Raw genomic sequence first — 110268 nt, 5'->3', positions numbered from 1 at the left:
TTTGATGCGGACCCCGGCCCAACCCTGTCGGATACTGATGTCGGCATCGGTGGCCTGATCGGGACCGGTACCACCGAGAATGACTACTACCTGGGTGTGGAACTCGATTTCTGGCTGGATCAGGCCGACGACTCGACCACCTGGAACGGAATTGATACCGAGGTGGATGTGAAGCACAGCTATGGCGTGAACCTCCGGCTGGGCCGGGTCTTCAACGACGACTGGCTGGTCTATGGCCTGCTGGGTTATCAGGGCACCAAGGCCAAATTTTCCGTCGACGGATTTGGCTCCGAGTCTGAAACCTTCGAAGGCGGACGTGGAGGAGCCGGTGTTGAATATCAGCTCGACAACCGGATGTTCTTCCGCGGCGAATTCTCCAAGACCTACCACGGGTCGGAATCCTCACGTGGTGTCGAAGTGGATCCGGATTCCTGGCAGGTGAAGGGCGCGATCGGCTACCGCTTCTGAAGCCTTTCGGGGCAGGATCGGAATGAAGGGGCCCCGCGCGCCGGGGTGGCGTGCGGGGCCCTGTTGTATCGGGGCATTGCGGTGCCCCGTGAGCGGGTTGCGGGATCAGCCGCTGACCCAGGCGTCGCACCAGCCGCCGGCGGCGACGTTGACGCCCTGGAAATCGGCGTGATGGCAGCCGCCGTTGCCGTCCCAGAAGGCGCAGTTGTCGCAGCGCTCGCCCTCGGAGTAGTCCGGATGGTCGGCGTTGGCGGCATCCGCCACGTAGTTGTGGGCGTGTCCGTCCTCGGCCATGGGACTGGCCTTGGCGGCGGACATGCCGGCCATGCTCACAACCGGGATGGCGGCGACGGCCGCGGAGGCGCGGCGGAGAAAGGTACGGCGGCTGATATCGGTCTTGTCGGACATGGTTCCGACCTCCTTGCTGGTAGTTTTCTTGTGACGGGCATCTCTGCGGATGCCGTCGCTACCTTGCATCGGTTCTCCGCGTTATTTCTACGTGAATGGGTCACAAAACCTCCCCAAGTGAAGGGATTTATGATCCAGCTCAAGGGGTGGGTGCAGGGAAGGACGCCGTCCGCCGACGGGGCTCACAGGGCGTGATGTTCCAGCGGATAGCCGCGGTCGCGGAAGTAGCGCCAGCGGGCGCGGCCGGCGGCGCGGCCGGCGTCGTCGCCGCCGACGATGTCGGCCACGCGCTCGAAACGGCCGCAGTATTCGGGGACCTCGGCGGCCAGGTTGACCAGCACGTCGCAGTGGGTGGTCGGGGCACGGGAATCGTGCAGGGTCACCGGCACGTCGGCGGCGTCCACCTCGGTGGCATGGGGCAGGAAGGCGGTATCGCGGAAGGTCCACAGCCATTCGTCCAGGCTCTGCGTCAGGGCCGGGTCCCCGGTGTGCACGTGCACCCGGTGACCCTGGCGCGAGGCCTTCTCGGCCAGCCGGCAGGCCAGCTGCAGGCGCGCGTCAGGCTGCGCATCCTGCAGCAGGTAGAAGGTGACGCGGGTCATGCGCCGGCCTCCTTCAGGCCTGATCCAGCAGGTACTGCATCAGCATCGGGACCGGACGGCCGGTCGCGCCCTTTTCCTTGCCGCTCTTCCAGGCCACCCCGGCGATGTCGACGTGCGCCCAGGTGTAGTCCTCGGTGTAGCGCGAGAGGAAGCAGCCGGCGGTGATGGTGCCCGCCGGGCGACCGCCGATGTTGGCCATGTCGGCGAAGTTGCTCTTGAGCTGTTCCTGGTATTCCGGCCACAGCGGGAGCTGCCAGCCGCGGTCGCCGGTTTCCTCGCCGGCCTGCTGCAGCTGCCGGACCAGACGGTCGTCGTTGCCCAGTAGCGCGGCACCCTGGTGGCCCAGGGCGATGATGCAGGCGCCGGTGAGGGTGGCGATGTCGATCACCGCCTTCGGCTTGTAGCGATCCACCCAGGTCAGGGCGTCGGCCAGCACCAGGCGGCCCTCGGCGTCGGTATTCAGGATCTCGACGGTCTGCCCGGACAGGGTGTGGATGATGTCGCCGGGCCGGGTGGCGCGGCCGTCCGGCATGTTCTCGGCGCTGGTGACCACGCCGACCACGTTGATCGGCAGGCCCAGTTCGCACACCGCCTCGATGACCCCGAACACGCTGGCGGCGCCGCACATGTCGTATTTCATCTCGTCCATCTCGGCGCCCGGCTTGAGCGAGATGCCGCCGGTGTCGAAGGTGATGCCCTTGCCGACGAACACCACCGGGGCATCGTCCTTGTCGCCGCCGCGGTACTCCATCGCGATCAGGCGCGGCGGACGCTCCGACCCCTGGCCGACGGCGAGGATGGCCCCGGCGCCCAGGGCCTCCAGCTCGTGTTCGTCGAGCACGGTGGTCTCGAGACGGTCATACTGTTCGGCGAGCCGGCAGGCGGTGTCGGCGAGGGATTCGGGATAGCAGACGTTGGGCGGGGTGTTGCCGAGGTCCTTGGCCCGGTTCATGCCGGTGACGATGGCCGCGGCCTCGCTGCAGGCCTTCTTCGCCGCATCGGCCTGGTTGCGTTCCACCGCGAGCTGGACCTTCTCGAGCTTGACGGGCCGGGTTTCTTCCTTGCCCTTGAACTCGAAGAAGCGGTAGGCGGCATCGCCGATGGCGGTGATCAGGGTGCGCACGGTCCAGGCGATATCCTTGCCGCGCGGGACGAAGTCCTCCACCGCGATCACGGCCGAGTCGGCCGGGCGCTCCACCAGCGCGCTGGCGAGGGTCTGGCAGGCCTTGCGCGCGGCGCGGGCGTCGTAGTCCTTCTTCGCACCCAGGCCGATCAGCAGCGCGGAACCCTTGCGCCCGGTTCCGGGCACCAGCAGGCGCGAGCTGGCGTCGCCGTCCATCTCGCCGGCCTTGAGCAGGGCTGCGAGATCGCCGTCGCGGGCCGCGTCGACAGCGCGGGTGCCGGGGGCCGGTTTGCGCCGGTGGCTGACGGCGGTGACACGGATCCCGGCCCGGGGTTTGTCGACGGTGGAGGTGGTGACGGAGAATTGCATGGGCGCCTCGCGGGATGAGTTGAATGATCTCCAGTGATACTACCAGCGCGCCGCCGGGGCGCACTACGCACACCGGCGACGTGGATACGGGCCGCGCATGATCCTGCGCCGGGCCGAGCGCTTCGTTGCGCGCGAACTTCTGCTGACCCAGGCGGCGGTCACCGTGGTGCTGCTGCTGGTGATCGTCGGCGGGGTGCTCGCGCGCGTGCTGCAGGACGTGGCCGAGGGCAGCGTGCCGGCGGATTTCCTGCCGGCCCTGGTGGGCTTCGGCGCGTTCAAGGGCATCGTGTATCTGTGGCCGGTGGCGCTGTTCCTGGGGTTCATGCTGGTGCTGGGCCGCATGCAGCGCGACAGCGAACTGATCGCGCTGCAGTCGGGCGGGATGTCGTTCGCCGCGCTGTATCGTGCCCTGTTCCTGGTCGCCGGACCGGCGGCGATCCTGCTGGCGGCGCTGATGAACACCGTGGTGCCCTGGACCGAGGGCGAGGTGGACCGCATGCGCGATCTCGCCGATCAGCGCTCGGACCTGGTGGGGATCGCGCCGGGGCAGTTCCTGGAGTCGCGTGTGGGGGATCAGGTGTTCTTCGCCGAGCGTCTGAGCGATGACCGCGAGGCGCTGGAGGAGGTCTTCATCTACCGCGAGGTGGACGGCGAGGCGCAGGTCACGGTGGCCGCGCGTGCGATCCCCGATCCCGGTGCCGAGGGCAGCGGCTTCCTGGTGCTGGAGGACGGCTACCGCTACGTCGGCACCCCGGGCAGCGGGGCCTTCCGCATGCTGGAATTCGAGCGCCTGCGCACGCAGATCACCGAGCCCGACCCGGGCGCCGAGCGGCGCAGCCTGGAGGCGCTCTCCACGCCGGAGCTGTGGGCCGAGCGGGACGATCACGAGGTGCGCGCCGAACTGGAGTGGCGCTTTGCCATGCCGCTGTCGATCGTGGCCCTGACGCTGATCGCCCTGCCGCTGTCGCTGGTGCCGCCGCGCAGCGGGCGCTACGCGCGCATTCCCGCGGCGATCGGGGTGTACGTGCTGTACGCCAACTTCCTGATCCTGGGGCAGGGGCAGCTGGCGGACGGCCAGGTGCCCGTGGCCGTGGGACTGTGGTGGGCGCACGGCGCGATGCTCGCGCTGTGGTTGCTGCTGGCCTGGCGCAAGGGCCTGCTGCGCCGGCCGCGCCGGGGCGCGGGTCCGCCGGCGGGAGAGCCGGCATGACCACGATCCTGGGGCGCTACATCATCCGCCAGGTGCTGCTGGGGACCGCGCTGGCGGTGCTGCTGCTGGTCGCGCTGGATGCGGTATTCGCGCTGATCGACGAGCTGCGGGACATCGGCCGCGGCGATTACGGCGTGGCGCAGGCGCTGATGTACGTGGCGCTGACGCTGCCGCGGCGGATGTACGAGATGATGCCGCCGGCGGCCCTGCTCGGCGGTCTGCTGCTGCTGGGCAACCTCGCGGCGGGCAGCGAGCTGACGGCCATGCGCGCCGCCGGGATGACCCTCGGGCGCTTCGTCTCCTGGGTGATGCAGGGCGGGCTGATCGTGGTGCTGGCGATGGTCGCGATCGGCGAGTTCGTCGCGCCGGTGGCGGAGAACCGCGCGCAGAACCTCAAGGCGACCGCCTTCGACCGCGAACTGAGCGTTGGCTCGATGGGGCTGTGGGCGCGCGACGGGCGGCGCATCGTGCATGCCGAGGCCGTGCTGCCGGATGACCGGCTGGCCGGCGTGCGCGTGGTCGAACTGGGCGAGGACCGGCGCCCGCGGGTGATCACCCGGGCCGCGGGTGCGCGCCACGTGGACGGCGAGTGGTGGCTGGAGGACGTGGAACGCTCGCGCCCGGATTTCGACGGGGTGGTCACGGAACACGCCGATGAGAAACGCGTGGAGCGTCTGATCGCCCCGGAATACTTCTCGGTGCTGGTGGTGGAGCCCGCGCAGATGGGAGCGCGCGACCTGCATCGTTACATCCGGTACCTGCAGGAAAACCGCCTGGATTCGGCGCCCTACGAGGTGGCCTTCTGGCAGCGCCTGACCCTGCCGGCCTCGACCTGGGTGATGCTGCTGCTGGCGATCCCGTTCCTGTTCGGGTCGCAGCGCGAGGGCGGGGCCGGACGCCGGCTGTTCGTGGGCATCGCGATCGGGGTGTCGTTCGCGATCGTGATGCGGGCGATGACCCATGTCGGACTGGTGTTCGCGCTGCCGCCGGTGCTGGCGGCCAGTGTGCCGGTGCTGCTGTTCCTGGTGGCGGGGCTGCTGGGACTGCGGCGCGTGGCATGATGTGACGCGGATCATCGACGACGGGAGAACGACGCAATGAGAGCAGGCGGAAGACCGTCCCGGACCGGGCGCGCGGGGCAACTCCTGTGGCTGCTGCTGGTAGCCGGACTGCTGGCCGCCTGCGGCAGCCCGGGGCCCACCGATCTGGATCCGCTGCCGCGTTCGGCGACCGTGCTGGTTTTCGGGAACAGCGTGACCCACGGGACCGGGGCCGGCGATGGCAAGGACTTTCCGACGCGTCTGGAGGCGATCACCGGCTGGACCGTCATCAACGACGGGGTGCCCGGCGATCGGGCGGATACCGCACGCGGGCGCATCGAGGACAGCCTGGTCGAACATGAACCGGATCTGGTCATCCTCGAGCTCGGCGGCAACGACTTCCTGCGCGGGCGGGAGCCGGCGGAGGTGAAGGAGGATCTGCGGGCACTGATCGGACACGTGCGTGACCACGGGGGCCAGCCACTGCTGATCGGCGTGCCCGAGGCTTCGGCCCTGGGGGCGGCCACCGGCCGGCTGAGTGATGACGGGATCTATCGCGAGCTGGCGCGCGAGGAGGACGTACCGCTGATCGAGGGCGTGCTGGCCGGGGTGCTGAACGACCCGGATCTGCGTGCGGACCGCATCCACCCGAACGCGGACGGCTATGCACGCATGGCCGAGGAGATCGCCGACGGGCTGATGGAGGTCGGACTGTGGCTGGGGCGCCGAGCCCCGTGAGCGGGTGACGGGCCGGGTGACGGGTCCGGGTGACCGTGCAGGCGATCAGCCGCCCTCAGCCGCCCCCGGAGTCCTGTTCGTCCTGGTTTTCCTTCCAGCGCGGACGCTTGAGCGGCCGCGTGCGCATCAGCACGGTGGAGGACAGCCAGTCGTGCAGCATCCAGCGCTGCGGGTGCAGGGCACTGGCGCCCAGGGCGAGAACCCCCAGCGCGGTCATCAGCGCGGTCATCCAGTCGCCGTGCTCGCGCGCCAGATGGATCGCCATCAGGATGAACATCCACTGGGAGATTCCCACCAGGAAACGCAGCGTGGCCTGCCAGGAGGTGATCCGGCTGCCATCCTCGCTGCGCACCACCAGGTTCCAGGTCTGCATCCCGAGGGTCTGTCCGGTCCGGCGCCAGAAGCCGTAGAAAAAGGCCCAGGCGGCGAAGATGTTGAGGGTGAGCTGGACCTGCCAGAAGAACACGTCCAGCAGGTTCCAAAACGGCAGGGTCACCAGCCCCAGCACCAGCCAGATGGCCAGCACCAGCAGGCTGTCGTAGAGCAGTGCGCCGAAGCGCAGCAGCAGGCCGACGGGGCGGGAGTCGCGTTCGGGAGCGGGGATGTCGTTCATGGGGTCTCGCTGGTCACTGCGCGGAAGATTGCGTAGTCTTGCGGTATGTCGCGACGGTTTCAACGTATCCCGCTCGAATTTCCGGCCCGGCTCGAGCTGGATGGCCGGACATGTCCGGTGCGCGTGCTCGACATCTCGCTGCGTGGAGTGCTGGTGGAATGCGAGGGGCTCGAACCGCTCGCCCCGGGCACGTCCGGCCAGGTGGACATCCCGCTCAGTGACGAGGCCCGCATCGCCTTCGAAGGCACGGTGCGCTGGCAGCAGGGCGAGCGGCTGGGGCTGGAGATCGCTGCCATGCCGCTGGAGTCCGCCGGTCACCTGCGGCGTCTGGTGGAGCTGAACCTGGGCGACGAGGCGCTGCTGGAGCGCGAGTTCGCCGCCATGATCGGCGACCCGCCGGGCGAGGACGCCCCCCGGCCGCTGAGCAGTTCGCCGCGGCGGGCTCAGTAGAGCTCGCTGAACGGCAGCACCTCCACCCACTCCCCGGCGCGAGCGCCGTCTGCCTCCCGCGGCAGTACCACGAAGGCATTCGCCCGGCTTATCGCGCTCAGCTGATGCGAGCCCTGGCCCCCGGCGCTGCGCACTACGTCCACGCCGTCCTCGGTCTCCACGATCGCCCGCTGATAATCCGTGCGCCCCGGCCGCTTGCGCAGATCCTCGCACAGCCGTGCGCGCAGGGTGCGCGGTTCGCCTACCGGCAGGCCGGCCAGACTGCGCAGGGCGGGACCGACGAACAGGCCGAAGGTCGCCATCGCCGAGACCGGATTGCCCGGCAGCCCGACAAACCGGGCCTGGCCGAAGCGGCCAAAGGCCAGCGGCCGTCCGGGCTTCATCGCGATCTTCCAGAAGCCGACCTCGCCGCGCTCCTGCAGGATGCGGGTAATGTAGTCGGCATCACCCACCGAGACCCCGCCCGTGGTCAGGATCAGATCGGCCTCGCGGCCCGCGGATTCCAGAGCCTCGCGCACGGCGTCCTCGTCGTCGGGAATGATGCCGTAGTCGCGGGCCTTGACCGCGTAGCGCGACAGCAGGGAACGCAGCATGTGGCGATTGCTGTCGTGGATCTGGCCGGGCTCCAGGGGTTCGTCCACCGGGACCAGTTCGTCGCCGGTGGAGAAGAACACGACCCGCGGTTTGCGCAGGACATCCACCTCGGCGATGCCCTGGCTGGCCAGGACGCCGATTTCGGCCGCACCGAGGACCTGCCCGGTGCGATACAACGCTTCACCCCGGCGCGTGTCTTCGCCCGGACCACGGATGTTCGCGTTCTCCGGGGCGGGCCGGTCGAACTGCACGGAGTCGCCGTCCGGCGTGACGTGTTCCTGCATCACCACGGTATCGGCGTCGTCCGGGACCACGGCCCCGGTCATGATGCGCACGCACCCGCCGGGTGGCAGCGGTTCGTCCCACGGGTGCCCGGCGGCCGCCTGGCCGACCCGGCGCAGGCGCGAGCCGGCCTCGCGGGCATCGGCGGCGCGCAGGGCGTAGCCGTCCATCGCCGAGACCCGGGCCGGAGGGACGTCCAGCCGGGCATGCACGTCCGCGGCGAGAACCCGTCCGGTGGCCGTCTCCAGACTGCGCGTGCGCGTCTCGGCAACCGCCCGGCAGGCCTCCAGCACGGCGGCGCGCGCCTGTTCCACGGTGAGGGCGGTGGGGTCGAATTCGTCACAGGCGGCCGCGTTCATCCGGTTCCTCCGTTGTCATCTGTCAGCCGTTCAATAACGGGTAAAGGGAAAGGTGTTCGATGATGAAGTCCGCCACCGGCGAGGGGTCGTCCAGCGGCAGCACCGGGCCATGGAAGGGCAGCCCGCCGGCGTCGGTGGCCACTGCGACCACCCCCGGTGTGTCGGGGTACAGCGGTGGCTTGTCGTTGGCCTTGCGGTAGACCTCGATGCGCGGCAGGTCGGCGTTCTTGAAGCCCTCCACCAGGATCAGGTCCGAGCGCGCCGGATCCAGTTTCGCGCACAGGGCGTCGAGGTCGGGGGTCGCCCCTTCCTCGATCTCGGGCGTCTCCACCATCAGGGCGAAGCGCCGGGACGAGGCCACCAGGGTCTGGTCGGCCCCCGAGTGACGCAGCTCGTAGCTGTCCTTGCCCGGTTTGTCCACGTCGAACTCGTGGTGGGCATGCTTGATCACCGCCGGGCGCAGGCCGCGGTTGCGCAGCTCCGGGATGAGTCGTTTCAGCAGCGTGGTCTTGCCCGAGCCGCTCCAGGCGGCGAAGCCGATGCGCGGCAGCGTGTTGTCCGGGTGGCTCATGACGGTTCCTCTCCCTGGTGGCGACGGCCCGGTGTGGTACCGGTCGTCGGGGAGTGTAAGGAATCGGCCGCCAATCTACACGCCGGTTGCGGGGGGGCGTAAGTTCCCGGGGTCACGGCGGGGCAAGATCTTCGGGGGTGTTGAGGTTGGCGAAGACCTCGGGGCAATCGGAGAAAACGGCGGTCACGGCGCCGTGTTCGCGCAGCCAGACGCCGGCGGGCAGGGGGCCCTCGGCGATCGCGGCGCGCAGGGCGGGGACCAGCCCGGCGCCCAGCAGCAGGAACAGCGGCTGCAGCCGCTGGCCGTCGTGGGCCATTGCGGCGGGGGCGGCGTGTTCGGTTCGCGCCGCCTGCAGGCGGGGACCGAGGTCGTACGGGGCACGCGGGGCATCCACCGGGACGCACAGCAGGTCGCGCCCGGGACGGGCTGCCCCGGCCGCGGCAATCCCGGCGAGCGGGCCACGGTAATCGGGGTGTTCGTCGGCGACGCAGGGAAACCCCAGCCGCGCGCAACGGTCCATTTCGGTATTGGTGCTGACGACGATGCCATCGACCTGTCCCTGCAGACGCTCGACGGCATGCTCGATCAGCGGACGGCCCCGGTATTCGATCCAGGCCTTGTTGCAGCCGCCCATGCGCCGGCCCTGACCGCCGGCGAGGATGACCCCCAGCGGCGGGCGGTCCGGGGTGGCGGGCGGAGTCTGGCGGGGGTCCTGCGGCATGGGCGTTCGTTTGCGCAATGGCCTATGTTGTAGGGTGCAGGATACGTGGCGGACACGATACGAGGACGGCAGCGATACATGATCCGATTCCGGAAGCAACGCGGCGCCGCGGCCCGCTGGCTGCTGTGGCTGACACTGCTGGTGGTCGGCACGGCCGGCGCGCTGCTGGCCAGCGCCGATAACGGTGGCGACCGCGAAGCCGTGCTCCTGACCGTGGACGGGGCCATCGGTCCGGCGACCGTAGATTACATCACGCGCGGGATCGATGCCGCCGAGGAGCGCGGTGCCGAGATGGTCGTGCTGCAGCTGGACACGCCCGGTGGCCTCGATTCCAGCATGCGCAGCATCATCAAGCACATGCTGCAGTCCGGGGTGCCGGTGGTGACCTACGTGCACCCGGCCGGCGCGCGGGCCGCCAGCGCCGGCACCTACATGCTCTACGGCTCGCATGTCGCGGCCATGACGCCCGCCACCAATCTGGGCTCCGCGACTCCCGTACAGATGGGCGGGGGTGGCCTTCCGGGTCTGGACGAGGAAGACCTCGAGGAGATGCGCGAGGACGCGGCGGAGGAAGACAACGGCGACGGAAACGGAAACGGAAACGGCGAAGCGGAAGAGGGGCGGAACGACAACGGGGTCGAGCCGTCTGCCGGGGAGGAACGGCTGGAGGATGACCCCGAGCCCCGGCGCGGCGAGGATGCGATGGAGCGCAAGGTGCTGGAGGACGCGGTGTCGTACATCCGCGGGCTGGCAGAGCGCTATGATCGCAACGCCGACTGGGCCGAGGAGACGGTGCGCGAGGGGTCGAACCTGACCGCCACCGACGCGCTGAACCAGAACGTCATCGATTTCGTTGCCGACAATCTCGACGATCTGCTCCAGCAGATCGACGGCCATACGGTGAAGCTGGCAACCGGCGAGCGCGAGCTGGTGACCGAAGGCATCCGGATCGTGCGCATGGATCCGGACTGGCGCACCGAACTGCTGTCGCTGATCACCAATCCCAACATCGCCTACATCCTGATGCTGATCGGGATCTACGGCATCATCTTCGAACTGGCCAATCCCGGGGCGGTCTACCCGGGTGTGATCGGTTCCATCTCGCTGATTCTGGCTTTTTTCGCCCTGCAGGTGATGCCGATCAACTACGCCGGGCTGGCGCTGATGCTGCTGGGGATGATCTTCATGATCGCCGAGGCCTTCGTGCCCAGTTTCGGCGCTCTGGGCATAGGAGGACTCGTGGCATTCATGACCGGTTCCGTGATCCTGTGGGACGACCCCAATCTGAATGTGGCCCTGCCGCTGGTGGTGGGCACGGCCATCGCGATCGGCCTGGTGTCGGTGTGGGTGCTGGGGCGGCTGTTCAAGCTGCGCGGGCAAAAGCCCGCGACCGGCCACGAGGAGATGATCGGCATGATCGGTCACGCCCGTGCGGATTTCGAGGTGCGGGGCCCGGTGTGGGTGCACAGCGAGCTGTGGACGGCCGAGACCACGGCGCCGGTTCGTGAAGGGCAGAAGGTGCGCGTGACGGCCATCGAGGGCCTGCGCCTGACGGTCGAGCCAGTGGAGCAGGAAGGAACGGCGGAAACGGCGTAAGCCCCGGGCCAGATTCGGCCGGGGGCGCAGGTGTCCCGTGCACCGATTCATGGATGCCGGCAGAGCCGGTCCCGGGCCGCGAAAATTCGGTCCGCACATGCAGTAATCCGCCTTCCGGCGGAAAGGAGTGCAACATGTTGAACGATTTCGGTTATCTCGTCGTACCGCTGGTCATCATCATCGCCCTGATCGCGATGTCGATCCGGGTGCTGCGCGAGTACGAGCGCGGCGTGGTCTTCTTCCTGGGCCGGTTCCAGTCGGTCAAGGGCCCGGGCCTGATCATCGTGATCCCGGGCATCCAGCAGATGGTCCGGATCGACCTGCGCATCATCACCCTCGACGTGCCCAGCCAGGACGTGATCTCTCAGGACAACGTGACGGTGCGAGTGAACGCGGTGTTGTATTTCCGCGTGGTGGACTCGGCCAAGTCGGTGATCCAGGTGGAGGACTACTATGCCGCCACCAGCCAGCTGGCGCAGACCACGCTGCGCTCGGTGCTGGGCAAGCATGACCTGGACGAGATGCTGTCCGAGCGTGACAAGCTGAACAACGACATCCAGGAGATCCTCGATTCGCAGACCGATGCCTGGGGCATCAAGGTCACCAATGTCGAGATCAAGCATGTCGACCTGGACGACTCGATGATCCGCGCCATTGCCCGTCAGGCCGAGGCCGAACGCGAACGCCGCGCCAAGGTCATCCACGCCGAGGGTGAACTGCAGGCGGCCGAGAAGCTGGTACAGGCGGCCCAACAGATGGAGGCGGCGCCTTCTTCCCTGCAACTGCGTTACATGCAGACCATGGCCGACATGTCCACCAACGGGAACGCCAACACCATCTTCTTCCCGCTGCCGCTGGAGCTGACCAAGGTGTTCGAGAACCTGGCGGCCAAGTTCCGTGCGGAGAACCCCGAGAACCCGCTCAACGCAGCCGCCGCGGCTGCCGGCATGGGGACGAAGAAGGGCGCCTCGGACGTGACCGGTGACACCGCCGGCGGGTCGGCTGCGGCTACCGGCGACGAGGGAGAAGCCGGGGCGCGCGGGACGAATCGGGGGCCGGCGCCGGATGACCCCGCGAATCCCTGATCGCGCCGGCGCGGTTCCACCGGGATGACGACGGAGACCACGGCCGCAGGCGCGGGTGCTTTCGGGGATGTCCCCGGGGAGGCTTCCGGGGGAGTGACGCACGAGGGGAGCGACACCGCGGTCGCCGGATCCGTCCCGGCGGTCCTCGATCGATTCCTGGACGAGCTGTGGGCGGTGGAAGGCCTGGCCGACCGGACCCTGGCGGCCTACCGGCGCGATCTGAGCGCGCTGGCAGGTTTCCTGGCGGCGCGGGACGGGGCACTGGAGGCCGCGACCCATGCCGACCTGCTGGCCTTTGTCGCCGCCCGCATGCAGGGCGGGGCGCGCCCGCGTTCGGTGGCCCGGGCGCTGTCCTCGATTCGCCGCTTCTATCGTTTTCTGGTGCAGGCCGGTGAACGCGAGGACGACCCCTCGGCCGGCATCGATCCACCGCGGCCCGGACGGCCCCTTCCGGCGGGGCTGTCGGAGGGACAGGTGGAGGAGCTGCTGGCGGCGCCGGATACCACCACGGCGGTGGGACTGCGTGACCGGGCGATGCTGGAGATGATGTACGCGGCCGGTTTGCGGGTCTCCGAACTCGTCGGGCTGGAAGGCACGGCGGTGAATACCCGGCAGGGCGTGGTGCGCATCACCGGAAAGGGCGGACGCGAGCGTCTGGTGCCGCTGGGCGAGATGGCGACCGACTGGCTGGCGGCGTATCTCGACCGCGCGCGCCCCGAGCTGATGGCGGGGCACCCGCCGGTGGAGGCGGTGTTCGTGACCCGGCGCGGCCGGGGGCTTACGCGTCAGGCCTTCTGGTACCGGATCAAGGCGCATGCGGCGCAGGCCGGCATCGATACGGCCCTGTCGCCGCACACCCTGCGGCACGCGTTCGCCACCCATCTGCTGGACCACGGGGCCGACCTGCGCGTGGTGCAGATGCTTCTGGGGCACAGCAGCCTGTCCACGACGCAGATCTACACCCACGTCGCGCGGGCGCGGCTGCAGGCGTTGCATGCGGAACACCATCCCCGGGGGTAGCCGTCTGTCCCCCGGAAGGCAACCGGCCTACAATCCACGTTTTGATTCATCAGCGAGACACCCATGTTGCTCAAGCGCGTTCTTCCTTTCGCGGTCGCCCTGGCGGCCGCCGGCACCACCGCTCAGGCCAGCGAGGCGATCGAGCAGGCCATGTCGCAGGCCATCCCCGATGCCGAGATCGACTCCATTCATTCCACCCCGCTCGACGGGATCAAGGAGGTCCGCTACGGCACCGAGATCTTCTACGTCAGCGAGGATGGCCGTTACGTGATGCAGGGCAGCCTGATCGACCTGCAGACCCGCGAGAATCTGACGGAGCAGGCGAAGGGCGGTGCGCGTGCCGAGCTGTTCGAGGCCATCGACGACAGCGAACTGGTGGTTTATGAACCGAACGGCGAGACCCGCGCCGTGCTGAACATCTTCACCGATCCCAACTGCCCGTACTGCCGCGACATCCACGCCGATCTGCCGGAATACCTGGAAGCCGGCGTCAAGGTGCGCTACCTGATGTTCCCGGTGCTTGGTCGGGATTCGCCGGAGATCATGAACCGCACCTGGTGTGCCGATGATCGCCAGGCGGCCATGGATCGTTCCAAGGAGGGTGACAAGCTGTCGGATCTGGACGGAAACTGCGCCACCCCGCAGGACGAGCACATGCAGCTGGGGCAGAGTCTGGGCGTGCGCGGCACGCCGGCCCTGTTCACCGAAAACGGCGAGATGCTCGCCGGCTACGTCGAGCCGGAAGAGGTGCTGTCCCGCGTGCTGGGCGACTGATCCCATGAGCGTGGCCGCCGACGACGCCTTCTTCCTGCGCGAGGCCATCCGCCTGGCGCGGGAGTCCGTGGATGTCGGCGGCGGACCGTTCGGCGCCCTGGTGGTGCGCGACGGCGAAATCGTCGGCCGCGGGGCGAACCGCGTGATCCCGTGGCAGGATCCCACCGCGCATGCCGAGGTGGCGGCGATTCGCGACGCCTGCCGCCACCTGCAGGACCACCGCCTGTACGGCGCGACCCTGTACGTCTCCTGCGAACCCTGTCCGATGTGTCGTGCGGCGGCGTGCTGGGCGCGGCTGGACCGGGTGGTGCATGCCGCCTCGGCCGCGGATGCCGCCGCGGCCGGGTTTGACGACGAGCGGATCCGCGACGAACTGGTGGCGGCCCCCGAGGCGCGCCGTCTGCCGTTGATCCGCACCCTGGCCGAGGAGGGGCGGGCGGTCTTCGACTACTGGGAACGCCACGCCAACCGCCGGTTGTACTGAATGTGCGGCGGGTTCCGGTCGGGCCCGGCCGCCCATGCATGACGCGGCGCCCGGACTGGGGCACAATCCGGGCACGGAACAGGGAGTGGGGCGGCATGGAGAAGCGTCTGCTGGAATTGTCGGTTTGTGTGGAGCCCGATCGGCGCCGGCTTGCGCGTTTCGCCCTGGATGCGGTGGTCGCCCTGGGCGGCAGCCCGTTCCGGGCCACCGCCCGTCTCGATGCCCTTCTGCACGCGCTGCGCGAGGCGGCCGCCAATGTGCAGGGCGGGCTGCAGGTGGCGCTGGTGGCCCACGGGCGCGAACTCGCCCTGTGCTGGGAAGAGGCGGGGGGACACGCGCGCCGTGAACGTCTCGATCGTGTCCCCGAAGACCCCTCGGAGTCCTCGCTCGAGGCCCTGTCGCGCCGCCTGCGGCGGGGTTCCGAGTCCACCGATCCCGAGCTCCTGCGCCGACGCAATGCCCGCTTCGCCGCCGAACTGGAACGCGCCCGCGAGCGGGCGGCGGCCGAGATGGCCGAACTCGAGGCCGATCTGGAACGCAAGAAGGCCGAACTCCAGCGCTCGATCCGCGAAGCCGAGACGGACAGCCTGACCGGTCTGTTCAACCGTGGCGCCTTCGATGCCCGCCTGGAAGAGTCCCTGCTGCACTGTGCCCGGCAGGACGAGCCCCTGAGTCTGGTGTTGCTGGACCTGGATTTCTTCAAGCAGATGAACGATACCCACGGCCATCAGTTCGGGGATGATTACCTGCGTGGCATGGCCGATGCCATGCGTGCGGCCATTCGCGAACACGTGGACCTCCCCTGTCGCACCGGGGGCGACGAGTTCGCCATTATCGTGTTCGGTGACCGCGACGCGGCGGCCGGCGTGGCGCAGCGCGTGCTCGCGGCGATGGAAGGCCGGGTCAGCATCGGCGTGGGGCAGCGGGCGGACGGTGACGCCCCGGAGCAGCTGGTGGCCCGCACCGATGCGGCACTGTATCTGGCCAAGCACCGTGGCCGCGGGCAGGTGGCCACCGAACTCGAGCTCGAGGCCCCCGACGCACCGGCGGCCGCGGCCCCGGGCCTCGGAGTCCGCGCGTGAGCGCCGTGCCGCCCGCGCGTCAGCCGTATGCCCTGCTGAGCGAGCAGGCAGCGGCGCGCGCCGGCGGTCAGGTCCTGCTGCAGTCGCGGCTGAAGACCGTGGCGCGGCGCCTGGGTTTCGGCGAGATCAAGCGCGAGCGCATGCTGCTGGTCTGCCAGGAGCTCGTGACCAACCAGATGAAATACGCGCGCGGGACCGGACTGGTGCAGATCTGGGAGCAGCGCTCGCCGGAGCCCGCGCTCGACCTGTTCGCGATGGATTTCGGTCCGGGGATCGCGGACCTGAACCAGGCCCTGGCCGACGGTCATACCACCTCGGGGACCCTGGGCAAGGGGCTGGGCACCGTGCGGCGCCTGGCCGACGATTCCGATTTCTACAGTGTTCCCGCGACGCAGGCCGCCGGTACACCGTGGCAGGGGACCGCGGCATGGGCCCGTTTTCGCCCCGGGGACAACGGACAGGACGAGCCCGGTCCGGCCTTCGGCCGTTACCTGCGGGCATTGCACGACGCGCCGCACAACGGAGATTGCGCGGACCTCGCGGTGGACCGGCACGGTCTGCGCTGGGTCCATATGGACGGCCTGGGCCACGGAGTGGAGGCCGCAACCGCGGTGGCGGGACGCTGTCGACCGGGCGAGCCGGGTGACTCGCCCGCGGAAGTGCTGCACCGGCTGAGCCGTGATCTGAGCGGCTCGCGCGGGGCGGTGGGGATTGTCGGCGAGGTCGCGGCCGCACAGCGCAGCGTTCGGGTATGCGGCGTGGGCGACATGAACGCGTGGGTCGTGAGCGAAGGCGAGCGGCGCGGCCTGGAGATGGCGCCGGGCATTCTCGGGCATGATCATCGCAGCTGCGAGGAGCTCCGACTGGACCTCCCCCCGCATGCGCTGGTGATCACGGCCTCGGACGGTATCCGGCGCAACTGGAGCCTGGCCAGCTTTCCCGGTCTGTGGCGCCGGCATCCGCAGCTGCTGGCGCTGGTGCTGGGCCAGGTGCTGGGGCGCAGCAACGATGACAAGTCGCTGCTGGTCATCCGCCTTTGACGGCAGGCCGGGGAAACACAACAAAAAACGAGGAGGAATCATGACAGGGGGCAACATGAATCGGGAGGACGGCGAGACCCGCAATGCCAACGAGATCCTGGTCGAGCAGCTGATGGTCAACGTCGGCCGGATTTCCGGGGTGATCGAGGAGCGTGGTCACAACATCTTCGTGCAGGGGAACATCCTGTCGCGCGAGGAGATCAGCGACTACTCCGTGGAGTTCATGGAGCTGTTCGTGATGCTGCTGCAGCACGAGGGGCGGTCGGACCGCTCCAGCGAGGAGTTCCGTGCGCTGCAGCAGTTCTTCACCACCATGTCGCAGCAGATCCTGATGCGGGGCGGCGACATGGAGGAGTTCGTGCGTTATCTGCAGTTCATGCAGAACGTGATGATCGAGGATCTGGGGCGCGACGCGGAGATCACGCCCGAACAGACCCGCGAGACCCTGCTCCTGCTGGCCGGGGTGTTCAACGACATCATCCTGGACGTGTATCGGGTGTATCTGGAGCAGAAGGAAAGCACCATCGAGGCGCAGCAGGCCGAACTGCGCGAGATCTCCACGCCCATCACCGAGATCTGGGACGGCGTCCTGACGCTGCCGATCATCGGTACCCTGGATTCGTCGCGCACCATGGTGGTGATGGAAAAGCTGCTCGGGCGCATCGAGCAGGACCGGGCCCGCGTGGTGCTGATGGATGTCACCGGGGTCATGGCGATCGACTCCCAGGTATCGCACCACCTGGTGCAGATGATCCGTGCGATCGGCCTGATGGGCGCGCGTCCGGTGCTGACCGGTATCCGGCCGGAGATCGCCCGGGCGCTCACCAGCCTCAACATTGATCTGGGCGACGTGACGACCCGCGCGACCCTGGCCGAAGGGCTGAAGGAGGCCTTCCACTGGCTGGGCGTGCGGATGGCCGACGCCCGGACCCCGGCCTGACGGGCGCGCCGATGGTCCGGGGCATGCATCTCACCCGGATCGGGGCGGACGCGGTGCTGCTGGAGCCGGGCGAGGGCCTGGATCCCGGCGAGCCGGACCGCTATCTGGTCGCGCTGGGGGATTATCTTCAGGCGGCGCGGGCCCGACGACTGATTTACGACCTCGACAGCGTGCCGGTGGTCGATGCCCTCTACTACGACTGGCTGAAGGCGGTGCACGGACTTTGCCGGGTCATCGGGGTGGAGATGGTGGTCGCGAACATGGCACCTTCGGTGGCTTATGCGCTGGCGGCGCGCCTGGATGAGGTGCCGCCCTTTGCCTGTGCGCGCGACGTGGAGCGCGCGCGCTGACATCCGCCATCCCCGCGACCGGGAGAACGCCGCATGCTGGAACTGGGCATTGTTGCCCTGACCACCTTCTTCGTGACCGTCGGCCCGGTGGACGTGGCGGCGGTGTTCGCGGTGCTGACCCGCGGCATGGATCCGGCGCAGCGCCGCGCGATGGCCTGGCGCGGCGCGCTGCTGGCGACCGCCATCCTGCTGCCGTTCGCGCTGTTCGGCGAGGCCGCGCTGGGGGTGCTGGGGATCTCGTTGCCGGCCCTGTATACCGCCGGTGGTATCCTTCTGCTCCTGATCGGCATCGACATGGTGTTCGCGCGCAGCTCCGGCGGGGTCTCGGCCACCCCGGACGAGACCCGCGAGGCCCGCTCGCGCACCGACCTCTCGGTGTTCCCGCTGGCCACGCCGCTGCTGGCCGGACCCGGGGCGATGGGCGCGGCCATCCTGATGATGAGCCGTGCCAGCGGCGATCTGGCCGCGCAGGCGGTGGTGATCGGGGCGCTGATCGCGATCATGGCCCTGGCGCTGGTGTGCCTGCTGGTCGCGGTGCGCATCCAGCACTGGCTGGGCGTCACCGGCGCGCACGTGCTCACGCGCATCATGGGCGTACTGTTGTCCGCGCTGGCGGTTCAGTTCATCTTTGACGGGCTGGCCGACAGCGGTGTAATGACCTGACATCGAAGGAGCGATGCATGACCCGAACCTGTCCGCACTGCGCAACCGAGAACCCCGACGACGCGGCCTTCTGCAAGGCCTGTGGCCGTTCGCTGGATTTCGACCGCGAGCCGTCGGAGCCGAACGGCTCCGGCATGGATCCGGAGTCGGGTTCAGGCCGGGGCCAAGCGCCACCTCCCGTTTCCGGCGGGTCCGGACAGGTGCCCGCCGAGGGGCCGCCGCAGGATCGTGCGGCATTCGGCGGCTTCTGGCGGCGCGTGCTGGCGGTGCTGATCGACGGGGTGATCCTGGGTATCCCGCTGACCGTGGTGCAGGCGATGATCAGCCCGGAAACCATGCACACCGAGGAATGGACCGATGCGGACACCGCCTGGACCTTCGTGAACATCCTGGTCGGCTGGTTCTATTTCGCCGGCATGCACAGCTCGCAGTACCGCGCGACCATCGGCAAGATGGTGGTGGGGCTGCGGGTGGTCGACTGGCATGGCGAGCGCATCAGCTTCGCCCGCGCGACCGGCCGCCATTTCGCCGAATTCCTGTCCGGTCTGCTGTTCATGATCGGCTACCTGATGGTGGCCTTCACCCGGCAGCGCCGCGCCCTGCACGACTTCATCGCCGAGACCTGGGTAGTGCGTCGCGAGTGGCTGGATGAATAGTCCGTTCAGCCGGGCGTTCGGCGGGCGGTCCTGAAAATCCCGGCCGAATCCAGTATGGTATTGGACCTTTCCGGCGCCGTACCCCGCCCGGTCTCGACCTTCCGGCCGCCGTCCGCGGCCGGTTGGGCGCCTTGTGGCGGGCCGCTGCGCGCCCGAATTGCCTAGAACCCAACGGGAGTCACCGAATGTTTTCGATCGACATGAGCATCAACGGCTACGATGACGAACTCTGGAGCGCGATCCGCAAGGAGGCGCAGCGCCAGGAAGAGCACATCGAGCTGATCGCCTCGGAGAACTACACCAGCCCGCGCGTGATGGAAGCGCAGGGTTCGGTGCTGACCAACAAGTACGCCGAGGGCTACCCGGGCAAGCGCTACTACGGCGGCTGCGAGCACGTCGACGTGGTCGAACAGCTGGCCATCGACCGCCTCAAGCAGCTCTACGGCGCCGATTACGCCAACGTGCAGCCGCATTCCGGCTCGCAGGCCAACGCGGCGGTGTACATGGCCCTGCTGCAGCCGCATGACACCGTGCTGGGCATGAGCCTGGACGCCGGTGGCCACCTGACCCACGGCGCCAAGCCGAACTTCTCCGGCAAGATCTACAACGCCGTGCAGTACGGCATCACCGACGAGGGCCTGATCGACTACGACGAGGTCCAGCGTCTGGCCACCGAGCACCAGCCGAAGATGATCGTCGCCGGCTTCTCCGCCTACTCGCGGGTGGTGGACTGGAAGCGCTTCCGCGAGATCGCCGATTCCGTGGGTGCGTACCTGATGGTGGACATGGCCCACGTCTCCGGCCTGATCGCCGCCGGCGAGTACCCGAACCCGATCGACCATGCCCACGTGGTTACCTCCACCACGCACAAGTCCCTGCGCGGTCCGCGCGGCGGCTTCATCCTCTCCAAGGGCCAGCCGGAACTGAACAAGAAGTTCCAGTCGCTGATCTTCCCGGGCACCCAGGGCGGCCCGCTGATGCACGTGATCGCCGGCAAGGCGGTGGCGTTCAAGGAGGCCCTGGAGCCGGAATTCAAGACCTACCAGAAGCAGGTGATCGCCAACGCCCGCGCGATGGCCGAAGTGCTGGTCGAGCGCGGTTTCGACATCGTCTCCGGCGGCACCGACAACCACCTGTTCCTGCTGAGCCTGGTGTCCAAGGGTATGACCGGCAAGGACGCGGACGCCGCGCTCGGCCGCGCCAACATCACGGTCAACAAGAACGCGGTGCCGAACGACCCGCAGTCGCCGTTCGTGACCTCCGGCATCCGCATCGGCACCGCCGCCCTGACCACCCGCGGCTTCACCGAGTCCGAGTCCCGCGAACTGGCCGGCTGGATCGCCGACGTGCTGGACAACATGGACAACGAGCAGGTGATCGACGACGTCCGCGGGAAGGTCCTGGATATCTGTCGCCGGTTCCCGGTGTACAGCGCCGGCGAATAAACCGGGGCGATGCGCTGCCCGGCCTGCGGTGCCAGTGACACCCGCGTGGTCGACTCCCGGGTCGCCGGACCCGAGCAGGAACAGATCCGGCGACGGCGGGAGTGCCGCGTGTGCCACGAGCGCTTTACCACCTTCGAGCGGGCGGAGTTCAGCCTGCCGCGGGTGGTCAAGCGCAGCGGCGAGCGGGTGGCCTTCGATGACGACAAGCTGCGCAGCGGTCTGCGCCGGGCGCTGCACAAGCGTCCGGTGCGCACCGAGGACGTGGAGAACGTCATCGACGACATCAAGCGCCGTCTGGCCGGGACCAGTGCCCCCGAAATCAAGTCCGACCGTATAGGCGAGATGGTCCTGGAGGCCCTGCACGGGCTGGACCATGTCGCCTATATCCGGTTTGCCTCCATCTATCTCAGCTTTGCCAGCGTGCAGTCCTTCCGCGAGGCCATCGAGCGTCTGGAGGACGACCTGAGCCCCGAGATGCGGCGCCACCAGCTGCGCCTGATCGACGAGGAGGCCGCGCGCGCCGCGGCTGACGAGTCCCCCGAAGACCCCCCGCCCGACAACCCTTCCGGCGAACCCCGATGAACGCAGCCGACCGTGAATGGATGCACCGCGCGCTGATGCTGGCGGATTGCGGCCGTTTTACCGCCGATCCCAACCCGCGTGTGGGCTGCGTGATCGTGCGCGACGGTCGCGAAGTGGGCGCCGGCGTGCACTGGCGGGCCGGCGAGGCGCATGCCGAGGTCAACGCCCTGCAGGCGGCCGGGGAGGCCGCGCGCGGGGCGACGGTGTACGTGAGCTTGGAGCCGTGCAACCACCACGGGCGCACGCCGCCCTGCACCGAGGCGCTGATCGCCGCCGGGGTGGGGCGCGTGGTGATCGCCATGGAGGATCCCGATCCGCGCGTGTGCGGAGGCGGGGCGGATCGCCTGCGCGCGGCCGGCATCGCGGTGGAGACCGGGCTGCTGGAGGCCGAGGCGCGGGCCCTGAATCCCGGTTTCGTGCAGCGCATGGAACGCGGGCGCCCGTGGGTGCGCATCAAGTCCGCGATCTCGCTGGACGGGCGCACGGCGATGGCCTCGGGCGAGTCGCAGTGGATCACCGGCGAGGCCGCACGCAACGACGTGCAGCTGTGGCGTGCGCGGGCCGGGGCCATCCTGACCGGCAGCGGCACCGTGCTGGCCGATGACCCGCAGCTCAACGTGCGCCGCAGCCCGGTCGAACTGGCCGCGGCGGCCGGGTTGCCGACGTCGGGCCGTGTGGCCGATCTGCCGGTGCGCCAGCCATTGCGGCTGATCGTGGATTCCGGCCTGCGCACACCGCCCACCGCGCGCATCCTCGAGGGTTCGCCCACCTGGATCCTGACCACCGAGGCCGAGGCGGCGGGCCCGGCGGCGGATGTCCTGCGCGGGCGTGGCGCCGACCTGATTGCCGTGCCGGAGGCGGCGGAGGATGCTGCCGGGTATCTGGACCTGGACGCCCTGCTGGCGGAGCTGCACACCCGCGAGATCAACGAGCTGCACGTGGAGGCCGGTCCGGGGCTGGCCGGTGCGCTGGCCCGCGCCGGGCTGGTGGACGAGTGGCTGGTGTACCAGGCGCCGCTGCTGCTGGGTTCCGGCGGGCGGCCGATGGTGGACTGGGACATCGGACGCATGGCCGAACGCGCGGAGCTGGAGGTCGTCGAATCCCGCTGGCTGGGCGAGACCCTGCGGTTGCGGGCTCTCCCCCGCGGGGTCCCGAATTCGCTATGATCCCCGCATTGTCACCGCAAGGACAGGCCACGCCATGTTCACCGGCATCATCGAAAGCCTCGGCACCCTCGACACCCTGACGCCCAGCGGGGGCGACCGCCGGCTGCATGTCAGTGCGCCGGGGCTGGACTTTTCGGGTACACACCTCGGGGACTCGATCGCGGTCAACGGCGTGTGCCTGACGGTGACCGACCTCTCGGTGGACGGCTTCACCGCCGATGTCAGCCGCGAGACCCTGGACGTCACCACGCTCGGGGCACTGGGTCGCGGCGACCGGGTCAACCTGGAGCGCGCGCTGGCGCTGGGCGACCGGCTGGGCGGTCACCTGGTTTCCGGCCACGTGGACGGCGTCGGCGAGCTGGTTTCGATGCAGCCGGATGCGCGCTCGACCCGGGTGCGTTTCCGTGCCCCCGTCGCGCTGGCACGTTATATCGCTGCCAAGGGGTCGATCACCATCGACGGCACCAGCCTCACCGTGAACCGGGTCGAGGGGGCCGAGTTCGAGGTCAACATCATCCCGCATACCCGGGACCTGACGCGCTTCTCGGTCTACGCCCCGGGGACGCGCGTGAACCTTGAGGTCGATCTGATCGCCCGCTATCTGGAGCGCCTGATGCTGGGCGATCGCGCGGCGGATCCGGCCGCCGGTTCCGGCGATGGCGGCGGCTCGGGGTTGTCCGAGGACTGGCTGGCCGAGCAGGGCTTTCCCAATCATTCCGGCCCGCGCGACTGAGCGCGGGCCCCGACGGCAGGTGTTCATGGAATTTTCCGATACCGAAACCATCCTCGGGGAACTCGAGGCCGGGCGCATGGTGGTTATCGTCGATGACGAGGACCGCGAGAACGAGGGCGACATCCTGATGCTCGCCTCGCACGTGCGCCCCGAGGACATCAACTTCATGGCCAAGTACGGCCGCGGGCTGATCTGCCTGACGCTCACCCGCGAGCGCTGCCGGCAGCTGGCCCTGCCGCTGATGGTGACCGACACCAACGACGTCCACGGCACCAACTTCACGCTGTCGATCGAGGCCGCCGAGGGCGTGACCACCGGGATCTCGGCCTACGACCGGGCGCACACCATCCGCACCGCGGTGGCGCCCAACGCCCAGCCGGAGGACATCGTCCAGCCGGGGCACGTGTTCCCGCTGATGTCGCAGCCGGGCGGGGTGGTGGTGCGCGCGGGTCACACCGAGGCGGGCTGCGATCTGGCGCGCCTGGCCGGCGCGGAGCCGGCCGCGGTGATCGTGGAGATCCTCAACGAGGACGGGACCATGGCGCGGCGGCCGGACCTCGAGCGCTTCTGCGCCGAGCACGGTCTGAAGATGGGCACCATCGAGGACCTGATCCGCTACCGCATCGAGAACGAGAAGACCGTGCGCCGCGTCTCCGAGCGCGAGTTCCCCACCGAGCACGGGACGTTCCGCCTGCTGGCGTTTCAGGACGAGGTGGATCACGAGATGCACTTCGCGCTGGTGCGCGGCGAACCCCGCCCGGACCGCGACACCCTGGTGCGCGTGCATCTGGAGAACACGCTGCACGACACCCTCGGTTATGCCGGCCCGGATCGCGGCTGGCCGCTGGACGACGCGCTGCGGCGCATCGACGAGGCGGGTGAGGGCGTGGTGGTGGTCCTGCGCAAGCACGAGGGGCCCGAGGCCCTGACCCAGCGGCTGGAGCAGCTGGGCCAGACGGCCCAGATGGCGGGCGAGGAACGCGGCGGCGGGCGCGAGAATTCCGCCGAGTGGCGCATGTACGGCATCGGCGCGCAGATCCTCGCCGACTGCGGCGTCGGGCGGATGCGCCTGATGTCGGCGCCCAAGCGTTTCCACGGGCTGGGCGGCTTCGGCCTGGAAGTCGTGGATTATGTCCACGATGAGGTGGCAGGGTAACGCGCGTTACCAGCGCGCCCGGTCCCACATCTCCGGGTTGGCCCAGAAGCGGGCGTTCAGCCAGTCGGGCGTGAGCTTGTAGTCGTACAGACTGGTGCGGTAGACGGCATGCTCCGGCGTGGCCGTCTCCGCCGCCGGCTCGCGGCGGAAACCCAGGGCGAGGAAGGCGTTCAGGTCCCAGCGGGTATCGCGGCGGCGGTGGAGGATCAGGGTCTCCTCGGCCCAGCGATCACGCAGCCCGCCGAGCAGCTGCTGCCCGGTGGCGGTGTCCATTTCCGCCAGCACGTCCAGCACCAGCACCAGTGATTCGCGCCGCACCGGCGGCTCGGCCAGCAGAGCCTGCGGCGTGGTTGCGCGCAGGTCGTCGCCCGACTCCCGCGTGGCGTCCGGGTGAAGGGTCAGGACCAGCGGAGTGCCACGGCGCAGACGCGCGGGCAGCTGGCGGCGCAGGGTGTCGATGTCGATCATGCGGGCTCTCGCAGAAGAGACGTTCGTTATACTCTATGTATTCAACCCAGAGAAAGCCGTAAAGGAAGCCGTGCCATGACCCGGGATCTGCTGACCGAATTTCTGTCCAAGCATCCGATGTCCGCCTCCCTGACCCCCGCGGAGGTCGATACCCTGATGCAGTACCTGGAGGTTGTCGAGACCCATCACAAGGAGATCATCGCCGATATCGGGGAAGTCGGCGAGGGACTGTTCTTCGTGGTCAGTGGCACGGCCGCGCTGTATGACGATGACGGCAGCCAGGAGATCGAGGTCGGGCGCATGGAGACCGGCGAGCTGGCGGGCGAGATGTCGTTCTTCGACCGCGTCCCGCGCGGGGTGCGCATGCGCGCGCTGACCGACAACACCCGCCTGCTGCGCCTGACGCGCTCCAAGTACGACCGCCTGCGGGTGGAACACCCGTACATCGCGGTGAACGTGCTGGAGTTCGCCATCATCAGCCTCGATCACCTCATTCGTCGGGTGTCGGAGGACGTGGCGACCTACGCCCGCTACCTCTACGCCCCCGGCAAGAAGTAACGGGCGGCGCGGTCGGACATGGCCGCCGGGGTCACCACCGTCCTCGAACACCTGCTGCTGCCGCCGGGGCTGGCGGTGCTGCTACTGGTCCCGGGGCTGCTGCTGTGGGGCGCGGAGCGCCGCGGGGGCGGCTGGCTGGTCACCCTGGGGCTGGCCGCGCTGATCCTGCCGTCCCTGAACATCGTCGCCGCGCCGCTGGCGCAGACCCTGGAGCGGGATCTGCGCGAACGGCCGCTGGCCACCGGCCGGGCGGACGCGATCGTGGTGCTGGGGGGCGGCCGGGCCAGCGGCCGCCACCACGTCACCGGCGGTGACGATGTCTCGGCCCTGACCTTCGAACGCCTGCGTTTCGCCGCCCATCTGCACCGCCGGACCGGTCTCCCGTTGCTGCTGTCCGGCGGCAGTCCCGGGGCCGAGGGCCGGCCGGCCGAGGCGGAGCTGATGGCGGACGCGCTGCGCCGCGAGTTCCGCGTGGATCCCCGCTGGCTTGAAGGTGCCAGCCGCAATACCCACGAGAACGCCTTCTTTACGGCGCAGCATCTGCAGGGCAGCGGGGTCGAGCGGGTGCTGGTGGTCACTCATGCGATGCACATGCCGCGGGCGCTGGGGCGCTTCGAGGCGGCCGGGCTGGCGGCGGACCCGGCACCCACCGGCTTTCGTGGTTCTGCCGGCGAATGGCGCCTGCGCGACTTCGTGCCCACGGTGGATGCGCTGGAGACCTCGCGGTTTGCGCTGCGCGAGTGGCTGGCACGGGCGGCGCGGCCGTTGCGGGATCGTCTGCCGGGCGACCGGCCCGGGGCATGATGGGCGCCATCCGGGCGGTGACTGCCTGGATGGCGCGCGCGGGGTGGCCGGCAGTCCGGCGCATGGGCGGGGCTGTGGCGCTCGTGCTGATGGTACCGGCGGCGACTGGTGCCGACCCGGAGGATGCCGGGGGGCTGACGGTCGACCTGCGGATCGAACGGGGGCTGCACGAGGCACTGGACGCCGAAGGCCTGACGGCGCGCGCACGCCTGCGCGACGGCCGGCTGGCGGTGACCGTCGGGGCCGAACGCCTGCATCTGCCCGAGCCGGTGGGCACGCTCGCCGGAGTACGCCTGGATTGCCCGTCCCTGGTGCCGACCACCGCCGGCTGGCGCTGCCGCGAGGCGCGCCTGTCCGCCGACGGCGGGGATCTGGTCCTGCAGGAACACCCGCTGCGTCTGGACTGGCACACCGGCCATAACCGCCTGCGCGTTGCCGGAGACTGGCCCGGCTGGTTCGGGGCGAGTGGCGAATTCGTGCTGCGCGTGGCCGGTGCCGACGACTGGCGGGCCGAACTGGCCCTGTCCGGGGTAGATCTGGTCGCGCTGGCGGAGTCGCCGCGACTGGCGCCCTGGCTGCCCGAAGAGCCACCGGTGACCCTGCAGTCGGGGCGTGCGGACCTGGCGATGCAGGGTGCGGCGGAAGGCGATCATCGGGCGGAGCTGCGGCTGCGGGACGTGGGCTTCTCGGATGCGGTCGGCCTGCGCGCGGGCGAGGGCATCGGCGGCCGCCTGGAGGCACGCGAGACGGAGGGGGACTGGATCCTGGACGCGACCCTGGAGGAGGGCGCGGTGTTCGTGGATCCGTGGTTCGTGGACCCGGACGAGACCGGGGCCTTGAACCTGCGCGTGGATGGCCTGCGTCCGGCGGATGGCGGGTTCGCGGCCGGGGTGGAGGTGGCGGAACTGTCCGGCTCGCTCGGCGAGATACTGGCCTTCAGCGGTCAGGAGATCCGGAGCGGGCCGCCGGAGGCGATCGCTCCTTCGGGGTCTTTCCATCTCGAGGCGCGGGACCCCGGTGCGGCGCATGCGGTGCTGCTGGACCCCGCGCTGGCCGGGACCCTGGGGCGTGATCTGACGGTCAGCGGGGATTCCGTGTTGGCGCGGCTGGAGCTGGAGCGCGGCGAGCCGCGTTCGGCGACCCTGCGCTGGAAGGCCCTGAGCGCCGAGGACGGCACGGGCCGTTTCGGCGTGACGGACAGCGACGGCGCCCTGAGCTGGCAGGCGGGTGCGCCCGGAGTCCCGGGGCATCTGGGCTGGGAACGAGCGCATCTGTTCCGCCTGCCGCTGGGCGAGTTCGACGCCCGTGTGCGCGCGCAGCCGGACGGGATCGACCTGCTGGAAGCGACCCGCATACCGATCCTTGATGGCGCCCTGCGTGTGGATGACTTCGGCCTGCGCCTGACCCCCGACGGCCCGGATGTGCGTTTCACCGGCGGGGTGCAGGCGATCTCGCTGGAGCCATTGACCGAGGTCCTGGGCTGGCCGCGCTTCTCCGGTCGCCTGGCCGGCATGATCCCGGAGGTGCGCCTGGACCGCGGCGATCTGGCCGTGGACGGGCGGTTGCTGGTGCAGGTGTTCGACGGCGACGTGGTGCTGCGCGACGTGCGCATTCGCGATCTGTTCGGGCGAACCCCGGAGCTGGGTCTCTCGGCGCGCATGGACCGCCTGGACCTGGCCCTGGCCACGCGGGCGTTCGACGTGGGCCGGGTCGAGGGTCGGCTGTCCGGGCATCTCGAGGATCTGCACATGATCGACTGGCGTCCGGTGCGCATGGACCTGGCGGTGCACACGCCGGCGGATGCCCCCGGCCGGCGCCGGATCTCGCAACGTGCGGTGCAGAACATCACCGAGCTGGGCGGGCCGGTGCAGGCGGCGGCTTCGTCGGTGTTTCTGCGTTTCTTCGAAAACTTCTCCTACCGCCGGCTGGGCTTTCGCTGCGTGCTGCGGGACGGTGTCTGTGAATTTGGCGGGGTGGCCGACCGGCCGGACGGCGGCTTTACCCTGGTCCAGGGCGGCGGCCTGCCGCGGATCGAGGTAATCGGCTATAACCGGCGTGTGGACTGGGACGAACTGCTGCGCGGACTGTCGCGGGTGACCGCCGGAGAGCCCCCGGAGGTTCGCTGAGCACGCGCATGGGCGCGTTCATGTCCTCGTCAGCCACCGGCTGATGTAATGTAGGATGATGACTGTCCTGCCGTGCCTGCCAAGGAGTTGCCCATGAAAGCCTGGTTCGGGATTCCTGCTCTTGCCCTGCTGTCCGCGCTGGTCGCGGGCTGCGTCACCATCAACATCTATTTCCCGGCCGCCGCAGCGGAGGACGCCGCCCGCGCGATCGTGCGTGATGCCCTGCAGTTCCACGACATCGAAGAGCTGCGCGAGCCCGAGTCCGCGCCGGAAATGGACGGCGGCTCTTCGGATGCCGGGGATGCGGCCGGCGGGCGCTCGACCCCGCTGCTTGCGCGCCTGCTGGAGGGGCTGATCGCTCCGGCCGCGGCCAGCGACCCGGACCTGCAGGTCGAGACCCCGGCAGTCAACCGTATCCGGGCATCGATGCGCGAGCGCGCGCCGCAGCTGGCGCCGCATTTTCGCAGCGGGGCCATCGGCTTCGGAGCCGAGGGTGACGTGGCCATCCGCGATCTCTCGGAAGTGCCGCTGCGCGAGCGCAGCGAGGTGCAGCGCCTGGTCAGCGAGGAGAATTCCGACCGCAGCTCGCTGTACCGCGAGATCGCCCGGGCCAACGACCGCCCCGACTGGGAGGCCCGCATCCGCGAGACTTTCGCCCGTGTCTGGGTGGAGGAAGCGCCGACCGGCTACTGGTATCGCTCGGGCGGTGAATGGCGGCAGAAATGATCGAAGGGGTCCGCGCGGGAGGTTGCCGGATTGGGGGATAACGCCAGCCTCGGAACACGTCTGGAGGCCGCGCGGCATCGGCTGGAACGCCTGGTTCTGGAGAGCGACCTGGCAGCGATGCCGCGCTGGAAGGCGCTGGGGCTGGGTATTCTGCGCGGGCTGTACGCCCTGATCCGCGAAGTGGCCGAGGGCCAGCTGACGCTGCGCGCGATGAGCCTGGTGTATACCACCCTGCTGTCGTTCGTGCCGCTGCTCGCGCTGTCTTTTTCCGTTCTCAAGGGATTTGGCGCTCACAACGCGGTGGAACCGCTGCTGCTGGAATTCCTGGAGCCGCTGGGCGAGCAGGGTGTGGATATCGCCGACAACGTGGTCGGGTTTGTCGACAACATGCGCGTGGGGGCGCTGGGCGCGGTCGGCCTGATCTTCCTCGTGTATACGGTCGTGGCCCTCGTGCAGAAGATCGAGGCCGCGTTCAACACCATCTGGCGGGTGGAGACCCAGCGCAGTCTGGCACAGCGGTTCAGCAGCTATCTGTCGGTGATCATGATCGGGCCGCTGCTGGTGTTCGCCGCGCTGGGGATCACGGCGACGGTCATGTCCTCCGAGGCGATGCAGGCGGTCGCCGGGGTGGAGCCCTTCGGGCGAGTGATCAGCGAGCTTTCGCGTCTGGTGCCCTACCTGCTGATCATCGCGGCCTTCGCGTTCATCTACATGTTCGTGCCCAACACCCGGGTGCGCCTGGCACCGGCGCTCGCGGGTGCCGTGGTCGCGGGCGTGCTGTGGCAGAGCATGGGCTGGGTGTTCGCCAACATGGTGGCGGGCTCCACGCGCTACGACGCGATCTATTCCAGCTTCGCGATCATGATCCTGTTGCTGATCTGGATCTATCTGGCCTGGCTGATCCTGCTGATCGGGTCCAACGTGGCGTTCTACGTGCAGCACCCGGAATACATGAACGTGCGCGGCCGACGCCCACGGCTTTCGGCGGCGGCGCACGAGCGTCTGGGGCTCAACCTGATGCAGGTGGTGGGGCGGCACTTCGTGGAAGGACGCACGCCGCCCACGGTCGATGACGTGGCCGCGGAGCTGTACGTGCCCGGGAACTCGCTGGGCGGTGCAGCCCGGGCCCTGGAGGCCGCGGGACTGCTGAGGCGCACCGAAGCCCTCGGTCTGGTGCCGGGGCGCGATCTCGGCCATCTACCGGTCGCGGAGGTGCTGCACGCCCTGCGGGAGGATCAGGAAGATCCGGCGCTGCGGACCCTGCACGGCGATGCGGCGGTGGAGTCGGCGCTGGAAGAGCTGGACGTGGCCCGTCGCCATCATCTGGGGGCGCGCACCATGCGTGATCTGCTGGACCGGGCGGGTGTGCAGCCGGCGAAGCCGGCGCAGGAAGACGCTGATGCCGGCCCGGGCCCGAGTCCGGGTTCGCGTGCCGGGGAGTCGCGTCCCGGCTCGGGTGCGTCCCTGGCACCCTGATTCGGTGCCCGCGGCGGGTGCGCGAGTCCGGAGTCGGCGGGGTCAGGCGTTCGAGTTGGCTTCCGCGTCCAGGCGCTGCTGGGCCCGGTGCATCAGCTGGCCGGAAACGCGCTCCACCAGCGAACCGGCCGCCCTGCGCACCGCCGCTTCCACCAGCGGATTACCGAGACGGTACTCCAGCTCGAACTCAACCCGGGTCAGCCCTTCGCCGGCCGGCTGCAGACGGTAGCTGCCGCGATTGTGGATGCCGCGGATCGAGCGCCAGGCGAAATGCTCCGGCTCCACGGCGCTGCAGACCTCGACATCGAAATCCATGGTCATCCCCGCCGCCACGATGGTCCAGCGGTACTGCTCGCCACCCAGGGGCTCGATGGTGCGCACGTGGTCGCACAGGTCGACGAAGTTGGGGACATGGCTGAGCAGGGCAAAGACCCGCTCGGGTTCGGCCTGCAGGGAGGTTTCGTGCGTGATACGGCGCATGCTCGCGACTCGCTGGCTGGAACGGGGGATCAGATCCTGAGAGCCCCCGAAGTGCCTCCGGGTTCCCCGCGGCCGTCCTTCCGGCTCTGCCGGCTTCGCTTGTGACCCCGGGGACGCCGTTCTAACATGACGCCCGTCTCCGCTGTAACCACTGTTGCGAGCCCTGCATGAGCTTTGCCCGAGATCATCGTCCGGACCCCGACGCCGGTTTCATGGAACGCTACGAATCCGGAGCGCTGGGTATCCTGCACTGGGAACAGCTGGATGCGCTGTGGGCCACGCTGCGGGTCACGGCCCGCGACGGCGAGTGGTACGTCTACGCAGTGGGCGAGGCGGTGCCGCAGGCGCCGGTGAGTGCCGCCGAGCTGGACCGCTTCCTCACGGAGATGGACGCGTTGCTGCGGGTCGATCACGACGAAAGCTACTGCGGCATCATCTACGTGGACGACCGCGAGGCCCCGCGCTTCGTGAAGATCTTCGACCCCAACAACCTCGGATCCTCCTGCGGCTCGTCCGGGCTGCGGGTGCTCCCGGGCTGGATCCTGTCCACCGTACCGCCGGAAGACCTGCAGGCCGTCATGCCCCCGCCGAACAGCCGCCGCCGCTGGTGGCAGCGGCTGTTTCCCTGAGGTTCTTTTCTCAAGAGGGGGGCCATCAGGAGGCCGCGCCGAACACGTCGTCGATGTGGCGGGCGTTCAGAAGGCGTTCCGACCAGACCAGCAGGGTGTCGGCATCGGCGGATTCGATCCGCTCCCGCTGTTTTTCCGCGGCGTCTGCACCGAACTTGCGGCCGATCAGACGCAGGAGGACCGCGGCTTCACCCTGCGTGACGCCTTCTTCCAGCCCCTGTTTTCTACCCTGTTCCAGCCCTTGCTCCAGCCCTTGCTCCAGCCCTTGCTCCAGGCCTTGCTCCAGGCCTTGCTCCAGGCCTTGCTCAAGGCCCTTCTGCAGCCCTTTTTGCAGCCCCTGTTGCTCGTAGCGTCGCTGCCATTCCTTTACGCGTTCGGCCAGCATGGTTTCCATCTCCCGCAGGTCATTGTTCGGTGGCGCCAGCGTTTCGCCGAAGTGGCCGGGGATGACCACTCGACCCAGCCAGACGCTGAAGGCCCGTCGCAGGGATCGTTGCTCCGGGTGTTTCAGCCATTGCACCAGACGCCCGACGACCGCCTGCAGATCCTCGGGCTCGCGGCTGTGCTCCAGCCGGAAGACGGCCGCGGCCAGGTTGCGTGCCGGCAGATCGGCGTCCGCGAAGGCCCCCTCGTCGAGCAGAAGATACCGGAAATCCGGACGGTAGGCCTCCAGTCCTCCGGGGATCGGTGCGATCAGCTCACGCACTTCGATCGGGGCGCTCCAGCGTCGTTCTCCATTATAGAGCACCAGGGGCAGTACCGGCGGCAACCGTCCGTCGGGGGTCAGTTCACCGGTGCGCACCAGATCCTGGTAGAGCAGGCCGAGATAGGTCAGCAGGCGGACCGCCATGAAGCGGTCCACCGATGACTGGAATTCCAGAAGCAGATAGACGTAACACCAGCCATCGCCCCATCGCAGGCGCCAGACGATGTCGTCCTCGCGCTCGCGCAGATCGTCGGAGACGTAGTGACCGTTGACCCGCTCCAGCGAATCCAGATCGACCTGTTCGATCCAGGGTTCGTTGACGAACCCGCGCAGCAGGTCGGCCACCAGTTGGGGGTGGCTGAACAGGTGCTTGTAGCCGTGATCGTGTTCCATGGTCCCTCCCTGGACCCGTAATTCTCATGCCCCTATGATGCCCTCCAGACGCTTCAGGCATTCGAGGTACTGCGCCTCGTCCGGTGGCTGGCCGCTGCGCTGGCTCTCCCACAGGGCCTGACCCAGACACTCCATCATCCGGTGTTCGGCGTCCAGTTCGCCGTAGCGGGCGCACAGGCGGCGGTGCAGGTCGCGGATGCCGGCCGGGCGGTCGGTGGCGGCCTGTTCGCGCAGGCCCATGTGCATGGACATGTGCAGGAACGGATTGGTGGTGCCCGATTCCGGCGGGAACTCGGCCGTCAGGGCCTTCTCGCGGTCGTTCAGCAGGGCATGGTACTCGGGATGGTCGCGGATGATGCCGACCAGCACCTGTTCCATGTCGCTCAGGGATTCCTCGTTGCGGGCCTTCTGCCAGGCATCCAGGAACTGGGTTCGCATGCGGTCGCGGTCGCCGTACATCGCATCAGGCCTCGGTCTTGTCCTTGTATTCGCACAGATCGCGGATCACACATTGCCCGCAATCCGGCCGGCGTGCGCGGCACACGTACCTTCCGTGCAGGATCAGCCAGTGGTGGGCGTCGCGCAGGAACTCCTTCGGGGTGAACTTCAGGAGCTTCTTCTCGACCTCCAGCACGGTTCTGCCGGGGGCCAGTCCGGTGCGGTTGGCCACACGGTAGATGTGCGTGTCCACCGCGATGGTGGGTTCGCCGAAGGCGGTGTTCAGCACCACGTTGGCGGTCTTGCGGCCGACCCCGGGCAGGGCCTCCAGCGCCTTGCGATCGCGCGGCACCTCGCCGCCGTGGAGTTCCACCAGCATGCGGCAGGCCTTCATGATGTTCTCGGCCTTGGCGTTGTACAGGCCGATGGTGCGGATGCATTCCTTCAGGCCGTCCAGTCCCAGGTCGAGGATGGCCTGCGGGGTGTTCGCCACCGGAAACAGCCGCCGGGTCGCCTTGTTCACGCCCACGTCGGTCGCCTGCGCGGACAGGATCACCGCCACCAGCAGCTCGAACGGGCTGTTGTATTCCAGCTCGGTGGTGGGTTCGGGGTTGGCCGCCCGCAGGCGTTCGAAGATCTCGCGGCGCTTGGCGGCATTCATGGGGCGCGGATTCCGACGGTTTCAGGGGTTGCAAACGAAACCGGCCCCGCGAACGGGGCCGGATGATGCGCGGGACTGCGGCGCGATCGTGCTCAGACGTGGCGGTACACGCCCACTTCCGGCGCCGGCTCGCGCGGCTTTTCCTCGGCTTCCTTCTCGAGGTCGGCCAGCATCTTGGAGTGCTTCTCCTCGAGATCGTGCATCGCCTTCTCGTCCATCTTGGGGAAGATGACGTCACGGATAAAAGAGCCCAGCTCGGCCAGGCACTCCGCCCAGTACTTGTCGTTCAGGTGGAACGAGTGCTCGGCGTGGGTACCCATGGGGTAGCTGTTGAACCGGGTGATCATGGTGACGGACAGGTCGCTGTCCTTCTCGACGAAATCCTTGGCGAAGTCGTACCACCACTTGTAGTACTTCTCCTGCAGTTCCTCGCCGAAACCATGGTTCTCGAAGAATGCGGCGATGGTGCCGCGCGGGGCCTGGCCGTAGCGCGTACCGCGCTTGCCGGCGAACGGGAAATGTCCAGCCATGCCTGCTCTCCTGGGACGATTGGAATTTTTGTAGCGGGGGCAGTGTACCCGCTGGGCGCCGGGAATCAAGGCCGGGGCCGCGTTACACTGCGCCCTAGGGAAACACTGATCAATGTACACGCTCGCGTTGGCACCCCGGGTTCCGCGAGACAAGGCGCGGTGCGCAGCCGGTAGTGGTTCTACCGGCAAGTGCCGCAACGCAGGATCGGGGAACCCGGGGTGCCAACCCCCACAATTTATTGAATGCAGGGGCTCGGCCGCCCGTTGTTGATCAAAAACGGGCGCGCGCACGGCGTTGCGGCTCCCTTGTGCAGAATGACTGCACGGCGGTCGCCGCGCCTTGTTCCCACGCAAAAGCGACTCGAGCGCGAGCGTGTACATTGATCAGTGTTTCCCTGGGAGCCTGCAAGGAGTCCGCACCATGGCCGAACCCGATCCGGTCCGTCCACAGGACAGCGAGACGGAGCCCGAGCCCGACGAATATACCCCGCTGCCGCGCAGCTTCCTGATCGGATCGCTGATCGCGCTGGCCCTGTTCATCTGGGGCGTGAGCCTGCTGTGGCCGCACATGGAAGACTGGCTGGGCGAGCTTTCGATCCTGCAGATCGGGCTGCTGGCCAGCTTCGTGGCCGGGCTGTTCACCGCGGTCGGGGCCATCCCCATCTTCTTCCTGCGCCGCCTGAAACAGTCGGTGGAGGACGCGATGATGGGCTTCGGCGCCGGGGTGATGCTCGCCGCCACCGCCTTCGAGCTGGCGCTGCCGGCGGTGGAGCAGGCCGAGGCCCAGCATGGCAGCGTGGCCATGGCCATCGTGGTCCTGGCCGGCGGCATTGGCCTGGGTGGCGCGTTCCTGCTGCTGCTGCACAAGGCCGTGCCCCACGAGCACTTCGTCATCGGCCCGCAGAGCGGGGCCGACCCGGCCAAGATCCGCCGGGTGTGGCTGTTCATCTTCGCCATCGCCCTGCACAATCTGCCCGAGGGCCTCGCGGTGGGCGTGGGATTCGGCGGCGATGATGTCAGCGACGGCATTGCGCTGGCCGTGGCGATCGGCCTGCAGAACATGCCCGAGGGGCTGGTGGTCGCCATCGCCCTGCTGTCGCTGGGCTACAGCCGTGCCATCGCCTTCGGCGTGACCCTGCTCACCGGCCTGGTGCAGCCCATCGGCGGGCTGATCGGCGCCGGTGCCATCACCCTGATGGAGTTCCTGCTGCCCTGGGGCCTGGCCTTCGCGGCCGGTGCCATGCTGTTCGTCATTAGCCACGAGATCATCCCCGAGTCCCACCGCAAGGGCCACGAGGCCCAGGCCACCACCGGGGTGCTGGTCGGGTTCGTCACCCTGCTGGCCATCGACCTCGCGCTGTAGGATCGTTCGAAGGAGGGCCCGCCATGCGTCTGAGTCCCGAACAGCAACACGCCATCCACCGGGCCGTGGTCGAGACCTTCGGCCCGGAGTCCGGGGTATGGCTGTTCGGCTCCCGGACCGATGACTCGGCCCGGGGCGGCGACATCGACCTGCTGATCGATACCCCGATGCGCGATCCGGACCGCATCGTGCAGGCGGAAATCGCCCTGCGCGCACGCCTGGAGGCGGAACTTGGCGAGCAGAAGATCGACCTGCTGGTCGACTATCCGGGACGGCGCCGGCATCCCCCCATCTTTCAGGTCGCCCGCGAGGAGGGCATCCCGTTATGAATTCGACCGCCACCGCCATCCAGCGCCTGCGGGACGCCATCGAGGAATGCCGCAGGCACCGCCACCACATGCGCCACGCCCTGTCTTCGCTGGAGCCCCGCCTGCCGCTGGACGGCGACACGCTGGACGCGATGGACGACGAGGGGGTGCAGGACCTGGATCAGTTCATCCTGCGTTTCGGCAAGTTGCAGGACGCCATGGGCATGCGCCTGTTACCGGCCGTGCTCATGGCACTCCAGGAACCGTTCGAGGACCGTCCGATGCTGGACAAGCTGCATCGACTCGAAAAGCTCGGCTATCTCGACAGCGCCGCGCAGTGGCAGGAGCTGCGCGCCCTGAGGAACGGCTTCGCCCACGATTACCCGGACGAACCCGAGAAGCGCGCGGCCCTGCTGAACCGGGCCATGGAAGGCAGCCGCGAGCTCGAGGCCATCCTGGACCGGATCGAGCAGCGGCTGGGCGAGGAGAACGCGGGCGGGCTCTCGGGGCGACTCGGCCGGGGCAGCCCCGGGCCGGAGCTTCCTGATTGATCGCTGCTCGCGCTGGCCCTGTTCATCCGGGGCGTGAGCCTGCTGTCGCTGGGCTACAGCCGCGCCGCCGCCTTCGGCGTGACCCTGCTCACCGGCCTGGTGCAGCCCATCGGCGGGCTGATCGGCGCCGGGGCCATCACCCTGATGGAGTTCCTGCTGCCCTGGGGCCTGGCCTTCGCCGCCGGTGCCATGCTGTTCGTCATCAGCCACGAGATCATCCCCGAGTCCCACCGCAAGGGCCACGAGGCCCAGGCCACCACCGGGGTGCTGGTCGGGTTCGTCACCCTGCTGGCCATCGACCTCGCGCTATAGGATCGTTCGTATGAATTCGCACAGCACAGCTCATAGCCCGATCGGCCAGAGGGCTGGCCTCCTACCGGGCGGGCTGCCCTCAGTAGGAGGCCAGCCCTCTGGCCGATCCGGCGCAGGGGTGGCCCGGACGTGAAATCGGCCGGAGGGCCGGCCTCCCACCGGGCAGGGTCTGGCCGCAGGAGGCCAGCCCTCTGGCCGATGGGGCCGATGGGACCAACCCGGCCGATGTGTTGTGTTAAGGCCACACCCGCCCCGGCGAGGGCGGTGTCAGGTCCCTCTGTTGCAGGTTTGCAACGGCCGCGCACCGGTTTCTGCGCACCGGAAACCCGTGTTTCCGGGCCCGCGGCGCTCGAACCCAGGGCCGTGACGCGGTTTCGTGCAATCGCGTATTCGGAATTTCTAACAAGCCAGTTTTTCAATGGCTTGCGATCACCCCGGCGCTCTCGGCAAGTCTGGCGCGGGAGATCGCGTGAAGACCGAAGCGTATAAGCGTGATCGAATACGGGTTTTTTTCCGCCACAAGGGTTGAAATACGACACCGTGGCGTATATAAAACACAGGACATCACGGGGCCGACGGGTCCCGGATGCCTTAAACAGAAAGAATTCACCTCCTGGGAGAAAGCATCATGCAGAAGAAGATTCTCGCAATGGCCGTTGCCGGCGCCTTCGCCGCCGCTCCGGCCCTCGCCTCCGCCGACGATTCCGTGACCCTGTTCGGTCAGCTGAAGTACGAAGTGGGTGCCATCGACGGTGCCACGGACAACTGGCAGGGGACCGGGCTTGCGATTGGTTCCGATAACCGCGATCTGACCCACTCCACTGCCGGCAGCCGCTTCGGGATTCGCGGTTCCGAAGATCTGGGCGGTGGCCTGACCGGTCTGTTCCGCATCCAGGGCAACTTCGGTGGTCCGGGTGGCATCTTCGCTGGGGGCAACCTGCAGACCAACGAAGAGACCTGGGTCGGTGTTGACGGCGACTTCGGCCAAGTGCGCCTGGGTCGTTCCGACACCGCCATGAAGAATGCGCTGAAGCCGTTCCGCGCCTTCACCGATACCCTGGCGGACAGCGCGACCCGTCCCGGCACGGTGTCCGGCCTGACGCCGACTTTTGATAACGCCGGTAATTTTGACGGCATGATGGGCCTTAACAGCTGGGCGCGTGCGGATGGCATCCACTACCAGAGCCCGGATTTCGCCGGCTTCACCTTCGGTGCCACGCTGGAGCCGGTGGGTGAAAAGACCGAGAGCTACTACGCGCTGAATGGCATCTACGAGATGGGCCCGATGGTCTTCTCCGGTGCGTATGAGTCGCAGACCAGCAGCAGCGACGGGTACGGTGCGCTGGAAAACAGGCAGGGCGTGGCCGATATGGATTCCTGGCACCTCGGCTTCAGCTTTGACTTCGGTCAGGGCGATGTCGGCGTCAGCTACAATCAGTGGAACGGCGATGACGACTCGGTGATCGGTGACAACAAGGTTGAACAGGTCGTCGTGCCGGCGAACTTCCGCGTGACCGACCAGATCAATCTGCGCGCGGCCGTTCAGTACAACGATCTGGACAGCGGTGAGACGATGATTGATGAAGAGTCCTCCTGGACCAACTTCGCGGTCGGGGCCCAGTACCACTTCAGCAACCGTACTGAAGCCTACGTCAACATCTGGCGTGACGGGATTAGTGGTGTAACCGCCACCAACGGCAACAATGGCTGGGGTCTCGCCGACGACGGCACCCACGTCGGTGTGGGCCTGCGTCACAGCTTCTAAGCGCGATCGCGCATGAAGTGATAACAACGGGTGTAAGCCCGTTTTGCGGGGCCCTCCGGGGCCCCGTTTTTTATGGGGGTCGCGCATTCGCTGTGCGGCCCTTTTTCGTGGGTGCATGCGGTTGGGTGGCGCGTCCGGCGGGGCTACGATGGCCGCCGTCGAGGGGCGACATTCATCCCGACCGATCAGAACGATCGAAACGATCCGAGGAGGCAACATGAAGATTGAAGTGGAACATCGGCCGGAGCGCGACCGGCTGGAGGCACTGGGTGTGTTCGACTGGCCGGTGTGGGAGAAGGAGGCGTCCAGCTTCCCGTGGCATTACGACGAGACGGAGACCTGCTACATCCTCGAGGGGCAGGTGACGGTGACGCCGGAGGATGGCGAGCCGGTCACGGTCGGCGAGGGCGATCTGGTGACCTTCCCGGCAGGCATGGGCTGCACCTGGGAGATCCACCGGGACATCCGCAAGCACTACCGCTTCGGGTAGTCGGCTGTCGGGGTGTGAAAAAGAGAAAGGGCCGCACAACATCCCTGTTGGTCGGCCCTTTCGGTTGGAACTTCCCTGTTCCTGATTGGGGATATTATCGGCACCCCCGGACTGAAACAATATCGATTGTGTGTTTTTGTGATTAAAACCACAGAAAAAGGATTGGAATCAGTCTAAATCTTCGGCAGAATTAGAGAGATCATCTCGAAAAGTGCCGAATAAACAGGTCTTTATGAAGGTTCGTCGGGCCTCGGGTGGGAGTTGTGGGAGTACGGGGTGGGCGGGGAAGAGCCCCGGGTGAGGGAAGCCAATTGTTCGCGTGCGAGCACGCTCCCACAAGGGCTGGGCCGGCAACGAGTGGGGGGCACCGGTGCTGTGGGAGCGGCCCTGGCCGCGAAGAGGGCGGGGTGGTTCAGCGGGCGAGCCACTGGGCGTCGAGCCGGGAGGCTTAGTCGCTCCGCCAGGAGCGCGCCCCGGTCCTGCCGGCGACGCAGTGCGCCTCGATGTCCGCGGGGGTGGACCAGTCAGCGACCAGCGCCCCTGCCCTGTTCGCCTTCGCTTTCGCCGACGCGGTCAAGCACCGTGCGTATGACGTCGGCCGCGATGCGGAACTCCGATTGGTGAAGCCGTTCGAAAACCGCGCGCGCGGACGGGATCAGACCCTGGCGGCGCGCCATCCCGATCACGGCGGCGGTACCCGCCACACGAATACCGGCCTCAAGGGCAAGGGCGCGGCCCATCCGTTCATCCATGAGCACCAGGGCGGGTTCATCGTGGCCGAGGGCCATCCGGATACAGGCTGCTTCGCCTTCATCCAGTTCGGGTAACGGTATCGACGAACGCGGTCCTTCCCGGAGGCACAGCCAGCCGGCGTCCAGCGCGGCGGCGATGGCGGATTCCCCGGGCCTCTCCTGTCCGGGCAGCACCTCGCGGGCGACTTCCTCCGGAATCCCGACCGTCCCGAACAGACGGGGCAACCATTCCAGCCCATCCACGAACGAAAGCCCGATCAAAGGGCTGGCGTCACTCAGGACGAGGCGAGCCATTCGTCGAGGGTATCCATGTCGTGGTCCGCTTCCGTGCCATTCAGGTCCACGACGGGAATCCCGAGCCGGGAAAGATGGCGCGCGAAGTCGGCCGTGGCGAACTCGGCGAGACGCGCCGCACGCGCGAGGGAGAGGTGCCCGTCACGGAACAGGGCCGTGGCCAGAGCCACCTTTACACCCGGCGCGTCGAGTTCCCCCGCATCGTTCAATCCCAGGATGAGGGCATCGGGACGGTCCCGGTTCATGACCAGTACCGGCGTTTCGTGGGACTTGCGCAGGGCGCCGGTGGGATTGTTCTTGAGGCCGCTAACGTTCACGACTTCCATGGGAATCCTCCATGGGAATAGTAGTCAGGATCAATACTAGTCCTGTCCATGCTTCCCGGCAATCCGCTCAGCTTCTCGCTGTGGTAGTCCTCGATGGCGAGGTTGCGCACCCGGGAGCTGGCGCGGCAATGACGCGGCGCGGGGCGGGGTGGTTCAACGGGCGAGCCACCGGGCGTCGAGCCGGGTGGCGAAGGTCTCCTCGACGCGGCGCAGGTAGTACATCATGTCCACCGGCAGGTTGATGCCGTCGTGCATCTGCAGGGGGTAGAGGTCGGCGGCGATCACGCAGTCGGCGATGGAGGGGTGGCCGAGGTAGAAACCATTGGCGGCCAGGTGGCGGGCGAGCTCGGGCAGGCGGCTCAGCCGGGCCAGTTGCTGGTAGCCGTCGTAGCGGTCGTTCGCGAGTTCTTCCAGGGTCATGCCGAAGCGGTGCTGCACGTTCGCCTTGAAGTCGGCGAGGGCGTCGGCGTCCTCGCCGATGCCGTGGTAGCCGGGGGCCAGCGGGGCGTACAGGCGTTCGAGGACCACGTCCACGCGGGCACGCCAGTCGAGCAGGGCCTGCCAGGCGTCTTCGGCGATGATCCCCGCGGACAGCGGTTCGCCGCTCGGGAACAGCTCGTCGATCGCGCGCAGGGCCGCCGTGGTGTCGGTATGCAGGCCGCCGTCGTCGGTGGCGAGCACCGGGGACTGCCGCGCGATGCCCAGCTCGAAGAAGGTCTCGTCGTCGAACCAGTCGACCGCGCGGGTCTCGAGCGCCGCTCCCTTGTACCCGCAGGCCAGGCGGATGCGGTCGGCCTTCGGGTCGTGGGCGAAGTGGTAGAGGGTCGCCATCAGGCGGAGCCCCGGTTCGTCCCGCCCCGGGTCTGTCCGCGTTTCGCGTTGGCGAGGATGAAGTCCCACTGATCCTCGGTCAGCGGCATCACCGACAGGCGGTTGCCGCGGCGCACCAGCGGGCAGTCGGCCAGCTCCGGCTGCTGCTTGAGCCAGTCGAGGGTGAGGATGTCGTCGAATTTCTCCTCGAAGGCGACGTCCACCCGCAGCCAGCGCGGGTTGTCGGGATCGCTCTTCGGGTCGTAGTGCTTGTCCTCGGGATCGAACGCGCAGGAGTCCGGGTAGGCCTCGTTCTCGATGCGCATGATGCCGACGATGCCCGGCGGCTTGGCGTTGGAGTGGTAGAAGAAGGCGAGATCGCCCTTCTTCATCTGGTCACGCATCATGTTGCGCACCTGGTAGTTACGGATCCCGTCCCAGGGTTCCACGCCCACGCGTTCGAGATCGTCGATGCCGAACTCGTCGGGTTCGGATTTCATCAGCCAGTAGCCCATGTCGTCGCGTTCCTTGAATCAGTCGTTGTCAGGTGTCTGCAGGGTCGCAGTGGCCTGTCCGTGCCGGGGGAATACATGCCAGCCGGTCTCGGTGACCACGGCATCCAGCGGCACGTCCCAGGGCTGCACCGGCAGGGCCTCGACCTGCTGCAGGCCATGGGCCACGCCGATCAGGCGCGGGCGGTGGATGCCGAAGCGCCGCCGGGCGAAGTAGCGGTCGTAGTAGCCGGCGCCCATGCCCATGCGGTTGCCGTGGCGGTCGAAGGCGACCAGCGGCATCAGCACCACCTGCATCTCGCGGCGCCAGACCTGCGGCGCACCGGGGCACGGCTCGGCGATGCCGAAGCCGTTGTGGCACAGGCGGTCTTCGGGATGCCATTCGTGGAAATGCATGCGGCCGTCGCGGCGGGTGTCCATCACCGGCAGGGCGATGCGCGTGCCGCGCCGGGCCAGGGCGCAGGTCAGCGCGGTCAGGTCGACCTCGCCGCGCAGGCCGCGGTAGGCGCCGATGCAGCGCGGTTGCCAGCGTTCCAGCCATTTCAGCAGGTGACCGCTGATCGCGCGGTTGTGCTCGGCCAGACGGGCATCGGACAGCGCGGCACGCCGACGGCGCAGTTCGCGCCGGAGCCGGCGGGCGTCCTCGCGGGCGAGGGCGTCGATATCGGGGGCGTGCGCGGTGGTGGACATGGCCGTGGGGGTCATGGGGATCGGCAGGAAAAAAGAGAGGACGCGCCCCGCGGGCGCCGTCGTGGCCTTCGACCTTGAACCAGCGGTTCAGGTGGGAGAAGTCTCCGGATCTTTAGGCTTTCCGCTCGGGGGCGGACCTGCACAGCGAAACGGAAGAACTCGGTCCCTGGGTGTTGCATTAAGGCTCAAGGGTACCACCCGGCCACGTTCGAACGCCGCAGCGACGCGTCCGGGGTCATTATGGACCAGATGCGGGGGGAATGCTCAAGCGCCGTGCAAAAGTTTCGGGCAGGCGGGCAAACTCCGGTCGGGTCGCCGCTCAGGACTGCGGCGGCCTGCCGGTCTCCGGATTGGGCCGGGTGTCGCTCTCGCGTCCGAGGTTCTGCTCGATGCGTTCGGCCAGCGCATGCAGGCGTTCGGGGGCGTCGGCCCCGCCCTTTTTCATCCGTTCCAGCTCTTCCTGGCACTCGAGCTTTTCGTGGGCGAGGTTGAGCGCGACCATCACCGCGATGCGCTCGGCCCCGACCACGCGCCCGCCGTCTCGCAGTTCGCGCATGCGCTCGTCGATCAGGGACGCGGAGGCGAACAGGTCGGCGCGCTCCTCGGGCGGGCAGGCGACGTGGTACTCCTTGCCCATGATGGTGATGCGGACCGGTTCGGAAGACTGGCTCATTCGGACTGCTCCATCGACCGCAGGCGGGCGATCATGGTCTCGACCCGGTGACGGGCCTGTTCATTGCGTTCGCGGTACGTGGCCCGCTCGGTGCGCAGCTGGCGGACCTGCTCATGCAGCGCCCGGTTTTCCTCGCGCAGTTCGGCGTTGTCGTCCAGCAGGCGCAGGATCGCGGCCTCGAGACGGTCGAGGGCGTCGGGCGCGTGGCTGCCGGAAGAAGCGCTGTCGGACATGGCGGGGCGGGCCTCGGGCTTGAAAAACGGGAGCGAAGTCCCTGAATAACGGAGTCTAGGAGGGGGTTGGCGGAACCGTCAACCGAAACACCGGCGGGTTGTGTTGCGACCCGCGCAGGGGGTGGCCAGAATATGACCCATGACACAGCCTCCCGAACCCGCACCCGACGCCACAATCATCGAAGGCACGGCCCACAACGGCAAGCCGTGCCGGGTGGTGGACAACACCGGCACGATCCCGCGCGGCGAGCTGGAACAGTTGCTGGAGGACCTGGTCCGCGACAAGCGCTTCGGCCTGACGGCGCTGTCCGCGACCGGTTCCAGCGAGATCCGCCTGGGCGAGCCGCAGTTCACCCATCTGCAGATGGGCGATGATCTTTATCGCTTTCTGCTGTTTCCCTACGAAGCCCGTCTGGAGGCCTTCTGATGGCGCAGCCCTGGGAAGAACGCCTGGCCCACGGCCTGCGCACCATGGGGTTCGCGCAGACCCCGGCCTCGGCCCATGGCCTGATCACCGGCTGCCTGGTGGCGGACCCCGAGGCCGGCAATGACCTCCTTATCAAGTCGCTGGGCGAGGCGCTGCCGCTGACCGAGAACCCCGCCGAGGCATTCGACCGGCTGGTGGACGAGCTGCGCCGGCATCTGCTGGCGCAGCTGTACGACATCGAGCTCGGTTTTGCCCCGCTGGTGCCGGAGGATGCGGAGATCGAGACCCGGGCCCAGGCGCTGTCGGAATGGGCCGACGGCTTCATCAGCGGGCTGGGGCAGACGCCGCGGCTGGGCGGGCTCAAGCCGTCGGCCGAGTCGGCGGAGATCCTGCGGGATCTGGCCGAGATCGCGCGCATGGACCCCGAACCGGAGGACAGCGAGGCCTCGGAGAAGGACTTCGAGGAGCTGTCCGAATACGTGCGCGTGGGCGTGCTGCTGATTGCCGACGAGCTGGCCCCCGAGAACCCGACCCGGATCCCGATGCAATGAGCCGCGCGCCGCAGATCCCCGCCGGTGAGCTGGCCCGTCGCCGCCAGCGCCTGATGCGCGCGGCCGGGCGCGATGCCCTGATCGTGATCCCGGGCGCGGTGGAGACCACCCGCAACCGCGACGTCGAATACCCGTTCCGGCAGAACTCCGATTTCCTCTATCTGACCGATTTCGAGGAACCGGACGCCATCGCGGTGCTGGCCCCGGGGCGCGAGGCCGGGGAATACATCCTGTTCTGCCGCGATCGGGACCCGAAGATGGAGACCTGGACCGGACGCCGCGCCGGGCCCGAAGGGGCGATGGAACGGTTCGGTGCCGACTGCGCGTTCCCGGTGGACGACATCGACGAGATCCTGCCCGGACTGCTGGAGAACCGCCGCGAGCTGTGCGCGCCGTTCGGCCGCGACGAGGGCTTCGACCGGCGGCTGTTCGGCTGGCTGCAGCAGGTGCGCCGGCGCGCGGCGCGCAGCGGGGTGCGGGTGCCGCACGAGTTCGCCGCGCTGGAACACCACCTGCACGAGCAGCGCCTGTTCAAGAAGGCCCCGGAACTGAAGATGATGCGCCACGCCGCGGCGATCTCCACCGGGGCGCACCGGCGCGCGATGCAGGCCTGCCGCCCCGGCATGACCGAATACCAGGTGGCCGCCGAGATCACCCACGAGTTCCACCGCCACGGCACCGAGGCGGCGTATCCGTCCATCGTCGGCGGCGGCGAGAACGGCTGCATCCTGCACTACATCGAGAACCGCGACGTGCTGCGCGACGGCGATCTGTTGCTGATCGACGCCGGTTGCGAGCACCGCGGCTATGCCTCGGACATCACCCGCACCTTCCCGGTGGGCGGGCGCTTCGGCGGGCGCCAGCGCGAGGTCTACGAGATCGTGCTGGACGCGCAGCGCGCCGCCATCGACGCGGTGCGGCCCGGGCATCACTGGAACGATCCGCACGACGTCGCGGTGCGCGAGCTGACCCGCGGGCTGCGGGATCTGGGCGTGCTCGAGGGCGAGCTGGATGCGCTGATCGAGGACGAGGCGTATCGCCCGTTCTTCATGCACCGTACCGGTCACTGGCTCGGGCTGGATGTCCACGACGTGGGCGACTATCGCGTGGGCGGGGTCTGGCGACAGCTGGAGCCGGGCATGGTGATGACCGTCGAGCCCGGCCTGTATTTCGGCCCGTACTGCGAGACCCCGGAGGACCTGCGCGGGATCGGCGTGCGCATCGAGGACGACGTGGCCGTGACCCGCGACGGGCACGAGGTGCTGACCGAGGCCTGTCCGAAGACCGTGGAGGCCATCGAGGCCTGCATGGCCGACGGCGCGGCCGGACGTCGCTGAAACCGGGGCAGAGGGAGGCGCATGGAGGCCACCGTGAATCGCGGAACTCAAACTCAAACTCAAACGCAAACCGAGACCGACATCGCCGTGGTCGGCGGCGGGCCGGTGGGCGGGCTGATGGCCTGCACCCTGGCACGCGCCGGCTACACGGTGAGGCTGTTCGAACGCGGCCCGGCGCCGGATCCGGAGCATCCGCGCGAGGACACCCGTGGCTATGCCCTGGCGGCCGGCTCGGTGACCCTGCTGGACGATCTCGGCTACTGGGCGGAGCTGGCGACCACGGCCGCGTCCATCCGGCGCATCGTGGTCAGCCGCCGCGGCGGGCTGGGCCGGGTGCGCATGGACGCCGCGCAGATGGGCCGCGAGGCCCTGGGTCAGGTGGTGCCGGCCGCGGCGCTGGATCCCCTGCTGGCGCGGGCCCGGGATGCGGCGGGGGTGGCCAGTCATCACGCCACCACGCTGGCGGGTGTGGAGGCCGCCGAGGACGGCGCGCGCCGCCTGCACCTGGAGGGTCCCGACGGGGCGTGGTCCTGCCGCGCGCGGCTGCTGATCGCCGCCGACGGCGTCGGCTCGCCGACCCGCGAGGCGCTGGGCATCCCGGTGCAGCGCCATCGCTACGATGCCGATGCCCTGGTGTTCGACGTGCGGCCCTCGCGTGCGCATGACGGCGAGGCTTTCGAACGCTTTACCGACGAGGGGCCGCTGGCACTGCTGCCGCAGGCCGACGGGCGCATGAACGTGGTCTGGGTCGCCCCGCCGGAGGTCTGCGACGCCCGCCTGGAACTGGACGAGCCGGCCCGCATGGCGGCGCTGCAGGAACGTTTCGGCTGGGCGCTGGGGCGGCTGCACCCGGCGGGGGACGTGCTGCGCTTCCCGCTGCAGCGGATGCATGCGCCGCAACCGTTCGCCGAACGCGCGCTGCTGCTGGGCAACGCCGCCCACTCGGTGCATCCGGTGGCCGGCCAGGGGCTGAACCTGGCGCTGCGCGACGTGGCCGATCTGCTGGGCGTACTGCGCGAGGGCGCGCAGCCCGACGGGCGCCCCGCGTTCGTGGCCGATCCCGGCGGGCGGCACGTGCTGGAGGCCTGGGCGCGCCGGCGCGAGGGCGACATCCGCCGCATCGTCGGGGTGACCGATTTCCTCGCCCGCGGGATGCGCCATGTTGACGGACTGCTGGGTCACGCGCTGGGCCTGGGCATGATGACGGTCGACCGGGTGCCGCCGCTGCGCGATGCCTTCGCGCGCGGGGCGATGGGGCTGCGGCCGGTGCCGCGGCATACCCTGTCGCGACTGCCGGAGGCGCGGGCATGACGCGCGCTGGCGAGCCGCTGGACGTGCTGGTGGTCGGCGGTGGCGCCACCGGCCTGGCCACCGCCCTGGGCTGCGCCCGCGCGGGCATGCGGGTGGCGGTGCTGGAGCGCGGACCGGCACCGGCGTTCGATCCGGCGACCGCGCCGGTGACCCGGGTGGTCACGCTCAACGCCGCGGCCATGGGCCTGCTGGATCGTCTGGGGGTCCAGGAGGCCCTGGCGGCCAACCGCGCCCATGCCTTCTCCGGCATGCAGGTGTGGGACGCGCACGGCCCCGCGCATATCCGCTTCGACGCGGATGATCTGGGCGTGCCCGAACTCGGCTGGACGGTGGAGAACGCAGCGCTGGAGGCGGTGCTGTGGCAGGCCCTGCGCGAGCGTGGCGTGGCGCTGTGGCCGGAGACCGCGTGGCGCAGCGTGGACCTGCGGCCCGATCGGGTGGATGTCTATGCCGAGGGGCATGCGCCGCTGGCCTCGGCGCGCCTGGTGGTGGCGGCCGACGGGGCACGTTCGGCCCTGCGCGAACGTGCGGGGATCGCAGTGGACGAGCGCCCGTACCACGCGCGCGGCGTGGTGGCCACGGTGGAGACCGCGCAGGGGCACGGCGACACCGCCTGGCAGCGTTTCGACGACGAGCGCATCCTGGCCTTCCTGCCGCTGGGCGACGGGCGCTGTTCCATCGTCTGGTCGCTGCCGGAGATCGAGGCCGACGACGTAATGGCGATGGACGATGGCGCATTCATCGACGCGCTGTCGGCGGCGATCGATGGCGGTCCCGGGCCGGTCACCGGGGCCTCGCCGCGCGCGGCCTTCCCGCTGGTGGCGCGGCATGCGCGTGACTACTTCTCCGGGCGGGTGGTGCTGGCCGGGGACGCGGCGCACACCATCCACCCGCTGGCCGGGCAGGGGCTCAATCTGGGGCTGGCGGACGTCGACGCCCTGCTGCGCCAGCTGGCCGGCCCCAACCGGCGCGATCCCGGTGATCCGCGCGGGCTGCGCGCCTACACCCGCGCGCGGCGCCCGGAGAACGCGATGATGCAGCGCGCGATGGACGGCTTCCGCCTGCTGTTCGGCACCCGCCGTGCCGGTCTGCCGGAGCTGCGCGGCGCCGGGGTGCGGCTGGTGAACGGGCTGGTCCCGGTCAAGCGCCAGCTCGCGCTGCGCGCGTTCGGGCTGGACGGCATCCGCCGCTGATCTGATCCATGGACCCGATCCCATGGACCCGGCGTGAACCGGGGCATTGGGTTCCGGCGCCGGATCGCCTATAATTGATCTCACGCCAGCGGGGTACGAAAGCTCCGCACATCATCCTGGAAGAGTTCTGCCGCGCCGCGCCTCGGGCGCGCGCCGCAGACGCCGAAGGCGCAACATCCGCCCGGAATCGCTCAGGCTTCAGGACCGGGATGATGAAACGGCGAACTCTGGAGAGCGGCCGGCAGACGGCCCACCGAAGGGGGCGATCGCCCGGGTCCACAAGGACCGCGGGGCGCGCAAACTCTCAGGTTTCAGGACAGAGGGGCGGCCGGCAGTGATCCTGCCGGCCGCCCTTTTTTTATGCGCGGATGACCGCGACGCCATCGACGCCGGAACAACTGCAGGACGAAAAGCATGACGCTGAAGAAAACCCCGCTCCATGCCGCCCACGAACGCGCCGGCGCCAAGCTGGTCGATTTCGCCGGCTGGGAGATGCCGCTGCATTACGGCTCGCAGATGGAAGAGCACAAGAAGGTGCGCGCCGGCGCCGGCATGTTCGACGTGTCGCACATGCGCGTGGTCGACATCCACGGGCCGCAGGCGCAGGCCTTCCTGCGCTATCTGCTGGCCAACGACGTGGCCAAACTGAAGACCGAGGGCCGCGCGCTGTACAGCTGCATGCTCAACGAGCGCGGCGGCGTGATCGACGACCTGATCATCTACTGGCTGGGCGGGGATGCCTACCGCGCGGTGGTCAACGCGGGCACCGCCGACAGCGACATCGCCCACATGCAGGCGGTGGCGCAGGACTTCGATCTCAGCGTCGAGCCGCGCCCGGAATTCGCCCTGATCGCGGTGCAGGGTCCGCAGGCCGTGGACAAGACGCTGCCGCTGCTGCCGGAAGACCTGCGCGGCGCGGGCGAGCTCAAGCCGTTCTCCGCGCTGTGGAACGACCAGTGGTTCGTTGCGCGCACCGGCTACACCGGCGAGGACGGCTTCGAGGTGATGCTGCCGGCCGCGGAGGCCGAGGGCTTCTGGCAGGCGCTGCTGGACGCCGGGGTCGACCCCATTGGCCTGGGCGCCCGCGACACCCTGCGTCTGGAGGCCGGGATGAATCTCTACGGTACCGACATGGACACCGAGACCAGCCCGCTGACCGCCAACCTCGGCTGGACCGTGGCGCTGAAGGACGGCGAGCGTGATTTCATCGGCCGCGCGGCCGTCGAGCGCGAGAAGGCCGCGGGTGTGCAGCAGCGCCTGGTGGGCGTGGTGCTGGAGGGCCGCGGCGTGCTGCGCGGCGGCACCCGGATCGTGACCGACGCCGGCGACGGCGAGGTGACCTCGGGCAGCTTCGCGCCCAGCCTCGGCATGTCCGTGGGCTTCGCGCGGGTGCCGGCCGCCGCGGCCGATGCCGAACGCCTGGAGGCGGAGATCCGCGGGAAGCACCTGCCCGTGCGGGTCGTGCGCCCGGGCTTCGTGCGCAACGGCGAACCGCTGATCGAACTGCCCTCCGGCTGATGCGAGCCATACAATTTTAGTGCGCTACACTGCGTACCGGGTTTCAACGCTATAAGGAAGACGCCATGAGCGAAGCACCGAAGGATCTGAAGTACACCAGGAGCCACGAATGGGTTCGTACCGAGGACGATGGCACGGTGACCATCGGCATCACCGATCACGCGCAGGAGCTGCTGGGTGATCTGGTGTTCGTCGAGGCCCCCGAGGCCGGCAGCAGCCTGGAAGCCGGAACGGCCTGTGCCACGGTCGAGTCGGTCAAGGCCGCCTCCGACATCTATGCCCCGATCGGGGGCGAGGTGACCGAGACCAACGCGGAGCTGGAAGACAGCCCCGAGAAGGTCAACGAGTCGCCGTTCGAGGATGGCTGGCTGTTCCGGATGAAGCCTGCGAATGCCGCGGACCTGGACGCCCTGATGGACGCGGACGCCTACGCCGCGCACGTCGAAGCCGAATCCTGAAGCCACTGGTGGCGGCCGAACCCCGGTGTCCGGCGGACACCGGGGCGCCGCCGAAGAACTTCGCGTCAGCGAAAGCGAGAAAGTCATGCCGTTTATTCCGCATACCGAAGAAGACATCCGTTCGATGCTCGAGCGCATCGGCGCCGACTCCGTGGAGGATCTGTTCGACGAGATCCCGGCCGGACTGCGCGCGCCACCGCTGGAGGGCATCCCCGAGGGTCTCAACGAGATGGGGATCACCCGCCTGATGCAGGAACGGGCGGCAATGGACGGCATGCCGCTGAATTTCATTGGCGCCGGGGCGTACGAGCACCACATCCCGGCGGCCGTGTGGCAGATCGCCACCCGCGGCGAGTACTACAGCGCCTACACGCCCTACCAGGCGGAGGCGTCACAGGGCACGCTGCAGCTGATCTACGAATACCAGACCATGATCAGCCGTCTCACCGGCATGGAGGCCTCCAACGCCTCGCTGTATGACGGCGCCTCCGCACTGGCCGAGGCCGTGCTGATGGCGGTGCGCGTGAACCGCCGGTCGAAGAGCAAGCGGGTGCTGGTCCCGGGTGCGCTGAATCCGGTGTACCGCCGGGTGATCGACACCCTGATCGGCAATCAGGGCATCGAGCTGGTCGAGGTCCCGTTCGACGAGACCACCGGGCAGACCCCGGTGGAGGCGCTGGCCGCGCACGCCGACGACGACATCACCGCGATGATCATCAGCCAGCCGAACTTCTTCGGCATCCTCGAGGATGTGGACGGCCTGACCGGCTGGGCCGAAGAGCGCGAGATCCCGGTCATCGGCGTGGTCAATCCGGTCTCGCTGGCGCTGCTGAAGCCGCCGGGCGAGTGGGGCAGCCAGGGCGCGGACATCGCCGTGGGCGAGGGCCAGCCGCTGGGCGCGCCGTTGTCCTCCGGCGGGCCGTACTTCGGCTTCATGACCACGCGCAAGAAGCATATCCGGCAGATGCCGGGGCGCATCGTCGGTCGGGCCGAGGACGCCGACGGCAAGCCGGGCTTCGTCCTGACGCTGCAGGCCCGCGAGCAGCACATCCGCCGCTCCAAGGCCACCTCGAACATCTGCACCAACCAGGGGCTGGTGGTCACCGCGGCGACCATCCACATGTCCATGCTGGGCGACGAGGGGCTGACCCGGGTGGCCGAGGCCTGCTACGCCAACACCCATGCACTGGTGGAAAAGCTCGCCGCGAAGGGCATCAAGCCGCGCTTCACCGGTGAGTACTTCCACGAGGTGGCGCTCGACTTCGGCGGCAATGCCGCCGGGCAGCTGCAGGCGATGGCGGATGCCGGCTTGCTCGCGGGGCACGACCTCGGCCGGGACTATCCGGCGCTGGACGGCTGCGTGCTGGCCTGCGTGACCGAGACCAAGAACGAGAACGATCTGGAGCAGTACGTGGCTGCCTGCGAGCAGGCCCGCGCGGCCTGAGCGGGGAGCCACTCCACGCGACGTGCCATACCCCAACCGCCGAGGAGGCTGACATGGCCGAGACCAAGCTAGAGGGCAACACGATCCACACCAACGGCGACCTGCCCCACGTGGGTTCGCCGGCTCCGGACTTCAACCTGACGGGCAAGGACCTCAACGATGTCTCGCTCGCCGATTTCGGCGACAAGCGCAAGATGATCTACATCGTGCCCAGTCTCGACACGCCGGTGTGTGCCGAGTCGACCAAGAAGATCAACCAGTTCGTCGAACAGCGCCCCGACGTGCATGCACTCATCGTCTCCGCCGATCTGCCCTTCGCGATGGACCGTTTCTGCTCCGTGGAGGGGCTGGAGCGCGTCACGGTGCTGTCGATGATGCGCGATCGCAATTTCGCCAGGGACTACGGCGTGCTGATCCAGGACGGACCGCTGGCCGGGATCACCGCCCGCGCGATGCTGGTGCTGGATGCCGACAACCTGGTGATGCATGCCCAGCTGGTCCCCGAGATCGGCGACGAACCCGACTACGACGCGGTCTTCGCCGCGCTGGACGATCGGGCGACGCTGAGCCCGACCCAGTAACGCGACAGGCCTCCGGCGCGCCTCGCGCGGTGCAGATCCGCCGGGGCGCGCCGTCTACCCGAATACCGAAGCGAGAAACCGCCATGAACACCACGGAAACCAAACTGATCTTCGAACATTCCCACGCCGGTCGCTCCGCCGTGGCCCAGGCGCCGCAGGAACACGCGGCCACGGCCATCCCCGCGCACCTGCGGCGGAAGTCGGCGCCCGGCCTGCCGGCCGCCTCGGAGCTGGACGTGGTGCGTCACTACACGCGGCTGTCGCAGAAGAATTTCTCCATCGACACCGAGTTCTATCCGCTGGGCTCGTGCACGATGAAATACAACCCGCGCGCCTGTAACAGCCTGGCGATGCTGCCCGGGTTCCTGAACCGCCATCCGCTGGCCCCGGCCAGCCACAGCCAGGGCTTCCTGCAGACCATGTACGAGCTGCAGGAGATGCTGCGCGAGGTCACCGGCATGCAGGACGTGTCGCTGGCACCGATGGCGGGCGCGCAGGGCGAGTTCACCGGCGTGGCCATGATCCGCGCCTACCACGATGCCCGCGGCGACACCGAGCGCCGCGAGATCATCGTCCCCGACGCCGCGCACGGCACCAACCCGGCCACCGCGATCATGTGCGGCTACGAGGTGCGCGAGATCCCCACCGACGAGACCGGGGACGTGAACCTCGAGGCGCTGCGCGAGGCCGTGGGTCCGCAGACTGCCGGGATCATGCTCACCAACCCGTCCACCGTGGGCGTGTTCGAGCGCCGCATCGAGGAGATCGCGAAGATCGTGCACGAGGCCGGCGGCCTGCTGTACTACGACGGCGCCAATCTCAACGCCATCCTCGGCAAGGTGCGTCCGGGTGACATGGGCTTCGATGTGATCCACATGAACCTGCACAAGACCTTCTCCACGCCGCACGGCGGGGGCGGTCCGGGTTCCGGCGCGGTGGGTGTGGGCGAGCGGCTGCTGCCGTACATGCCGGTGCCGCACGTGGAAAAGGACGGGCAGGGCGGCTACCAACTGGCCGAGGAGGCCGACCGTCCGGAAACCATCGGCCGGCTGTCCGCGTTCATGGGCAACCCCGGCGTGCTGCTGCGGGCCTATGTCTACATGCGCATGCTGGGTCGCGAGGGCATGGTCCGGGTCGCCGAGTTCGCCACTCTCAACGCCAACTACCTCGCGAGCGAGCTCAAGGCGGCCGGCTTCGATCTGGCCTACCCCGAGCGCCGTGCGACCCACGAGTTCATTGTCACCCTGAAGAAGCAGGCCAAAGAGTCCGGCCTGACTGCCGGCGACGTGGCCAAGCGGCTGCTGGATCACGGCTTCCACGCCCCCACCACCTACTTCCCGCTGCTGGTGCCGGAATGCCTGCTGGTGGAGCCGACCGAAACCGAGGCGAAGGAGACCCTGGACGCCTTCGTCGAGGCGATGGCCTGCATCCTCGCCGAGTCGGCGGACGACATCGACACCATCAAGTCGTCGCCGCACAACCTGCCGAACCGCCGCTTCAACGAAGTGGCCGCGGCCAAGGCCCTGGATGTGGCGTATCAGGAATCGGCCGGCGATGCCGCTGGCGCGCAACCGCGCAGCGGCACCCACGGCTGAGGCACCATCCGGGCGGGCTTCTTCCGGGCCCGCCCACCTGCCCCTTTCGCCTGCAAGCAGGCTCCTACATGGCATGTACCGGCCCGTAGGAGCCTGCTCGCAGGCGAATGCCCTTTGCGAATGCCCCGGCCGACGGGGCTTATTCGCGCTTCATGCAGTCGAGGAAGCCGTCGGCCAGGTCGTCCATCAGTTCGAACCAGGCGTCCGGGCCGGGCTGGATGTCGACGCCGACCGGGTCCAGCTCTCCGAGGCGGGTTGCGTGGCCTTCCACGATGGTCTCGGCCAGCGCCGGGCGGAACTGCGGTTCGGTGAACAGGCAGGTGACATCGTCCGCGGACAGGCGATCACGCAGTTCGCTGATGCGCCGTGCCCCGGGACTGCGGGACGGGTCGACGGTGATGGAGCCGGCCGCGTTCAGGCCGTAATGGGTCTCGAAATACTGGTAGGCGTCGTGGAACACCACGAAGGGCTCGCCGCGCACCGGTTCCAGGCGCTCTTTCAGGTCGGCATCGAACTCGTCGATGCGTCCCAGCATGCGGTCGCGGTTGTCTTCCAGGGCGCCGGCCTTGTCGGGGAAATTCTCGCCGAGTCGGTCCGCAAGCTGCGTCACGATCGCCCGGGCGTTGTCGGGTGACAGCCAGATGTGGGCGTCCTGGTGGCCATGTGCGTGCTCCTGGTCATGCCCGTGGTCATGGCCGTGGTCATGGCCGTGGTCATGGTCATGTCCGTGGTCGTGGTCATGCCCGTGGTCGTGGTCATGCCCGTGGTCGTGATCATGTCCGTGGTCGTGATCATGTCCGTGGTCGTGATCATGTCCGTGGTCGTGATCATGTCCGTGGTCGTGATCATGCCCGTGCTCATGGTCATGGCCGTGGTCATGCTCACCGCCATGTCCTTCTTCGCGGGCCTCCTCATGCGCCGCATCATGATCGTGATCGTGGTCGTGCGGTTCCCAGACCCCGCCCGAGCGCGTGGGCAGCAGATCGAGTTCCATGTCCTCCATCAGCGTCACGACCGTGGTACCTTCTCCCCGATTGCGCAGGGGTGATTCGAGGAAGGTTTCCAGGTCGGGCCCGACCCAGACCACTACGTCCGCATTCTGCAGACGCCGGGCCTCGGAGGGACGCATGGAGTAGCCATGTGGCGAGGCGTCCGGCGGCAGCAGGACATCGGCCTCCATTACGTCGTCCACCAGGCCCGCGACCAGGCCGTGGATCGGGAGGATGCTGGAGACCACCCGCGGGTCGTCCGCCTGTGCGGGTACGGCCAGCGTGGCGCTGGCGACCAGGGTGCCGGTGAGCAGGGGGAAACGTTTGCGCATCATGACCGGGGCTCCGTCTGGGATCTGGATGTTATACAATACCATCATGTTCGCGAGCGTCCACAACTGGTTACGCGGTCACCGCGCGGGCCGCCATCCGCGGCCGCGCCCGGAGCGGGGTTCCGGGCCGCTGGTGGCGGCCCGCGAGGTGACGGTGGAGCGGGGCGGACGGACGATCCTCGACCGGGTGTCGATGGCGGTGCACGCGGGCGAGGCGGCGATGATCATCGGCCCCAACGGGGCGGGCAAAACCAGCCTTCTCCGCGTGCTGATGGGATTGTGGCAGCCGGATGGCGGTCACGTGGAACGGGTGGCGGATCTGCGGGTCGGTTACATGCCTCAGCGGCTGCAGATCGAACCGGTGCTGCCGCTGTCGGTTTACCGCTTCCTGCGCATGCGCCAGCGGCTGCCGCGGCGTGAACTGCTGGCCAGGCTGGAACGGGTAGGGGTCGGGCACCTGATCGATTCGCCGATCCAGTCCCTGTCCGGTGGCGAGACCCAGCGGGTGCTGCTGGCGCGGGCATTGCTGGGCGAGCCCGATCTGCTGGTGCTGGACGAACCGGCCCAGGGGGTCGACGTGGTCGGGCAGGGCGACGTGTTCGCGATGCTGGACGACATCCGCCGCGAGTCCGGCTGCGGGGTGCTGATCGTCTCGCACGACCTGCATTTCGTGATGGCCGGAGCCGAGACGGTGATCTGCCTGAACCGGCATGTCTGCTGTACCGGAAACCCCGAAGAGGTCTCGCGCCATCCGGAATACCGGCGCCTGTTCCCCAGCGTGGATCTGCGGGGTCTGGCGGTCTACACCCACGATCACAATCACGTGCACGGCCTGCACGGCGAGGTGCGCCCGCTGGATGGAGAGGGCACGGACACCTCCTGCAACGATCCGCAACACGGTCCGGGGTGCCGTCACTGATGGACATCGCCGGCTGGCTGGACGACTTCCTGGTGCGCGCCGTGCTGGCGGGCCTGATGGTGGCGGTGGTTGCGGGGCCGCTGGGTGCCTTCGTGGTGTGGCGGCGCATGGCCTATTTCGGCGACACGGTGTCGCATTCGGCGCTGCTGGGGGTGGCCCTGGGCTTTCTGCTGGGGCTCAACCTCAACCTGATGGTGACGCTGGTCTGCATCGCCATCGCGGTGCTCCTGGTGATCCTGCAGCGCTATCAGGAGCTGGGCTCGGACACCCTGCTGGGGATCCTTGCCCACAGCGCCCTGTCGCTGGGGATCGTGGCCGTAGCCTTCGTCGAGGGGCTGCGGGTGGACCTGATGGCCTATCTGTTCGGCGACATCCTCGCGGTGGGGCGTGAAGACCTGCTGGCGATCGCCATCGGCGGGCTGATCGCGCTGGTGCTGCTGATCGCGCTGTGGCGGCCTCTGCTGGCGCTGACCGTGCACGAGGAACTGGCGCGGGTGGAGGGCGTGCGGGCCCTGCCGGTGCGCCTGGGCATGATGCTGCTGATCGCGCTGGTGATCGCCGCGGCGATGCAGGTGGTCGGGGTGCTGCTGATCACGGCGCTGATGATCATCCCGGCGGCCACTTCACGACGTTTCGCCCGCACCCCGGAGCAGATGGCGATCCTCGCCGGGGTGCTGGGCATGCTCGCGGTGGGCGCGGGGATCGCGGGCTCGTTCCAGTGGGATACCCCCACCGGGCCGAGCATCGTGGTCGCGGCCCTGCTGGGGTTCATCCTCGTGCAGCTGCTGCCCGCGCGGCTGCTGCCGCGCTTCGGCACGCGCTGATCCGGCTCAGCGCCGTTCCAGACGCTCGAAGGTGAACGCGCAGGCGTGGTGCTCGTCGGCCGGGTGGTATTCCGACTCGGTCAGCGTCCATTCCGCGGGATCGATGGCGGGGAAATACGTATCGCCGGGATGGCGTTCGTGCACCCGGGTCAGGTGCAGGACCCGGGTGCGCGGCAGGGCCTCGGCGAACAGCCCGGCACCGCCGATCACGAATGCCGGACCCGAATCGATATTCGCCAGCGCTGTGTCCAGATCGGGAAAGACCTCGACGCCCTCGGGTTGCTGCCAGTCGGTCTGCCGGGTCAGCACGAGGTTGCGGCGCTTCGGCAGCGCCCGGCCGATGGATTCGAACGTGCGCCGGCCCATGATCACCGGATGGCCGGCGGTCACCCGCTTGAAATGCCGCAGGTCGTCCGGCAGCCGCCACGGCAGGTCGTTGTCGCGCCCGATCACGTGTTCCGGGTCCAGCGCCACGACGATGCGAATCTCCGGGGTAGTCATGGCTCAGATGGCGATGGGGGCGCGGATGGCGGGGTGGGACTGGTAGTCGCGGACCTCGATGTCGTCGAAGCGGAACGCGAACAGGTCGCGCACCTCCGGGTTGAGGTGCAGGGTCGGCAGCGGCAGCGGTTCGCGCTCCAGCAGGGTGTCGACCTGCTCGGCGTGGTTGGCGTAGAGGTGCGCATCGCCCAGGGTATGGACGAATTCGCCGGGCTCCAGGTCGACCACCTGCGCGATCATGTGGGTCAGCAGGGCATAGCTGGCGATGTTGAAGGGCACGCCCAGGAACACGTCGGCGCTGCGCTGGTAGAGCTGGCAGGACAGCCGGCCGTCGGCCACGTAGAACTGGAACAGGGCGTGGCAGGGGGCGAGGGCCATGCGCCCGGCTGCGGCGTTCTCCTGCGGGGCACGGGTCTCGTCCGGCAGGTCGGCGACGTTCCACGCCGAGATCACGTGGCGCCGGGAGTGCGGGCGGGTGCGGAGGTTGTCCAGCAGCTCCGTCAGCTGATCGTGGGTGCCTCCGTCGGGCAGTGGCCAGGAACGCCACTGGGCGCCGTAGATCGGGCCCAGTTCACCGCTCTCGGTGGCCCATTCATCCCAGATGGTCACCTTGTTGTCGCGCAGATAGCCCACGTTGGTGTCCCCCGCGAGGAACCACAGCAGCTCATGGATGACCGAGCGCAGATGGGTCTTCTTGGTGGTGACCAGGGGGAAGCCCTGGGCCAGATCGAAGCGCATCTGGTAGCCGAACACCGAGCGCGTGCCGGTGCCGGTGCGGTCCGGGCGGTCGCTGCCGTGGTCGCGGATGTGGCGGACGAGGTCCAGATATTGCCGCATGGTGCGTCCTCAGGGCTTCCCGGGGGTGTCCGGGCGGGGTTCGGGCAGGGGGTTGCGGCGCGACCAGACGATCAGGCCGAGGCCGAACAGGATCACCGGCAGCGACAGGACCTGGCCCATGGTCACCCAGCCGAAGGCGAGATAGCCGATGTGCGCGTCCGGTTCGCGCACGAACTCCACCACGAAGCGGAACGCGCCGTACAGGGTCAGGAACAGGCCCGAGATCAGGCCGGTGCGCCGCGGCTGGCGCGACACCAGCCACAGCACCACGAACAGCACCACGCCTTCGAGAAAGGCCTGGTAGAGCTGCGAGGGATGCCGGGGTACGTAGTCGGCCGCGGGGAAGACCATCGCCCACGGCAGGTCGGTGGGCTTGCCCCACAGCTCGCCGTTGATCCAGTTGCCCACACGCCCGGCGCCCAGCCCGATCGGGATCAGGGGGGCGACGAAGTCGGTCAGGCGGAAGAACGGAACCTGGAGCCGGCGGCTGTACAGCCACGCGGCCGCCAGGACGCCGATCAGACCACCGTGGAAGGACATGCCGCCCTCCCACAGGCGGATCAGGCTTAGCGGGTCCGCCAGCACGCCATCGAAATTGTAGAACAGGGCGTAGCCCAGGCGGCCGCCGATGATCACGCCGATCGCGCCCCAGAACAGCAGGTCGCCGACCTGTTGCGGCGACAGCGGGTCCCAGTCGCGCGAACGCGCGCGCCAGACGCCCAGCCCCCAGAAGGACAGGAAGCCGACGACGTACATCAGCCCGTACCAGTGGATGCTGACCGGGCCCAGGGAGAACGCGACCGGATCGATAAACGGGTGAACAGGCATGGGCGCTTGCGGTGGCCGAAACAGCCGCACATCCTACCGGTCCTGCAAGGCATTCGCACGCATCGGGACCGTCTTCGTCCCGGCTTTCGCCACCCACGTTTCCAGGGAGGTCGCCATGAACCGTCTCGCCGGCGCCAGCAGCCCGTATCTGCAACAGCACGCGGACAATCCCGTGGACTGGTACCCGTGGGGCGAGGAGGCCCTGGAGCGGGCGCGGACCGAGGACAAGCCGATCCTGCTGTCGATCGGGTACTCCGCCTGCCACTGGTGTCACGTGATGGCGCATGAATCCTTCGAGGATCCGGCGACCGCGGAGGTGATGAACCGGCGCTACGTGAACATCAAGGTGGATCGCGAGGAGCGGCCCGATCTGGACCGCATCTACCAGAACGCGCACATGCTGCTGGCGCAGCGCCCGGGCGGCTGGCCGCTGACGGTGTTCCTGACCCCGGATCAGGTGCCTTTCTTCGCCGGGACCTACTTCCCGAACACCCCGCGGCACGGCCTGCCGTCGTTTGTCGATCTGCTCAACCGTGTGGCCGATTTCCTCGCCGAACACCCGGAGGAGATCCGGCGCCAGAACGATTCCCTGCAGCAGGCGCTCACGCGGATCTACAACCCGGAGGGCGGCAGCATCCCGGCGCTGAGCGTGGTGGACAAGGCCCGCGCGGAACTGGCGCAGAGCTTCGACGCGGAGCATGGCGGTTTCGGCGATGCGCCCAAGTTCCCGCATCCGGCCTCGCTCGACTGGCTGGCCTGGCATGCGGCCCGCCATGGCGACGGCGAGTCCCGCCGCATGCTGGACGCCACCCTGGACGCGATGGCCGCCGGCGGGCTGTTCGACCAGGTCGGCGGCGGGTTCTGTCGCTACTCGGTGGACACCCGCTGGATGATCCCGCATTTCGAGAAGATGCTGTACGACAACGGGCCGCTGCTGGGGCTGTACGCCGAGCGCGGCGCGCGCGGCGATGCCCGCTCGCGGCGGGTCGCGGAGCAGACGGTGGCCTGGCTCGAGCGCGAGATGCGGGATGCCAGCGGGGCCTTCTGTTCCAGCCTGGACGCCGATTCCGAAGGCGAGGAAGGGCGCTTCTACGTCTGGGATCCGGAGACCGTGGAGTCGCTGCTGACGGCCGAAGAATGGGCGGTCGCGGCGCGCGTGTGGGGCCTGCAGGGACCGCCCAACTTCGAGGGCCGCTGGCACCTGCACGAAGTGGTGCCGCCGGACACCGTCGCGGATGCCCTGGAGATCGCCCCGGAGGAAGCGGCGGCCCGTCTGGACCGGGCGCGCGAGCGGCTCCTGCGGGCACGCGAGGAGCGCGTGCGCCCGCATCGCGACGACAAGCTGCTGGCGGGCTGGAACGCACTGATGATTACCGGCCTGGCGCGCGCCGCCCGCGCGCTGGATCGTCCCGACTGGCTGGCGCTGGCACAGGACGCAATGGCGGCGGTGCGGCGCCTGCACTGGCACGACGGCCGTCTGTACGCCAGCTATCGCGAGGGGGCGACCTCGGCCATGCCGCGCGCCTGCCTCGACGACTATGCCGCGCTGCTGGAGGCCACCCTGGCGCTATTGGAGACCGAATGGGACAGCGAGCTGCTGGAATGGGCCGTGACCCTGGCCGGGGCCCTGATGGAGGACTTCCACGATGATGCCGGCGGCGGCTTCTTCTACACCGCGCGCGATCACGAGACGCTGATCCAGCGGCCCAAGGTGTATTCCGACGATGCCATGGCCGCCGGCAACGGGATCGCCGCGCAGTGCCTGATCCGGCTGGGGCACCTGCTGGCCGAACCGCGCTATCTGGAGGCGGCGGAGGGTGCCCTGGCCAACGCCGGGCCGATGATCGAGCAGGCGCCGATGGGCCACATGAGCCTGCTGGTGGCGCTGGACATGCATTATCACGCCCCGCCGCTGGTGATCCTGCGCGGGCAGGGCGAGGTACTGGCCGACGCGCGCCGGACGATCGCCGCCGCCGATGGCGCGGCGCGGGTCTTCCCGGTACCCGACGATGCCCGCGATCTGCCCGACGCCCTGGCCGGCAAGGCACCGCGCGAGGGCGGACCGCGCGCCTGGCTGTGCCGCGGGCTGCACTGCGAACCGCCGGTGGACGACCCCGCGACGCTGGCGGAGCGCCTGGCGGTGGAGTGAGCGGAGCTCGCTTGAAATCGGCCGCAAAGCCCGCAGACTGTCAGGGTTGTCCGTTTATCCCGAAACCGAAACGAACCCGAAGAAAAGGAATGCCCCATGAGCGAAAAGCTGATGAAGGACTTCGTCGCCGCGGCGCGCGAAAACATCCGCGAGATCTCCCCGGAAGAGCTGCACGAGGCGCGGCAGAAGGGCGAGGACTGGACCCTCGTCGACGTGCGCGAACCTTATGAATACGAACGCGCCCACGTGCCGGATTCGCTGCTGATCCCGCGCGGCCTGCTGGAAGGCGCCGCCGACCCCAATACCCCGCATCGCATCGAGGCGCTGTACTCCGCGCGCGAGAAGCCCGTGGCCATCATCTGCGCCACCGGCGGGCGCGCTGCCCTGTCGGTCCTGCGCCTGCAGGAGATGGGCTTCAGCAACGTGGTCAACGTCGCCGGCGGCATGAAGTCCTGGGAGGGCGAGGACCTGCCGGTCGAATCCGGCGCCTACACCGGCCAGCTGCCGTAGGCCGACCGAACTCCCCGCATTTTCGCGCGACCGGGCCCCGGTGGTATTCCACGGGTCCGGTCCGCCGGCCTGCGCGCGTTTTCCGGCCACAGGCGTAAGCGGGTCTCGTTTACCATGGGCGGCGCGATCGGGGCACGCGCAATCCCGCGGTGGTCCCGCAACACAAGGGACGGGCATGAGAGGTATGGCAAGAGGGGTGTTCCGGCTGATCCGGATTCTGGGCCATCTGCTGGTCGGGGTCTGGGTTACCTGGCGACTCCAGCGACAGCGCGCCGGACCCGAGGCGCATTCGCAGGTGCGGCGCGCCTGGTATCGCAGGGCACTGCAGCTGGCGGGCGTGTACTGCGAGGTCGCGGGGGAACCACCCCGCGAGGCGTCGCTGGTGGTCGCCAATCATGTGTCCTGGCTGGATATCCCGTTGCTGGGCGCGGCGGTGGACCCCTGTTTCCTGTCCAAGGCCGAGATCGCCCGCTGGCCGATCATTGGCTGGCTGGCGCGACGCCACGGTACGCGCTTCATCCGTCGCGGCGGCCACGAGGCATCGGCGCACGTGGAGGCGATGCGCGAGGGGCTGGACGCGGGGCGGCATTTCGTGGTGTTTCCGGAAGGTACCACGACCTTCGGAAACGGCCTGCGGCGTTTCCATCCGCGGCTGTTCGCGGCGGTAACCGGCACCGTGCATCCGGTTCAGCCGGTGGCTCTGGACTACGAGACCGGCAGCGACGGTACCGTTCCGGTCGCCTATGCTGGAGAAGAGCGGCTGGTATCCAACGTTTGGCGGCTGCTGTGCCGTCCGCGCACGCGGGTGAGCGTGCATGTGCTGGAGCCGCTGGAGGGGCGCGATCGCCCGCGCCGCGAGCTCGCCGAGGCGGCGCGTTTGCAGATCGTCGAGGTGCTGGGTGTGCCTGCCGAGCCGATCGACGGTTCCCGCCCCGGGCGGGGCTGACGAGGCCCGTCCGGGTGCTTCTCAGGCCCCCGGGCAGGGGGTGTGTTCCACCGCAGCGGTCTGCGGCGTGGCGCCGTCCAGGCGTGCCAGGCTCATCGCGTTCCCCCATACGCAGCCGCTGTCCAGGGCCAGCCAGTCGGACCCCCGCCGGTGGCCCAGCGCGGCCCAGTGGCCGAACACCACGGGCTGCCCGCGGGTGCGGCGCCCGGGGTGGTCGAACCAGGGCACCAGGTTTGCCGGTGCCTCCTCGGGCGGGCCGTTGCTGGCGAATTCCAGGCCGGCCCGGGAGTCGGCCTCCACCATGCGCATGCGGGTGAAGCCGTTGATCGCAAAGCGCAGGCGCTCGTAACCCTGCAGGGCCGGATCCCACAGCGCCGGCGTGTCGCCGTACATCACCTCCAGCAGGGCACGACGCCGGCGCGGTTCGCGCAGTTCGGCCTCTACTTGCCGCGCCTCGGCGGCGGCGGTGTCGGTGTCCCATACCGGCGGGATGCCGGCGTGCACCAGCGTCCAGTCGCTTTCCGGGTCGACATGCAGCAGCGGCTGGCTGGCCACCCATTCCAGCAGCTCCGCGGCATCCGGGGCGTTCAGCACCTCCTGCAGGGTGTCGCGCCGGCCGGGTTCGCGCAGGCCCTCGCTGGCGGCCAGCAGATGCAGGTCGTGGTTGCCGAGCACGGTCGTCGCGGCCGCGCCCAGCGAGCGGACCCGCCGCAGGCAGCCGGCCGAGTCCGGCCCGCGGTTGACCAGGTCCCCGACCAGCCACAGGTGATCGCGGGCCGGGTCGAAGCGTACGCGTTCCAGCAGGCGCTCCAGCGGATCCAGGCAGCCCTGCAGGTCGCCGACGGCGTACAGTGCCACGCGGGCCTCAGTGCAGCGTGCGGGGGACGGACAGGGTGAACGGCGGGATGGTGGCCTCGAAGGTGTGGCCCTGCTCGTCGCGCATCTCGTAGCTGCCTTCCATCATGCCCACCGGGGTTTCGATCACCGTGCCGCTGGTGTATTCGAAGGAGTCGCCCGGGGCGATGTGGGGCTGTTCGCCGACCACGCCCTCGCCGCGGACCTCCTGGGTCTGGTCGCGTCCGTCGCGGATGATCCAGTGGCGATTGAGCAGCTGCACGCTGCGCTCGCCGGCGTTGTGGATCACCACGTGGTAGGCGAAGACATAGCGGTCTTCTTCGGGCTCGGACTGGTCTTCGACATAGGCACTGGAGACTTCGATCTCGACGGGATTTTCCTGCTGCATGGTCATGGGGCGGATGCTCCGTGGGGACGGGCGCGGGAAGCGGCGACCGCGGCTCCCAGCAGGCCCGGTTCGGGATGAATGATCAGTTCCACCGGCAGGCGCTCCAGCAGGTCTTCCATCGGCGGGCGTGCTCGGAAGGCCTCGCGGAAGGCCGGGGCGAGAAAATGGTCGGTCCAGCGCGGGGCGATGCCGCCGCCGATGAAGACGCCGCCGCGCGGCAGCGCGGTCAGCGCCATGTCGGCCAGCTGCCCGGCGTACAGGGTAACGAAGCGGCGCACCACTTGCAGCGCGGCCGCGTGGCCGGTGTCGGCCAGCGCGCTGATGGCGGCGGCGGGCTCCGCCGCGGCCAGCGCGCGCCCCAGTTCGGGGTCGTCGCGGCGCTGCAGCTCGAAGCGGCCGATGCGCGCGATGCCGCGGCCGCTGAGCAGGTGTTCGCGAGTGCACAGGCCGGCCTCGGCGGTGACGAAAGCGGCCAGTTCGGTCTCCTCGGCGTCGGTCGGGGAAAAACGCGCGTGGCCCCCTTCGCCGGGATGGATCGCCGGCGGGGTATCTGCGCCCGCGGGCGGCGTGACCAGGCAGGTGCCCAGCCCGGTGCCGGCCCCGGTGACCAGCCGCGGTCCCGCGGGGTCGGCTTCGCCGTTCTGCAGGATCAGGCGGTCTTCCGGGGTCAGGGCCTCGAGACAGGCGCCCACCGCGGCGAAATCGTTGAGCAGGGCCACGGGCACGCCGGCGGACGTGGCCAGCTCGGCGGCGTCGAGTTCGGGCCAGTCGAGATTGGTGACGCGGCCCCGCCCACCTTGCACCGGCCCGGCGATGGCCAGTCCGGCTCCGGCGAACTCGGCGTCCGCCTGTTCCGGGTGCGCGAGCCAGTCGCGGAGGATCGAGCCCAGGTCGGCATATTCCCGGCTCGGGTAATGGGTGGTCGCGTGCAGTTGCCACCTACCCCGGGCGTACTCGGCTCGCGCCAGGCGGGTGTTGGTCCCGCCGACGTCGGCGACGATCAGCTGCATGCGGTCCCTGCCAGTCATGTTCCCATGGTAACGCGAGCGGGGTGTGGAGTGAGAAAGACGGACCCGGGGCGGGGCCGAGCCCGTACCCGGGTCACTCCGCCCCGGCGGATTCGGGGATCCGGCGGGCGAGGGCGTCGAAACCGGCGACGTCGACGGTCTCCGGTCGCTGGCCGGGATCCAGGCCGGCGGCCTCGATATCGGCTGCCTCCAGCAGTCCCGCCAGCCCGCGGCGCAGGGTCTTGCGCCGATTGGAGAACGCGCGGTTGACCAGCGCGGCGAAGGCGGGCAGCCGCGCAGCGGGCACCCGCGGCTCGGCATCCGGGACGATGCGCACAACGGCCGAATGCACCTTCGGCGGCGGGTGAAACGCCCCCGGCGGGACCCCCAGCAGTTCGGTGGCGCGGGCGCGCGCGGCAACCATCACGCTCAGGCGGCCGTAGCGCTTGCTGCCCGGCTCGGCGGTGATGCGTTCCACCACCTCGCGTTGCAGCAGGAAATGCATGTCGCGGATGTGCTCGCTCTGCTCCAGCAGGTGGAACAGCAGCGGGGTGGAGATGTTGTAGGGGAGGTTGCCGACCACGCGCCAGCCGGCGGGCGGGGTCTCGCCGAGTGCGGCCAGGTCCAGTTCCAGGGCGTCGCCGGTGTGCAGGGTCAGGCGTTCGGGCGGGAAGTGGCTGCGCAGCGCCGCGGCCAGATCGCGGTCGATCTCCACTGCGTCCAGCGCATGCAGGCGATCCAGCAGCGGGGCCGTCAGGGCGCCGCGCCCCGGGCCGATCTCCAGCATGCGATCGTCCGGCTGCGGGTCGATGGCCCGCACGATGCGATCGAGGATGCCGGGGTCATGGAGGAAATTCTGGCCGAAGCGGCGGCGGATCGGGCCCGGTCCCTCGTCGGCTGCGGCCGGGCGCCGGGTGCGTCGGGTCATGTCGGGGTCCTCGCTGGCGGTGCCCCGCGGTGGCCCGCGAGACGGGCGGCCAGGTTCTCCGCCGCGGCCAGACTGCCGACCTCGGCGCGTCCGCTGCCGGCCAGATCCAGCGCGGTGCCGTGATCCACCGAGGTGCGCACGAAGGGGAGGCCCAGGGTGACGTTCACCGCCTCGCCGAACCCGGCGTGCTTGAGCACCGGCAGGCCCTGGTCGTGATACATGGCGAGCACCGCGTCGGCCCGGGCGAGGGCGCGCGGGGTGAAGGCGGTGTCGGCCGGCAGCGGCCCGGTCAGGTACATGCCGCGTTCGCGCAGGCGGGCGAGCACCGGTTCGATCACGAGCTCTTCCTCGCGCCCCAGCACGCCGCCTTCGCCGGCGTGCGGGTTGAGCCCGAGTACCGCGATGCGCGGCCGCGCCAGGCCGAAGTCGCGGCGCAGGTCGTGATCCAGGATGTGCAGGGTCCGTTCCAGTACCGGCGGGGTAATCGCGTCGGGGACCTCGCGCAGGGGCAGGTGGGTGGTCACCAGGGCAACGCGCAGATCACCGGCGACCAGCATCATCACCGGTCGGCCGGAGCCGGCGCGTGCGGCCAGCCATTCGGTGTGGCCGGTGAAATCGTGGCCGGCCCGATGGATCACCCCCTTGTGGACCGGGGCGGTCACCATGGCGTCAAAGTGTCCGTTGAGGCAGCCGTCGGCGGCCGTGGCCAGCAGGTTGAGCACGTGCCCGGCATTGGCCGGTTCCAGGGCCCCGGGGGTCACGGTTGCTTCCACCGGGACCTCCAGCAGCTCCAGGGTCCCGGCGGGTGTGGGTTTGCGCGGGGCGTCGGGGTCGTGCTCGCGCAGGGTGAGGTCGATGCGCAGATCGCGTGCGCGGCGTTCGAGGACGCCCGCATCGCCGATCGCGACGCGCTGGGCCGGGCCGGCGTGGCGCGCCAGCATGGCCAGCAGGTCGGGTCCGATTCCGGCGGGTTCGCCGGCGGTCAGCGCCAGACGCGGAACCGGTTCTCCGGCCATCGGCTCAGGGCTCGAGGCCGTCGACGCGGTATTCGACATAGGCGCCCTCGCGCAGGCGGCGCAGCCACAGCTCCATCTCGTCCTGGCGCTTGCGGTTCTGCAGGACTTCGCGGGCGCGGGCGCGGATCTGCTCGCGGGTGGTGTCCACTTCGCGGCGGTCCAGCACCTCGATGATGTGCCAGCCGAACTCGCTCTGCACCGGTTCGCTGACCTCGCCCGGTTCGAGCCGGTTCATGGCCTGTTCGAAGCCGGGTACCAGTTCCCCGGGGCTGATCCAGCCCAGACGGCCGCCCTGTGCGGCGGACCCCGGGTCGTCGGAGTTGCCGCGGGCGAGATCGCCGAAGTCCTCGCCCTCCTGCAGGCGGTTGTGCAGGGCGCGGATCTGGCGCTCGGCCTCTTCCTCGCTGCGGACCTCGTCGGGACTCTTGAGGATGTGGCGGACTTCGGTCTGTTCGACCAGGGTCTGGTCACCGCCCTCGCGGTCCTCGAGGCGGATGATGTGGAAGCCCTGCGGTGAGCGCAGGACGTCGCTGACCGCGCCGGTGCGCATCAGGATGGCCTCGCGGGCCAGCACCGTGGACAGCTCGCCGGGGCTGCGCCAGCCCAGATCGCCGCCCTGCAGGGCCTGCGGTCCGTCGGATGCTTCCATCGCCACCCGGGCGAATTCCTCGCCTTCACGCACGCGGGAGCGCAGCTCCGCGGCCTTTTCCCGCGCCTCGCGGATCTCGTCGCTGCCCGCGCCCTGCGGCACCGCGACGAGGATGTGCGAGATGCGGTAGCGCACGTCGCGGTCGATGGCGCCGCTCTCCGAGGCGATCAGATCTTCGATCTCCTGATCGGAGACCCGGACCCGGTTGTCGACCTGGCGGCTGCGCAGCTGGTTGATGGTCAGCTCGGTGCGGATCTGCTCACGAAACGCCTCGAAGTCCACGCCGTCCTGCATCAGGGCGCGGCGCAGCTGGGGCAGTGTCATGCGGTTTTCGCGCGCGATCTGCTCCATGGTTCGGTTCAGTGTCATCTCGTCGATGCTGATGCCGATCCTGCGGGCCTCCTGCAGCTGCACGCGCTCGGTGACCAGCTGTTCCATGACCTGGCGCGCAAGGGCATCCTGGCCGGGAGGACGCTGCCCCTGTTCGGCCATCTGCTGAGCCACCAGGTTCATGCGTTCCACCAGCTCGCGCTGGGTGATCACGTCTTCCTCGACGATCGCGAGGATGCGGTCGGTGAACTGGTCTTCCTCCGGCGGGGTGATCGCCGGGGCGGGCGCGCCCGCATCGGTGGCGGCACCCGGGGTGACCGGGGCCTGTACCCCCGTTTCGGCGCCGGGGCCCGCTCCGGTGCCCGCTCCGGTGCCCGTACCTTCGGGCATGGAGAGCGGGTCGTGCTGGGCCTGGGCCAGCGGCGCCAGGGCCAGGGCAAGCCCGGCCAGGAGCAGGGGGCGGGCAAGCATGCCCGCGCGGCGACCGGCGCTTTTAGCGGTCGGGGTGCGCATCATATCCGGCAATACCTTCGCTCAGGAGGCTGTCGACTCCGCCGTCGAAACGGGCCAGTCCGTCCAGCGTGATCTGGAAATGGATCGAGTTGTCGTAGCGCTGGTCGGAATCCAGCGAACGCCGGGCGACCACGCGCAAACCATAGCAGCAACTACGATACTGGAGACCGGCCAGAAGTTCGAGGTCGCGTTCACTGCGCAGGCTGTAGTTCCAGCGTCCGACCAGATCCACGCGGTCGCCGGCCGGCCACAGGACGGACACGTCGGTCTGTTCCAGCCGGTCGGCCCGCTGGCGGTAGCCGAGGTTGATGCGCCGGCGCTCATCCGGGCTCCAGGATACGCCGAGCGCGGCCAGCGAGGTGTCCTCGTGCTCGCGGTTGTAGAGCACCGAGCCGCGGCCGTCCCAGGCATCGCCGATGCGCAGGCGCCCCTCCACGGCGAGGTCCGAATGGCGATCCTCCAGCGCGGGCGCGGAGGGGCTGCGGCGTACGCGGCGGTCGCGGAAATAGCGGATCTCGCCGACCGACAGCCGGGCGCGTTCCTGTCCGCTGGCGGTGTCGAGGATGCGGCTGGTCAGGGCGGCGGTCAGCTGATGGGTGTCGCCCACGCGGTCGGCGCCGGTAAAGCGCTGCAGACTGAACAGGTTGTCGAAGCTGAACTCGCGCTCGCCGGTGTCGAACACCGGGATGTCGTCCTGGTCGCGGTAGGGCACGTAGCCGTAGAACAGTCGCGGCTCCAGGGTCTGCAGCCGTTCGCCGTCGGCCAGGTCGCGTTCGAAGATCAGGCCGCCGTCCACCGCGGCATGCGGTACGGTGCGGCGGATGGACTCGGGGCCGGGCTCGCCGCGGCGGTCCAGCTCGTAGGCGGTGTAGCGCACCCCGGCGCGGGGCTCGACAAAGATCCCGCCGGTGTCGAAACGCCAGGCCAGTTCCGGGTCGAGGTCGAAACGCAGGCCGGTGGGACGGTCCGAGGCGCGCTCCTGACGGGCGAAACGCACCAGTTCGGCGTCCAGGTCCCAGGTGACCCCGCCGCCGGCCCATTGTCCCGCGTATTCGCCGGCTTCCAGGGTGATCTGCGGCAGGCGCTGGTAGGGTTCGCGCCGGTCGGCCAGCTCGGTGTCGACGATCTGGTAGTCCTCGACCCGGGTGCGCAGGCGGTAGCGCGGCTGACTCCAGGTCAGGTCGGCCCGGCGGCGCAGGTCGCGCACGGAGCCGGAATAGCGGTCGGCGGAACCGAAATCGCGGAAATATTCGCCGTCGGAGACCTCCGCGGCATCGATGTCCAGGCGCAGGCCGGGGGCGATGCGGGTGCGGTGCTCCCAGGCCACAAACTGGCGATCCTCGCCGGTCTCGCGATCATCCGGCAGGTAACGAAAATCGACCTGTCCTTCGTGGGCAGGCTGCAGGTAGCGGAATTCGGTGCTCAGCTTGATCCCGCGGTCGGCCATGATGCGCGGCGTGAACGTGGCGTCGTAATTGGGCGCGATGTTCCAGTACCACGGCAGGGACAGATCCGCGCCGGTGCGTCCGCCGGTGCCGAAGCTGGGCAGGAGGAAGCCGGACTTGCGCCGGTCGTCCAGAGGAAAATCGATATACGGGGTGTAGGCCACCGGTATGTTGCGCACGCGCAGTACGGCGTGGCGGGCGACGCCGCGCCCGCTTTCCTGGTCGAGGTCGAGGCGGGCGGCGTCCAGGCGCCAGGAGTCCCGGTTGACCGGGCAGGTGGTGTACTGCGCCTGTTCGAAGCGGTGCCGGTCGGGGTCGAGCTGCGTGCCGGCCCCGGCCTGTCCGCGTGCGGGCACCGAGCGCACCATGTAGTGGATGCGGCTCAGCTCCCCGGTATCTTCGTCGAGCTGGAAGCGGCCGTCTTCGCCTTGCAGCAGCAGGTCGCCGTCGAACAGTCGGACCGCTCCCTCGGTCCGTGCCAGCCCCCGGGCGCGGTCGTAGTCGAGGACCTCGGCGTCCAGCCGTTGACGGTCTGCGTACAGCCGGACATCGCCCTCGGCGCGCACCTGGTCGCCCTCGCGCCGGACGTGATCCGCCTCGATCTCGCGCACGTCGGGCGGCAGTTCGCGCAGGGCGGGCCAGACGGCGTCGGGTGCGAATTCGCATCCGGCGGGACGATCCCCGCCGAAGGCCGTCTCCGCGCCGGCCGCCGGGGCGGTGGCGACCAGCACGAGGGACACCGCCGCGGCACGCGCCGGCCGCATCGCGGATCAGTCCAGCAGGCCGCGGATCTCGTCGAAGATCCGTTCCATGTCGCGCGTGCCGTCGACGTGCTTGAGCAGACCGCGGGTGTCGTAATACTCGATCAGCGGCTGCGTCTGTTCCTCGTACACCTGCAGGCGGCTGACCACCGTCTCCTCGGTGTCGTCCGCGCGGTGGACCAGGTTGCCGCCGCACTGGTCGCAGACGCCTTCCTTCTGCGGCGGGAAGGTGTGGGTGTTGAACACCGCGCCGCAGCTTTCGCAGGAGACCCGGCCGGTCAGGCGCTGCTTCAGCTCCTCGAACGGCACGTCGATCTGGATCGCGCGGTCCAGCGGACGCTCGATGTCGGCCAGCATGCTGTCCAGGGCCTCGGCCTGGGCGCAGTTGCGCGGGAACCCGTCGAGGATGAAGCCCTTCTCGGCGTCGGGCTCCTGCAGACGGTCGCGGATCAGGCCCAGCACCAGGTCATCGGGGACCAGCTGGCCGGCGTCCATGGCACTCTTCGCCTTCAGGCCCAGCTCGGTCTCCGCGGCGACGGCCGCGCGCAGCAGGTCGCCGGTGGAGATCTGGGGGATGCCGAAGTGACTGACCATCTTCTTGGCCTGGGTGCCCTTGCCGGAACCGGGGGCGCCCATCAGGACGATTCGCATAATTGACTCCTGCCGTGTGCCGTTCGCGCCTGCATCGGCGCCGGCACGTGGATTGGGTATCGAAAAACGCACGCGGACTTATACCGACTGGTCGGGGGCCTCGCAAGCCGGCCGGGATCGTTCACCTGTCGCGCAGTCCCGTTATAATGCCGCGCCAACCAATCAAGCGGGAAGAGACGATGGATCTGAATCAGATTGAAGCCGGGAAGGATCTGCCCGATGACATGAACGTGGTGATCGAGATCCCCGCGCACGGTCAGCCGGTCAAGTACGAAGTGGACAAGGACAGCGGTGCGCTGGTGGTCGACCGTTTCATGACGGTTGCCATGTTCTACCCCTGCAACTACGGGTTCGTGCCGCAGACCCTGTCGGAAGACGGCGATCCGGTGGACGTGCTGGTGATCACGCCGGTGCCGCTGATGCCGGGTTCGGTGGTGCGCGCGCGGCCGGTGGGCGTGCTGCAGATGTCCGACGAGGCCGGGCAGGATGCGAAGATCCTGGCGGTGCCGGTCACCAAGCTGCATCCGGGGTACGAGAGCGTGAAGGGCCCGGAAGACGTGTCGCAGGAACTGCTCGACAGCATCAAGCACTTCTTCGAGCACTACAAGGAGCTCGAAGCCGGCAAGTGGGTCAAGGTGGAAGGCTGGGCGGACGCCGAGGCCGCCAGGACGGAGATTCTTGCCAGCTACAAGCGTTTCCAGAAGAGCAAGATCTGAAGCCTTTCGCGCAGCCATGGGCGTGCCGTGCGGGCCCCGGGGGAGCCGGTCTCCCGGGCGCGTCGGTGCGCGTGCCCGTCCGCGACCCGATGGAGCGGTCCTGATGGCCGCGGGCGGGCGGCCCCATGGATGAGCGCGACGCCTATGGACAGGAACAGCACGATCACCGGCGTTTTGTCGCGCGGGTGGTGCTGTCCCTGGTGCTGCTGGCGGGGGTGCTGGGCCTGATCGGCTGGCACACCGCCAGTCTGCAGGTGGGTGCGCACGAGCACTACACCACGCTTTCCGAGAACAACCGGCTGCGCATCGAGCCCATCGCCCCCAGCCGGGGCGTGATCCGGGATCGCAACGGCGTGCTGCTGGCCGGCAACCGGGCTTCCTATCAGCTCGAGGTCACGGTGGAACAGGCCGACGACCTCGAGCGGCTGCTGGAGCGGCTCGAGGAGTTCGTGGAGCTCTCCGATGCCGACCTCGAGCGGTTCCGCCGCGGGGTGGAGCAGCGGCGCCCGTTTCAGCCGGTGTTGCTGAAGGCGGGGCTGGACGACGAGACCGTCGCGCATCTGGCCGTGTCCCGGCATGAGCTGCCCGGTGTCGAGATCGAAGCGCGTCCGATGCGCTATTACCCGGCCGGCGAGGCGTTCACGCATGTGGTGGGCTACGTGGGCCGGATCACGCGCGAGGACCTGCAGCGCGTGGACCGGCGTGCCTATGCCGGGGTATCCCACATTGGCAAGACCGGTATCGAGCAGCATTACGAGGAGCTGCTGCACGGCCGCCCGGGCCACCGCCAGGTGGAGGTGAACGCTCAGGGCCGGACGATCCGCGAGCTGGAGGTCAGCCCGCCGACGGCCGGGACCGACATCCATCTGACCCTGGACTACAACCTGCAGCTGGCAGCCCGCCGCGCACTGGGGGACCAGCGCGGGGCGATCGTGGCCATCGAGCCCGCCAGCGGAGACGTCCTGGCCATGGTCAGTGCCCCGGGATTCGATGCCGAGCCGTTCGTGAAGGGGCAGTCGCAGGAAGAGTTCTCGGCACTGCGCGACCATCCGGGGCGGCCGCTGTTCAACCGGGTGCTGCATGGCCAGTATCCGCCGGGGTCCACCATCAAGCCGATCGTGGCCCTGGCCGGCCTGCACGAGGAGGCGACCACCGCCGACCGCGAGATGTTCGCCCGCGGCTACTACCAGATTCCCGGGCACGAACGCCGCTATCGTGACTGGCGCCGGGAGGGCCATGGACTGGTCGACATGTCGCGCGCGATTGCGGTGTCATCGGACGTGTATTTCTATGATCTCGCCCACGACATGGGGATCGACCGGATCACGCCGATGCTGGAAGCCTTCGGTATCGGCGAGCCCACCGGCATCGATCTCAGCGGCGAACGCACCGGCATCCGGCCGGGACGCGACTGGAAACGTGCCACCCACGGCACCGTCTGGTATCCCGGCGAGACCCTGATCACGGCCATCGGGCAGGGGTACATGCTCAGTACCCCGCTGCAGATGGCCGATTTCACCACCACGCTGGCGAATCGGGGCGAGCGCGTGAGCCCGCGCCTGCTGCGGGCGATGGGGGATGGCCGGGAACAGGAAATCGGCGAGACCCTGCTGCCCGATTACCGCCAGCCGGTGGCGCTGGATGAAGCCCACTGGGACGTGATCCACGAATCGCTCGTCGAAGCGGTGCACGAACCGCATGGCACCGCCTGGGGCAGTATCGGGAGCACCCGTCCGGAGTACACCATCGCCGGCAAGACCGGGACCTCGCAGGTCTTCAGCCTGGGCGAGGACGAGGAGTACGACGAGGACGAGCTGGCCCGCCATCTCTGGGATCACGCCCTGTTTACCGGCTATGCCCCGGCGGATGACCCGCAGATCGCGGTTGCGGTGCTGGTGGAGCACGGCGGCAGTGGTGGCCGCGTAGCGGCGCCCAAGGCGCGCGAGGTCATGGATGCCTGGCTGCTGGGCGGTGGCGGCATGAGATTGCCCGTCGAGGAGGCCGGGGAATGATCAGCGTGACCGGACGTGAGCTCTCCGCCGGGCAGTGGGCCCTGCGCAGCCTGCGGATGGATGGCACGCTGCTGATCCTGCTGTCGCTGCTGCTGATGCTCGGTCTGGTGGTGCTGTTCAGCGCGACCGGCGAGAGTCTGGTCGCGCTGGAGAACCAGGTGTTGCGGATCGGCTTCGGGGTCGCGGCGATGCTGGTGATCGCGCAGATCCCGGTACGGGTACTCCGGGTCATGGCCCCCTGGCTGTTTGTCGCCGGTCTGGTGCTGCTGGTCGCGGTGCTGTTCTTCGGCGAGATCGGCAAGGGGGCCCGGCGCTGGCTGGATACGGGGCTGGTGCGTTTCCAGCCTTCGGAGATCATGAAACTGGCCGTGCCGATGATGACCGCGTGGTACCTGTCGCTGCGCCAGGGTGCGCCGCGGGCGCGCGATCTGGCCGTGGTGCTGCCGATCATCCTGGTGCCGGTGTGGCTGATCATGGAACAGCCCGATCTGGGCACCGCGATGCTGGTGGGCGTGGCCGGGTTGCTGGTGGTCTTCCTCGCCGGGCTGTCCTGGCGCTGGTTCACCGGCCTGGGGGCCCTTGTGGCCGCGGCGGCGCCGGTGCTCTGGCTGCAGATGCATGACTACCAGCGCCAGCGCGTGCTGACGCTGTTCAATCCCGAGTCCGATCCCCTGGGGACCGGTTATCACATCATCCAGTCGCAGATCGCCATCGGCTCGGGCGGGTTCTACGGCAAGGGCTGGCTCAACGGGACCCAGTCGCAGCTGGACTTTCTGCCGGAACGCTCGACCGATTTCATCTTCGCGGTGTATGCCGAGGAATTCGGCTTCATGGGGGTGGTGCTGCTGCTGGCGCTGTATTTCGCCATCGTCGCGCGCGGGCTGTGGCTGGCATCCCTGGCGCAGGACCGCTTCGCCCGTCTGCTGGGTGGCAGCATCAGCCTGACCTTTGCGGTGTACATGGTGGTCAACATCGGCATGGTGACCGGGCTGCTGCCGGTGGTGGGAGTTCCGTTGCCTCTTGTGAGCTATGGCGGAACTTCGCTGGTGACGCTCATGGTGGCCTTCGGTATTCTCATGAGCATTGCCTCCGAAAAACGCCTGGTGAATCGATGAACCCCGTGAATCCGCGTCGCCTTGCGACGACTGCTGCCGTCTCCTGCCTGTTTGTGGCCGCCACCGCCGCGGCGGCCAGTTCCGAATACCGGGCGGGCGAGACGCCCTATCTCGAACGCGAAGATGTGCAGGAATTCATCGCTGAACGGGCGGAGGCGGGATTCGATCGCGAATGGCTGGTGGAACTGTTCGAGGAGGCCCGGCCGCGCCAGGACATCATCGACAGCATCTCCAGCCCCGCCGAGGCCCTGCCATGGAAGGATTACCGGCCGATCTTCGTGAACGATCGCCGGGTCCGCCGCGGGCGCGAGTTCATGGAAGAGCAGGCCGAGTGGCTGGAACGCGCCGAGGAACGCTTCGGTGTCGAGCCGGAGATGATCGCGGCGATCATCGGCATCGAGACCGATTACGGACGCAACACCGGGAGCACCCGCGTGCTGGATGCCCTGGTGACCCTCGGGTTCGACTACCCGCCGCGGGCGGATTTCTTCCGCAGCGAGCTGGGCCATCTGCTGGAGCTGGCGGAAGAGGAGGATCTGGAGATCCTTGATCTGCATGGCTCCTACGCCGGAGCGATGGGTTACGGCCAGTTCATCTCCTCCAGCTACCGTCATTACGCGGTGGATTTCGATGACTCCGGGCGGCGCGACCTGCTGAATTCCTGGCCGGACGCGATCGGCAGCGTGGCGAACTACTTCGCCGAGCATGACTGGCGCTGGGGCCAGCCGGTGGTCGTGCGCGCCGAAGTCGACGAACACCCGGAGGCACTGGTCGAGCAGGGCTACACCGCCCGTTTCGACCTGGACGAGCTGGCCGAACACGGGGTGCGTCCGGCCGAAGGCGAAACGGTCGACCCGGACGGTGATTATTCGCTGGTGTATCTGGAGGCCGACGAGGGCGATGTCTATTATCTGGGGTATCCGAATTTCTACGTGATCACGCGATACAACCGGAGTCCGCTGTATGCGATGGCCGCCCATGAGCTGGCGCAGGCGCTGTACGACTGACGGGCGTGCGATCGGCGGGGCCGCCCTGCCGGTTGCGCTGCTGGCCGGTATGATCCTTGCCGGTTGCTCGGGTACGCCCGAGCGCGACCGCCCGCTGGGGGACGCCGCCCATGACAGCTATCCCGATCCCGACGAAGTACCGCGGGATCTGGCACTCCTGCCGGATGCCGAACCCACCGACGAGCCGCCCAGTCGCCACGGCAATCCGGCCGAGTACGAGGTGTTCGGTCAGCGCTACGTGACGCTGTCTTCTTCCGAAGGTTTCGAGGAGGAGGGGATGGCGTCGTGGTACGGAACGAAGTTTCACGGCCGCCGGACCTCCAGTGGCGAGCCCTATGACATGTACGCCATGACCGCGGCGCACAAGAAGCTGCCGCTGCCCAGCTTCGTCGAGGTGACCCATCTGGAGAACGGGAAGCAGGTGGTGGTCCGGGTGAACGATCGCGGCCCGTTCGTGGATGACCGCATCATCGACCTGTCCTATGCCGCGGCCCATCGTCTGGGCATGACCGACGCGGGCGTGGCGCCGGTGCGTATCCGCGCGGTCGGCCCCGGGGACGTGAACGGCGAGGTGCGTACGGCCGAACGCGGTCGCGGCGAGGGTGCCGACACCATCGCGGAGCCGGAGCCGCTGGCGGCGGACGCGAACGACCCGGACGCAACGCGGGAGATGGCCGGGACGGTCGACGGCGACGGGGCGTACAACGGTGACCCGGTGTCCGGACAGCCGGTGTCCGGACAGGGGGACAGCCAGGAGCCCGCGCGCTATATCCAGGTGGGCGCCTTCGGTGAACGGATGACGGCCGAGCGCCTGCGCGAAAGCCTGCAGGCGGACGGATTCCGGGTGGCCGAACTCGGTCGCGTGGAGACCGCCGGCGGCGAGGAGCTGCACCGTGTGCGCGTGGGCCCGCTGCACGGCGAGGACACCGTGCGCGACACGGCCCGGCGGCTGGAGGCGGTGGCGCCCGGGGATTTCCGTATCGTGACCGATTGAGAACCCGGACGGCGTGCCGGTCTGGTATCTTTGGCATCCTTCGGTGTCCGGCCGCCGTGTGCGCCCGCAAGCCCCCGGTCCTCATTCATGGAGACTCCTTCGGTTCATGAAGTCATTACTTCGCAATTCCCTGATCACCGTCAGTTTTCTGCTGTTCCTGCCCGTGGCGGCCAGCGCCGTGGAACTGGAACTGCCACGCGCCGGAACCGGACCTTCGGCGCCCGGCAGCATCCCTTCTCCGCCATCGGACATCTCCGCGGCCAGCTATGTGCTGAAGGACTTCGAATCGGGTGTGGCCCTGGCGGAGCGCGATCCGTCCGCGCGGCGCGAGCCGGCGAGCCTGACCAAGCTGATGACGGCCTACGTGGTGTTCGGCGAGATCCGCGACGGCCGACTGTCGCTGGAGGAAGAAGTCACCATCAGCGAGCGGGCCTGGCGTACCGGGATGGAGGGCGCTTCGCGGATGTTCATCGAGGTCGGCGAGGAAGTCCGGGTCGAGGACCTGCTGCGCGGTATGATCATCCAGTCCGGCAACGACGCCTCCACCGCGCTGGCGGAGCGCGTGGCCGGCTCGCAGGGTGCCTTCGTGGACATGATGAACAACCAGGCCCGGCGGCTGGGCATGCGGGATTCCTACTTTGCCAACCCCCACGGGCTGCCGGAAGAGGAGTCGCAATACACCACGGCGGCCGACATGGCGACCCTGGCGCGGGCCCTGATCCGCGAATTCCCGGATCTGTACAACCTGTATTCCGAGCGCTCGTTCGAATACGCCGGGATCGAGCAGAACAACCGTAACCTCCTGCTGTGGCGCGATGCCGGTTTCGACGGCCTGAAGACCGGCTGGACCTCGGCGGCGGGCTACAACCTGGTGTCCTCCGCCGATCGCAACGACCGTCGTCTGGTGGCGGTGGTGATGGGCATCGACGCCCCCGACCATTCGACCGGAGGCACGCGCCGCGCGAACGAATCCCAGGCACTGGTGAACTGGGGTATGCGCTTTACCGAAACCCGGCAGCTGTTCGGTGCCGGCGAGGCCCTGGGCATGCCGCGGGTCTACAAGGGGAGCGAACAGGAGGCACCGGTCGGTCTGGCGGAGGATTTCTGGGTGGTGATTCCGCCCGGCGAGGGGGATGACCTGTCGGCTTCCATGGAGATCGACCATCCGCTGGAGGCGCCGCTGCGCGAAGGGGCCCGGGTCGGGCGCGTGGTTGCGACCCTCGACGGCGAAGCCGTCCACGAACAGCCCCTGGTCGTGCTGCAGGAGATCGAGACCGGCGGGTTCGTCCGCCGTGGCTGGGACAGTGCGGCGTTGTGGGTGCAGTCGGTGTGGCCGTTCTGAGGCAGACATGAGCATTGCCCTGTTCAATGGCGAATTCCTGCCGCTGGAGGAAGTCCGGATCTCGCCGCTGGATCGCGGCTTCTTGTTCGGCGATTCGGTGTATGAGGTCATCCCCAGTTACGCGGGCCGGTTCTTCCTGCTGGACGCGCATCTGGACCGCCTCGCGCGGTCGCTGGCGGCCATTCGCCTGCCGAACCCGTTCGGCCGCGAACAATGGGAACGTCATCTGGGCGATCTGCTCCGCCACAACGGCGCGGAACCGACGGACGGATCGACGCCGCCGGACCTTGGGCTCTATCTGCAGGTGACCCGCGGGGTGGCCCCGCGGGATCACGCCTTCCCGGATGTCTCCGAACCCACGGTACTGGGGATGGTCAGCCCCATCCGTCCGCTGGGCCCGGCGGTGCGCGAGGCGGGCGTGAGCGCGGTGACCCGCGCCGACGAGCGCTGGGGTCGCTGCGACATCAAGGCGACCACCCTGCTGGCCAACGTGCTCGCGCGTCAGGAGGCCGTGGAATCCGACGCGGTGGAGGCGCTGCTGTTGCGCAATGGTCGGCTGACCGAGGGTGCAGCAAGTAATGCGTTCGTGGTGCGCGACGGGACGCTGGTGACACCGCCACTGGACAGCGGGATGCTGGCCGGGGTGACGCGCGACTTCGTGCTCGGGCTCGCCCGGGGCGAGGGCGTGCCCGTGGAGGAGCGGGGCGTGACCGCCGCGGAACTGCGGGCCGCCGACGAGGTCTGGCTCAGCAGTTCCACCCGTGAATTGCTGCCGGTGACCCGTATCGACGGCGAGCCGGTGGGCACTGGCCGGCCGGGTCCTCTGTGGACGCGGTTGCATGCCGCCTACCAGGCCGCCAAGCCCGGTGCCGTGCGTCGACAGTCGGAGGCCATGAACCATGAGTGACGAAGAAGAACGCGAGACCCTGATCGAATTCCCCTGCCGCTTCCCGATCAAGATCATGGGGGACTCTCACCCCGAATTGATGGAAGCGGTGGAATCCTGCGTCAACGACCACGTGGACGAGCCCGGGGATGCGGTGATCCAGCAGCGGGCATCCAGTGGCGGGCGCTTTGTCGGGATCACCGTGACCATCACCGCCACCAGTCAGCTGCAGCTGGACAACCTCTACCGGGCTCTGGGGCAGTGCAACCGGGTACGGATGATCCTCTGAATACGCTGCGGGTTCACCGTCTGGGCGATCAGCCCTACCTGCCGGTGTGGCGGGCGATGCGCCTGCACGCGGCGGAGCGCGGGCCGCACACGCCCGATCAGCTGTGGTGTGTGCAGCACCCGCCGGTCTATACCCAGGGGCGCAACGGTCGTGCCGAACACCTGCTCGATCCCGGCTCGGTGCCGGTGATCGCGATCGACCGCGGCGGACAGGTGACCTGGCACGGGCCGGGGCAGCTGGTGGTGTATACCCTGCTGGATCTGCGGCGCCGCGGGCTTGGGGTGCGGGCGCTGGTGGAGCGCCTGGAACAGGCGGTGATCGATGCCCTGGGCGAGTGGGGCATCGTCGCGGGCCGTCGCGAGGGCGCGCCCGGGGTCTACGCGGGCGATGCGAAGATCGCCGCACTGGGCCTGCGGGTGCGCCACGGGGTCAGTATCCACGGGCTGGCGCTCAACGTGGATCCGGCCCTGTCGGCCTTTGGCCGTATCCATCCCTGTGGTTATGCCGGACTGGCGACGACCTCGGTGGCCGCGGAAGGGGGGCCCGCGAACCCCGAGCGGGTGCGGCGCGTGGTCCTGCGGGCGCTGGCCGCGCAGCTGGCCACCGGGGGGCCGGAAACGCCGTCGGCCTGCGAGGAGGTACCGACGCTGCCGCCGGAACTGCTGCGCTGCCTGGCGCGGCCGCTGGCCCCGGCGGCCTGAACGCCGCCGGGTGGGCGGCGGCTGAGCGGGGTGTTCAGACGGCTTCGGTTTCTTCGGTAACGCCCTGCGCCTGCAGGTCCGCGTGGTAGGAGGAACGCACCATCGGTCCGCTCGCGACCTGGCGGAAGCCCATCTCGCGGGCGCGTTCGCCCAGCTCGTCGAACTCCTCCGGCGTGAGGAAGCGGGTGACCGGCAGGTGGTGGCGCGAGGGCTGCAGGTACTGCCCGAGGGTCAGCATGTCGCAGCCATGGTCGCGCAGGTCCTGCAGGACCTGCAGCAGTTCCTCGCGTTCCTCGCCCAGACCCAGCATCAGCCCGGACTTGGTGGGGACGCCCGGATGCTGCTCCCGGAAACGCCGAAGCAGGTCCAGCGACCACTGGTAATCGGCGCCCGGGCGCGCCTCGCGGTACAGCCGCGGCACGGTCTCGAGGTTGTGGTTGAAGACGTCCGGCGGAGCCTGGCGCATGATCTCCAGCGCCCGGTCCATGCGCCCGCGGAAGTCGGGCACCAGGACCTCGATCTTCGTGTTCGGGGTGCGTTCGCGGATCTCGCGGATGCAGTCGACAAAATGTCCGGCACCGCCGTCGCGCAGGTCGTCGCGGTCCACCGAGGTGATGACGACGTATTTCAGACCGAGGGCCTCGATGGTCTCGGCCAGGTGCCGGGGTTCCTCGGGGTCCAGAGGCTCCGGACGGCCGTGGGCCACGTCGCAGAACGGGCAGCGCCGGGTGCAGACTTCGCCCATGATCATGAACGTGGCCGTGCCGTGGTTGAAGCACTCGCCGAGGTTGGGGCAGCTGGCCTCTTCGCACACGGTGACCAGCTTCTGTTCGCGGAGGATGCCCTTGATGCGCTGGACTTCGGGGCGCGCCTGGCTCTGCGCGCGGATCCACGAGGGCTTGCGCTGCGGTTTCGTGGTCGGATTGATCTTCACCGGGATGCGCGAGACCTTGTCGGCGGCGCGCTGTTTCTCCCCGGGTTGCGGACGGTTCGTTGCGGTCATGGTTCGGTTCCTGCCGGTTGACGCCTCCGGGGGGCCCGGAGCCGTCAGTGTTTCCCTCAGGCGAGTTCCTGCATGAGGGCTTCGATCTTCGGCCGTGCCTTCTCCACCGCGGCCAGTTCGCCGTTTTCGTCCAGCGTGAAGCCGAGCCGCCGGATGGCCTGGAGGTTTTCCAGCGGAATGGCCCGGGCGCGTTCCACCTCGGAGGCGTCGCGCAGACAGGCATTGCGCGCGATGCGCACGATGTCGGTCAGGGGCGCGGCATCGGGCTGTTCCGGCCCGCCGGAATCACGGATGGCTGCCATGATATCGGAGGCGAGCCCCCATTGCTGGGCAACCAGTTCGCCGGTCATGGATTCCAGACGCTGGATCACGTGTTCCACCTCGACGGCATCCGGTTGCTCTTCGCGCGAGGCGATTTCGCCGAGGACCGGCAGGGCGCCGACCCGGTGCAGCAGGCCGGCGAGCAGGGCGCGCTGACGATCAGCCTCGCCGGATTCGTCCGCCAGCACGAAGGCGATGGCGGAGATGCGCGTGGACTGACGCCACAGCTGCTCCATGACGGCGCGATAAGGGCTGCCCCGGTCGATGAACACCTGCTGGGCGGCCAGCGCGAGCACCAGCTGGCGCGTGCGCTCGAGGCCGAGGCGCGCGATCGCATCGCCCAGGCGCGTGATCTCGCGTCGTGAGCCCATGGCCGGGCTGTTGGCGACCGATAGCAGGCGGGACGCAGTGCTGGGGTCGCGTTCGACGATCTCGGTGACCCGGCGGATCTCGATATCAGGCTCGTCGATGGCCTCCTGCAGGTGCAGGGCCACGTCGGGCAGCTGTGGCAGGGCCAGTTCGCCGGTCTGGGCCTTCTGGAAGATGTTGGCGAGCAGTTCGCCTTCCTGCGCCGTGAGGTCCACCTCGCCGACTTCCATGGCGTCGCCGACGCAGTTGAGCTGGGTCTCATAGACGTTGCGGTCAAAACGGACCAGCGTGCTGGGGCGTGCGGCGACGGCGTGGGTACGGTAGTCGTGGGGGGCGAACAGGGGCTCCAGCGCGGCCGGGTCGTCGTCCTCCACGGTGTGCGCCTTGTCGCCATGCGCCAGGACCATGCGCCCCTTCAACAGGAACACCAGGTGGCGGTATTCCTCGCGCGCATATACCTTCTGGCCGGGCTTGAGATCGATAGTCCGGGCATGGCGGATCAACTCGCGGCGACCGCTTTCGCCGAGGTCGGCGAACGGTTTCAGTCGCGGGACGACGGGGTCGAGAGTCAGGGCTTCATGCATTGAACAGGAGCTTCAGTTCGTTCAGGTCGTCGTTGCGTTCCTCGAGGAACGGGATGGGGTCGCCCGGCGCGGGCGGGTCGATGCCCAGGACCTCGAACGCCGCGACCTCGCGGGCATCCGGGTGGGGCTTGCCGCTGTAATGCAGGGCGGCCCATTCGGCCACGATGCCGACGCTGGCGTAGTCCGGCTGTTCGGCGCGGTAGGACCAGTCGTACGCGTGTTCGGCCACCGCCACCAGGTCCTGGCCCAGATCCCAGTAGTTGATGACCAGGACCCCGGCGAGGTTCCGCAGGCGCTCGATCAGCAGTCTGAGGCGCTCGGCGCCGGGGTTCTCCTCGCGCATCTCGGCGAACTGGATGATGGGCACCGCGCCGATCCCGGCCACCAGTCCGCCCAGCAGGGCCCGCTCCCGGTCGAGCAGGCGCAGCGAGTCGGCGATCAGGTAGGCGAACGCGGAGTTCAGCACGCCTTCGCTCCATACCTCGGCCATGGCCTCGCGGGTGGCCGCGTGCTTCGCCTTGAAGGTCTGGCGCAGGGCCATGTTCATCGCCAGCATGCGGGTGTTGCGAAAGCCCAGACGGGTGACCGCCTCGCGCACTGACTGGATCTGCTGGGCGCCGCGGAACAGCGGACTGTTGGTGGCGTGCAGCAGGGCGCCGGCAATGGTGCCGTCTCGCTGGATGACCTCGGTGAGGTCGTCCATGCTGGCTTCGGGGTCGTTGGTCAGTTCCTGGATGCGCAGCGCGACCTCCGGCATGGTCGGCAGCTCCAGGCGATTGCTGGTGATCAGATCGTAGAGTTCGCTGAAAAACGCGCCCTCGGTGTCGTCCAGCTCGGTGTCGCTGACCACCACGGAAGACGAATACGCCCGTTCCAGGGCGGCCTTGGGCAGCGCGAGGATGCGGCAGGGCTGTTCGGTGAGGACGAAGTCCTGATGCCCGGGGTTGCCCTCGAACAGTTCGACCGGGACGTCGTTATCCTCGCCATCGAGCCGGATGCGTTCGGGGGTCCCGCCGACCACGCGCACCAGCTGGCCGCTCAGCAGGAACAGGTGGTGCTCGCTGGCCGCATCGGGTCGCAGGCGCTTGCCGGCGGCTTCATCGCGGATTTCGCACTGGGCGGCGACTTCGTCACGAGCGCTTTGCGACAGTCCGGAGGCCGGGTCCAGTTGCTCGAGCAGCGGGCTGATCGTCGGGGTGTCCATGGGCAGGCCTGAAATCCGTACGGTTTCCGAACAAACCCGGAGTGTACCATCGTTTTTTTCGTGTGCCGTGAGTTGAGCGTTAGGAAACGCTGACCAGCGTTTCCCCGGCGCGGGTCAGTCGCCGCGCGCTCGTCCGGTCAGGCGGTCACCGGCGTCGATCAGGCCGTGCCGTTGCAGGAACCGGCGAGCATCGTCCGCGTCCTCGTGGAACCAGGCCGCGGTGCTCCCGAGACGGAAGCTGTAACCCCAGGCGTCCATGTCGCGCATCAACCGCTCGCGGCCGACACCGGGCAGGGCGTCGGCCAGCAGGATCTGCAGATAGCAGACGGCGCATTCCTCGAGGTCGTCGCCGCCGGCATTGGTGTGCAGGGTGGCGCGGCGCGCAGGGTCCATGCACAGCGTATGTCCGGCCTCGTGCAGGGCCGAATGGACCGGCGTGTCCGGGCGGACATGCACCTGCAGGCCGACGATGCCGGCTTCCGGTTCGCCCCACCAGGAGCCGGGCAGCGCGGCACCGGGCGGGTGCAGGATCAGCTCCAGGCCGTAGCCCTCGAGCAGGGCGGCGAGTGCGCCGGCCTGCTGCGGGTCGCCGCAATACAGGATCTCGTCTTCGGACGTGGTGTTCATGTATCGGCGTCGTGATCGTGGTCCAGCCCGCGCCGTTCCCGTGCGGCCCGCCGCGGGCACTCTTCGGGGTGGTCGCGGCACCAGTGGTCGACCCGCTCGGTCAGGTCATCCTGAAAGCACAGGAGGTAGAAGCGCGCCTGGTCCCGGTTGACGATCTCCGGACGCCCGAGGGCATCGACCACGCCGGTGCGCAGCGCGGCGATGATCGCGTTCGCCGCCTTTTTCTGCGGCCAGGAGGTGATCTCCCGCCAGGCCTGCGGTTCGAAGTACAGGCGCAGCAGGTCGGGCCGGGTGGTCAGCAGCATGCGCGTGACATTGCGCAGCGTGGTTTCCGCCTCGGCCCAGTCTTCCACCAGGCCGCCCTCCAGCAGGCGCTGGATCTCCTCGCGACCCTTGGGTGACAGCATGACGGCGACGCTGGCCGTTCAGCCTTCCGCCTCGGCTTCCTCCGGCGTCAGGGCAACAATCGACAGGGCGTGCAGTTCGCCGCTGTCGATCTGCTCGCGTACGGTGGCGTAGACGGTCTGGTGTTTCTTCACGCGGGACATGCCCTCGAACTGCGGGCTGATGACCCGCGCCTCGAACTTGCCTTCACCCCCGGTCACTTCGACCGACCGGGCATCGGGCAGGCCCGCGCGGATGAGTTCGGCGACCTGACTGGCTTCCATGGGGATTCTCCTGATTGAATGCACTGTCGGCACGGGATTTGGACCGCGATGATAGCGGTCGCCCGCGGACGACAGAAGAGCCCCCGCATGCGGGGGGAGACCCGGGACCCGGAGCGGTGGAACTTGTGCCCGCCCGCAGGGCTCCACCGGAGATGGAAACGTTGCGTGGCGCAGGCTGGCGGGTAAAGCCAGCACTCGGGGTGTCAGTAGTTGGTCACGCGGCGAATTCGCGGGCTAGTATTTCAGCAAGTCCTAATACACGTCGGAGGACACGACATGATCTTCAAGCAGCTGTTCGAACCTGAATCCTCGACCTACACCTATCTCCTGTCCTGCCCGGATACCGGCAAGACGGCCCTGATCGACCCGGTCCTGGAGACCGTGGATCGCGATCTGGAGGTCCTGCAGCACATGGGCCTGAGCCTGGACTATGCGATCGAGACCCATATCCATGCGGACCACATCACCGGCGGCAAGATGCTGCGCGAGAAGGCCGGCTGTCAGCTGGCCGGCCCGGCGCTGGACGAGCTGCCCTGCCGCGACGTCGGCATCCGCGAAGGCGAGCCCTTCCGCGTGGGCAACCTGGTGGTGAACCCGCTGTTCACTCCGGGGCACACCGATACCCACCATGCATATCTGCTGGATCACGTGGGGCTGAAGATGCTGTTCTCCGGGGATGCGCTGCTGATCGAGGCCTGCGGCCGGACCGATTTCCAGTCGGGCGATCCGCACACCCTGTATCGTTCGATCCACGACAAATTCTTTACCCTGCCGGACGAGACCCTGGTGTACCCCGGACACGATTACGAAGAGCGGCAGATCACGACCATCGGCCAGGAAAAGATGCGCAACCCGCGTCTGGGCAAGGACAAGCCCGAGGAAGAATTCGTGAAGATCATGAACGAGATGGACCTGCCGTATCCGAAGAAGATCGACTGGGCGCTGCCCGGCAACGAAGGCTGCGGCATCTGCCCGGACAACCTGCCGGAGGACAAGAAGCACCTCTGCGATCCGGAAGCCCAGGGCTGAGGCCCTGAGCTACGGCCGGCGGCGTCCGCGGTCATGATCCACGGGCGCCGCTGGGGCGAGCCGTTTTCCGACCCGGCCGTCGGGGCTGCGAGCCCCGGCGGGCCGGGTTTTTCTTTCGGTGGCAGCGGCGCGACAGTGCTACACTGTGCGTTTTCGTTGTGACCTTCGCGATCCCCGCATTGCGACGCAAAAGGGAAAACCCATGCACGAGATCGAGACCCTGGAAGGGCAGTTTACCGACGCTGGCGGGCGCCGCTTCGGCCTGCTGCTGGCGCGCTTCAACAGCCTGGTGGTGGAACGTTTGCTGGAAGGCGCAGTGGACACCCTGCGCCGGCATGGCGTGGCGGATGACAACATGACCATCGCCCGGGTCCCCGGGGCCTTCGAGCTGCCGCTGGCGGCCCGAACCATGGCGGGCTCCGGTCGCTACGATGCCATCATTGCTCTGGGCTGCGTGATCCGCGGCTCCACGCCGCATTTCGATTATGTGGCGGGCGAGGCCGCCAAGGGGCTGGCGCAGGTGCAGATGGAGGCCGATCTGCCGATCAGCTTCGGCGTGCTGACCACCGATTCCATCGAACAGGCCATTGAGCGCGCCGGGACCAAGGCGGGCAACAAGGGGGCGGATGCCGCCATGGGGGCCATCGAGATGGTCAGCCTGATGCCGCGCCTGCGTACCGGTGCCTGAGCGGATACGTGAATACCGTGACTGAATCCAGCGATTCCGGGTCCGCCGACCGTCCTCCGCGCGACCAGGCCAGCGCCGCCAGGGGCGGGCGCAAGCAGCGACCGCGCAGCACGCCCGAGCAGCGTGCGCGGCATGCGCGCTCGGTGGCTCGGCGGCGTGCGATGCAGGCGCTTTATTCCTGGCAGCTGACCGGGGACGACCCGAAGAACATCCTGCTCGCGTTTCGCGAAGAGGATGAACACGCCAAGGCGGACCCCGAATACTTCCGCGAGATCCTGATGGGGGTGACCGGGGCGCACGAGGAGCTGGATGCCCGTATGCAGCCCTGGCTGGGGCGCGAACTTGACCAGCTCGATCCGGTGGAACATGCCCTGCTGTGGGTGGGCCAGTGGGAACTGGCCGAGCGCTTCGAGTTGCCCTATCGGGTGGTGATCAACGAGGCGGTGGAGCTGGCCAAACGCTTCGGGGCGGAGCAGTCCCATCGCTACGTGAATGGCGTGCTGGATCGCCTCGCCAGCGAATTGCGCGCTTCCGAGATCCGTCGTCGCTGAGGCGGAGCCTCATCGCCCGGTTCGTGGCGCATGGCGTCCCCGTCCCTGTCCGAATTCGATCTGATCCGGCGCTACTTCCGGCCGGCCGGTCCTTTCGGAGACCCGGTCGCGGACGCGCGGGTCGTGCTCGGGGTGGGTGACGATGCCGCGCTGCTGCGCCCGGATGCCGGCCACGAGGTGGTCGTCAGTACCGACACCGTGGTGGAAGGCCGGCATTTCTTTCCCGATCACCCGCCCGAGAGTCTGGGGCACAAGGCCCTGGCTGCGAGTCTCAGCGATCTGGCGGCGATGGGCGCGGAGCCGCTGGGCGTGCTGTTGTCGCTGGCGGTTCCGGAGGCCGAGGATGCCTGGCTGACGCCGTTCAGCGAGGGGTTCCTGCGACTGGCGCGTGCGATGCGGGCCCCGCTGGTGGGCGGAGACACGGTGCGCGGGCCCTGCTCCGCAGGCGTGACCGTGCTGGGTCAGGTGCCCGCCGGGCGCGCCCTGCAACGCAGCGGGGCCCGGCCGGCGGATCGGGTGGTGGTGACCGGCGAGCTGGGGGGCGCCGCCATCGGACTGGCGGCCGAAATCCGGCGCCGCGACGAAGGTGCGCGCCCGCCGGATGCCAACGATCCGGTCTGTAAGCGACTCTTCTGGCCGCAGCCCCGGCTGGCGGCGGGGCTGGCTCTGCGCGAGCATGCGCATGCGGCCATCGATCTGTCGGACGGACTGCTCGCGGACCTGGGGCATGTCTGCGCCGCCTCCGGCTGCGGGGCCCGCGTCGACTGGCCGGCGGTGCCGCTGGATCCGGCTCTCGCCGGGGCGGATGCGGCGCTGGCGCGGGACTGCGCCCTGGGCGGGGGCGACGACTATGAACTGCTGCTGGCGGTGCCCCCGGAGGTGGAGCTGGCACCGCTGGCGGAGGCCGCCGGCGTGGCGCTCCACGTGATCGGGGAGTTTACCGCCGGCGACGCCATCCGCGTGGTGGATGCCGCCGGCGCGCCTCTGGACGCGAGGCGTCCGGGGCACGATCATTTCGCCGACTGACTGACGAGCGAGAAGAGGGCGGGCCACATGGTTCCAGGGATGACGAAAGCGACGATGCCGTCGGCACGCACCGTGTTCGGCGACCCCATCCATCTGCTGGCCTTCGGCTTCGGCTCCGGGCTCTCGCGCTGGGCCCCCGGCACTACGGGTTCGCTGGCCGCCCTGGTGCTGTATTTCGCGATCATGAACTTCCCCGAGTGGGCCTATCTGGCGATCACCGTGATCGTGACCATGGCCGGGTTCCACATCTGCGGGGAGAGCGCACGGCGCCTGGGCGTGCACGACCATTCGGGGATCGTGTGGGACGAGTGGGCGGGGATGCTGGTGACCCTGGCCTTCATCCCGCCCGGGATCACCCTGGCGGGTGACGCCGCCGGGCTGGTCTGGGTCGCGCTGGGTTTCTTCCTGTTCCGCCTGTTCGACATCCTCAAGCCCTGGCCGGCACGCTATTTCGACGAGAAATGGCACGACGGCACCGGCATCGTGATGGACGACGTGGTGGCCGGGCTGTACGCGGGTCTTGCCCTGATGCTGATCGTGCTGGTGGCGCAGCAGACCGGACTGGCGGCGGGTGCGCCGCCGGCCTGATTCGCGCGGCCGCTACAGCGTAACGGTGATGCCCTCCCGGGCGAGGTGGATGGCCGGTTCGCTCCCGGGGTCCGGCGGCGGGTTGCGTTCCAGGGCCTCGGCGAAAATGCGCTCGAGTTCGTCGTCGTCGCGCGTCGGTTCGTGGTGGGTCAGCCACACCTGCCTGACTCCGGCCTCGCGCGCGGCCCGGATGCTGGTGTCGTAGGTGCCGTGGCCCCAGCCCGTGCGGCGCGGATATTCCTCGGGCGTGTAGGCGGTGTCGATGATCAGGGCATCGGCGCCGCGGAAGAAATCGATGATCGCCGCCCGGCGCTCCTGCGCCATCGCTTCGTATTCCGCATGGCCGTCCTCGCCGGGGGCGTAGATGTTGTACGGCCACTCGTGGTCACCGGTGAACACCAGCGTGCGCCCTCCGGATTCCAGGCGATAGGCGAAGTTGAGGACCGGGTGGCCCATGATCATGGGCGTGACGGTCACGCTGCCCACCTGCGTGGTCTGCCCTTCGCGCAGGGTGACATACTCCATGGTGGCCGCCAGCTCGTTGTCGCGCACCGGGAAGAACGCGTAGTCCATCTGCCGCGCGAGGACCTCGTGGATGTCGCGCTGATTCACCGGGTCCGCCGCGCCATGGATGCGGATGCGGTTGCCCGCCACGAAGATCGGGATAAAGAAGGGCAGCCCCTGGATGTGGTCCCAGTGGGTGTGGGTGATGAAGATGCTGGCCTCCAGCGGCATGTCCGCCTGCAGTTGTCGGGCCAGCTGGAAGATCCCGGTACCGGCGTCGAGGATGATCAGCTCGTCCTGCGCGCCGTGTACCTCGATGCAGGTGGTGTTGCCACCGTAGCGCACGGTCTGCGGTCCGGGGACCGGGATGGAGCCGCGTACGCCCCAGAAGGTGAATCTCATCGACTGTCCTCCTCGCTCTGCATGAACAGACGGGTGGCTTCCAGCTCCGCGCCCGGGTCGTCCAGGGCCTCCGTCAATTCCGCAAGATCGGCGCCGAAACGCTCGCGAATTGGTCGCGGGAAGGGTTCGATCACCGGATTGCCGGAATCGCCGAAGTCCAGGTGACGCACGATCTGGTTGGCCGCGAACACCGTGTCGCGCAGCAGGCTCCAGTCGCCGTCGTGATCCGGCACGTGATGGTAGCGGACCGCACCGGCCAGCGTAGCGGGCAGGCCCCAGTGTTCGATCAGCAGACCGCCCAGCTCGGCGTGATCCACCCCCAGTCGCCGGGCTTCTTCCCGATGCAGCGGTACAGGGCCGGCGGCCGCGGCCGCGAGGACCGGAGCGTAATCCTCGCCGGCGTGTCGGATCAGCACGATCTTGCCGAAATCATGCAGCAGACCGGCGACAAAATGGTCGGTGTTCTCGCTCTCCGGAACCCCGAGGCGCCGCGCCAGCAGGCGCGCGATGGTGGCCACGCCCAGCGAGTGCTCGAGAAAGCGGCCGGTGTCCATGCCGGCGTCGTTGCGCGTGGGCAGCATGCCGACCGCCGCGATGCTGAGCGCCAGATTGCGCAGAGTGTTGAGGCCGGCGATCACCATGGCTTGGTGCACCGAGCTGACGGGGCGCGCCAGTCCGAACCACGGCGAATTGACCAGCTTGAGGACGCGCACCGTGATCACCGGATCGCGTTCCAGTGCCGCGACCAGCTCACCGGGCGAGCTGTCGGGGTTGGCGGTCAGCTCGAGGATGCGCTGCACCGATGCGGGGAATCCTGGCATGCGGTCGATCAGCCGGGTATAGCGCTTCAGGCATTCATCCCGGGCCATGGTCTGTTCTCCTCGCATTCCTGTAGCGGGTCATTTGCTCTCGCGGGTCCAGCTGCCGTCCCAGTCGGGGGGCGGTGGCTCGCGCCGCAGGTGCTCGATGCGGTCGAGGTACAGCCGGTAGAGTCCGACCCCGGGGTACGCCCCGGTCAGCCGCCGGAAGGCTTTCTCCGCCGCATCCAGATCCGCTGACCGGAATGCGTCCAGGGCCTGCGCCAGCGAATCCAGTTCGGCCTGCAGCTCGGGCGTGTGCTCCGGGGACCGGCAGACCGGCTCGAACACCCGCACCGGCCGATCGCGCCCCTTGACCCGCACGCGGTCCAGCTCGCGCCAGACGAAGCACTCGCCGGTCAGCTCCCGGGTGCGCTCGCCGACGACGATTCCGACTCCATAATACTTGCTACTGCCCTCCAGGCGTGAGGCGAGGTTCACGGCATCGCCCAGTACCGTGTACGCGCGGCGGTATTCCGAACCCATGTCACCCACGTTAACCACGCCGCTGTTGATGCCGATGCCGACATGGATGTCCGGGAGGCCCTGTGCCGTGAAGGCCTCGCGCAGCCGCACGGTTTCCGCCTGCATCTCGAGGGCCGCCTCCACCGCGTGGGTGGCATGCTCGCGATCGTCCACGGGTGCTCCCCAGAACGCCATGACCATGTCGCCCACGTACTTGTCGATGGTCCCCCGGTGCTCGAAGATGACCCGGGTCATGGGCGTGAAATAACGGTTCAGCAGCCGCTTGAGCTGGTCGGCTTCCAGCGATTCCGACAGACCGGTGAAGCCGCGGATGTCGGAAAACAGGATACTCAGCTCGCGCGAGCGGCCCTCGAAGTCGAAGGCCTCCGGATGCTCACTCATCTGCTCCACCAGCGCGGGCGGCACGTACTGCCCGAACATCGCCTTCAGCCGATGCCGGGTGCGCGCCTCGAACAGAAAGCCCCAGCCGAGATTGAACACCGCGATCAGCACCACCGCCAGCAACGGGGACGCCAGATCCAGCACCAGGCCATGCGCCGACCACAGCCATGCGGTGAACGCGAGCAGGACACCGCCGGCGGCCAGGGACGCCGCAAGCTGGCGCAGCGGCGCCAGACGGGGCAGGACCAGGGCCAGCAGTCCGCCGGCCACCACCAGCATGGACAGGTTGGCGCCCGGGGCCCAGGCCGGTTCGGTGAGGAAGGCCTCGTCCAGCATCGCCGCGATCAGGTTGGCGTGGATCTCCACTCCGGGGAACACCGCGTCCATCGGGGTCGCGCGCAGGTCGAACAGCCCCGGCGCCGTGGTCCCCACCAGCACGATCGCCCCGGGCGGGATGCGCTCCGCGGGGTCGTCTTCCAGCACCTGCCAGGCCGATATGTACGGAAAGCTTCCGGGGGGGCCGCGGTACGGCACCAGCATGCGGCCCCGGCCGTCGACCGGTACCGTCAGATGGTCGTCGAGGTGCAGCGCCTCGAGGTGCTCCCGCCGGTCGATGGTCTCGGTGGTCAGGCGGGCCTCTTCCAGGAACAGGAACTGGCGCACGGTCTCCGTGGCCAGCGAGCCGTACAGCTCTCCCTCGATGCGTGCCAGCAGCGGGGCGCGGCGCAGGGTGCCGTCGGCATCGGGGAGCAGGCTGAAGAACCCGGCCGTCGCGGCCGTTTCGCGCAGGACCGGCAGCGGCGCGCTGTAGCCGCTGGCCGGGGGCAGGGCCAGCTCCTCCACCGCAAGCGGTTCCTCCAGTGGCAATGGCTCGGGGAGGGCGCCGGAACGTGACCGCTGCTGCGCGTGAAAGACATAGCCCAGGACCACCTCGCGGCCTTGCAGGGCCCGCGCGAGCCGGTGGTCACCGTCGAGTTCCGGCGCCAGCCGGTCCAGCCGGGCCTGCAGCGCGGCGTCTTGCGGCAGGTGTTCACGGACGGTTTCGACCGGATTGCGCTCGGCCTCGGCGAACAGGATATCGAGCGTGATGACCCCGGCCCCCGCCGCATCGAGGCGTTCGACCAGCTCGGCAATGCGCCGGCGCGGCCAGGGCCACTGGCCCTCGCGTTCCAGCGAGGCCTCGTCGATGTCGACGATGACAATGGGTACCTCCGACTCGGTGGCCCCGCGGGCGGGCGGATGGGCCTGCATACGCAGGTCATAGACCAGCCGTTCGACCCGGTCCAGCGCCGGGGTCACCCCCGGGAGCCCGGTCACCTGCGGCAGGGCCAGCAGCGCGACCAGCAGGCCCCCGAGGGCCGTCGCGAACCGGCGGGAGCGGGCGGGGCTCACTAGTCCTGTTCGAAGGCGATCACACCGGTGCCGACGAACTGACCGTCCTCACGGATCTCGTAACCGGCGATGGCGCCCTCCGCGTCGGAGCCGACGAAGCGGCCTGCGAGCCGACCCTGGACATTGGTGCCGTACTCGAGCGGGATGCCGTCTGCGTGGAACTCCGTGATCGCGACCGAACCCCCGGTCGTCTGCAGCTGCTCGCCACCTCCGAATACCAGGGTGGCGCCGATCGTCGCGGCGCCGAAATCGACGGCCAGAGAGCCCGCGTCGATTGCGAACATGCCCGTTCCCTCAATCCCCACATGCGAGTAGCTGGCCGTTCCCGTTCCGGGGAGATTGGCCGGGTCATGGATGACCTCGGTGGAGGTGATCCAGGTGAAGCTGTCGTTTCCGCCCGAATCGTAGGGTTCGATGTCGTTGAGTCGCTGGACGTCGGCATCCGTCCACCGGCCCCAGGAGACCGACGCGTCGCCGATCTCCGCGGTCCCGGTGGTCCCGGTGTCGTCACTGTCCACCACGAAGGTCTCGATCGCCAGGTCCGGGTCCAGGAATGCCTCGCCGTCCTCTGCCTGGAGCAACTGCCGGTCGTCACCCAGGCTCAGCGGCGATTGCAGGAAGCGGCCGGCGTAAAAATCGAGAGTGCCCGGCTCCGAGTACTGGCCGGTTACGAACCCGTAGGAATCGGGATCCGCGACCTCGGGCGGTTCGGTGGCGTCGGTAAAAACCTCCCGGTCGTGTTCCAGCAGGGTGGTCTCGCCGAAGCCGTCGTCCGCGGTGCGCGCCACCGGGCGGCCGGCTTCGCCCCAGCGGTCTTCCGACGGGCCCGGGGCCGCGCCCGGGTCCGTGGTGGCGGTCGGCTCGGGGTCGTCGGCCATGGCCCGGTCCACGTCGCCCTCGAAGGCGTCGAAGAAGAAATCCGGGAGTTCGTCGCCTTGCAGTGCCTGCGGGGCCGAATCCGGGTCGCGGATGTAGGCGGCATCGCGCGCGGTGCCTGCGGTGATCTCGACGCGCCCGTGCGGGTTCTCCACGTACAGCGCGCCTCGGCGAACATGCACGTACAGGTCGTCACCGCGGGTGAAGGCGTCGAAGGACGTTCCGCGGATGCCGATGGTGCCGGCGCGGGTCTCGACCCGGTAGCCATCCCCGGCGACCGTGCCGGTGATGGTGCGCAGGCCGCCCTGCAGCAGGCGTTTGATGCTGCGGTCCGCGTCGTCGGGACCGGCTTCGGGGGCGTGTTCCAGGGTATCGATGTAGAGTTCGCTGGATTCGCTCAGGGAAAGGATCTCCCCGTCGATCATGCGCAGCTGGGCACGCCCGCCCTCCGGTGTTCGCACGGTGTCGTGCACGTGGACCTCGGACCGCCGCGCCAGCTCGCGCGGGTCCTGGTCACGGTACTCGGCGGTCACGCCGGTGGTGGCCACCAGCACGCGCCCGGCGTCCTCGCGCTCGGCTGCGCCGGCTACCGGCGGGCCGGCCAGGAGGAGGACGGCGGCCAGCATGGCCGGAATGGCCTGCGCGAACGGAAAACGGAATCGGGACGGGTTCATGGTGGTCACCATTCGCGGCGCACGCCGGCGGTGACCTGCGTGCGGCGGTAAGAATAGAGATCGAGGCTGGAATCGTTGTCGGCGTGTTCCACGCTCAGTTCCAGCCGCCAGTCAGGAGCGGGATCCCAGGCCCAGCCCAGTCGGGCCCGGTTCAGCCGGTCGCGGCGCTGGTCGAGGAACGCGGGGTCGTCTTCGCGGTGACGGCTGACGAGATGGTCCAGACGCAGGTCGATCCGGTGGTGTTCGTCGACGGCCCAGCCCGCCCCCGCCTGAAGTCCGGCATAGCGGCGTCCGAAGTGCTCACCGCGCGAGCGGCGGGGGCGTTCTTCGCCCGCCAGTGTCCCGCCGAACACGCGCAGCCGGGGGTCGGGGCGCCAGCTGACACGGGCACCGGCCGCGCCCCCGTCCACGTCGCGGGCGTCGGCGGGCTTGTGCTGGACCCGGCTGACCTGCCCGAACAGGGTGTACTCCAGCGGCCGACCCGGGCGCAGGGTCCATTCGGCGCCGGCCGTGGCCCGGGTGTTGCGGACATCGTCGTCGCGGCGGGTGTGACGCAGTTCCAGGGGCAGGGTCAGGCGCCAGCCGTCTCCGAGCAGTACCGGCCCGCCGCGCAGCCGGGCGGTGTAGCGGTCGAAGTCGCGTTCGGAATGATATCCGCGCCCCTCCAGTCCGCCCTGCAGGAACCAGCCCCGCCGGTCGCTCGTCTGTCGCTGGTGCGCGAAGCCGCCGTACAGTTCGAAAAAACGGTCGCTTTCGGGGTCGGGCAGCTGCAGGGGCAGCACGCCGAACAGGGCCACGTCGTCATCGGTGTGGGCGCCCACGTTGCTGTCGTGTCCCAGGCGTGCGCCCAGATGCCAGCGGGTGACGGCATCGCGGACCGGCGCGGGACGCCCGGCCTCGCGCTCCTCGATCGCCGTCAGGAACCATTCGATGCGGCGGACCACCGCCGAGGGCGGTGGCGGGTCGCGTTCCAGGACGCGGCTGAAATGGCGCCGGGCGGCGATCGTGCTGCCCATGGCGAAATGCGCCCGGGCCAGCTCCAGGCGTGGCAGCGGGGCCTCGGGGTCGTGCATCAGCACGCGCTCGAAGGCCAGCAGGGCATGGTCGGGTTCACCGCTTTCCAGCGCGGCGATGCCGAACGCCAGATCGAAGTCCGGATCGCCCGCGTGTGCCTCGAACTGCTCCTGGCCCAGGGTGAAGGCGTGGGCGTAGTCGCCGGCCTCGTTCAGGCGTTCCAGCCGTTCAACCGGGCTGTCCCCCCGGGCCGACGCGGAAGTGGCGGTCAGGCCGAGCGCGGCCACCAGGACGAGGACCGGCAGACGCCGCCAGCGGCGACGGATTTCAGGGAGTCGGGTGGTCGGGACGGACATGGCGCGATCTCCGTGCGCGGGGTTCAGGGACGCTGGATCCCGGGGAGGCGGTCGGTGTCGATCTCGTCGATCTGGCGTGGGTCGAGCTGCTGTTCGGCATAGCGCCGGTACACGCCCTCGTCGACGAACACCCGGAACAGGTCGGGGTCGAGATGGCCGTCCTCGACCATGCGTCCCATGATGGTCAGTGCCTGGGACAGGGGCATGGGCTTCTTGTACGGGCGGTCGGGAGCCGTCAGCGCCTCGAACACGTCGGCGATGCCCATGATGCGTGCCGGGATCGACAGCTGGTCGCGGGTCAGGCCGCGCGGGTATCCGCGTCCGTCCATGCGTTCGTGGTGGCCCAGGGCGTACTCCGGGACCCGCCGGAGGTGACGCGGGAAGGGGAGCTGTTCCAGCATCTGCATGCCCACGGTCATGTGGCCCTCCATGATCCCGCGTTCCTCGTCGTTGAGCGTGCCGCGCCGGATGCACAGATTGCGGACCTCGTTTGCGTCCAGCAATGGACGTTGCGTGCCATCCAGCGCGGTCCAGTGGCGGTGGGCGAGGGCCTCGATACGGGCGATGTCCTCGTCGGTCATGAATTCGCCACCGGTGTTGGAGCGGCGCAGGAATTCGAGGTCCTGGTTCAGGCCCTCGCGGCGTTCGGCGCTGGCGCGATCCACCTCCTGCAGGGCTTCGCTGCCGCCGGGCTGGCGGGCGAGAGCCTCGCGCAACTGCCGGATCTCGTGGTCGCGTGCGAGGACCTCGACCCGGTCGCCGATTTCGTCGATGCGGTCGAAGATACCTTCCAGCTTGGTGGACTTTTCCATCACGTGATGCGGCGTGACGACCTTGCCGCAGTCATGCAGCCAGGCGGCGGTGCGCAGTTCGTAGTAGTCGTCGGGCCCGAACCGGAAATCGCGGACCGCGGGGTCGCCGGATTCGCTGGCGGCCTCGGCCAGCAGCAGGGTGGCCTCGGGGACCCGGCGGCAGTGGGCGCCGGTGGAGGGCGATTTGGCGTCGATGGCGGTGGCGATGACCTGGACGAAGTGGTCGAACAGTTCGCGCAGCTCGTCGATCAGGCGCTGGTTGGTGAGAGCCACCGCGGCCTGCGAGGCGAGTGACCGCGCAAGATCCCGGTCCTGTTCGTCGAACGCCCGGATGCCGCCGTCCACGGTCTTGTTGAGCAGTTGCAGCGCTGCGATGACGTTCCCCTCGTGGTTGCGCAGGGGAACGGTCAGGTTGGAGCAGGTGCGGTAGCCGGTGCGTTCGTCGAAGTCGCGTGTGCCGGAGAAGTCGAACTCTTGTTCGCGGTAGACGTCCTCGATGTTCGCAGTGCGGTCATTGAGTACCGACCACACCACCACCAGACGGTCATTGGGTCGGCCGTCCGGATGGTGGAGGGGGACCGGGGGCAGCTTGCCGTCCACCGGGTCGCCGGTACCGCCAAGGTGCAGGCGCAGGGTATCGTTCTGCACCAGGGCGAATTCGAGCTCCTGGCGGTCGGAATCCAGCAGATACACGGATCCGGCGTCGGCACCGGTCAGGGCCCGGGCGTTGCTCAGGATCTGTTCCAGCAGCTGCGGCTTGTCGCGTTCGGCCGACAGCGCAATCCCGATCTCGTTGAGCCGGCGCACGCGTTCCAGCAGGTCGTCCCGGGCTTGCTCGTTGCTGTGCGTCATGGCGCCTTCCCCGCGGGGTGACCACCGGCCACGCGCGCGATCCGCGTGCCCGGCAGGACTTCCCGCCATTCCCCCTTTGGCAGAATAATGGACCGGACCGGCGTGGCCGTCCAGAAAATCCGGAGGTGTACCCCCGTTGGGTGTTTGCCTAAACTTCGGCTTCCGCCACTCCCCCGGAAACCGCAGCGTGAAATTCTACCTCATAGACCGTCAGTTTTTCCGGCATCCGCAGCATTACCTGCAGCAGGTGGGTGTGGCATTTCTGGTGATCGCGGGGCTGGTGGCGGGACTGGGTATGGTCACCGAGGTGGTCGTGGTGGCGGCCATTGGTTCCAGCGCGTTCATTACCTTCGCGATGCCGCATTATCCGACCGCCACCGCGCGCCGGCTGATCGGCGGGCACGTCCTCTGCATCGCAGTGGGCTGGCTGTGGTCGGTACCGTACGCTGCGGGCGTGTTCGGCAACGGCGATGCCGCCCTCGCGATGGCGGCGGGGGCCGCGCTGGCGAGTGCCAGTCTGGTGATGCTCATTTCGGACACGGCCCATCCGCCGGCGGCCGGGAACGCGATCGCGTTCGCCATCCTCGGGATGTCGCTCCCGCATGTGCTGTTCTCGGTGGTGGCGGTGCTGCTGCTGGCCCTGATCCGTTACATGCTGCGCGGCTGGCTTCGCAACCTGGTGTGAGCCGCGCGGATCAGGCCTCGCGCGGCAGGTCGTGGCTGAGGGCCTCGGCACCCGGGTTGCCGATGATGCACTGGTCGACCTGGCGCAGGCTGCGGGCCACCCATTGCCGCCAGTCGGGGTCGCGGGCATGCCGTTCGACCTCGAGCAGCACCAGACGCTCCACGTTGGGATTGCCCTGTTCCCGCGCATCGGCGCGTGCCCGTTCCAGTTCCTGCCACCCCTCCGGATCCGCCCCGTGCGCGAGTTCCAGCAGGCTGCGGGCACGCTGGAGCCGGATGGTCGGCTGAAAACAGCGGTCGCCGCGCTGCAGCGAGCTGGCCAGTGCCGCATCGGCGATCGTCAGGCATTCCTGCGGATCGGGGGCTCCGCGCCGGATCGCGTCCAGCAGGAACAGCCGGAACAGGGTGCTGACGCCGTCCATCACGCCGCGCATGATCTCCACCTGCTCGCGGATGATGTCCACGGCCTGGTCATCGCCCAGGCGGGTGCGCGCCCAGGCGGACACCGCGATGGCCCCGGTACGCCACAGCGGGTAGTCGTAGGCCTCGGCGATGTCGTGGGCCTTGCGCGAGGCCGCCAGTGTTTCGTGCGGGCGGTCGGCGAAGAAGCCGAGGGCCGAGCGAAAGCTGTAAACGAAGGCCTGGGTCGGCCGGTGATCGAGCTGGTCGGCGTGCTGGCAGGCCCGGTCCATCTCCACCCAGGCTCGCTCGTGGTTGCCGGAAAACAGCAGCGTCCAGGCGAAAAAGGCGCGTGACAGTATGGCGGGGTTCTCGGTGTGGCGGGCGATCAGGTGCGCGTGATCGCGCGGCTGGTAGAGCTCCAGTGCCCTTGTCTGGTGGTCCATGGCCTGGCGGAAGTGCCCGGTCCAGAAGCAGGTGTTGCCCTGGGCGTAGCTGGCGGCGATCCGCAGCAGACGATCACCCGAACGCTCCGCCACCATCTCCGCTTCGTGCGCGAGGCGGGCGGCTTCGTCGAAGCCCTGACAGGATCCGGCTCCATGCCACAGCCCCCACAGTACGCGGAAATGCTCCACGGGGTCGCGCTCGGGCCGCGACAGCTCCGCCGCGCGTTCGAACAGGCCGTGGACCGTGCGCGAGCCGTAGCCCATCAGCGCCAGGCTGGCCGATCCCAGCCCGCTGAGGGCTCGCAGGGTGTCGGCCTCGTTGAGCGAAGCACTGTCGGCAAGGTCGTTCTGGAGGCAGTCGAGGGCATCCTGAAAGTGCTGCGCCGCCTCCGGCAGCATGCCGCGGGCAAAGGCTTGTTCACCGGCCTGCAGCCAGTGGGTCACCGCTTCGCGGTAACGATCGGCCTGGTGCAGGTGCAGCGCGACCCGGCCGCCGGCCGGGGTGCCGTACGGACGTTCCGCCTCTTCCTGCAGCAGATCCGCGAGCCGGTCGTGCAGCCGGGAGCGCTCCGAACGCAGCATGGCTTCCAGTGCGCTTTCCCGGTACAGCGCATGGCGGAAACGGAACAGGCTCCCCTCGGAGGCGCCGGCGGGTTCGACAAACCCCTTGCGCATCAGCAGTCCCAGTTGCTGGCGTACGTCATCGGTGGAGCGTTCGAGCAGCCGGGCCAGGATGTTGACGCTGAAATCGCGCCCGATGACCGCTGCCGCACGCGCCAGTTCGCGCGCCGGACCCAGCTGTTCCATGCGCGCGATCAGGAGGTTGTTCAGGCCGGGGGGCAGTTCATCGCCGGGAGTGCCCGGGTGCCCGTGTTCGAGGGCGAAGCGGGTCAGCTCCTCGAGGAACAGGGGGACGCCCTCGCCCCGCGCGACCAGTTCGTCGCGTACCGCGCGTGGCAGGGCCTGGCCGGGGTCCAGCGCGGCCACCAGATGCCCGGCCGCCGCATTGTCCAGCCCCTGCAGAACGATGGACTCCATCTCCACGTCGCGCCATTCGCTGCGATAGCTCATGCGCGCGGTGAGCACCACCATCAGGGCGGCATCGCGGCTGCGGTGGTTCAGTCGCCGCAGGAAATCGGAAGTCGCGGAGTCCATCCAGTGCAGGTCATCCACGATCAGCAGAAGAGCCCGGCCGCGCATGCCGGTCAGGGTCAGGTCCACCAGGGCGTCGAGCAGGTGGTCGCGGTCGACGTTTCCGGAGCCGAACAGTTCATGGTCCGGCGTGGCGGGCCGGGTCAGCCAGCCGGCGATGGCGGCGGCTTTTTCCGCAGCTTCGCCGTGGCGTTGCAGGAGCCTGCGGAGGAGGCGTTCGGCCGCCACTTGGCGGTTGCGTGTGGCCGCCCATCGTCCCAGCGTCTGGCGTACCGGGGCCAGCAGCTGGCGGGCCGTGTCCTCGCGGCATTTGAGGGCCCGGACCACGCCGTGACCATCCACCTGATCGGCCAGGCCGCGAGCCAGACGGCTCTTGCCCATGCCCGCCTCGCCCTGGATCAGGACCCAGCGGGAGCCGCCACGACGCGCCCGGTCCCATTCGCCCCGCAGGCGGCGCAGTTCCGTATCGCGGCCGGACAGCGGGGCCTGGCGGGTTGCCGGGCGTGCATCCACGCGGTCGCGCGGACCCGGGTCGTCGATGACCCGGAAGCCGCCGGGACGTCCGCGCCAGGGCTGGAATTCAAAGAAACCTTCGAGGTTTTCCCGCAGCTCGGGCGACACCCACAGGATGCCGGGGCGCAGGGAACGCGCGATGGCCTGGACGCGTGCGGTGAAACGGCCGGCAGGGTCGGGGATGTCGGGGTCGTCACCGGTGATCACGGTGTCGATGTCCACCGCCGCGCGCAGTTCGACCCCGGACGGCGCGGTGCCCAGGGCCTGCCAGGCCGCCCGGACCGCGTCCATCATGGCCTCCTCGCGCCCGGCCGGGTAGCCGAAATATGCCAGCAGGCCCTGTCCCGGGGCGCGTACTACGTGGCCGTGATGCGCCAGCAACAGAGCGTCCAGCGTTTCCAGCGCTGTGCGGATCCGTTCCCATTGTTCTTCGATGTCCAGGTGTTCGGGGACCCGCAGATCGCAGACCACGAGCACCAGCCGGCGGCGCTCCTGGCGCAGGCCGATGGCAGAGGCCGGAGCGCGGTCGGTCCACTGCGCGGCACCTTCATCGCGCGCGCGTTCGAGCTGTTCGCGGATTTCGGTCAGCGCCGGCCCGGGAGCGTAGCCGTCGGTTTCTTCCAGGAGCTGTTCGACGCGGCGATAGTGTTCTTCGGCACGTGCCGGCTGGCCGGCCAGCAGCAGGGTCCGCAGAAACACCGCATTCAGGGCCTCGTCCGCCGGGGCGAGGTCCAGCAGGCGACGCATCTCGCGGATCCCGCGCTCCGGTTCGCCCGCGCGACGCAGGTATTCGTGGAGGCGCTCGACCGAGGCGCGCGCATGCGACCACAGGGCTTCGCGCTGCTGTCGCACCCAGTTTTCCAGGCGGGGCAGTCCTTCCGCCACCGCGTCGGTGGCGAGGAAATGCCCCTGATACAGTCCCAGGCGTGCCAGCTCGCGGTCGGCAAGGTTCAGGGCGTCATCCGGGCTGGCTTCGGGCGGAGCGACGTACGCGGTCGCGAGGGAGGTGTCTTCGGCAGTGATCCGGAGGAAATCGGCGTGGCAGCGATCGTCGAGCCGGAAGCCGACGTCGCGGGTCGCCGCCTGCAGGTTTTCCGCGAGGGTGTCGCCCAGGTGGCGGCGGATCTGGAACAGGCCCTGACGCAGATTGACGCGGGCGTTGTTGGAATCGAGTTCGGGCCAGAAGAGTTCGGCCAGTTCGCGGCGCGGGACACGGCGGGGGCTCTCGGCGACCAGATAGATCAGGAGCAGCCCGGCCTTGGTCCCGGACAGGGCCGGAATCTCGCGGTCGTCCACGCTGACCCGCTCGGTCCCGAGCGTCGTGATCTCCAGTTGCGCCAAGGCCTTCCCCCCGTGCCGACCACCGGCCATTCGGATCATACCAGTGTTGGCCGGGGCGCTGCATGACCCCTGGAGCACCAGGGTTGGGCGGGGTGGTGTCAGTCGATGCGGATGGTGCTGTACCCCTGCCGCTCGTAGCCCATGATGGACAGGAAGGTGTTGCCGACCAGCTCGATGCCGGGCAGCAGGTCCCGTTGTCCGAGATCGAAGCGCCGGGTGGCGATGCTGCAGGCCTCCATGTGCACGTTGTCGAGACCCTGCAGGTCCTGCAGGCGGTCGTGCAGGCGTTCGACCGCGTCGGCGTCGGCGAGGTCGAGATGATCGGTGGATTCCGCGACCAGTCCGGCAGCCCCGCCACGGAAGGCGAAGATCATGTGCGGTTCCAGGCCCTGGCGCTGCATGTCTTCGCGGGTCTCGAGGATCACGTCCAGACGGGCGATCAGGCGTTCGGGATCGCCCAGGGTCACGTCCCAGAGGATGCGTCCTTCCTCGAGTCCGTCGATGGCGCGATCGTCGCCCGGCTTGTCCGCCAGTGCGGGCAGCGCCAGGGCCAGCAGGAGCAGGAGCGCCAGACCGCGGAACAGGCCGGAGATCGAGCTGGAGATCGGGGAATGGTCGTGTGTCATCGGTCGCCTCCGTCGGATGCATTACTTGAAGATAGCAGGTGACGCTCCGCCAGCACGCGATAGGGGCCGGGGTGGCCGTCACGACCGGATTCGATCAGCACCAGATGGTTTGCATGCCAGACCACGGGGACGGCCGGTGCCTCGACTTCGGGCGGCGTCGGCGCGTGGCGGCGCAGGGTCACGTGCGGGTGGAACGGGCGCTCTTCGAGCCGGACCCCGGCGGCACGGCAGGCCCGGGCCGCGGCGCTGGCGAGGGTCTCCAGCGCCGGCGGGATGGATGAGGGCCCGATCCAGCTGACTCGGGCACCGCGGAAATGCCCGTAGCGGTCCAGGTGCAGGTCCACGGCATGTGCCGGGAACGCCGGCAGGGCCTGCGCCAGGGCCTCGGCGACCGACGCATCCACGGTGCCGGCAAAGGCCAGGGTCAGATGCAGGTGGGCGTGCGGTACCGGACGCCCCGGGCCCGGCAGTTCCCGGGCCCGCGCATGCAGGGCATCGCGGGTGGACGAGTCCGGCCACAGGGCAAAGAAGACCCGGCGTTCGGCGGGCGTGGCAGTCACGGCGTTCACGGGCGCGGCAGGTTCTCGCGCTGGCGGCGTTCCCACAGGGTCTTGCGGCTGATGCCCAGGGCACGGGCGAGTTCGGTCTCGTTCATGCGGGTCTGATTCTCCAGCACGAACTGGCGGAAGTAGTCGTTGAGGCTGGTGCTCGCCGGGGGCTCCGGGGACGCGGGGCCGCTGGCGGCTGGCGCGCTGGCATCGAGGCCGAGGTGCGCGGGCTCGATACGTGCTTCCGGGGCCAGCACCGCGCCGCGTTCCAGTGCGTTGGCCAGCTCACGGACGTTGCCGGGCCAGTCATGGCGGCGCAGGAGCTCCAGGGCCGCCGGTGTCAGCTCCGGCGGGCCGCCGGCGGAGCTGCGTTCGGCCAGGAAATGCCGGGCCAGGACTTCGATGTCCTCCGGTCGTTCGCGCAGGGGCGGGATCGCCAGTTCCAGCACCCGCAGGCGGTAATACAGATCGGCGCGGAAGCCGCCGTCGGCGATCATGCGCTCGAGGTCACGATGGGTAGCGGCCAGCAGCCGGACATCCACCTGCCGGGCCTCGCTGGATCCCACCGGCCGGATCTCGCCATCCTGCAGAAAGCGCAGCAGGCGGGCCTGGGCGGCCGGGGCGAGTTCGCCGATCTCGTCGAGGAACAGCGTGCCGCCGTGGGCACTCGCGATCAGGCCGGTGCGGGCCTGTACGGCCCCGGTGTAGGCCCCCTGGGCGTGGCCGAACAGCTCCGCCTCCACCAGGCCCTCGGGGATGGTGGCGCAGTTGACAGCGACGAAGGGACCGTTGGCCCGCGGCCCCAGACGGTGCAGTGCCCGCGCGGCCAGTTCCTTGCCGGTGCCGGATTCCCCGCGCAGCAGCACGGTGGATTCGGTTTGTCCGATGCGGCGGATCTGTTCGCGCAGGTGGCGGATACCAGGGCTGTCGCCCTTGAGGCCCAGGTCGTCGCTGCCGGTGTCCCGCTCCGCGTCCGCGTCGGGCTGCGCGCCGGCGCGTCGGCGCAGGGTGGCCCGCAGGGTCAGCAGCAGGGCGTCGTGGTCGAACGGCTTGGCGATGTAGTCCGCGGCGCCGTTTTTCATCGCCTCCACCGCCGACGGCACCGAGGCGTAGCTGGTCATGATCACCACCGGCGCGCGGGTCTCGCCCAGCAGCTGCGTGCCTTCGCCGTCGGGCAGGCGCAGGTCGGCCAGCAGCAGGTCCGGCTCGCCGCGCGCCAGCAGCCCGCGTGCCCGGGCGAGATCCTCCGCGGTGTCCACCGTCAGGCCGTGGTGGACCAGATAGCGGCTCACCGCACGCCGGATCGGGGCCTCGTCGTCCACCAGCAGGATGCGCGTCATGACGGATCTCCTCCGGGGAGCGTGAGCAGGAAGCGGGCGCCGCCCTCGGGGCGGTTGCTGGCGGTCAGGGTACCACCGTGATCCTGCACGATGGAGTAGGCGACCGGCAGCCCCAGCCCGGTACCCTGGCCGGTGGGCTTGGTGGTGAAGAAGGGCTCGAACAGCCGGTCCAGGCTGTCGGGCTCGATGCCCGTGCCCTCGTCCTCCACCACCACCCGGACGCGTCCGTCGCGGCGTTCCGCGCCCACGCGCACCGTGGCCCCCTCGGGCGAGGCCTGTTCGGCGTTGGTCAGCAGGTTGATGAAGACCTGCAGCAGGGGCCCGCGGGCCCCCCGGACCTGCAGCCCCGGGGCGTCCAGCCCGGAGGTCACGAAGTGCAGGTCCTTGCGGCCGGCCAGCCGGGTCAGGCGGATGGCCTCGTGGATCAGTTCCGCGGGGTCGAGGTCTTCGAACCGGCTGCCGGCCGGTTCCTCGGCATGGGCGAAGGTGATCAGCGACTGCACGATGTCGTTGATGCGACGGGTCTGTGCCAGGACGTCGTCGGCGATCGCACGGATCTCGTCGGGGTCGTCTTCCAGCGGCAGGGTCTGCGCGAGCGAGGCGATGCCGGTCAGGGGGTTGCCGATCTCGTGCGCGACCCCGGCGGCGAAACGGCCGATGGAGGCCAGGCGGTCGCTGTGGGCGATCTCCGCCTCCAGCTGGGCGCGGTCCGTGACATCCTCGATCAGGATGATGCGTCCCTCGCGCCGCCCCTCGGAATCCAGCAGGTCGGACTTGTGCAGGTTCAGGCGGCGCCCGCCGTCCTCCAGTTCCAGATGCAGCTTGTACCATTGTCGGTCGGGGCTCTCGATGAACGCCGTCAGCAGCCCCCGCCAGGGTCGCGGCAGGCTGTCCAGCGGCTGCCCGGTGGCGGTGTCCGGCGGGATGCCGGTCAGCTGGCCGAGGGCCTGGTTCCAGCCGGTGATCTCGCCGCTGGCGGTCAGGCTGGCCACGCCCAACGGCAGTTCGTGCAGGATCTGGCGGTGGAAACGGCGCAGGGCATCCAGTTCGGCGGCCAGCCCGGACAGCGGCAGGGCGCGCGTCTCCAGCTGTTCCTCCACCCGGCGCAGACTCTCGCCAAGGGTATGGCGGCCGGCGGCGTCCAGGCGCAGGTGCTGGTCGACGATCATGCGTGCCAGCACCGGCCCCAGCAGTCCGGAGAGGTTGCGCTCGATGCGTTCGCGCAGGCGCCGCAGATCACTGCGCGAACGGGTGTGGCGCGGCAGGCCCAGTTCGTCCAGCGCCCGCTGCACCTCGTGGTGCGCCGGTCCCGGACCCAGGGTAGCGGCCAGCGCGGTCTCCATCTCGCCCACGTCACCGGCCAGCGGCAGCCCGCCGGCGGTTCCCGCGGTGGCGTCGCCCGGGCAACAGGCACGGCCGGCCTCGCGCTCCTCCGGATTGGGCCGGGTCAGCAGGGATACCGCCACGAACAGCAGCGCGTTGACCCCCAGGCTGAGGGTCAGGGCGAACGTCCAGGGGTCGAGATGGCCGGCCTGCAGCCAGTTCCGCGGGTCCGGCAGGCCGGGCAGGATGCCGGCGGTGTCCAGCAGTGGCAGCACCAGGGTGAACATCCAGCCGAGGATGCCGGCACCGAGGCCGGCGAGGAAGCCGAAGCGGGTGGCCCGGTTCCAGAACAGCAGCCCGGCCAGCCCCGGCAGCAGCTGGGCCACGGCGGCGAACGAGATCAGGCCCAGTTCGGCCAGCCCTTCGACCACCTGCAGCACGCCGTAGAAGGCGTAGCCCAGACCGATGATCAGTACCACCCAGGTGCGGCGGGCCCACAGCAGGCGGCGGTACAGGTTGCTGCCCGGCGCGTCGTCTTCCTGTAGCCGGCCGATCGGGGTGAGGTAATTGGTGCCCATGTGGGCCAGGGCCAGGGTGGTCACGATCATCATCGCGCTGGCTGCCGAGACCCCGCCGATGAACACCAGCAGCGCCAGCGTGGCCGAGTCCAGCCACCCGGCGATGCCGATGGCGTAGTAGTTGGGGTCGATCGCGAGCCCGGCCGCCTCGCCGGCCCAGTAGAGCACCGGCATCGGCAGGTTCAGCAACAGCAGGAAGGCCGGAAACGCCCACGCCGCACGGTTCAGGGCGCGCGGATCGATGTTTTCGGTGAACAGCATGTGGAACTGGCGCGGCAGCAGGAACGCGGCGGCGAAGGCCAGCACCATCATCGCGAACCAGCCGCCCTCGCGCACCGGGGCGTAGAGTGCCTCGGTGGCCCCGGGGTTGGCGTCCAGCCATTCGTTCAGTCCGGCCGGTCCGCCGAACACCGCGAACAGCGCGACCCCGGCGATGCCGAGGATCGCGATCAGCTTGATCAGCGACTCGAAGGCGATGGCCAGCACCAGCCCCGCGTGTTTTTCGCGCGGGGCGATGTGGCGGGCACCAAAGAGGATGGCGAACGCGGCGATGGTGACCGAGAACGCCAGCGCCAGCAGGTGGGGCGGGGTCTCGGCCGTCAGTACTGCGGCGGATTCGGTGACCGCCTTGATCTGCAGGGCGATGTACGGGAGGACTCCGGCGAGCATGAACAGCGCGACCACCGGCCCGGTCAGGCGGCTGCGGTAGCGGAACGCGAACAGGTCTGCCAGCGAGGTGAGCTGCTGCTCGCGGGTCAGGCGCAGCAGCGGTCGCAGCAGCCACGGGGTGGCGGCAAAGGCCAGGGTCACACCGAGATAGATGGTCAGGTAAAGATAGCCCTGCTCGGCGAGAAAGCCGATGTTGCCGTAGAACGTCCAGGAGGTGGCGTACACCCCCAGCGACAGGCTGAAGACCCACGGGCTGGCGGCCAGACGGCCGACCCGCGAGCTGCGGTCGGCAACAAAGGCGATGCCGAACAGGATCGCCAGGTAGGCCACGCCCACCGCATAGATGAGGCCCAGGCTAAGGGTCACGCCGCCGTCCGGTGGCCAGTGCCACCACGCCGACAAAGCCCGCCCAGATGGCGAAGGGCCACCACCAGGCCGGCGCGGCTCCGGCCAGCCACAGCACCGGCGGGCCGAGGAACAGCAGCACGCCCAGCAGCGTGATCAGGACGCCGTGCGAGGTGTCCATGTCAGGCTTCTCCGTCGGGCCAGGGCAGGTGGCTGGCAGGCGGCAGCCGCCGGGCCAGTGGACGCCGAGCGAGGTGGTTCAGGGCCTCATTCAGCTGGACCTCCGGGGCATCGGGGCACAGCGGATCCGAGGGCGTCAGCTCGATGATCTCCAGGATCCGCGCCAGCACCCGGCGGGCCGCATCGTCATGCACCCCGGCGGCGCCGGTATGCTTGGAGAGCTTGTCGCCGTCACCACCCACCAGCACCGGGTGGTGGGCATGCTCCGGCGGGGCCAGCCCCAGCGCCGCATACAGCTGCAGCTGGCGTGCGGTGGACCCCAGCAGGTCGATGCCGCGCACCACGTCGGTCACGCCCAGTTCGTGATCGTCGATCACGGTCGCCAGCTGATAGGCATGCAGCCCGCCGGCACGGCGGATCACAAAATCCCCGCCCAGGGCCTCCAGATCCAGGCACAGGGGGCCCTGGAAGCGGTCTTCCACGGTCCAGTGACGGGTCGCGGCGCGGGCACGCAGCGAGCGCCCCTCGCGTCCCCGGGGCAGCCCCGGGCGGCAGGTGCCCGGATAGACCGGGCCTTCCCAGCCGGCGACGCCGGCGGTCCGGATCTCGCGCCGGGTGCAGGCGCAGGCAAAGGCATGGCCGGATTGCAGCAGGTGGTCGACGGCCGCGGCGTAGGCGTCGTCGCGGTTCGACTGGCGGGTGAGCGGGCCGTCCCAGCCCAGGCCGAGGACGTCGAGAGTGGCGAGGATCGCATCCTCGGCACCGGCCCGGACGCGCGGGAGGTCGATGTCATCGATGCGCAGGTGCCAACGCCCGCCGACCGCGCGGGCGTCCAGCCAGGAGATGACGGCGGCGAGTACGGAACCGGCATGCAGGGGGCCCGAGGGCGTGGGCGCGAAGCGGCCGACGTACGGGCGGTCGGGCGCGGATGACATGCCGGGCGGGCAGGGGGACGGGCGGGTGCGGCCCGGTGCGGGCCGCACCGGGACCCGTCACGCCATCTGCTTTTCCTTGATCTCGGCCAGCTGCTTGCAGTCGATGCACAGCGTCGCGGTGGGCCGCGCTTCCAGCCGACGAATGCCGATCTCCACGCCGCAGGCCTCGCAGTAGCCGTAATCGCCGCTCTCGATCGAGCGCAGGGCCTCGTCGATCTTCTTGCTCAGCTTGCGTTCGCGATCGCGTTCGCGCAGTTCGAGGCCGAACTCTTCTTCCTGGGTGGCGCGGTCCGCCGGATCGGCGAAGTTGGCCGCGTCCTGGCGCATGTGGCCCACCGTGCGATCCACTTCCTGCGCGAGCTCTTCGCGCCAGGCCTCCAGAAGCTGGCGGAAATGCTCGAGCTGGTCCGGATTCATGTACTCTTCGTCCGGCTTCGGCTCGTAGGGCGCGATGCCTCCGGCGACCATGTGTTTCGTGGACGGCTTGGCGTTGGCGTCTTCAGCCATGCTGGGTGTTCTCCGGCTCGAAATTAAGGCGCACTTAGTACCAGAGAAGGGGGGCACGAGCAAGTGGTGTGCCATCATTTCATCCCATTAACATGTTCTGATTTACGCGCGGAGGCGGTTTTTTCATGGCATCCCTGCAGGCTTTGATCTTCGACGTCGACGGCACCCTGGCCGACACCGAGCGCGACGGCCACCGGGTGGCCTTCAACCGGGCCTTTGCCGAGGCCGGACTGGACTGGGAATGGAGCATGGAGCGCTATGGCGAGCTGCTGCGCGTGACCGGCGGCAAGGAACGCATCCGCCAGTACCTGACGGAAGACCACCCCCGAGTGCTGGAGGAATCGGGCATCGATGACCGCATCCGGGCCCTGCATGAGGCCAAGACCCGCCACTACGTGGCGATGCTGGAGGGCGGCGCGATCCCGCTGCGCCCGGGGGTGGAGCGCCTGCTGGACGAGGCCGCCGCGGCCGGTCTGCGCCTGGCGATCGCGACCACCACCACGCCGGCGAACGTGACCGCGCTGCTGCGCGCGACCCTGGGCGAGGAGGGGCCGGGGCGCTTCGAGGTGATCGCCGCCGGCGACATCGTGCCGGCGAAGAAGCCGGCCCCGGACATCTACACCCATGCGCTGGCCGAGATGGGCCTGACGGCCGCGGACGCGCTGGCGCTGGAGGATTCGGACAACGGGGTGCGCTCGGCCCGTGATGCCGGGCTGGAGGTGGTCGTCACCACCAACGATTACACCCGCGACCAGGATTTTTCCGGGGCGCTGGCCGTGCTGGACGGCTTTGGCGAACCGGGGGCCCCGGCGCGGTCGCTGGGCGGGGTGGCGCTGGACGGGGACATGGTGGACGTGGCCACCCTGCGCCGCTGGTTCGACCACGCCCGGTCGTGAAATCGGCCGGCGGGCCGGCCTCCCACCGGGGGCCAGGGTTCGCCCTGTAGGAGGCCAGCCCTCTGGCCGATCCGGCGCAGGAGCCGGCCCGGCGCAGGAGCCGGCCCGGCGCAGGAGATTGCCCGGACGCACAATCGGCCGGAGGGCCGGCCTCCTACCGGGGGGCAGGGTTCCGTCCGTCGTAGGAGGCCAGCCTCTGGCCGACCCGGCGCAGGAGCCGACCCGGCGCAGGAGATTGCCCGGACGCACAATCGGCCGGAGGGCCGGCCTCCC

115 protein-coding genes, 1 other RNA gene, 1 pseudogene and 2 riboswitches (1 of these 119 cut by a window edge) are annotated in these 110268 nt (G+C 69.0%); of the genes and pseudogenes, 64 read left to right on the top strand and 53 right to left on the bottom strand.

Annotated features, from left to right (window positions below; genetic code table 11):
- A protein-coding gene (locus D577_RS0104235; protein ID WP_018946328.1) for a porin family protein crosses the window boundary here: on the top strand, positions 1-468 show its 3' portion. It extends 132 nt beyond the left edge of the window; only the last 468 of its 600 coding nucleotides appear in the window; its start codon lies off the left edge, out of view; it ends in the stop codon at positions 466-468.
- Positions 469-573: 105 nt separating this feature from the next.
- On the opposite strand, the gene D577_RS0104230 is transcribed toward D577_RS0104235, so the two are convergent.
- The 3 genes from D577_RS0104230 to D577_RS0104220 form a co-directional block, all read right to left on the bottom strand.
- A complete protein-coding gene (locus D577_RS0104230; RefSeq protein WP_018946327.1) occupies positions 574-876 on the bottom strand; it encodes a high-potential iron-sulfur protein in 303 nt (100 codons plus the stop codon).
- 182 nt (positions 877-1058) lie between these two features.
- Entirely contained in the window at positions 1059-1478 is a 420-nt protein-coding gene (locus tag D577_RS0104225; RefSeq protein WP_018946326.1) for a DNA polymerase III subunit chi, read from the bottom strand.
- A gap of 13 nt (positions 1479-1491) precedes the next feature.
- Complete coding sequence (locus D577_RS0104220) at positions 1492-2970, bottom strand: leucyl aminopeptidase (protein WP_018946325.1); 1479 nt, start codon at positions 2968-2970, stop codon at positions 1492-1494.
- Positions 2971-3067: 97 nt separating this feature from the next.
- Here D577_RS0104220 and lptF point away from each other — a divergent pair, with 97 nt between their 5' ends.
- The 3 genes from lptF to D577_RS0104205 are packed head-to-tail and all read left to right on the top strand — an operon-like array spanning position 3068 to position 5958.
- A complete protein-coding gene (gene lptF / locus D577_RS0104215) occupies positions 3068-4180 on the top strand; it encodes an LPS export ABC transporter permease LptF (RefSeq protein ID WP_018946324.1) in 1113 nt (370 codons plus the stop codon).
- On the top strand, positions 4177-5241 hold the full coding sequence (lptG, locus tag D577_RS0104210; RefSeq protein ID WP_018946323.1) for an LPS export ABC transporter permease LptG: 1065 nt from the start codon (positions 4177-4179) through the stop codon (positions 5239-5241). Before lptF ends, lptG begins: the two co-directional genes overlap by 4 nt.
- 36 nt (positions 5242-5277) lie before the next feature.
- A complete protein-coding gene (locus D577_RS0104205) occupies positions 5278-5958 on the top strand; it encodes a GDSL-type esterase/lipase family protein (protein WP_018946322.1) in 681 nt (226 codons plus the stop codon).
- A gap of 55 nt (positions 5959-6013) precedes the next feature.
- On the opposite strand, the gene D577_RS0104200 is transcribed toward D577_RS0104205, so the two are convergent.
- Positions 6014-6571 (bottom strand): RDD family protein, encoded by a 558-nt coding sequence (locus D577_RS0104200; RefSeq protein ID WP_018946321.1) that lies wholly within the window; start codon positions 6569-6571, stop codon positions 6014-6016.
- Between the two features lie 45 nt (positions 6572-6616).
- Here D577_RS0104200 and D577_RS0104195 point away from each other — a divergent pair, with 45 nt between their 5' ends.
- Complete coding sequence (locus tag D577_RS0104195; RefSeq protein WP_018946320.1) at positions 6617-7021, top strand: PilZ domain-containing protein; 405 nt, start codon at positions 6617-6619, stop codon at positions 7019-7021.
- Here the strand turns inward: D577_RS0104195 and glp are convergent.
- The 3 genes from glp to mobA form a co-directional block, all read right to left on the bottom strand.
- Positions 7015-8256 (bottom strand): gephyrin-like molybdotransferase Glp, encoded by a 1242-nt coding sequence (gene glp / locus D577_RS0104190; protein WP_018946319.1) that lies wholly within the window; start codon positions 8254-8256, stop codon positions 7015-7017. The two genes, D577_RS0104195 and glp, sit on opposite strands and share 7 nt — an antisense overlap.
- 22 nt (positions 8257-8278) lie before the next feature.
- Positions 8279-8827, bottom strand: coding sequence for a molybdopterin-guanine dinucleotide biosynthesis protein B (mobB, locus tag D577_RS0104185; RefSeq protein WP_018946318.1), 549 nt, complete (start codon positions 8825-8827; stop codon positions 8279-8281).
- Between the two features lie 112 nt (positions 8828-8939).
- Entirely contained in the window at positions 8940-9548 is a 609-nt protein-coding gene (gene mobA, locus D577_RS0104180; protein WP_018946317.1) for a molybdenum cofactor guanylyltransferase MobA, read from the bottom strand.
- A 78-nt stretch (positions 9549-9626) separates the two neighbouring features.
- Between mobA and D577_RS0104175 the strand changes: the two genes are divergently transcribed.
- The 16 genes from D577_RS0104175 (at position 9627) to ribBA (ending at position 24320) form a co-directional block, all read left to right on the top strand.
- Entirely contained in the window at positions 9627-11144 is a 1518-nt protein-coding gene (locus D577_RS0104175; RefSeq protein ID WP_018946316.1) for a nodulation protein NfeD, read from the top strand.
- 137 nt (positions 11145-11281) lie between these two features.
- Complete coding sequence (locus D577_RS13565) at positions 11282-12229, top strand: slipin family protein (RefSeq protein WP_244263435.1); 948 nt, start codon at positions 11282-11284, stop codon at positions 12227-12229.
- Positions 12230-12322: 93 nt separating this feature from the next.
- Positions 12323-13249: a site-specific tyrosine recombinase XerD gene (xerD, locus tag D577_RS0104165; protein ID WP_018946314.1), complete on the top strand. Its 927-nt coding sequence runs from the start codon at positions 12323-12325 to the stop codon at positions 13247-13249.
- A gap of 63 nt (positions 13250-13312) precedes the next feature.
- Complete coding sequence (locus tag D577_RS0104160) at positions 13313-14023, top strand: DsbC family protein (RefSeq protein WP_018946313.1); 711 nt, start codon at positions 13313-13315, stop codon at positions 14021-14023.
- Positions 14024-14027: 4 nt separating this feature from the next.
- On the top strand, positions 14028-14507 hold the full coding sequence (locus D577_RS0104155; RefSeq protein WP_018946312.1) for a nucleoside deaminase: 480 nt from the start codon (positions 14028-14030) through the stop codon (positions 14505-14507).
- A gap of 95 nt (positions 14508-14602) precedes the next feature.
- On the top strand, positions 14603-15589 hold the full coding sequence (locus D577_RS0104150; protein ID WP_018946311.1) for a diguanylate cyclase: 987 nt from the start codon (positions 14603-14605) through the stop codon (positions 15587-15589).
- On the top strand, positions 15586-16629 hold the full coding sequence (locus D577_RS0104145) for a SpoIIE family protein phosphatase (RefSeq protein WP_018946310.1): 1044 nt from the start codon (positions 15586-15588) through the stop codon (positions 16627-16629). Before D577_RS0104150 ends, D577_RS0104145 begins: the two co-directional genes overlap by 4 nt.
- Before the next feature lie 40 nt (positions 16630-16669).
- Positions 16670-17569, top strand: coding sequence for an STAS domain-containing protein (locus D577_RS0104140; protein WP_026288904.1), 900 nt, complete (start codon positions 16670-16672; stop codon positions 17567-17569).
- Between the two features lie 11 nt (positions 17570-17580).
- Positions 17581-17919 (top strand): hypothetical protein, encoded by a 339-nt coding sequence (locus D577_RS0104135; protein WP_024329870.1) that lies wholly within the window; start codon positions 17581-17583, stop codon positions 17917-17919.
- Positions 17920-17952: 33 nt separating this feature from the next.
- Entirely contained in the window at positions 17953-18582 is a 630-nt protein-coding gene (locus D577_RS0104130) for a MarC family protein (RefSeq protein WP_018946307.1), read from the top strand.
- A 17-nt stretch (positions 18583-18599) separates the two neighbouring features.
- A complete protein-coding gene (locus D577_RS0104125; protein ID WP_018946306.1) occupies positions 18600-19238 on the top strand; it encodes an RDD family protein in 639 nt (212 codons plus the stop codon).
- Positions 19239-19423: 185 nt separating this feature from the next.
- Positions 19424-20683, top strand: coding sequence for a serine hydroxymethyltransferase (glyA, locus tag D577_RS0104120; protein WP_018946305.1), 1260 nt, complete (start codon positions 19424-19426; stop codon positions 20681-20683).
- A gap of 9 nt (positions 20684-20692) precedes the next feature.
- Positions 20693-21265, top strand: coding sequence for a transcriptional regulator NrdR (gene nrdR, locus D577_RS0104115; protein ID WP_018946304.1), 573 nt, complete (start codon positions 20693-20695; stop codon positions 21263-21265).
- Positions 21262-22431: a bifunctional diaminohydroxyphosphoribosylaminopyrimidine deaminase/5-amino-6-(5-phosphoribosylamino)uracil reductase RibD gene (ribD, locus tag D577_RS0104110; RefSeq protein ID WP_018946303.1), complete on the top strand. Its 1170-nt coding sequence runs from the start codon at positions 21262-21264 to the stop codon at positions 22429-22431. The genes nrdR and ribD overlap by 4 nt, the downstream gene beginning before the upstream one ends.
- A gap of 34 nt (positions 22432-22465) precedes the next feature.
- The gene (locus D577_RS0104105) at positions 22466-23164 is read left to right on the top strand and encodes a riboflavin synthase (protein ID WP_018946302.1); all 699 of its coding nucleotides are present in this window, start codon (positions 22466-22468) and stop codon (positions 23162-23164) included.
- A 25-nt stretch (positions 23165-23189) separates the two neighbouring features.
- Positions 23190-24320: a bifunctional 3,4-dihydroxy-2-butanone-4-phosphate synthase/GTP cyclohydrolase II gene (gene ribBA / locus D577_RS0104100; protein ID WP_018946301.1), complete on the top strand. Its 1131-nt coding sequence runs from the start codon at positions 23190-23192 to the stop codon at positions 24318-24320.
- A gap of 6 nt (positions 24321-24326) precedes the next feature.
- Here the strand turns inward: ribBA and D577_RS0104095 are convergent, their stop codons facing one another.
- Positions 24327-24788, bottom strand: coding sequence for a DUF6231 family protein (locus D577_RS0104095; RefSeq protein WP_018946300.1), 462 nt, complete (start codon positions 24786-24788; stop codon positions 24327-24329).
- Positions 24789-24863: 75 nt separating this feature from the next.
- On the opposite strand from D577_RS0104095, the gene D577_RS0104090 reads away from it, so the two are divergent.
- The 5 genes from D577_RS0104090 to D577_RS0104070 all read left to right on the top strand — a co-directional run bounded on the left by D577_RS0104090 (position 24864) and on the right by D577_RS0104070 (position 30478).
- Complete coding sequence (locus D577_RS0104090) at positions 24864-25346, top strand: Crp/Fnr family transcriptional regulator (RefSeq protein ID WP_018946299.1); 483 nt, start codon at positions 24864-24866, stop codon at positions 25344-25346.
- 18 nt (positions 25347-25364) lie between these two features.
- Positions 25365-26150, top strand: a complete 786-nt coding sequence (locus D577_RS0104085; protein WP_018946298.1) for a YdcF family protein — start codon at positions 25365-25367, stop codon at positions 26148-26150.
- Positions 26150-28276 carry a hypothetical protein gene (locus tag D577_RS0104080; RefSeq protein ID WP_018946297.1) on the top strand — a complete coding sequence of 709 codons (2127 nt, stop codon included), beginning with the start codon at positions 26150-26152 and terminating at the stop codon, positions 28274-28276. The genes D577_RS0104085 and D577_RS0104080 overlap by 1 nt, the downstream gene beginning before the upstream one ends.
- Before the next feature lie 93 nt (positions 28277-28369).
- Positions 28370-29002: a YdbL family protein gene (locus D577_RS0104075; RefSeq protein ID WP_018946296.1), complete on the top strand. Its 633-nt coding sequence runs from the start codon at positions 28370-28372 to the stop codon at positions 29000-29002.
- A gap of 30 nt (positions 29003-29032) precedes the next feature.
- Complete coding sequence (locus D577_RS0104070; protein ID WP_018946295.1) at positions 29033-30478, top strand: YihY/virulence factor BrkB family protein; 1446 nt, start codon at positions 29033-29035, stop codon at positions 30476-30478.
- A 42-nt stretch (positions 30479-30520) separates the two neighbouring features.
- On the opposite strand, the gene D577_RS0104065 is transcribed toward D577_RS0104070, so the two are convergent.
- The gene (locus D577_RS0104065) at positions 30521-30958 is read right to left on the bottom strand and encodes an SRPBCC family protein (protein ID WP_018946294.1); all 438 of its coding nucleotides are present in this window, start codon (positions 30956-30958) and stop codon (positions 30521-30523) included.
- A 167-nt stretch (positions 30959-31125) separates the two neighbouring features.
- Between D577_RS0104065 and D577_RS0104060 the strand changes: the two genes are divergently transcribed.
- Complete coding sequence (locus D577_RS0104060) at positions 31126-31587, top strand: hypothetical protein (RefSeq protein WP_018946293.1); 462 nt, start codon at positions 31126-31128, stop codon at positions 31585-31587.
- Positions 31588-31612: 25 nt separating this feature from the next.
- Here D577_RS0104060 and D577_RS0104055 read toward each other — a convergent pair whose 3' ends face one another.
- The 4 genes from D577_RS0104055 to D577_RS0104040 form a co-directional block, all read right to left on the bottom strand.
- Positions 31613-32686: an Rpn family recombination-promoting nuclease/putative transposase gene (locus D577_RS0104055; protein WP_018946292.1), complete on the bottom strand. Its 1074-nt coding sequence runs from the start codon at positions 32684-32686 to the stop codon at positions 31613-31615.
- A 24-nt stretch (positions 32687-32710) separates the two neighbouring features.
- On the bottom strand, positions 32711-33145 hold the full coding sequence (locus D577_RS0104050) for a DUF1841 family protein (RefSeq protein WP_018946291.1): 435 nt from the start codon (positions 33143-33145) through the stop codon (positions 32711-32713).
- Between the two features lie 4 nt (positions 33146-33149).
- On the bottom strand, positions 33150-33785 hold the full coding sequence (nth, locus tag D577_RS0104045; protein WP_018946290.1) for an endonuclease III: 636 nt from the start codon (positions 33783-33785) through the stop codon (positions 33150-33152).
- A 92-nt stretch (positions 33786-33877) separates the two neighbouring features.
- Complete coding sequence (locus D577_RS0104040; protein ID WP_018946289.1) at positions 33878-34315, bottom strand: hypothetical protein; 438 nt, start codon at positions 34313-34315, stop codon at positions 33878-33880.
- Positions 34316-34736: 421 nt separating this feature from the next.
- Here D577_RS0104040 and D577_RS0104035 point away from each other — a divergent pair, with 421 nt between their 5' ends.
- From D577_RS0104035 to D577_RS0104010, 6 genes and pseudogenes are all read left to right on the top strand, one after another.
- Entirely contained in the window at positions 34737-35678 is a 942-nt protein-coding gene (locus D577_RS0104035; protein WP_018946288.1) for a ZIP family metal transporter, read from the top strand.
- Positions 35679-35701: 23 nt separating this feature from the next.
- Positions 35702-36007, top strand: a complete 306-nt coding sequence (locus D577_RS0104030) for a nucleotidyltransferase domain-containing protein (RefSeq protein ID WP_018946287.1) — start codon at positions 35702-35704, stop codon at positions 36005-36007.
- On the top strand, positions 36004-36537 hold the full coding sequence (locus D577_RS13560; RefSeq protein ID WP_018946286.1) for a hypothetical protein: 534 nt from the start codon (positions 36004-36006) through the stop codon (positions 36535-36537). The genes D577_RS0104030 and D577_RS13560 overlap by 4 nt, the downstream gene beginning before the upstream one ends.
- Positions 36538-36570: 33 nt before the next feature.
- Positions 36571-36849 (top strand): annotated as a pseudogene (locus tag D577_RS13555) (ZIP family metal transporter); the annotation flags it as partial.
- 628 nt (positions 36850-37477) lie between these two features.
- On the top strand, positions 37478-38614 hold the full coding sequence (locus D577_RS0104015; protein WP_018946284.1) for a porin: 1137 nt from the start codon (positions 37478-37480) through the stop codon (positions 38612-38614).
- A 217-nt stretch (positions 38615-38831) separates the two neighbouring features.
- Positions 38832-39104 carry a cupin domain-containing protein gene (locus D577_RS0104010; RefSeq protein WP_018871282.1) on the top strand — a complete coding sequence of 91 codons (273 nt, stop codon included), beginning with the start codon at positions 38832-38834 and terminating at the stop codon, positions 39102-39104.
- Positions 39105-39628: 524 nt separating this feature from the next.
- Here the strand turns inward: D577_RS0104010 and D577_RS0104005 are convergent.
- The 8 genes from D577_RS0104005 to D577_RS0103975 form a co-directional block, all read right to left on the bottom strand.
- Positions 39629-40150, bottom strand: coding sequence for a DUF3368 domain-containing protein (locus D577_RS0104005; protein ID WP_026288903.1), 522 nt, complete (start codon positions 40148-40150; stop codon positions 39629-39631).
- Positions 40132-40476: a UPF0175 family protein gene (locus D577_RS0104000; protein WP_018946282.1), complete on the bottom strand. Its 345-nt coding sequence runs from the start codon at positions 40474-40476 to the stop codon at positions 40132-40134. The genes D577_RS0104005 and D577_RS0104000 overlap by 19 nt, the downstream gene beginning before the upstream one ends.
- A gap of 153 nt (positions 40477-40629) precedes the next feature.
- The gene (locus tag D577_RS0103995; protein ID WP_018946281.1) at positions 40630-41307 is read right to left on the bottom strand and encodes a glutathione S-transferase N-terminal domain-containing protein; all 678 of its coding nucleotides are present in this window, start codon (positions 41305-41307) and stop codon (positions 40630-40632) included.
- A complete protein-coding gene (locus D577_RS0103990; RefSeq protein WP_018946280.1) occupies positions 41307-41801 on the bottom strand; it encodes an EVE domain-containing protein in 495 nt (164 codons plus the stop codon). The genes D577_RS0103995 and D577_RS0103990 overlap by 1 nt, the downstream gene beginning before the upstream one ends.
- A gap of 18 nt (positions 41802-41819) precedes the next feature.
- A complete protein-coding gene (locus D577_RS0103985) occupies positions 41820-42488 on the bottom strand; it encodes a 5-formyltetrahydrofolate cyclo-ligase (protein ID WP_026288902.1) in 669 nt (222 codons plus the stop codon).
- 41 nt (positions 42489-42529) lie between these two features.
- Positions 42530-42715: non-coding RNA, 6S RNA (gene ssrS, locus D577_RS13935), on the bottom strand.
- A 92-nt stretch (positions 42716-42807) separates the two neighbouring features.
- Positions 42808-43161 carry a cell division protein ZapA gene (locus D577_RS0103980; RefSeq protein ID WP_018946278.1) on the bottom strand — a complete coding sequence of 118 codons (354 nt, stop codon included), beginning with the start codon at positions 43159-43161 and terminating at the stop codon, positions 42808-42810.
- A complete protein-coding gene (locus tag D577_RS0103975; RefSeq protein ID WP_018946277.1) occupies positions 43158-43394 on the bottom strand; it encodes a cell division protein ZapB in 237 nt (78 codons plus the stop codon). The genes D577_RS0103980 and D577_RS0103975 overlap by 4 nt, the downstream gene beginning before the upstream one ends.
- A 139-nt stretch (positions 43395-43533) precedes the next feature.
- Here D577_RS0103975 and D577_RS0103970 point away from each other — a divergent pair, with 139 nt between their 5' ends.
- From D577_RS0103970 to gcvPB, 10 genes are all read left to right on the top strand, one after another.
- The gene (locus D577_RS0103970) at positions 43534-43821 is read left to right on the top strand and encodes a hypothetical protein (RefSeq protein ID WP_018946276.1); all 288 of its coding nucleotides are present in this window, start codon (positions 43534-43536) and stop codon (positions 43819-43821) included.
- Complete coding sequence (locus tag D577_RS0103965; protein WP_018946275.1) at positions 43821-44372, top strand: UPF0149 family protein; 552 nt, start codon at positions 43821-43823, stop codon at positions 44370-44372. The genes D577_RS0103970 and D577_RS0103965 overlap by 1 nt, the downstream gene beginning before the upstream one ends.
- On the top strand, positions 44369-45709 hold the full coding sequence (pepP, locus tag D577_RS0103960) for a Xaa-Pro aminopeptidase (RefSeq protein WP_018946274.1): 1341 nt from the start codon (positions 44369-44371) through the stop codon (positions 45707-45709). The genes D577_RS0103965 and pepP overlap by 4 nt, the downstream gene beginning before the upstream one ends.
- Positions 45710-45730: 21 nt before the next feature.
- A complete protein-coding gene (locus D577_RS0103955) occupies positions 45731-47020 on the top strand; it encodes an FAD-dependent monooxygenase (protein WP_018946273.1) in 1290 nt (429 codons plus the stop codon).
- Complete coding sequence (locus D577_RS0103950) at positions 47017-48213, top strand: FAD-dependent oxidoreductase (RefSeq protein WP_018946272.1); 1197 nt, start codon at positions 47017-47019, stop codon at positions 48211-48213. The genes D577_RS0103955 and D577_RS0103950 overlap by 4 nt, the downstream gene beginning before the upstream one ends.
- Positions 48214-48320: 107 nt before the next feature.
- A riboswitch (glycine riboswitch) is annotated at positions 48321-48430 on the top strand.
- Positions 48431-48438: 8 nt separating this feature from the next.
- Positions 48439-48535, top strand: a riboswitch (glycine riboswitch).
- A 92-nt stretch (positions 48536-48627) separates the two neighbouring features.
- The gene (gene gcvT, locus D577_RS0103945) at positions 48628-49731 is read left to right on the top strand and encodes a glycine cleavage system aminomethyltransferase GcvT (RefSeq protein WP_018946271.1); all 1104 of its coding nucleotides are present in this window, start codon (positions 48628-48630) and stop codon (positions 49729-49731) included.
- A 65-nt stretch (positions 49732-49796) separates the two neighbouring features.
- Positions 49797-50189 (top strand): glycine cleavage system protein GcvH, encoded by a 393-nt coding sequence (gene gcvH / locus D577_RS0103940; protein WP_018946270.1) that lies wholly within the window; start codon positions 49797-49799, stop codon positions 50187-50189.
- A gap of 85 nt (positions 50190-50274) precedes the next feature.
- Complete coding sequence (gene gcvPA, locus D577_RS0103935; protein ID WP_026288901.1) at positions 50275-51633, top strand: aminomethyl-transferring glycine dehydrogenase subunit GcvPA; 1359 nt, start codon at positions 50275-50277, stop codon at positions 51631-51633.
- 53 nt (positions 51634-51686) lie between these two features.
- A complete protein-coding gene (gene tpx, locus D577_RS0103930) occupies positions 51687-52214 on the top strand; it encodes a thiol peroxidase (protein WP_018871265.1) in 528 nt (175 codons plus the stop codon).
- An 83-nt stretch (positions 52215-52297) separates the two neighbouring features.
- A complete protein-coding gene (gene gcvPB / locus D577_RS0103925) occupies positions 52298-53809 on the top strand; it encodes an aminomethyl-transferring glycine dehydrogenase subunit GcvPB (protein ID WP_018946268.1) in 1512 nt (503 codons plus the stop codon).
- A gap of 139 nt (positions 53810-53948) precedes the next feature.
- Here gcvPB and D577_RS0103920 read toward each other — a convergent pair whose 3' ends face one another.
- Positions 53949-55133: a zinc ABC transporter substrate-binding protein gene (locus D577_RS0103920; RefSeq protein ID WP_018946267.1), complete on the bottom strand. Its 1185-nt coding sequence runs from the start codon at positions 55131-55133 to the stop codon at positions 53949-53951.
- A 25-nt stretch (positions 55134-55158) separates the two neighbouring features.
- On the opposite strand from D577_RS0103920, the gene D577_RS0103915 reads away from it, so the two are divergent.
- Both D577_RS0103915 and znuB read left to right on the top strand, forming a co-directional pair.
- A complete protein-coding gene (locus D577_RS0103915; RefSeq protein ID WP_018946266.1) occupies positions 55159-56049 on the top strand; it encodes an ATP-binding cassette domain-containing protein in 891 nt (296 codons plus the stop codon).
- On the top strand, positions 56049-56873 hold the full coding sequence (znuB, locus tag D577_RS0103910; RefSeq protein ID WP_018946265.1) for a zinc ABC transporter permease subunit ZnuB: 825 nt from the start codon (positions 56049-56051) through the stop codon (positions 56871-56873). Before D577_RS0103915 ends, znuB begins: the two co-directional genes overlap by 1 nt.
- A gap of 6 nt (positions 56874-56879) precedes the next feature.
- Here znuB and D577_RS0103905 read toward each other — a convergent pair whose 3' ends face one another.
- Genes D577_RS0103905 through lgt form a run of 3 tightly spaced genes read right to left on the bottom strand, consistent with a single transcriptional unit; the run spans position 56880 to position 59039 of the window.
- Positions 56880-57374 (bottom strand): dihydrofolate reductase, encoded by a 495-nt coding sequence (locus tag D577_RS0103905; protein ID WP_018946264.1) that lies wholly within the window; start codon positions 57372-57374, stop codon positions 56880-56882.
- 3 nt (positions 57375-57377) lie between these two features.
- The gene (locus D577_RS0103900) at positions 57378-58211 is read right to left on the bottom strand and encodes a thymidylate synthase (protein ID WP_018946263.1); all 834 of its coding nucleotides are present in this window, start codon (positions 58209-58211) and stop codon (positions 57378-57380) included.
- Positions 58212-58220: 9 nt separating this feature from the next.
- Positions 58221-59039 (bottom strand): prolipoprotein diacylglyceryl transferase, encoded by an 819-nt coding sequence (gene lgt, locus D577_RS0103895; protein ID WP_018946262.1) that lies wholly within the window; start codon positions 59037-59039, stop codon positions 58221-58223.
- Between the two features lie 115 nt (positions 59040-59154).
- Between lgt and D577_RS0103890 the strand changes: the two genes are divergently transcribed.
- The 3 genes from D577_RS0103890 (at position 59155) to D577_RS0103880 (ending at position 62644) form a co-directional block, all read left to right on the top strand.
- Positions 59155-61188, top strand: a complete 2034-nt coding sequence (locus D577_RS0103890; RefSeq protein ID WP_018946261.1) for a thioredoxin domain-containing protein — start codon at positions 59155-59157, stop codon at positions 61186-61188.
- 96 nt (positions 61189-61284) lie between these two features.
- Positions 61285-61698 carry a rhodanese-like domain-containing protein gene (locus D577_RS0103885; RefSeq protein ID WP_018946260.1) on the top strand — a complete coding sequence of 138 codons (414 nt, stop codon included), beginning with the start codon at positions 61285-61287 and terminating at the stop codon, positions 61696-61698.
- A gap of 208 nt (positions 61699-61906) precedes the next feature.
- On the top strand, positions 61907-62644 hold the full coding sequence (locus tag D577_RS0103880) for a 1-acyl-sn-glycerol-3-phosphate acyltransferase (RefSeq protein WP_026288900.1): 738 nt from the start codon (positions 61907-61909) through the stop codon (positions 62642-62644).
- 21 nt (positions 62645-62665) lie between these two features.
- Here D577_RS0103880 and D577_RS0103875 read toward each other — a convergent pair whose 3' ends face one another.
- The 8 genes from D577_RS0103875 to D577_RS0103840 all read right to left on the bottom strand — a co-directional run bounded on the left by D577_RS0103875 (position 62666) and on the right by D577_RS0103840 (position 71187).
- Entirely contained in the window at positions 62666-63502 is an 837-nt protein-coding gene (locus D577_RS0103875) for a symmetrical bis(5'-nucleosyl)-tetraphosphatase (protein WP_018946258.1), read from the bottom strand.
- Positions 63503-63509: 7 nt separating this feature from the next.
- Positions 63510-63893, bottom strand: a complete 384-nt coding sequence (gene apaG, locus D577_RS0103870) for a Co2+/Mg2+ efflux protein ApaG (protein ID WP_018946257.1) — start codon at positions 63891-63893, stop codon at positions 63510-63512.
- Positions 63890-64897, bottom strand: coding sequence for a glucokinase (locus D577_RS0103865; RefSeq protein ID WP_018946256.1), 1008 nt, complete (start codon positions 64895-64897; stop codon positions 63890-63892). Before D577_RS0103865 ends, apaG begins: the two co-directional genes overlap by 4 nt.
- Positions 64898-64988: 91 nt before the next feature.
- On the bottom strand, positions 64989-65822 hold the full coding sequence (rsmA, locus tag D577_RS0103860; RefSeq protein ID WP_018946255.1) for a 16S rRNA (adenine(1518)-N(6)/adenine(1519)-N(6))-dimethyltransferase RsmA: 834 nt from the start codon (positions 65820-65822) through the stop codon (positions 64989-64991).
- On the bottom strand, positions 65819-66838 hold the full coding sequence (pdxA, locus tag D577_RS0103855; protein WP_018946254.1) for a 4-hydroxythreonine-4-phosphate dehydrogenase PdxA: 1020 nt from the start codon (positions 66836-66838) through the stop codon (positions 65819-65821). Before pdxA ends, rsmA begins: the two co-directional genes overlap by 4 nt.
- Positions 66839-66842: 4 nt before the next feature.
- Positions 66843-68333 (bottom strand): peptidylprolyl isomerase, encoded by a 1491-nt coding sequence (locus D577_RS0103850; RefSeq protein ID WP_018946253.1) that lies wholly within the window; start codon positions 68331-68333, stop codon positions 66843-66845.
- Entirely contained in the window at positions 68311-70539 is a 2229-nt protein-coding gene (locus D577_RS0103845) for an LPS-assembly protein LptD (RefSeq protein WP_018946252.1), read from the bottom strand. The genes D577_RS0103850 and D577_RS0103845 overlap by 23 nt, the downstream gene beginning before the upstream one ends.
- Positions 70540-70545: 6 nt before the next feature.
- A complete protein-coding gene (locus tag D577_RS0103840) occupies positions 70546-71187 on the bottom strand; it encodes an adenylate kinase (protein ID WP_018946251.1) in 642 nt (213 codons plus the stop codon).
- Between the two features lie 179 nt (positions 71188-71366).
- Here D577_RS0103840 and ppa point away from each other — a divergent pair, with 179 nt between their 5' ends.
- From ppa to lipB, 9 genes are all read left to right on the top strand, one after another.
- Positions 71367-71903 (top strand): inorganic diphosphatase, encoded by a 537-nt coding sequence (gene ppa, locus D577_RS0103835; RefSeq protein WP_018870894.1) that lies wholly within the window; start codon positions 71367-71369, stop codon positions 71901-71903.
- Positions 71904-72028: 125 nt separating this feature from the next.
- Positions 72029-73915: a penicillin-binding protein 2 gene (gene mrdA / locus D577_RS0103830; protein ID WP_018946250.1), complete on the top strand. Its 1887-nt coding sequence runs from the start codon at positions 72029-72031 to the stop codon at positions 73913-73915.
- Positions 73912-75030, top strand: coding sequence for a rod shape-determining protein RodA (gene rodA / locus D577_RS0103825; protein ID WP_018946249.1), 1119 nt, complete (start codon positions 73912-73914; stop codon positions 75028-75030). The genes mrdA and rodA overlap by 4 nt, the downstream gene beginning before the upstream one ends.
- A complete protein-coding gene (gene mltB / locus D577_RS0103820) occupies positions 75027-76037 on the top strand; it encodes a lytic murein transglycosylase B (RefSeq protein WP_018946248.1) in 1011 nt (336 codons plus the stop codon). The genes rodA and mltB overlap by 4 nt, the downstream gene beginning before the upstream one ends.
- Complete coding sequence (locus D577_RS0103815) at positions 76009-77031, top strand: septal ring lytic transglycosylase RlpA family protein (RefSeq protein ID WP_018946247.1); 1023 nt, start codon at positions 76009-76011, stop codon at positions 77029-77031. Before mltB ends, D577_RS0103815 begins: the two co-directional genes overlap by 29 nt.
- A gap of 106 nt (positions 77032-77137) precedes the next feature.
- Positions 77138-78373 carry a D-alanyl-D-alanine carboxypeptidase family protein gene (locus tag D577_RS0103810; protein ID WP_018946246.1) on the top strand — a complete coding sequence of 412 codons (1236 nt, stop codon included), beginning with the start codon at positions 77138-77140 and terminating at the stop codon, positions 78371-78373.
- Positions 78374-78380: 7 nt separating this feature from the next.
- Entirely contained in the window at positions 78381-79280 is a 900-nt protein-coding gene (locus D577_RS0103805; protein ID WP_018946245.1) for a D-amino acid aminotransferase, read from the top strand.
- Positions 79273-79548, top strand: a complete 276-nt coding sequence (locus D577_RS0103800; protein ID WP_018870901.1) for a YbeD family protein — start codon at positions 79273-79275, stop codon at positions 79546-79548. The genes D577_RS0103805 and D577_RS0103800 overlap by 8 nt, the downstream gene beginning before the upstream one ends.
- Complete coding sequence (gene lipB / locus D577_RS0103795; protein WP_371180224.1) at positions 79545-80249, top strand: lipoyl(octanoyl) transferase LipB; 705 nt, start codon at positions 79545-79547, stop codon at positions 80247-80249. The genes D577_RS0103800 and lipB overlap by 4 nt, the downstream gene beginning before the upstream one ends.
- A 34-nt stretch (positions 80250-80283) precedes the next feature.
- Here the strand turns inward: lipB and lipA are convergent, their stop codons facing one another.
- The 6 genes from lipA to D577_RS0103765 all read right to left on the bottom strand — a co-directional run bounded on the left by lipA (position 80284) and on the right by D577_RS0103765 (position 85025).
- The gene (gene lipA, locus D577_RS0103790) at positions 80284-81252 is read right to left on the bottom strand and encodes a lipoyl synthase (protein ID WP_018946243.1); all 969 of its coding nucleotides are present in this window, start codon (positions 81250-81252) and stop codon (positions 80284-80286) included.
- Positions 81253-81308: 56 nt separating this feature from the next.
- The gene (locus D577_RS0103785) at positions 81309-82526 is read right to left on the bottom strand and encodes an HDOD domain-containing protein (protein ID WP_018946242.1); all 1218 of its coding nucleotides are present in this window, start codon (positions 82524-82526) and stop codon (positions 81309-81311) included.
- On the bottom strand, positions 82519-83730 hold the full coding sequence (locus D577_RS0103780) for an HDOD domain-containing protein (protein WP_018946241.1): 1212 nt from the start codon (positions 83728-83730) through the stop codon (positions 82519-82521). Before D577_RS0103780 ends, D577_RS0103785 begins: the two co-directional genes overlap by 8 nt.
- Before the next feature lie 114 nt (positions 83731-83844).
- The gene (locus tag D577_RS0103775) at positions 83845-84357 is read right to left on the bottom strand and encodes a hypothetical protein (protein ID WP_018946240.1); all 513 of its coding nucleotides are present in this window, start codon (positions 84355-84357) and stop codon (positions 83845-83847) included.
- Positions 84354-84764, bottom strand: coding sequence for a hypothetical protein (locus D577_RS0103770; RefSeq protein WP_018946239.1), 411 nt, complete (start codon positions 84762-84764; stop codon positions 84354-84356). Before D577_RS0103770 ends, D577_RS0103775 begins: the two co-directional genes overlap by 4 nt.
- Before the next feature lie 18 nt (positions 84765-84782).
- Entirely contained in the window at positions 84783-85025 is a 243-nt protein-coding gene (locus D577_RS0103765) for a BolA family protein (RefSeq protein WP_018870908.1), read from the bottom strand.
- A gap of 276 nt (positions 85026-85301) precedes the next feature.
- On the opposite strand from D577_RS0103765, the gene D577_RS0103760 reads away from it, so the two are divergent.
- The 5 genes from D577_RS0103760 (at position 85302) to D577_RS0103740 (ending at position 88907) form a co-directional block, all read left to right on the top strand.
- Complete coding sequence (locus D577_RS0103760) at positions 85302-86054, top strand: MBL fold metallo-hydrolase (RefSeq protein ID WP_018946238.1); 753 nt, start codon at positions 85302-85304, stop codon at positions 86052-86054.
- Between the two features lie 202 nt (positions 86055-86256).
- Positions 86257-86742 (top strand): 6,7-dimethyl-8-ribityllumazine synthase, encoded by a 486-nt coding sequence (gene ribE / locus D577_RS0103755; protein ID WP_018946237.1) that lies wholly within the window; start codon positions 86257-86259, stop codon positions 86740-86742.
- A gap of 8 nt (positions 86743-86750) precedes the next feature.
- Positions 86751-87293 (top strand): transcription antitermination factor NusB, encoded by a 543-nt coding sequence (gene nusB, locus D577_RS0103750; protein WP_018946236.1) that lies wholly within the window; start codon positions 86751-86753, stop codon positions 87291-87293.
- 30 nt (positions 87294-87323) lie between these two features.
- Positions 87324-88319 carry a thiamine-phosphate kinase gene (thiL, locus tag D577_RS0103745; protein WP_018946235.1) on the top strand — a complete coding sequence of 332 codons (996 nt, stop codon included), beginning with the start codon at positions 87324-87326 and terminating at the stop codon, positions 88317-88319.
- Between the two features lie 54 nt (positions 88320-88373).
- Positions 88374-88907, top strand: coding sequence for a phosphatidylglycerophosphatase A (locus D577_RS0103740; RefSeq protein ID WP_018946234.1), 534 nt, complete (start codon positions 88374-88376; stop codon positions 88905-88907).
- Between the two features lie 12 nt (positions 88908-88919).
- Here D577_RS0103740 and D577_RS0103735 read toward each other — a convergent pair whose 3' ends face one another.
- The 6 genes from D577_RS0103735 to D577_RS0103710 are packed head-to-tail and all read right to left on the bottom strand — an operon-like array spanning position 88920 to position 97513.
- Entirely contained in the window at positions 88920-89813 is an 894-nt protein-coding gene (locus tag D577_RS0103735; RefSeq protein ID WP_018946233.1) for an MBL fold metallo-hydrolase, read from the bottom strand.
- On the bottom strand, positions 89810-90682 hold the full coding sequence (locus D577_RS0103730) for an HDOD domain-containing protein (protein WP_018946232.1): 873 nt from the start codon (positions 90680-90682) through the stop codon (positions 89810-89812). The genes D577_RS0103735 and D577_RS0103730 overlap by 4 nt, the downstream gene beginning before the upstream one ends.
- 30 nt (positions 90683-90712) lie before the next feature.
- Positions 90713-92929 (bottom strand): CHASE2 domain-containing protein, encoded by a 2217-nt coding sequence (locus D577_RS0103725; protein WP_018946231.1) that lies wholly within the window; start codon positions 92927-92929, stop codon positions 90713-90715.
- Positions 92929-94479 carry a FecR family protein gene (locus D577_RS0103720; protein WP_167539479.1) on the bottom strand — a complete coding sequence of 517 codons (1551 nt, stop codon included), beginning with the start codon at positions 94477-94479 and terminating at the stop codon, positions 92929-92931. Before D577_RS0103720 ends, D577_RS0103725 begins: the two co-directional genes overlap by 1 nt.
- A 5-nt stretch (positions 94480-94484) precedes the next feature.
- Positions 94485-95849 carry a tetratricopeptide repeat protein gene (locus tag D577_RS0103715; RefSeq protein ID WP_018946230.1) on the bottom strand — a complete coding sequence of 455 codons (1365 nt, stop codon included), beginning with the start codon at positions 95847-95849 and terminating at the stop codon, positions 94485-94487.
- A gap of 23 nt (positions 95850-95872) precedes the next feature.
- Positions 95873-97513, bottom strand: a complete 1641-nt coding sequence (locus D577_RS0103710) for an HD family phosphohydrolase (RefSeq protein ID WP_018946229.1) — start codon at positions 97511-97513, stop codon at positions 95873-95875.
- 187 nt (positions 97514-97700) lie between these two features.
- Between D577_RS0103710 and D577_RS0103705 the strand changes: the two genes are divergently transcribed.
- Complete coding sequence (locus D577_RS0103705; RefSeq protein ID WP_018946228.1) at positions 97701-98198, top strand: HPP family protein; 498 nt, start codon at positions 97701-97703, stop codon at positions 98196-98198.
- A gap of 10 nt (positions 98199-98208) precedes the next feature.
- Here D577_RS0103705 and D577_RS0103700 read toward each other — a convergent pair whose 3' ends face one another.
- From D577_RS0103700 to dksA, 8 genes are read right to left on the bottom strand one after another with little or no spacing between them, the layout of a single operon-like run.
- The gene (locus D577_RS0103700) at positions 98209-102087 is read right to left on the bottom strand and encodes an AAA family ATPase (RefSeq protein WP_081618805.1); all 3879 of its coding nucleotides are present in this window, start codon (positions 102085-102087) and stop codon (positions 98209-98211) included.
- A gap of 59 nt (positions 102088-102146) precedes the next feature.
- Positions 102147-102674, bottom strand: coding sequence for a hypothetical protein (locus D577_RS0103695; RefSeq protein ID WP_018946226.1), 528 nt, complete (start codon positions 102672-102674; stop codon positions 102147-102149).
- The gene (thpR, locus tag D577_RS0103690) at positions 102671-103243 is read right to left on the bottom strand and encodes an RNA 2',3'-cyclic phosphodiesterase (RefSeq protein ID WP_018946225.1); all 573 of its coding nucleotides are present in this window, start codon (positions 103241-103243) and stop codon (positions 102671-102673) included. The genes D577_RS0103695 and thpR overlap by 4 nt, the downstream gene beginning before the upstream one ends.
- On the bottom strand, positions 103240-104562 hold the full coding sequence (locus D577_RS0103685) for a sigma-54 dependent transcriptional regulator (protein ID WP_018946224.1): 1323 nt from the start codon (positions 104560-104562) through the stop codon (positions 103240-103242). The genes thpR and D577_RS0103685 overlap by 4 nt, the downstream gene beginning before the upstream one ends.
- Positions 104559-107498 carry a sensor histidine kinase gene (locus D577_RS0103680; RefSeq protein WP_018946223.1) on the bottom strand — a complete coding sequence of 980 codons (2940 nt, stop codon included), beginning with the start codon at positions 107496-107498 and terminating at the stop codon, positions 104559-104561. Before D577_RS0103680 ends, D577_RS0103685 begins: the two co-directional genes overlap by 4 nt.
- Positions 107488-107658 (bottom strand): hypothetical protein, encoded by a 171-nt coding sequence (locus D577_RS14335; protein ID WP_018870925.1) that lies wholly within the window; start codon positions 107656-107658, stop codon positions 107488-107490. The genes D577_RS0103680 and D577_RS14335 overlap by 11 nt, the downstream gene beginning before the upstream one ends.
- A 1-nt stretch (position 107659) precedes the next feature.
- Positions 107660-108592 carry a tRNA glutamyl-Q(34) synthetase GluQRS gene (gene gluQRS / locus D577_RS0103670; protein ID WP_026288892.1) on the bottom strand — a complete coding sequence of 311 codons (933 nt, stop codon included), beginning with the start codon at positions 108590-108592 and terminating at the stop codon, positions 107660-107662.
- A gap of 57 nt (positions 108593-108649) precedes the next feature.
- The gene (gene dksA, locus D577_RS0103665; RefSeq protein ID WP_018870927.1) at positions 108650-109099 is read right to left on the bottom strand and encodes an RNA polymerase-binding protein DksA; all 450 of its coding nucleotides are present in this window, start codon (positions 109097-109099) and stop codon (positions 108650-108652) included.
- 125 nt (positions 109100-109224) lie between these two features.
- Here dksA and D577_RS0103660 point away from each other — a divergent pair, with 125 nt between their 5' ends.
- Complete coding sequence (locus D577_RS0103660; protein ID WP_018946221.1) at positions 109225-109995, top strand: HAD family hydrolase; 771 nt, start codon at positions 109225-109227, stop codon at positions 109993-109995.
- The last annotated feature ends 273 nt before the right edge of the window (positions 109996-110268 follow it).

This window comes from Thioalkalivibrio sp. AKL17 (assembly GCF_000377885.1).
GTDB lineage: Bacteria > Pseudomonadota > Gammaproteobacteria > Ectothiorhodospirales > Ectothiorhodospiraceae > Thioalkalivibrio > Thioalkalivibrio halophilus.
This window is presented reverse-complemented; position numbering and strand designations above follow the sequence as displayed.

Excerpts from the sequence above, each read along its gene's own strand:
- D577_RS0104230 (WP_018946327.1), bottom strand. The coding sequence starts at position 876 with ATGTCCGACAAGACCGATATCAGCCGCCGTACCTTTCTCCGCCGCGCC.
- D577_RS0104225 (WP_018946326.1), bottom strand. The coding sequence starts at position 1,478 with ATGACCCGCGTCACCTTCTACCTGCTGCAGGATGCGCAGCCTGACGCG.
- D577_RS0104220 (WP_018946325.1), bottom strand. The coding sequence starts at position 2,970 with ATGCAATTCTCCGTCACCACCTCCACCGTCGACAAACCCCGGGCCGGG.
- lptF (WP_018946324.1), top strand. The coding sequence starts at position 3,068 with ATGATCCTGCGCCGGGCCGAGCGCTTCGTTGCGCGCGAACTTCTGCTG.
- lptG (WP_018946323.1), top strand. The coding sequence starts at position 4,177 with ATGACCACGATCCTGGGGCGCTACATCATCCGCCAGGTGCTGCTGGGG.
- D577_RS0104205 (WP_018946322.1), top strand. The coding sequence starts at position 5,278 with ATGAGAGCAGGCGGAAGACCGTCCCGGACCGGGCGCGCGGGGCAACTC.
- D577_RS0104200 (WP_018946321.1), bottom strand. The coding sequence starts at position 6,571 with ATGAACGACATCCCCGCTCCCGAACGCGACTCCCGCCCCGTCGGCCTG.
- D577_RS0104195 (WP_018946320.1), top strand. The coding sequence starts at position 6,617 with ATGTCGCGACGGTTTCAACGTATCCCGCTCGAATTTCCGGCCCGGCTC.
- glp (WP_018946319.1), bottom strand. The coding sequence starts at position 8,256 with ATGAACGCGGCCGCCTGTGACGAATTCGACCCCACCGCCCTCACCGTG.
- mobB (WP_018946318.1), bottom strand. The coding sequence starts at position 8,827 with ATGAGCCACCCGGACAACACGCTGCCGCGCATCGGCTTCGCCGCCTGG.
- mobA (WP_018946317.1), bottom strand. The coding sequence starts at position 9,548 with ATGCCGCAGGACCCCCGCCAGACTCCGCCCGCCACCCCGGACCGCCCG.
- D577_RS0104175 (WP_018946316.1), top strand. The coding sequence starts at position 9,627 with ATGATCCGATTCCGGAAGCAACGCGGCGCCGCGGCCCGCTGGCTGCTG.
- D577_RS0104160 (WP_018946313.1), top strand. The coding sequence starts at position 13,313 with ATGTTGCTCAAGCGCGTTCTTCCTTTCGCGGTCGCCCTGGCGGCCGCC.
- D577_RS0104155 (WP_018946312.1), top strand. The coding sequence starts at position 14,028 with ATGAGCGTGGCCGCCGACGACGCCTTCTTCCTGCGCGAGGCCATCCGC.
- D577_RS0104150 (WP_018946311.1), top strand. The coding sequence starts at position 14,603 with ATGGAGAAGCGTCTGCTGGAATTGTCGGTTTGTGTGGAGCCCGATCGG.
- D577_RS0104140 (WP_026288904.1), top strand. The coding sequence starts at position 16,670 with ATGACAGGGGGCAACATGAATCGGGAGGACGGCGAGACCCGCAATGCC.
- D577_RS0104135 (WP_024329870.1), top strand. The coding sequence starts at position 17,581 with ATGGTCCGGGGCATGCATCTCACCCGGATCGGGGCGGACGCGGTGCTG.
- D577_RS0104130 (WP_018946307.1), top strand. The coding sequence starts at position 17,953 with ATGCTGGAACTGGGCATTGTTGCCCTGACCACCTTCTTCGTGACCGTC.
- D577_RS0104125 (WP_018946306.1), top strand. The coding sequence starts at position 18,600 with ATGACCCGAACCTGTCCGCACTGCGCAACCGAGAACCCCGACGACGCG.
- glyA (WP_018946305.1), top strand. The coding sequence starts at position 19,424 with ATGTTTTCGATCGACATGAGCATCAACGGCTACGATGACGAACTCTGG.
- nrdR (WP_018946304.1), top strand. The coding sequence starts at position 20,693 with ATGCGCTGCCCGGCCTGCGGTGCCAGTGACACCCGCGTGGTCGACTCC.
- ribD (WP_018946303.1), top strand. The coding sequence starts at position 21,262 with ATGAACGCAGCCGACCGTGAATGGATGCACCGCGCGCTGATGCTGGCG.
- D577_RS0104105 (WP_018946302.1), top strand. The coding sequence starts at position 22,466 with ATGTTCACCGGCATCATCGAAAGCCTCGGCACCCTCGACACCCTGACG.
- ribBA (WP_018946301.1), top strand. The coding sequence starts at position 23,190 with ATGGAATTTTCCGATACCGAAACCATCCTCGGGGAACTCGAGGCCGGG.
- D577_RS0104095 (WP_018946300.1), bottom strand. The coding sequence starts at position 24,788 with ATGATCGACATCGACACCCTGCGCCGCCAGCTGCCCGCGCGTCTGCGC.
- D577_RS0104090 (WP_018946299.1), top strand. The coding sequence starts at position 24,864 with ATGACCCGGGATCTGCTGACCGAATTTCTGTCCAAGCATCCGATGTCC.
- D577_RS0104085 (WP_018946298.1), top strand. The coding sequence starts at position 25,365 with ATGGCCGCCGGGGTCACCACCGTCCTCGAACACCTGCTGCTGCCGCCG.
- D577_RS0104080 (WP_018946297.1), top strand. The coding sequence starts at position 26,150 with ATGGGCGCCATCCGGGCGGTGACTGCCTGGATGGCGCGCGCGGGGTGG.
- D577_RS0104075 (WP_018946296.1), top strand. The coding sequence starts at position 28,370 with ATGAAAGCCTGGTTCGGGATTCCTGCTCTTGCCCTGCTGTCCGCGCTG.
- D577_RS0104065 (WP_018946294.1), bottom strand. The coding sequence starts at position 30,958 with ATGCGCCGTATCACGCACGAAACCTCCCTGCAGGCCGAACCCGAGCGG.
- D577_RS0104060 (WP_018946293.1), top strand. The coding sequence starts at position 31,126 with ATGAGCTTTGCCCGAGATCATCGTCCGGACCCCGACGCCGGTTTCATG.
- D577_RS0104055 (WP_018946292.1), bottom strand. The coding sequence starts at position 32,686 with ATGGAACACGATCACGGCTACAAGCACCTGTTCAGCCACCCCCAACTG.
- D577_RS0104050 (WP_018946291.1), bottom strand. The coding sequence starts at position 33,145 with ATGTACGGCGACCGCGACCGCATGCGAACCCAGTTCCTGGATGCCTGG.
- nth (WP_018946290.1), bottom strand. The coding sequence starts at position 33,785 with ATGAATGCCGCCAAGCGCCGCGAGATCTTCGAACGCCTGCGGGCGGCC.
- D577_RS0104040 (WP_018946289.1), bottom strand. The coding sequence starts at position 34,315 with ATGGCTGGACATTTCCCGTTCGCCGGCAAGCGCGGTACGCGCTACGGC.
- D577_RS0104035 (WP_018946288.1), top strand. The coding sequence starts at position 34,737 with ATGGCCGAACCCGATCCGGTCCGTCCACAGGACAGCGAGACGGAGCCC.
- D577_RS0104030 (WP_018946287.1), top strand. The coding sequence starts at position 35,702 with ATGCGTCTGAGTCCCGAACAGCAACACGCCATCCACCGGGCCGTGGTC.
- D577_RS13560 (WP_018946286.1), top strand. The coding sequence starts at position 36,004 with ATGAATTCGACCGCCACCGCCATCCAGCGCCTGCGGGACGCCATCGAG.
- D577_RS0104015 (WP_018946284.1), top strand. The coding sequence starts at position 37,478 with ATGCAGAAGAAGATTCTCGCAATGGCCGTTGCCGGCGCCTTCGCCGCC.
- D577_RS0104010 (WP_018871282.1), top strand. The coding sequence starts at position 38,832 with ATGAAGATTGAAGTGGAACATCGGCCGGAGCGCGACCGGCTGGAGGCA.
- D577_RS0104005 (WP_026288903.1), bottom strand. The coding sequence starts at position 40,150 with ATGGCTCGCCTCGTCCTGAGTGACGCCAGCCCTTTGATCGGGCTTTCG.
- D577_RS0104000 (WP_018946282.1), bottom strand. The coding sequence starts at position 40,476 with ATGGAAGTCGTGAACGTTAGCGGCCTCAAGAACAATCCCACCGGCGCC.
- D577_RS0103995 (WP_018946281.1), bottom strand. The coding sequence starts at position 41,307 with ATGGCGACCCTCTACCACTTCGCCCACGACCCGAAGGCCGACCGCATC.
- D577_RS0103990 (WP_018946280.1), bottom strand. The coding sequence starts at position 41,801 with ATGGGCTACTGGCTGATGAAATCCGAACCCGACGAGTTCGGCATCGAC.
- D577_RS0103985 (WP_026288902.1), bottom strand. The coding sequence starts at position 42,488 with ATGTCCACCACCGCGCACGCCCCCGATATCGACGCCCTCGCCCGCGAG.
- D577_RS0103980 (WP_018946278.1), bottom strand. The coding sequence starts at position 43,161 with ATGAGCCAGTCTTCCGAACCGGTCCGCATCACCATCATGGGCAAGGAG.
- D577_RS0103975 (WP_018946277.1), bottom strand. The coding sequence starts at position 43,394 with ATGTCCGACAGCGCTTCTTCCGGCAGCCACGCGCCCGACGCCCTCGAC.
- D577_RS0103970 (WP_018946276.1), top strand. The coding sequence starts at position 43,534 with ATGACACAGCCTCCCGAACCCGCACCCGACGCCACAATCATCGAAGGC.
- D577_RS0103965 (WP_018946275.1), top strand. The coding sequence starts at position 43,821 with ATGGCGCAGCCCTGGGAAGAACGCCTGGCCCACGGCCTGCGCACCATG.
- pepP (WP_018946274.1), top strand. The coding sequence starts at position 44,369 with ATGAGCCGCGCGCCGCAGATCCCCGCCGGTGAGCTGGCCCGTCGCCGC.
- D577_RS0103955 (WP_018946273.1), top strand. The coding sequence starts at position 45,731 with ATGGAGGCCACCGTGAATCGCGGAACTCAAACTCAAACTCAAACGCAA.
- D577_RS0103950 (WP_018946272.1), top strand. The coding sequence starts at position 47,017 with ATGACGCGCGCTGGCGAGCCGCTGGACGTGCTGGTGGTCGGCGGTGGC.
- gcvT (WP_018946271.1), top strand. The coding sequence starts at position 48,628 with ATGACGCTGAAGAAAACCCCGCTCCATGCCGCCCACGAACGCGCCGGC.
- gcvH (WP_018946270.1), top strand. The coding sequence starts at position 49,797 with ATGAGCGAAGCACCGAAGGATCTGAAGTACACCAGGAGCCACGAATGG.
- gcvPA (WP_026288901.1), top strand. The coding sequence starts at position 50,275 with ATGCCGTTTATTCCGCATACCGAAGAAGACATCCGTTCGATGCTCGAG.
- tpx (WP_018871265.1), top strand. The coding sequence starts at position 51,687 with ATGGCCGAGACCAAGCTAGAGGGCAACACGATCCACACCAACGGCGAC.
- gcvPB (WP_018946268.1), top strand. The coding sequence starts at position 52,298 with ATGAACACCACGGAAACCAAACTGATCTTCGAACATTCCCACGCCGGT.
- D577_RS0103920 (WP_018946267.1), bottom strand. The coding sequence starts at position 55,133 with ATGATGCGCAAACGTTTCCCCCTGCTCACCGGCACCCTGGTCGCCAGC.
- D577_RS0103915 (WP_018946266.1), top strand. The coding sequence starts at position 55,159 with ATGTTATACAATACCATCATGTTCGCGAGCGTCCACAACTGGTTACGC.
- znuB (WP_018946265.1), top strand. The coding sequence starts at position 56,049 with ATGGACATCGCCGGCTGGCTGGACGACTTCCTGGTGCGCGCCGTGCTG.
- D577_RS0103905 (WP_018946264.1), bottom strand. The coding sequence starts at position 57,374 with ATGACTACCCCGGAGATTCGCATCGTCGTGGCGCTGGACCCGGAACAC.
- D577_RS0103900 (WP_018946263.1), bottom strand. The coding sequence starts at position 58,211 with ATGCGGCAATATCTGGACCTCGTCCGCCACATCCGCGACCACGGCAGC.
- lgt (WP_018946262.1), bottom strand. The coding sequence starts at position 59,039 with ATGCCTGTTCACCCGTTTATCGATCCGGTCGCGTTCTCCCTGGGCCCG.
- D577_RS0103890 (WP_018946261.1), top strand. The coding sequence starts at position 59,155 with ATGAACCGTCTCGCCGGCGCCAGCAGCCCGTATCTGCAACAGCACGCG.
- D577_RS0103885 (WP_018946260.1), top strand. The coding sequence starts at position 61,285 with ATGAGCGAAAAGCTGATGAAGGACTTCGTCGCCGCGGCGCGCGAAAAC.
- apaG (WP_018946257.1), bottom strand. The coding sequence starts at position 63,893 with ATGACCATGCAGCAGGAAAATCCCGTCGAGATCGAAGTCTCCAGTGCC.
- D577_RS0103865 (WP_018946256.1), bottom strand. The coding sequence starts at position 64,897 with ATGCAGCTGATCGTCGCCGACGTCGGCGGGACCAACACCCGCCTGGCG.
- rsmA (WP_018946255.1), bottom strand. The coding sequence starts at position 65,822 with ATGACCCGACGCACCCGGCGCCCGGCCGCAGCCGACGAGGGACCGGGC.
- pdxA (WP_018946254.1), bottom strand. The coding sequence starts at position 66,838 with ATGGCCGGAGAACCGGTTCCGCGTCTGGCGCTGACCGCCGGCGAACCC.
- D577_RS0103850 (WP_018946253.1), bottom strand. The coding sequence starts at position 68,333 with ATGATGCGCACCCCGACCGCTAAAAGCGCCGGTCGCCGCGCGGGCATG.
- D577_RS0103845 (WP_018946252.1), bottom strand. The coding sequence starts at position 70,539 with ATGCGGCCGGCGCGTGCCGCGGCGGTGTCCCTCGTGCTGGTCGCCACC.
- D577_RS0103840 (WP_018946251.1), bottom strand. The coding sequence starts at position 71,187 with ATGCGAATCGTCCTGATGGGCGCCCCCGGTTCCGGCAAGGGCACCCAG.
- ppa (WP_018870894.1), top strand. The coding sequence starts at position 71,367 with ATGGATCTGAATCAGATTGAAGCCGGGAAGGATCTGCCCGATGACATG.
- mrdA (WP_018946250.1), top strand. The coding sequence starts at position 72,029 with ATGGATGAGCGCGACGCCTATGGACAGGAACAGCACGATCACCGGCGT.
- rodA (WP_018946249.1), top strand. The coding sequence starts at position 73,912 with ATGATCAGCGTGACCGGACGTGAGCTCTCCGCCGGGCAGTGGGCCCTG.
- mltB (WP_018946248.1), top strand. The coding sequence starts at position 75,027 with ATGAACCCCGTGAATCCGCGTCGCCTTGCGACGACTGCTGCCGTCTCC.
- D577_RS0103815 (WP_018946247.1), top strand. The coding sequence starts at position 76,009 with ATGAGCTGGCGCAGGCGCTGTACGACTGACGGGCGTGCGATCGGCGGG.
- D577_RS0103810 (WP_018946246.1), top strand. The coding sequence starts at position 77,138 with ATGAAGTCATTACTTCGCAATTCCCTGATCACCGTCAGTTTTCTGCTG.
- D577_RS0103805 (WP_018946245.1), top strand. The coding sequence starts at position 78,381 with ATGAGCATTGCCCTGTTCAATGGCGAATTCCTGCCGCTGGAGGAAGTC.
- D577_RS0103800 (WP_018870901.1), top strand. The coding sequence starts at position 79,273 with ATGAGTGACGAAGAAGAACGCGAGACCCTGATCGAATTCCCCTGCCGC.
- lipA (WP_018946243.1), bottom strand. The coding sequence starts at position 81,252 with ATGACCGCAACGAACCGTCCGCAACCCGGGGAGAAACAGCGCGCCGCC.
- D577_RS0103785 (WP_018946242.1), bottom strand. The coding sequence starts at position 82,526 with ATGCATGAAGCCCTGACTCTCGACCCCGTCGTCCCGCGACTGAAACCG.
- D577_RS0103780 (WP_018946241.1), bottom strand. The coding sequence starts at position 83,730 with ATGGACACCCCGACGATCAGCCCGCTGCTCGAGCAACTGGACCCGGCC.
- D577_RS0103775 (WP_018946240.1), bottom strand. The coding sequence starts at position 84,357 with ATGAACACCACGTCCGAAGACGAGATCCTGTATTGCGGCGACCCGCAG.
- D577_RS0103770 (WP_018946239.1), bottom strand. The coding sequence starts at position 84,764 with ATGCTGTCACCCAAGGGTCGCGAGGAGATCCAGCGCCTGCTGGAGGGC.
- D577_RS0103765 (WP_018870908.1), bottom strand. The coding sequence starts at position 85,025 with ATGGAAGCCAGTCAGGTCGCCGAACTCATCCGCGCGGGCCTGCCCGAT.
- D577_RS0103760 (WP_018946238.1), top strand. The coding sequence starts at position 85,302 with ATGATCTTCAAGCAGCTGTTCGAACCTGAATCCTCGACCTACACCTAT.
- ribE (WP_018946237.1), top strand. The coding sequence starts at position 86,257 with ATGCACGAGATCGAGACCCTGGAAGGGCAGTTTACCGACGCTGGCGGG.
- thiL (WP_018946235.1), top strand. The coding sequence starts at position 87,324 with ATGGCGTCCCCGTCCCTGTCCGAATTCGATCTGATCCGGCGCTACTTC.
- D577_RS0103740 (WP_018946234.1), top strand. The coding sequence starts at position 88,374 with ATGCCGTCGGCACGCACCGTGTTCGGCGACCCCATCCATCTGCTGGCC.
- D577_RS0103735 (WP_018946233.1), bottom strand. The coding sequence starts at position 89,813 with ATGAGATTCACCTTCTGGGGCGTACGCGGCTCCATCCCGGTCCCCGGA.
- D577_RS0103730 (WP_018946232.1), bottom strand. The coding sequence starts at position 90,682 with ATGGCCCGGGATGAATGCCTGAAGCGCTATACCCGGCTGATCGACCGC.
- D577_RS0103720 (WP_167539479.1), bottom strand. The coding sequence starts at position 94,479 with ATGAACCCGTCCCGATTCCGTTTTCCGTTCGCGCAGGCCATTCCGGCC.
- D577_RS0103715 (WP_018946230.1), bottom strand. The coding sequence starts at position 95,849 with ATGTCCGTCCCGACCACCCGACTCCCTGAAATCCGTCGCCGCTGGCGG.
- D577_RS0103710 (WP_018946229.1), bottom strand. The coding sequence starts at position 97,513 with ATGACGCACAGCAACGAGCAAGCCCGGGACGACCTGCTGGAACGCGTG.
- D577_RS0103700 (WP_081618805.1), bottom strand. The coding sequence starts at position 102,087 with ATGATCCGAATGGCCGGTGGTCGGCACGGGGGGAAGGCCTTGGCGCAA.
- D577_RS0103695 (WP_018946226.1), bottom strand. The coding sequence starts at position 102,674 with ATGACACACGACCATTCCCCGATCTCCAGCTCGATCTCCGGCCTGTTC.
- D577_RS0103685 (WP_018946224.1), bottom strand. The coding sequence starts at position 104,562 with ATGACGCGCATCCTGCTGGTGGACGACGAGGCCCCGATCCGGCGTGCG.
- D577_RS14335 (WP_018870925.1), bottom strand. The coding sequence starts at position 107,658 with ATGGACACCTCGCACGGCGTCCTGATCACGCTGCTGGGCGTGCTGCTG.
- gluQRS (WP_026288892.1), bottom strand. The coding sequence starts at position 108,592 with ATGTCATCCGCGCCCGACCGCCCGTACGTCGGCCGCTTCGCGCCCACG.
- dksA (WP_018870927.1), bottom strand. The coding sequence starts at position 109,099 with ATGGCTGAAGACGCCAACGCCAAGCCGTCCACGAAACACATGGTCGCC.
- D577_RS0103660 (WP_018946221.1), top strand. The coding sequence starts at position 109,225 with ATGGCATCCCTGCAGGCTTTGATCTTCGACGTCGACGGCACCCTGGCC.